At 70.3% G+C, this 115,343-nt stretch carries 98 protein-coding genes and 2 pseudogenes (2 of these 100 cut by a window edge); 49 read left to right on the top strand and 51 right to left on the bottom strand.

Annotated elements, in window-relative coordinates; translation table 11 throughout:
• The 3 genes in view from IF78_RS0111190 to ngcE are tightly spaced (at most 47 nt apart) and all read right to left on the bottom strand, a layout consistent with a single transcriptional unit that may run on beyond the window.
• On the bottom strand, positions 1-57 hold the beginning of the coding sequence (locus IF78_RS0111190; RefSeq protein ID WP_031480449.1) for a carbohydrate ABC transporter permease. The gene continues 870 nt to the left of window position 1, outside the view; 57 of the gene's 927 nt are visible here — the first part of the coding sequence; the start codon lies at positions 55-57; its stop codon lies beyond the left edge, outside the window.
• A 22-nt stretch (positions 58-79) separates the two neighbouring features.
• Entirely contained in the window at positions 80-1,099 is a 1,020-nt protein-coding gene (locus IF78_RS0111185; protein ID WP_078662397.1) for a carbohydrate ABC transporter permease, read from the bottom strand.
• 47 nt (positions 1,100-1,146) lie between these two features.
• Positions 1,147-2,586, bottom strand: coding sequence for an N-acetylglucosamine/diacetylchitobiose ABC transporter substrate-binding protein (ngcE, locus tag IF78_RS0111180; RefSeq protein WP_031480453.1), 1,440 nt, complete (start codon positions 2,584-2,586; stop codon positions 1,147-1,149).
• A 482-nt stretch (positions 2,587-3,068) separates the two neighbouring features.
• On the opposite strand from ngcE, the gene IF78_RS0111175 reads away from it, so the two are divergent.
• A complete protein-coding gene (locus IF78_RS0111175) occupies positions 3,069-6,812 on the top strand; it encodes a GH92 family glycosyl hydrolase (RefSeq protein ID WP_031480455.1) in 3,744 nt (1,247 codons plus the stop codon).
• A 37-nt stretch (positions 6,813-6,849) separates the two neighbouring features.
• A complete protein-coding gene (locus IF78_RS0111170) occupies positions 6,850-8,826 on the top strand; it encodes an alpha-glucuronidase (RefSeq protein WP_031480457.1) in 1,977 nt (658 codons plus the stop codon).
• On the opposite strand, the gene IF78_RS0111165 is transcribed toward IF78_RS0111170, so the two are convergent.
• Genes IF78_RS0111165 through IF78_RS0111145 form a run of 5 tightly spaced genes read right to left on the bottom strand, consistent with a single transcriptional unit; the run spans position 8,820 to position 15,055 of the window.
• The gene (locus IF78_RS0111165; protein ID WP_031480460.1) at positions 8,820-10,838 is read right to left on the bottom strand and encodes a beta-galactosidase; all 2,019 of its coding nucleotides are present in this window, start codon (positions 10,836-10,838) and stop codon (positions 8,820-8,822) included. The genes IF78_RS0111170 and IF78_RS0111165 overlap by 7 nt on opposite strands.
• Positions 10,835-11,521 (bottom strand): hypothetical protein, encoded by a 687-nt coding sequence (locus tag IF78_RS0111160; protein ID WP_031480462.1) that lies wholly within the window; start codon positions 11,519-11,521, stop codon positions 10,835-10,837. Before IF78_RS0111160 ends, IF78_RS0111165 begins: the two co-directional genes overlap by 4 nt.
• Positions 11,518-13,173: an ABC transporter substrate-binding protein gene (locus tag IF78_RS0111155; protein WP_031480464.1), complete on the bottom strand. Its 1,656-nt coding sequence runs from the start codon at positions 13,171-13,173 to the stop codon at positions 11,518-11,520. Before IF78_RS0111155 ends, IF78_RS0111160 begins: the two co-directional genes overlap by 4 nt.
• A gap of 23 nt (positions 13,174-13,196) precedes the next feature.
• Positions 13,197-14,069 (bottom strand): carbohydrate ABC transporter permease, encoded by an 873-nt coding sequence (locus IF78_RS0111150; RefSeq protein WP_031480466.1) that lies wholly within the window; start codon positions 14,067-14,069, stop codon positions 13,197-13,199.
• A complete protein-coding gene (locus tag IF78_RS0111145) occupies positions 14,063-15,055 on the bottom strand; it encodes an ABC transporter permease (protein ID WP_031480468.1) in 993 nt (330 codons plus the stop codon). Before IF78_RS0111145 ends, IF78_RS0111150 begins: the two co-directional genes overlap by 7 nt.
• Positions 15,056-15,241: 186 nt before the next feature.
• Between IF78_RS0111145 and IF78_RS0111140 the strand changes: the two genes are divergently transcribed.
• On the top strand, positions 15,242-16,246 hold the full coding sequence (locus IF78_RS0111140; protein WP_031498202.1) for an acetylxylan esterase: 1,005 nt from the start codon (positions 15,242-15,244) through the stop codon (positions 16,244-16,246).
• 216 nt (positions 16,247-16,462) lie between these two features.
• Here IF78_RS0111140 and IF78_RS0111135 read toward each other — a convergent pair whose 3' ends face one another.
• From IF78_RS0111135 to acnA, 3 genes are all read right to left on the bottom strand, one after another.
• Positions 16,463-17,557 carry a lytic polysaccharide monooxygenase auxiliary activity family 9 protein gene (locus IF78_RS0111135; protein WP_031480472.1) on the bottom strand — a complete coding sequence of 365 codons (1,095 nt, stop codon included), beginning with the start codon at positions 17,555-17,557 and terminating at the stop codon, positions 16,463-16,465.
• 417 nt (positions 17,558-17,974) lie between these two features.
• Entirely contained in the window at positions 17,975-18,100 is a 126-nt protein-coding gene (locus IF78_RS50665) for a hypothetical protein (RefSeq protein WP_324617268.1), read from the bottom strand.
• A 409-nt stretch (positions 18,101-18,509) separates the two neighbouring features.
• Complete coding sequence (gene acnA / locus IF78_RS0111125; protein ID WP_031480474.1) at positions 18,510-21,227, bottom strand: aconitate hydratase AcnA; 2,718 nt, start codon at positions 21,225-21,227, stop codon at positions 18,510-18,512.
• 249 nt (positions 21,228-21,476) lie between these two features.
• On the opposite strand from acnA, the gene argG reads away from it, so the two are divergent.
• From argG to IF78_RS0111110, 4 genes are all read left to right on the top strand, one after another.
• Positions 21,477-22,931, top strand: coding sequence for an argininosuccinate synthase (gene argG / locus IF78_RS0111120; RefSeq protein WP_031480476.1), 1,455 nt, complete (start codon positions 21,477-21,479; stop codon positions 22,929-22,931).
• A 120-nt stretch (positions 22,932-23,051) separates the two neighbouring features.
• Positions 23,052-23,594: a P-loop nucleotide/nucleoside kinase family protein gene (locus IF78_RS0111115; protein ID WP_031480477.1), complete on the top strand. Its 543-nt coding sequence runs from the start codon at positions 23,052-23,054 to the stop codon at positions 23,592-23,594.
• 150 nt (positions 23,595-23,744) lie between these two features.
• Positions 23,745-23,942: a DUF4236 domain-containing protein gene (locus IF78_RS45980; RefSeq protein WP_078662396.1), complete on the top strand. Its 198-nt coding sequence runs from the start codon at positions 23,745-23,747 to the stop codon at positions 23,940-23,942.
• A 64-nt stretch (positions 23,943-24,006) separates the two neighbouring features.
• Positions 24,007-25,536: a helix-turn-helix domain-containing protein gene (locus tag IF78_RS0111110; RefSeq protein ID WP_031480478.1), complete on the top strand. Its 1,530-nt coding sequence runs from the start codon at positions 24,007-24,009 to the stop codon at positions 25,534-25,536.
• Between the two features lie 87 nt (positions 25,537-25,623).
• On the opposite strand, the gene IF78_RS44940 is transcribed toward IF78_RS0111110, so the two are convergent.
• A complete protein-coding gene (locus IF78_RS44940) occupies positions 25,624-28,131 on the bottom strand; it encodes a GDSL-type esterase/lipase family protein (protein WP_051905108.1) in 2,508 nt (835 codons plus the stop codon).
• Positions 28,132-28,460: 329 nt separating this feature from the next.
• The gene (locus IF78_RS0111100; protein ID WP_051827694.1) at positions 28,461-29,534 is read right to left on the bottom strand and encodes an amidohydrolase family protein; all 1,074 of its coding nucleotides are present in this window, start codon (positions 29,532-29,534) and stop codon (positions 28,461-28,463) included.
• 92 nt (positions 29,535-29,626) lie between these two features.
• On the opposite strand from IF78_RS0111100, the gene IF78_RS0111095 reads away from it, so the two are divergent.
• Complete coding sequence (locus tag IF78_RS0111095) at positions 29,627-30,373, top strand: TetR/AcrR family transcriptional regulator (protein ID WP_051827692.1); 747 nt, start codon at positions 29,627-29,629, stop codon at positions 30,371-30,373.
• A gap of 151 nt (positions 30,374-30,524) precedes the next feature.
• On the opposite strand, the gene IF78_RS45975 is transcribed toward IF78_RS0111095, so the two are convergent.
• Positions 30,525-31,100, bottom strand: coding sequence for a CGNR zinc finger domain-containing protein (locus IF78_RS45975; protein WP_078662395.1), 576 nt, complete (start codon positions 31,098-31,100; stop codon positions 30,525-30,527).
• A gap of 103 nt (positions 31,101-31,203) precedes the next feature.
• Between IF78_RS45975 and IF78_RS0111090 the strand changes: the two genes are divergently transcribed.
• On the top strand, positions 31,204-32,376 hold the full coding sequence (locus IF78_RS0111090; protein ID WP_031480482.1) for an epoxide hydrolase family protein: 1,173 nt from the start codon (positions 31,204-31,206) through the stop codon (positions 32,374-32,376).
• A gap of 41 nt (positions 32,377-32,417) precedes the next feature.
• Positions 32,418-32,567 carry a transposase gene (locus IF78_RS50830; RefSeq protein ID WP_078662405.1) on the top strand — a complete coding sequence of 50 codons (150 nt, stop codon included), beginning with the start codon at positions 32,418-32,420 and terminating at the stop codon, positions 32,565-32,567.
• A 197-nt stretch (positions 32,568-32,764) separates the two neighbouring features.
• Here the strand turns inward: IF78_RS50830 and IF78_RS0111085 are convergent, their stop codons facing one another.
• Both IF78_RS0111085 and IF78_RS0111080 read right to left on the bottom strand, forming a co-directional pair.
• On the bottom strand, positions 32,765-33,283 hold the full coding sequence (locus IF78_RS0111085) for a hypothetical protein (RefSeq protein WP_031480483.1): 519 nt from the start codon (positions 33,281-33,283) through the stop codon (positions 32,765-32,767).
• Positions 33,284-33,334: 51 nt separating this feature from the next.
• Complete coding sequence (locus tag IF78_RS0111080; RefSeq protein ID WP_031480484.1) at positions 33,335-33,775, bottom strand: VOC family protein; 441 nt, start codon at positions 33,773-33,775, stop codon at positions 33,335-33,337.
• 576 nt (positions 33,776-34,351) lie between these two features.
• On the opposite strand from IF78_RS0111080, the gene IF78_RS0111075 reads away from it, so the two are divergent.
• Positions 34,352-34,849, top strand: a complete 498-nt coding sequence (locus IF78_RS0111075; RefSeq protein WP_031480485.1) for a DinB family protein — start codon at positions 34,352-34,354, stop codon at positions 34,847-34,849.
• 6 nt (positions 34,850-34,855) lie between these two features.
• Here IF78_RS0111075 and IF78_RS49620 read toward each other — a convergent pair whose 3' ends face one another.
• The 4 genes from IF78_RS49620 to IF78_RS0111060 all read right to left on the bottom strand — a co-directional run bounded on the left by IF78_RS49620 (position 34,856) and on the right by IF78_RS0111060 (position 38,177).
• Entirely contained in the window at positions 34,856-35,299 is a 444-nt protein-coding gene (locus IF78_RS49620; protein WP_267882950.1) for an NAD(P)H-binding protein, read from the bottom strand.
• A gap of 88 nt (positions 35,300-35,387) precedes the next feature.
• A complete protein-coding gene (locus IF78_RS0111070; protein WP_199921391.1) occupies positions 35,388-36,203 on the bottom strand; it encodes an oxidoreductase in 816 nt (271 codons plus the stop codon).
• A 235-nt stretch (positions 36,204-36,438) separates the two neighbouring features.
• Positions 36,439-37,008: a TetR/AcrR family transcriptional regulator gene (locus IF78_RS0111065; RefSeq protein WP_031480487.1), complete on the bottom strand. Its 570-nt coding sequence runs from the start codon at positions 37,006-37,008 to the stop codon at positions 36,439-36,441.
• 476 nt (positions 37,009-37,484) lie between these two features.
• Positions 37,485-38,177: a M24 family metallopeptidase gene (locus IF78_RS0111060; protein WP_031480488.1), complete on the bottom strand. Its 693-nt coding sequence runs from the start codon at positions 38,175-38,177 to the stop codon at positions 37,485-37,487.
• Positions 38,178-38,407: 230 nt separating this feature from the next.
• Between IF78_RS0111060 and modA the strand changes: the two genes are divergently transcribed.
• From modA to IF78_RS0111045, 3 genes are read left to right on the top strand one after another with little or no spacing between them, the layout of a single operon-like run.
• Positions 38,408-39,235, top strand: a complete 828-nt coding sequence (gene modA, locus IF78_RS0111055) for a molybdate ABC transporter substrate-binding protein (protein WP_031480489.1) — start codon at positions 38,408-38,410, stop codon at positions 39,233-39,235.
• Positions 39,232-40,101 carry an ABC transporter permease gene (locus IF78_RS0111050; protein WP_031480490.1) on the top strand — a complete coding sequence of 290 codons (870 nt, stop codon included), beginning with the start codon at positions 39,232-39,234 and terminating at the stop codon, positions 40,099-40,101. Before modA ends, IF78_RS0111050 begins: the two co-directional genes overlap by 4 nt.
• On the top strand, positions 40,098-41,243 hold the full coding sequence (locus IF78_RS0111045; protein ID WP_031480491.1) for an ABC transporter ATP-binding protein: 1,146 nt from the start codon (positions 40,098-40,100) through the stop codon (positions 41,241-41,243). The genes IF78_RS0111050 and IF78_RS0111045 overlap by 4 nt, the downstream gene beginning before the upstream one ends.
• 39 nt (positions 41,244-41,282) lie before the next feature.
• Here the strand turns inward: IF78_RS0111045 and IF78_RS48355 are convergent, their stop codons facing one another.
• Positions 41,283-41,441, bottom strand: a complete 159-nt coding sequence (locus IF78_RS48355; RefSeq protein ID WP_158751333.1) for a hypothetical protein — start codon at positions 41,439-41,441, stop codon at positions 41,283-41,285.
• Positions 41,442-41,508: 67 nt separating this feature from the next.
• A complete protein-coding gene (locus IF78_RS0111040; protein WP_031480492.1) occupies positions 41,509-41,955 on the bottom strand; it encodes a DUF6299 family protein in 447 nt (148 codons plus the stop codon).
• Between the two features lie 249 nt (positions 41,956-42,204).
• On the opposite strand from IF78_RS0111040, the gene IF78_RS0111035 reads away from it, so the two are divergent.
• Positions 42,205-42,399, top strand: coding sequence for a DUF5999 family protein (locus tag IF78_RS0111035; RefSeq protein WP_031480493.1), 195 nt, complete (start codon positions 42,205-42,207; stop codon positions 42,397-42,399).
• A 28-nt stretch (positions 42,400-42,427) separates the two neighbouring features.
• On the opposite strand, the gene IF78_RS0111030 is transcribed toward IF78_RS0111035, so the two are convergent.
• The gene (locus IF78_RS0111030) at positions 42,428-42,826 is read right to left on the bottom strand and encodes a RidA family protein (RefSeq protein WP_031480494.1); all 399 of its coding nucleotides are present in this window, start codon (positions 42,824-42,826) and stop codon (positions 42,428-42,430) included.
• Entirely contained in the window at positions 42,823-44,100 is a 1,278-nt protein-coding gene (locus IF78_RS0111025; protein WP_031480495.1) for an acyl-CoA dehydrogenase family protein, read from the bottom strand. The genes IF78_RS0111030 and IF78_RS0111025 overlap by 4 nt, the downstream gene beginning before the upstream one ends.
• Positions 44,101-44,273: 173 nt before the next feature.
• Between IF78_RS0111025 and IF78_RS0111020 the strand changes: the two genes are divergently transcribed.
• The 3 genes and pseudogenes from IF78_RS0111020 to IF78_RS50825 all read left to right on the top strand — a co-directional run.
• A complete protein-coding gene (locus IF78_RS0111020; protein WP_031480497.1) occupies positions 44,274-45,887 on the top strand; it encodes an AMP-binding protein in 1,614 nt (537 codons plus the stop codon).
• 15 nt (positions 45,888-45,902) lie between these two features.
• Positions 45,903-46,715 carry a PaaX family transcriptional regulator gene (locus IF78_RS0111015; protein WP_031480499.1) on the top strand — a complete coding sequence of 271 codons (813 nt, stop codon included), beginning with the start codon at positions 45,903-45,905 and terminating at the stop codon, positions 46,713-46,715.
• 70 nt (positions 46,716-46,785) lie between these two features.
• Positions 46,786-46,935, top strand: a pseudogene (locus IF78_RS50825) (elongation factor 1-alpha C-terminal domain-related protein); the annotation flags it as partial.
• 32 nt (positions 46,936-46,967) lie between these two features.
• Here IF78_RS50825 and IF78_RS0111010 read toward each other — a convergent pair.
• Positions 46,968-49,361, bottom strand: coding sequence for a bifunctional salicylyl-CoA 5-hydroxylase/oxidoreductase (locus IF78_RS0111010; protein WP_031480501.1), 2,394 nt, complete (start codon positions 49,359-49,361; stop codon positions 46,968-46,970).
• 3 nt (positions 49,362-49,364) lie between these two features.
• Positions 49,365-50,192 carry an enoyl-CoA hydratase family protein gene (locus IF78_RS0111005; RefSeq protein ID WP_031480503.1) on the bottom strand — a complete coding sequence of 276 codons (828 nt, stop codon included), beginning with the start codon at positions 50,190-50,192 and terminating at the stop codon, positions 49,365-49,367.
• A gap of 330 nt (positions 50,193-50,522) precedes the next feature.
• Here IF78_RS0111005 and IF78_RS0111000 point away from each other — a divergent pair, with 330 nt between their 5' ends.
• On the top strand, positions 50,523-50,975 hold the full coding sequence (locus IF78_RS0111000) for an ATP-binding protein (RefSeq protein ID WP_031480505.1): 453 nt from the start codon (positions 50,523-50,525) through the stop codon (positions 50,973-50,975).
• Between the two features lie 30 nt (positions 50,976-51,005).
• Here the strand turns inward: IF78_RS0111000 and argF are convergent, their stop codons facing one another.
• Both argF and IF78_RS0110990 read right to left on the bottom strand, forming a co-directional pair.
• On the bottom strand, positions 51,006-52,013 hold the full coding sequence (gene argF, locus IF78_RS0110995; protein ID WP_031480512.1) for an ornithine carbamoyltransferase: 1,008 nt from the start codon (positions 52,011-52,013) through the stop codon (positions 51,006-51,008).
• A 60-nt stretch (positions 52,014-52,073) separates the two neighbouring features.
• Complete coding sequence (locus IF78_RS0110990; protein ID WP_031480514.1) at positions 52,074-53,297, bottom strand: arginine deiminase; 1,224 nt, start codon at positions 53,295-53,297, stop codon at positions 52,074-52,076.
• A gap of 164 nt (positions 53,298-53,461) precedes the next feature.
• Between IF78_RS0110990 and IF78_RS0110985 the strand changes: the two genes are divergently transcribed.
• Both IF78_RS0110985 and IF78_RS0110980 read left to right on the top strand, forming a co-directional pair.
• Positions 53,462-54,499 (top strand): SPFH domain-containing protein, encoded by a 1,038-nt coding sequence (locus IF78_RS0110985; RefSeq protein WP_031480516.1) that lies wholly within the window; start codon positions 53,462-53,464, stop codon positions 54,497-54,499.
• Positions 54,496-55,395, top strand: a complete 900-nt coding sequence (locus IF78_RS0110980) for a diacylglycerol kinase catalytic domain-containing protein (protein WP_031480518.1) — start codon at positions 54,496-54,498, stop codon at positions 55,393-55,395. The genes IF78_RS0110985 and IF78_RS0110980 overlap by 4 nt, the downstream gene beginning before the upstream one ends.
• 20 nt (positions 55,396-55,415) lie before the next feature.
• On the opposite strand, the gene IF78_RS0110975 is transcribed toward IF78_RS0110980, so the two are convergent.
• The 3 genes from IF78_RS0110975 to IF78_RS0110965 all read right to left on the bottom strand — a co-directional run bounded on the left by IF78_RS0110975 (position 55,416) and on the right by IF78_RS0110965 (position 59,769).
• A complete protein-coding gene (locus IF78_RS0110975; protein ID WP_031480520.1) occupies positions 55,416-55,601 on the bottom strand; it encodes a hypothetical protein in 186 nt (61 codons plus the stop codon).
• A 116-nt stretch (positions 55,602-55,717) separates the two neighbouring features.
• On the bottom strand, positions 55,718-58,267 hold the full coding sequence (locus IF78_RS0110970) for a polynucleotide kinase-phosphatase (protein WP_031480522.1): 2,550 nt from the start codon (positions 58,265-58,267) through the stop codon (positions 55,718-55,720).
• Entirely contained in the window at positions 58,264-59,769 is a 1,506-nt protein-coding gene (locus IF78_RS0110965) for a 3' terminal RNA ribose 2'-O-methyltransferase Hen1 (RefSeq protein WP_031480524.1), read from the bottom strand. Before IF78_RS0110965 ends, IF78_RS0110970 begins: the two co-directional genes overlap by 4 nt.
• Before the next feature lie 161 nt (positions 59,770-59,930).
• Between IF78_RS0110965 and IF78_RS0110960 the strand changes: the two genes are divergently transcribed.
• The gene (locus IF78_RS0110960) at positions 59,931-60,731 is read left to right on the top strand and encodes an SAM-dependent methyltransferase (RefSeq protein ID WP_031480526.1); all 801 of its coding nucleotides are present in this window, start codon (positions 59,931-59,933) and stop codon (positions 60,729-60,731) included.
• A gap of 70 nt (positions 60,732-60,801) precedes the next feature.
• Here IF78_RS0110960 and IF78_RS0110955 read toward each other — a convergent pair whose 3' ends face one another.
• Entirely contained in the window at positions 60,802-61,725 is a 924-nt protein-coding gene (locus IF78_RS0110955; RefSeq protein WP_031480528.1) for an LLM class F420-dependent oxidoreductase, read from the bottom strand.
• Positions 61,726-61,965: 240 nt separating this feature from the next.
• Between IF78_RS0110955 and IF78_RS48855 the strand changes: the two genes are divergently transcribed.
• Positions 61,966-62,142 (top strand): hypothetical protein, encoded by a 177-nt coding sequence (locus tag IF78_RS48855; protein WP_167348311.1) that lies wholly within the window; start codon positions 61,966-61,968, stop codon positions 62,140-62,142.
• Positions 62,143-62,406: 264 nt separating this feature from the next.
• On the opposite strand, the pseudogene IF78_RS45950 reads toward IF78_RS48855, so the two are convergent.
• Positions 62,407-62,804, bottom strand: a pseudogene (locus IF78_RS45950) (helix-turn-helix domain-containing protein); the annotation flags it as partial.
• An 83-nt stretch (positions 62,805-62,887) separates the two neighbouring features.
• Positions 62,888-64,207, bottom strand: coding sequence for a glycosyltransferase family 39 protein (locus tag IF78_RS0110940; RefSeq protein ID WP_078662394.1), 1,320 nt, complete (start codon positions 64,205-64,207; stop codon positions 62,888-62,890).
• Positions 64,208-64,354: 147 nt separating this feature from the next.
• On the opposite strand from IF78_RS0110940, the gene IF78_RS0110935 reads away from it, so the two are divergent.
• Positions 64,355-66,220 (top strand): serine/threonine-protein kinase, encoded by a 1,866-nt coding sequence (locus IF78_RS0110935; protein ID WP_031498192.1) that lies wholly within the window; start codon positions 64,355-64,357, stop codon positions 66,218-66,220.
• A 31-nt stretch (positions 66,221-66,251) separates the two neighbouring features.
• Here IF78_RS0110935 and IF78_RS0110930 read toward each other — a convergent pair whose 3' ends face one another.
• From IF78_RS0110930 to IF78_RS0110915, 4 genes are all read right to left on the bottom strand, one after another.
• A complete protein-coding gene (locus tag IF78_RS0110930) occupies positions 66,252-66,722 on the bottom strand; it encodes a DUF6099 family protein (RefSeq protein ID WP_031480536.1) in 471 nt (156 codons plus the stop codon).
• Positions 66,723-66,893: 171 nt separating this feature from the next.
• Positions 66,894-67,232: a nucleotide pyrophosphohydrolase gene (locus IF78_RS0110925; protein WP_031480538.1), complete on the bottom strand. Its 339-nt coding sequence runs from the start codon at positions 67,230-67,232 to the stop codon at positions 66,894-66,896.
• Positions 67,229-68,449, bottom strand: coding sequence for an AAA family ATPase (locus IF78_RS0110920; protein ID WP_031480540.1), 1,221 nt, complete (start codon positions 68,447-68,449; stop codon positions 67,229-67,231). The genes IF78_RS0110925 and IF78_RS0110920 overlap by 4 nt, the downstream gene beginning before the upstream one ends.
• Before the next feature lie 87 nt (positions 68,450-68,536).
• A complete protein-coding gene (locus IF78_RS0110915; protein ID WP_031480542.1) occupies positions 68,537-68,926 on the bottom strand; it encodes a cell division protein SepF in 390 nt (129 codons plus the stop codon).
• 254 nt (positions 68,927-69,180) lie between these two features.
• Between IF78_RS0110915 and IF78_RS0110910 the strand changes: the two genes are divergently transcribed.
• Together IF78_RS0110910 and IF78_RS0110905 are read left to right on the top strand one after the other, a co-directional pair.
• Entirely contained in the window at positions 69,181-73,212 is a 4,032-nt protein-coding gene (locus IF78_RS0110910) for a bifunctional nitrate reductase/sulfite reductase flavoprotein subunit alpha (protein ID WP_031480544.1), read from the top strand.
• 93 nt (positions 73,213-73,305) lie between these two features.
• Positions 73,306-75,024, top strand: coding sequence for a hypothetical protein (locus IF78_RS0110905; RefSeq protein WP_425314609.1), 1,719 nt, complete (start codon positions 73,306-73,308; stop codon positions 75,022-75,024).
• Here IF78_RS0110905 and IF78_RS0110900 read toward each other — a convergent pair.
• Positions 75,002-75,520, bottom strand: a complete 519-nt coding sequence (locus tag IF78_RS0110900) for a YceI family protein (RefSeq protein ID WP_031480548.1) — start codon at positions 75,518-75,520, stop codon at positions 75,002-75,004. The genes IF78_RS0110905 and IF78_RS0110900 overlap by 23 nt on opposite strands.
• A 98-nt stretch (positions 75,521-75,618) precedes the next feature.
• On the opposite strand from IF78_RS0110900, the gene IF78_RS0110895 reads away from it, so the two are divergent.
• A complete protein-coding gene (locus tag IF78_RS0110895) occupies positions 75,619-76,131 on the top strand; it encodes a MarR family winged helix-turn-helix transcriptional regulator (protein WP_031480550.1) in 513 nt (170 codons plus the stop codon).
• A 37-nt stretch (positions 76,132-76,168) separates the two neighbouring features.
• Here IF78_RS0110895 and IF78_RS43520 read toward each other — a convergent pair whose 3' ends face one another.
• Positions 76,169-76,942 (bottom strand): carbonic anhydrase, encoded by a 774-nt coding sequence (locus IF78_RS43520; RefSeq protein ID WP_031480552.1) that lies wholly within the window; start codon positions 76,940-76,942, stop codon positions 76,169-76,171.
• A gap of 187 nt (positions 76,943-77,129) precedes the next feature.
• Between IF78_RS43520 and IF78_RS0110885 the strand changes: the two genes are divergently transcribed.
• The 3 genes from IF78_RS0110885 to IF78_RS0110875 all read left to right on the top strand — a co-directional run bounded on the left by IF78_RS0110885 (position 77,130) and on the right by IF78_RS0110875 (position 82,581).
• Entirely contained in the window at positions 77,130-77,597 is a 468-nt protein-coding gene (locus IF78_RS0110885; RefSeq protein WP_031480554.1) for a DUF6174 domain-containing protein, read from the top strand.
• A 98-nt stretch (positions 77,598-77,695) separates the two neighbouring features.
• A complete protein-coding gene (locus IF78_RS0110880; RefSeq protein ID WP_031480556.1) occupies positions 77,696-80,749 on the top strand; it encodes an FAD-binding and (Fe-S)-binding domain-containing protein in 3,054 nt (1,017 codons plus the stop codon).
• Between the two features lie 26 nt (positions 80,750-80,775).
• On the top strand, positions 80,776-82,581 hold the full coding sequence (locus IF78_RS0110875) for a thiamine pyrophosphate-requiring protein (protein WP_031480558.1): 1,806 nt from the start codon (positions 80,776-80,778) through the stop codon (positions 82,579-82,581).
• A gap of 24 nt (positions 82,582-82,605) precedes the next feature.
• On the opposite strand, the gene IF78_RS0110870 is transcribed toward IF78_RS0110875, so the two are convergent.
• From IF78_RS0110870 to IF78_RS0110840, 7 genes are all read right to left on the bottom strand, one after another.
• Positions 82,606-84,357 (bottom strand): complex I subunit 5 family protein, encoded by a 1,752-nt coding sequence (locus tag IF78_RS0110870; RefSeq protein WP_031480560.1) that lies wholly within the window; start codon positions 84,355-84,357, stop codon positions 82,606-82,608.
• Complete coding sequence (locus IF78_RS0110865; protein WP_031480562.1) at positions 84,357-84,707, bottom strand: NADH-quinone oxidoreductase subunit K; 351 nt, start codon at positions 84,705-84,707, stop codon at positions 84,357-84,359. Before IF78_RS0110865 ends, IF78_RS0110870 begins: the two co-directional genes overlap by 1 nt.
• Positions 84,708-84,714: 7 nt before the next feature.
• The gene (locus tag IF78_RS0110860; protein ID WP_031480564.1) at positions 84,715-85,455 is read right to left on the bottom strand and encodes an MnhB domain-containing protein; all 741 of its coding nucleotides are present in this window, start codon (positions 85,453-85,455) and stop codon (positions 84,715-84,717) included.
• Positions 85,452-85,718 carry a Na(+)/H(+) antiporter subunit B gene (locus IF78_RS0110855; RefSeq protein WP_031480566.1) on the bottom strand — a complete coding sequence of 89 codons (267 nt, stop codon included), beginning with the start codon at positions 85,716-85,718 and terminating at the stop codon, positions 85,452-85,454. Before IF78_RS0110855 ends, IF78_RS0110860 begins: the two co-directional genes overlap by 4 nt.
• A complete protein-coding gene (locus IF78_RS0110850; RefSeq protein ID WP_031480568.1) occupies positions 85,711-86,163 on the bottom strand; it encodes an MrpF/PhaF family protein in 453 nt (150 codons plus the stop codon). Before IF78_RS0110850 ends, IF78_RS0110855 begins: the two co-directional genes overlap by 8 nt.
• Positions 86,160-86,342 (bottom strand): hypothetical protein, encoded by a 183-nt coding sequence (locus IF78_RS0110845; protein ID WP_031480570.1) that lies wholly within the window; start codon positions 86,340-86,342, stop codon positions 86,160-86,162. Before IF78_RS0110845 ends, IF78_RS0110850 begins: the two co-directional genes overlap by 4 nt.
• 88 nt (positions 86,343-86,430) lie before the next feature.
• A complete protein-coding gene (locus IF78_RS0110840) occupies positions 86,431-86,853 on the bottom strand; it encodes a CBS domain-containing protein (protein ID WP_031480572.1) in 423 nt (140 codons plus the stop codon).
• 176 nt (positions 86,854-87,029) lie between these two features.
• Between IF78_RS0110840 and IF78_RS0110835 the strand changes: the two genes are divergently transcribed.
• Positions 87,030-88,049 carry an SDR family oxidoreductase gene (locus IF78_RS0110835; protein ID WP_031480574.1) on the top strand — a complete coding sequence of 340 codons (1,020 nt, stop codon included), beginning with the start codon at positions 87,030-87,032 and terminating at the stop codon, positions 88,047-88,049.
• Between the two features lie 458 nt (positions 88,050-88,507).
• Here the strand turns inward: IF78_RS0110835 and IF78_RS0110825 are convergent, their stop codons facing one another.
• A complete protein-coding gene (locus IF78_RS0110825) occupies positions 88,508-88,804 on the bottom strand; it encodes a hypothetical protein (RefSeq protein WP_031480576.1) in 297 nt (98 codons plus the stop codon).
• Between the two features lie 280 nt (positions 88,805-89,084).
• On the opposite strand from IF78_RS0110825, the gene IF78_RS43515 reads away from it, so the two are divergent.
• Positions 89,085-90,083, top strand: coding sequence for an SMI1/KNR4 family protein (locus tag IF78_RS43515; protein ID WP_037640179.1), 999 nt, complete (start codon positions 89,085-89,087; stop codon positions 90,081-90,083).
• Positions 90,084-90,198: 115 nt separating this feature from the next.
• On the opposite strand, the gene IF78_RS0110815 is transcribed toward IF78_RS43515, so the two are convergent.
• A complete protein-coding gene (locus tag IF78_RS0110815) occupies positions 90,199-91,269 on the bottom strand; it encodes a zinc-dependent alcohol dehydrogenase family protein (RefSeq protein ID WP_031480580.1) in 1,071 nt (356 codons plus the stop codon).
• 234 nt (positions 91,270-91,503) lie between these two features.
• Between IF78_RS0110815 and IF78_RS0110810 the strand changes: the two genes are divergently transcribed.
• Entirely contained in the window at positions 91,504-92,157 is a 654-nt protein-coding gene (locus IF78_RS0110810; RefSeq protein WP_051827706.1) for a DNA alkylation repair protein, read from the top strand.
• Between the two features lie 347 nt (positions 92,158-92,504).
• Positions 92,505-92,927 carry a CBS domain-containing protein gene (locus IF78_RS0110800; protein ID WP_031480584.1) on the top strand — a complete coding sequence of 141 codons (423 nt, stop codon included), beginning with the start codon at positions 92,505-92,507 and terminating at the stop codon, positions 92,925-92,927.
• 144 nt (positions 92,928-93,071) lie between these two features.
• On the opposite strand, the gene IF78_RS0110795 is transcribed toward IF78_RS0110800, so the two are convergent.
• Entirely contained in the window at positions 93,072-93,788 is a 717-nt protein-coding gene (locus IF78_RS0110795) for a TIGR03943 family putative permease subunit (protein WP_031480586.1), read from the bottom strand.
• Positions 93,785-94,801, bottom strand: coding sequence for a permease (locus IF78_RS0110790; RefSeq protein ID WP_031480588.1), 1,017 nt, complete (start codon positions 94,799-94,801; stop codon positions 93,785-93,787). Before IF78_RS0110790 ends, IF78_RS0110795 begins: the two co-directional genes overlap by 4 nt.
• A 497-nt stretch (positions 94,802-95,298) precedes the next feature.
• On the opposite strand from IF78_RS0110790, the gene IF78_RS0110785 reads away from it, so the two are divergent.
• The 15 genes from IF78_RS0110785 to IF78_RS0110715 form a co-directional block, all read left to right on the top strand.
• Entirely contained in the window at positions 95,299-96,777 is a 1,479-nt protein-coding gene (locus tag IF78_RS0110785) for a sugar transferase (RefSeq protein WP_031480590.1), read from the top strand.
• A gap of 70 nt (positions 96,778-96,847) precedes the next feature.
• Complete coding sequence (locus IF78_RS0110780; protein ID WP_031480592.1) at positions 96,848-98,164, top strand: nucleotide sugar dehydrogenase; 1,317 nt, start codon at positions 96,848-96,850, stop codon at positions 98,162-98,164.
• Entirely contained in the window at positions 98,154-99,422 is a 1,269-nt protein-coding gene (locus tag IF78_RS0110775) for a glycosyltransferase family 4 protein (RefSeq protein WP_031480594.1), read from the top strand. Before IF78_RS0110780 ends, IF78_RS0110775 begins: the two co-directional genes overlap by 11 nt.
• Positions 99,419-100,795: a Wzz/FepE/Etk N-terminal domain-containing protein gene (locus IF78_RS0110770; protein WP_031480596.1), complete on the top strand. Its 1,377-nt coding sequence runs from the start codon at positions 99,419-99,421 to the stop codon at positions 100,793-100,795. Before IF78_RS0110775 ends, IF78_RS0110770 begins: the two co-directional genes overlap by 4 nt.
• Positions 100,792-102,303, top strand: a complete 1,512-nt coding sequence (locus IF78_RS0110765; protein WP_031480598.1) for a Wzz/FepE/Etk N-terminal domain-containing protein — start codon at positions 100,792-100,794, stop codon at positions 102,301-102,303. The genes IF78_RS0110770 and IF78_RS0110765 overlap by 4 nt, the downstream gene beginning before the upstream one ends.
• Before the next feature lie 3 nt (positions 102,304-102,306).
• Positions 102,307-104,241, top strand: coding sequence for an asparagine synthase (glutamine-hydrolyzing) (gene asnB, locus IF78_RS0110760; protein ID WP_031480600.1), 1,935 nt, complete (start codon positions 102,307-102,309; stop codon positions 104,239-104,241).
• Positions 104,242-104,259: 18 nt separating this feature from the next.
• Positions 104,260-106,440: a bi-domain-containing oxidoreductase gene (locus tag IF78_RS0110755; protein ID WP_031480602.1), complete on the top strand. Its 2,181-nt coding sequence runs from the start codon at positions 104,260-104,262 to the stop codon at positions 106,438-106,440.
• The gene (locus IF78_RS0110750) at positions 106,437-108,398 is read left to right on the top strand and encodes a heparinase II/III family protein (protein WP_031480604.1); all 1,962 of its coding nucleotides are present in this window, start codon (positions 106,437-106,439) and stop codon (positions 108,396-108,398) included. The genes IF78_RS0110755 and IF78_RS0110750 overlap by 4 nt, the downstream gene beginning before the upstream one ends.
• 8 nt (positions 108,399-108,406) lie before the next feature.
• The gene (locus IF78_RS0110745) at positions 108,407-109,936 is read left to right on the top strand and encodes a right-handed parallel beta-helix repeat-containing protein (protein WP_031480606.1); all 1,530 of its coding nucleotides are present in this window, start codon (positions 108,407-108,409) and stop codon (positions 109,934-109,936) included.
• A 1-nt stretch (position 109,937) separates the two neighbouring features.
• Positions 109,938-111,263, top strand: coding sequence for a membrane protein (locus IF78_RS0110740; protein ID WP_031480608.1), 1,326 nt, complete (start codon positions 109,938-109,940; stop codon positions 111,261-111,263).
• A gap of 2 nt (positions 111,264-111,265) precedes the next feature.
• A complete protein-coding gene (locus IF78_RS0110735; protein ID WP_031498186.1) occupies positions 111,266-112,477 on the top strand; it encodes a glycosyltransferase in 1,212 nt (403 codons plus the stop codon).
• Positions 112,474-113,727 carry a class I SAM-dependent methyltransferase gene (locus IF78_RS0110730; RefSeq protein ID WP_031480612.1) on the top strand — a complete coding sequence of 418 codons (1,254 nt, stop codon included), beginning with the start codon at positions 112,474-112,476 and terminating at the stop codon, positions 113,725-113,727. The genes IF78_RS0110735 and IF78_RS0110730 overlap by 4 nt, the downstream gene beginning before the upstream one ends.
• Positions 113,724-114,518 carry a sugar phosphate nucleotidyltransferase gene (locus IF78_RS0110725; protein WP_031480614.1) on the top strand — a complete coding sequence of 265 codons (795 nt, stop codon included), beginning with the start codon at positions 113,724-113,726 and terminating at the stop codon, positions 114,516-114,518. The genes IF78_RS0110730 and IF78_RS0110725 overlap by 4 nt, the downstream gene beginning before the upstream one ends.
• On the top strand, positions 114,515-115,162 hold the full coding sequence (locus IF78_RS0110720; protein ID WP_031480616.1) for a PIG-L deacetylase family protein: 648 nt from the start codon (positions 114,515-114,517) through the stop codon (positions 115,160-115,162). Before IF78_RS0110725 ends, IF78_RS0110720 begins: the two co-directional genes overlap by 4 nt.
• Positions 115,163-115,165: 3 nt before the next feature.
• Positions 115,166-115,343 carry the start of an NAD-dependent epimerase/dehydratase family protein gene (locus IF78_RS0110715; protein ID WP_031480618.1) on the top strand. The gene runs 848 nt beyond the window's last position, so only the first 178 of its 1,026 coding nucleotides appear in the window; its start codon is at positions 115,166-115,168; the stop codon falls past the right edge of the window.

Below are 115,343 nucleotides of genomic sequence, written 5' to 3'. Positions count from 1 at the left end.
CCGGCCGGGACCCGCCTTCGACGGGGTGGCGACGTCGGTGGGTTCCGCGGTGGTCATCGTTGCGTTCTCCCCGCTCATCTCAGAATTCGAGCCGGTCACGGCGGCGGCCGATACTCAGCGCGAGCACCGCGAAGATCATGGTGACGACGAGCATCGCCACACCCACGGCGGTGGCGTAGCCGGCCTGCCCGTCCCGGAAGGCCTTGTTGTACATGTACACCGGGAGCACGAGCGTCGAGTGGTCCGGCCCGCCCTGGTTGACCGTCATGATCATGACGTAGGCGAAGGAGGTCTCCAGCGCCATGATGCCCGCGTACACATACGCGGTCTGGATGTTGTCCCTGATCAGCGGCAGGGTGACCCGGAAGAAGGTGGTGACCCGGCTCGCGCCGTCCAGGAGGGCGGCCTCGTAGATCTCCTTGGGGATCGAGCCCATCGCCGCGGAGAACAGCACGACGTAGAAGCCGACGTTCGCCCACACCATCACGGCGAGCACACAGAGCAGGGCGATGCCGGGGTCGCCGAGCCAGTTCTGCTCCAGGGAGGAGAGCCCGAGGGCGTCCAGGACGCCGTTGAGCAGACCGCCCTGCGGGTTGTAGATGTTGCCCCACAGGACCGCGACGATCGCGATCGACAGCACCTGGGGGAAGAAGTAGAGGATCTTGTACCCCTTCGAGCCCCGGACGCCGGTGGCCGCCTGGCCCTGCTTGTGCCGGCCGCCGGCGCTGAGCATGAAGGCGAAGAACAGGCCCATCCCGATGGCGAGCACCGGCATGCCGATGAGGAGTACGAGGTTGTGCTGCAGCGACTTCCAGAACAGGTCGTCCTCGAACAACTTGCTGAAGTTGTCGAAGCCGACCATCGTGAAGTCGCTGCTGTAGCCCGTCCAGTCCGTCAGCGCGTAGTAGAAGGTCTGGATGAACGGCGAGACGACCAGCACCGCGTAGAGGGCCAGCGGCACCGCCAGGAACCCCGCGATGAACCGGTACTTGACGAAGGTCCGATAGCGGGGCGAGGACTTGAAGCCCCCCTGCCCGGCCGGCTTCCCCGGTGTGGGCCTCGCGGTGCCCTTGGTCACCACCCGGCTTTCAGTCGCCATACTCGCCCCGCTCCATGCTCGTACTCCTCTCGCCCCGAAGCGAGCACTCAGGCGTGCTTGTACTTCTTGATGGAGTCGTCCTTGGCCGTCTTGTCGGCGGCGGCCTGGATCTTCGTGATCGCCTCGTCGGGCTTCATCCGCCCGGCCATCATCTCGGCCAGCGCACCGCCGACGTCCTCCTTGTGCAAGGTCTGGTACCAGTCGGGCAGGCGCGGGTTCACCACGTTCTCCCCCGCGGCGTCGAGCGCGGCGCTCGACGAGGCCAGGCCGGGCGGCAGCGACATGCCCTCGGTCGCGCCCTGCACACAGGTGAGGGACTTGACGAGCTTGGCGAAGTTCTGGGCGTGCTTCTTGCTGAGCATGATGCGCAGCAGCTCCATGCCGCCGTCGACGTTCTTCGCCTGCTGGGGGACGATGAACGGCTCACCGGCCTGGGCCCAGATGGTCTCGAAGGGCATCTTGTCGGAGGCGTCGAGGCTGGACGGGGGGGCCATCGTCATCTCGAAGTCCTTGGGCGTGGTCGGCGCGGCCTCGTTCTCCACCCATGAACCGTTCGGGATGAACACGGCCTTGCCCTTGGTCCACTGGGTCTGCGACTGGATGTGGTCCAGGCCCGGCGTGCCCTTGAGGACGTATCCCTTGGCGGCGAGCTCGTAATACGCGTCGAACGCCTTCTTGACCGCGTCCTGCTTCCACGCATTGGGCTCCAGGTTGTCGATGCTCTTCATCACGTCCCACCCGCCGATCTTGGCGATGAACGGGTAGAGCGTGAACGGGATGTAGTACGGGTGCTTGCCGGCGTACGTCCAGCCGGCGATGCCCTTCTTCTTCGCCTTCGCACACAGGGCGAGCATCTCGTCCCAGGTCTTCGGATACTCCCAGCCATTGTCGTCGAGCAGCTTCTTGGAGTACCAGACGCCGAACGTGGTGAAGGCGTAGTTCAGGCGATAACACTTGTCGTCGCCGTACTGGCCCATTTCGATGGTGCCGGGAACGAGGATGTCCCGGACCTTCTTGCCCGGATCGTCGAAGGACGGGGCGTCCAGCAGCGGGGTGAGGTCGGCGAGCTGATCCTTGGAGATCAGGGTCGCGGCGTCCATCGCCTTTGCTCCGGAGTTGTCGATCACGTCCGGCGGGTTGCCGCCGACCAGGCGGGGCTGGAGCAGGGGCTGGATGTCCTGAGTGGCCGTGAACTTGACCTTGCCGAAGGACCTCTCGTAGTCCTTTATCGCGTCCTCGACGTACTGGGTGCCGAAGCCGCCGTCGAAGATGACGGCCTCCATGGCCGCCTTCTCGTTGACGCCGAGCGGGTTCTGCTCGGTCTTCTCGCCCTTGTCGACCTTGTCACCGTCTCCGCCGCCGCTGGCGCAGGCGGAGAGGAAGCTCATCGTGGGTACGGAGATCAGACCGAGTGCGGCGGACCGCTTGATCAGATCGCGACGGCCGACACCTGCGTCGCCGTTGTTCTCGGTGGTCGTGGATCCCATGCTCAAGTCCTCGCCTTCTCCAGGACTCAGGCGGTGAACCGGATCCTCCCCGGCACCGCGATCGGGTCCTAGGTCCTGTCGCCACATTCCCGCCTGCCCGGCGACGCCTGGCAGGCGGGAATCTGACGACAGGACCTAGCTGGGGTCGTGCAGGAAGTGCGGAATCATGTGAAGTGCCGACAGGTATAGTCCACTTCCCGCCAGCGGAGCAAGATCGAATGCAAGGTTGGCCGGTGGTCTTTTCCGAGTTGAGACCTCGCGGAAATATGAGTGGCCTGTGCGCCGCTTGCCGGAAAAATCCGCGGCATAGGCCCCGAAAGCCACAGGCAACGCCCTTGACAATACTCGGCACTTGAGCCACAACTGATCCTTGCGCAGCGAAGTTGACAACGTTGTCCCGTGCGCAGGGAGGGTACCCGTTGAAGCAGCAGAGAGCTCGGCACAGATGGGGTACGGCGGTCGTGTCGGCGACCGCCTTTTGTGTGGCCGTGGGCTCGCAGGGCGCGGCGGTCGCCCTGCCTCAGGCACCCGCGGCGGCCGACCGGGGGTTCGCGTCCTCGTTCGAGGCCGGCGACCCGGCACCCGACTGGCTCAATACCGTCGACACCGCGCCGGACGGCACCAAGCGCGCCTCGGGCGTCGACGGCGGCTACAGCAGCGGCATTCCGGGCAATGTGACCGACCATGTCACGGACGTGCGGGCGAACGGCGAGAACACCGGCGGCGGGGAGGTGAAGGAGAACCTCGTCGACGGGGAGTCGAGCAGCAAGTGGCTGGTCTTCGAGCCCACCGGGTGGGTGGAATTCGACCTGGACAAACCGGCCCGAATAGCGAAATACGCGCTCACCTCGGCCAATGACTACGCCGAGCGCGACCCCCGGGACTGGACCCTGCAGGGCTCCACGGACGGCAAGGAGTGGAAGACCCTCGACACCCGCTCGGACGAATCCTTCACCGAACGGTTCCAGACAAAGACGTACGACCTCGCGGAACCGGCCGAATACCAGTACTTCCGGCTGGAAGTCACCGAGAACAACGGCGCCTCCGGCATCCTCCAGCTCGCCGACGTCCAGTTCTCCACGGGCGGCAGCGAAGGCCCGGTCCCACAGGACATGCTCTCCCTCGTCGACCGCGGACCGAGCGGCTCCCCCACCGCGAAGGCGGGCGCCGGCTTCACCGGCAAGCGGGCGCTGCGCTACGCCGGCCGGCACACGGCGGACGGGCGGGCGTACTCGTACAACAAGGTCTACGACGTGAACGTGGCCGTCGGCCGCGACACCCGCCTGTCCTACCGCGTCTTCCCGTCGATGGCGGACCGCGACCTCGACTACGACGCCACGAACGTCTCCGTCGACCTCGCCTTCACCGACGGCACCCACCTCAGCGACCTGGGCGCCACCGACCAGCACGGCTTCCCGCTGTCGCCGCGCGGGCAGGGCGCGGCCAAGGTGCTGTACGTCAACCAGTGGAACCACGTCGCCTCGCGGATCGGCTCGGTCGCGGCGGGCAAGACCGTCGACCGGATCCTCGTGGCGTACGACTCCCCCAAGGGCCCGGCGAAGTTCCGGGGCTGGCTGGACGACATCACGTTGAAGACCGTCGCGCCGGAGAAGCCGAAGGCCCACCCGTCCGACTACGCGCTCACCACCCGCGGCACGCTCTCCAGCGGCGGTTTCTCGCGCGGCAACAACTTCCCGGCGACGGCCGTGCCGCAGGGCTTCAACTTCTGGACGCCGGTGACGAACGCGGGCTCGCTGAGCTGGCTGTACGACTACGCCCGCTCGAACAACGACGACAACCTGCCGACGATCCAGGCGTTCAGCGCCAGCCATGAGCCGAGCCCCTGGATGGGCGACCGGCAGACCTTCCAGGTGATGCCCTCGGCGGCCTCCGGCACCCCGGACACCGGGCGCGAGGCGCGCGAGCTCGCCTTCCGGCACGAGAACGAGACGGCACGGCCGTACTACTACGGGGTCCGGTTCGAGAACGGGCTGAAGGCGGAGATGGCGCCGACCGACCACGCGGCGGTGCTGCGCTTCACCTATCCGGGTGACGACGCGAGCGTCCTCTTCGACAATGTGACGGACCAGGCGGGGCTCACGCTCGACAAGGAGAACGGGATCGTCACCGGCTACTCGGACGTGAAGTCCGGGCTGTCGACGGGGGCGACCCGGTTGTTCGTGTACGGCGTGTTCGACAAGCCCGTCACCGAGGGCTCCGCCGGCGGGGTGAAGGGACACCTGCGCTTCGACGCCGGCGACGACCGGACCGTCACGCTCCGCCTCGCCACGTCCCTCATCAGCATCGACCAGGCGAAGGACAACCTGCGCCAGGAGATCCCCGACGGCACCTCCTTCGACACCGTGAAGTCGCGCGCCCAGCGCCAGTGGGACCGGCTGCTCGGCAAGGTCGAGGTGGAGGGCGCGACGCCGGACCAGCTGACGACGCTGTACTCCAGCCTGTACCGGCTGTACCTGTACCCCAACTCCGGCTTCGAGAAGGTCGGTTCGACGTACCGGTACGCGTCGCCGTTCTCCCCGATGCCGAACCCCGACACCCCGACGCACACCGGCGCGAAGATCGTGGAGGGCAAGGTGTACGTCAACAACGGTTTCTGGGACACGTACCGCACGACCTGGCCGGCGTACTCACTGCTGACGCCGAGCCAGGCCGGCGAGATGGTCGACGGGTTCGTGCAGCAGTACAAGGACGGCGGCTGGACCTCCCGCTGGTCCTCCCCCGGGTACGCGGACCTGATGACCGGCACCTCCTCGGACGTCGCCTTCGCGGACGCCTACGTCAAGGGCGTCGGCTTCGACGCGAAGTCGGCGTACGACGCGGCCGTGAAGAACGCGACCGTCGTACCTCCGTCGTCCGGTGTCGGCCGCAAGGGCATGGCGACCTCGCCGTTCCTCGGCTACACGAGCACCGAGACGCACGAGGGCCTGTCGTGGGCGCTGGAGGGCTACCTCAACGACTACGGCATCGCACGGATGGGCCAGGCCCTGTACAAGAAGACCGGCGACAAGCGGTACATGGAGGAGTCGGAGTACTTCCTCAACCGTGCCCGGGACTATGTGAACCTCTTCGACTCCGAGGCAGGCTTCTTCCAGGGCCGGGACGAGAAGGGTGACTGGCGCGTCGAGTCCTCGACGTACGACCCGCGGGTGTGGGGCTACGACTACACGGAGACGAACGGGTGGGGCTACGCCTTCACCGCCCCGCAGGACAGCCGGGGCCTGGCGAACCTGTACGGCGGCCGGAGCGGGCTCGCCGACAAGCTCGACGAGTACTTCGCCACCCCGGAGACGGCCTCGCCCGACTTCGTCGGCTCCTACGGCGGTGTCATCCACGAGATGACCGAGGCGCGGGACGTCCGGATGGGCATGTACGGCCACTCCAACCAGGTCGCCCACCACGCCATCTACATGTACGACGCGGCCGGGCAGCCCTGGAAGGCGCAGAGGAACGTCCGTGAGGTGCTGTCGCGGCTGTACGTCGGCAGCGAGATCGGGCAGGGCTACCACGGTGACGAGGACAACGGCGAGCAGTCGGCCTGGTTCCTGTTCTCCGCGCTGGGCTTCTACCCGCTGGTGATGGGCAGTGGTGAGTACGCCATCGGGTCGCCCCTGTTCACCAAGGCGACCGTCCATCTGGAGAACGGCCGCGAGCTGGTCGTCAAGGCACCGAAGAACAGCGCCCGCAATGTGTACGTGCAGGGCCTGAAGGTCAACGGCGTTCCGTGGAAGTGGTCTTCGCTGCCTCACTCGGTGATCGCGAAGGGCGGCGTTCTGGAGTTCGACATGGGTCCGCGGCCCTCTTCCTGGGGCACCGGCAAGAACGCGGCGCCCGTGTCGATCACCCAGGACGACAAGGTACCGACGCCTCGGGCGGACGTGCTGAAGGGTGACGGGGAGCTGTTCGACAACACCTCGGCGACCCAGGCGAGCGTCACTTCGGTGGATCTGCCCGTGTCCGAGGGCGCCAAGGCCGTGCAGTACACCCTGACGTCGCCGTCGGACCGGACGAAGGCGCCGACCGGCTGGAAGCTCCAGGGGTCTGGCGACGGCACCACCTGGCAGACCCTCGACGAGCGCTCCGGGCAGTCCTTCGCATGGGACCGGCAGACACGGGCGTTCACCGTGGGGTCCCCGGGTACGTACGGGAAGTACCGCCTGGTGCTCGACGGCGAGGCGGTGCTCTCGGAGGTCGAACTGCTCGCCTGAGCAGGCGAATTGGAGCAGCGGGTGCATTGGGGGTCTCATGCAGGGTGTCGATCCGGCCTGGCTGCCGGACGAGGCGTTCCGGCCGATCGGCACCCGGCGGACCCTGATCCGCGGCTCGGGTCCCCTGGTGGACACGGTGCACGCGGAAGTGGCGGAGGCCTGCGCCCGGTTCGGCGGTCGCGTCGAGCGCGACGCGGCCGCCGGGCCGTACGACCTGGTATTGGAGCTGACCGGCGCCGAGAGCGGCAGCGGCGGCGAGGCGTTCACCTTCGAGCGCGGTGCCGGCCGTACGACCGTCGCCGCGTGCGGGGGGCCCGGGCTGCTGTACGGCCTGTTCCATGTCGTACGGCTCCGGGAAGCGGCGTTCCAGGGCTCGTACGGACCTGAGGAGCACCGACCCGCGTCGGCGCTGCGCATGCTCGATCACTGGGACAACGTGGCCGTGCATCCGGTCATGGGCCAGGTGGAGCGCGGATACGCGGGCGGGTCGCTGTTCTGGACGGACGGGCGGGCGCGCGGTGAGCTGCTGGGGCGGGTGGGGGCGTACGGCAGGCTGCTGGCGGCCTGCGGGATCAATGCCGTGGCCGTGAACAACGTCAACGTGCACGAGACCGAGGCCCATCTGCTCACGGACCGGATCGGTGAGGTCGCCGCGATCGCGGACGCGCTCCGGCCGTACGGCATCCGCGTCCATCTGTCGGTCACCTTCGCCGCGCCGATGGTGCTCGGCGGACTGTCCACGGCCGATCCGCTGGACGAGGGCGTGCGGGGCTGGTGGGCGGAGACGACCTCGAGGGTGTACGAGGTGATCCCCGACTTCGGCGGGTACGTCGTGAAGGCCGACTCCGAGGGACAGCCCGGGCCGTTCGCGTACGGCCGCAGCCACGCGGACGGCGCGAACATGCTGGCCGCGGCCCTGGACCCGCATGGGGGCACGGTGCACTGGCGGGCGTTCGTCTACAACCACCGCCAGGACTGGCGGGACCGGACGACGGACCGGGCGCGGGCCGCGTACGACCATTTCGTGCCGCTGGACGGGCAGTTCTTCGACAACGCCGTGCTCCAGGTCAAGCACGGGCCGATGGACTTCCAGGTGCGCGAGCCGGTCTCGCCGCTGATCGGCGCGATGCCGCGCACCCGGCTCGCGGTGGAGGTGCAGGCCACGCAGGAGTACACCGGGCAGCAGCGGCATGTGTGCTGGCTGGGGCCGATGTGGAGCGAGGTGCTGCGGTTCCGTCCCGAAGCGGGTGCGGCCGTAGGGGAGTTGGCGCGCGGGGGTCTCGTCGCCGTGTCCAACGTCGGTGACGACCCTTTCTGGACCGGCCATCCGCTGGCCCAGGCGAACCTGTACACCTTCGGGCGGCTGGCCTGGCAACCGGACGCGAATCCCTACCGGTTCCTGGATGAGTGGATCAGGCTGACCTTCACGCCCGAGAGGACCGAGGAGGGCGCCCGGCTGGAGGCCGGGGTGTCTGCGGTGCTGGCCGGCTCCTGGAAGACGTACGAGAAGTACACCGCGCCGCTCGGGGTGGGCTGGATGGTACAGCCCGGTCACCATTACGGGCCGAGCGTCGACGGCTACGAGTACAGCCCGTGGGGCACCTACCACTTCGCCGACCGCGACGGCATCGGCGTCGACCGCAGCGTGGCGACGGGCACCGGGTATGCGGGCCAGTACGCACCGGCGTGGGCCAAGGTGTTCGAGTCGCCGGAGACCTGTCCGGACGAGCTGCTGCTGTTCTTCCACCACGTGTCGTACGACCACGTGCTTCGGAGTGGGAAGACGGTGATCCAGCACATATACGACACGCACTTCGAGGGCGTGGAAGAGGTGGAGAAGGCCCGCGAGGGGTGGGCCTCGCTGGCCGGGCTCGTGGACCCGGCACGCCACGCGCGGGTGACGGAGCGCTTCGAGGAGCAGCTCCGCAGTGCACGCGAGTGGCGCGACCAGATCAACAGCTACTTTCTGCGCAAGTCTGGTGTGGCCGACGCACATGGGCGGCGCATCTACTGAATCCGCAGGACTGCTGTGCCGAGCGGGTCGAGGGTGAGTGGTTCGCCGTCCTCGACCCGCTTGCCGGTCAGCAGGTCGGTGGCGGTGGTGTGGGCGGTGAGCCGGGCCGGTTCCGGGGCGTGGTTGAGGAGGAAGAGGAGGCGGGTGCCGTCGGGGGCGACACGGGTCGCCGTCTCGACGGCCGGATGGTCGGCGTAGGGGCCGAGGAGGTCATGGCGGGCCAGGATCCGGCGGACGACCCAGGCGACGCCGGGCTGGTCGAGGTCGGTCGCGACATACCAGCCCTCACCCTGACCGTAGGCATGACGGGTCACGGCCGGCGTGCCCGCATAGAAGTCGGCACCGTAGGTGCCGACCGGCTCCGCGCCGCGCGGCAGCACGATCTCGAAGACCAGACGGGCCTCGCAGGTCAGCTCCCCCAGCTGGACAGGCTGGACGACCTGAGGCGGTCGCGCGTCCCATTCGTCGACGCGGACTCCCATGAGGGGCGCGAGCGGACCGGGGGCGTCGGCGAGGAAGGCGCGGTCGTGTTCGTCGACACGGCCGGAGAGGAAGGTCGTCAGGACCGTGCCGCCGCGTGCGGCGACGGCTTCGAGCCGCTCCCTCAGGTCACCCTTGATCATGTGCAGGACCGGGGCGAGGACCACGTCGTATCCGGTCGGATCAACCGTGACCGGGACGACGTCCACGTCCGCCCCGGCCTCACGGGCCGCCCGGTAGTAGGCGTGGACCACCTCCTGGTACTTGACCAGTCGAGAAGGGCCGTCGGAGATCTCCAGGGCCCACCAGCTGTCCCAGTCGAAGAGCAGGGCGGTGCGGGCCGGGGTGCGCGCGCCGAGGGTCGCGTCGCCCAGCGCCTCCAACTCCCGTCCCAGTTCTGCCACTTCACGAAATACCCGGGTGTCGTCCCGCCCCGCGTGGCCGATGACCGCGCCGTGGTACTTCTCGCAGGCGCCGCGGGACGCGCGCATCTGGAAGTAGAGGGCTGCGTCGGCGCCGTGCGCGATGGCCTGGAAGGTGGCGAGGCGGAGTTCGCCGGGGCGGCGCAGGGGGTTGACGTCACGGCAGGCGGTCGTGGACGGGGTCTGTTCCATCAGCCAGAAGGGGGCGCCGTCCTTGAGGCCGCGCATCAGGTCGTGGGCGAGGGCGGGCCAGGTGGGCGGGGCGTCGAGGGGCGGGTAGCTGTCCCAGGAGGCGAAGTCGAGGTGGGGCGCCCAGCGGTGGTAGTCGAGGGGGCGAAACATGCCCATGAAGTTGGTGGTGACCGGGGTGTCCGGGTCATGGGCGCGGATCACCTCCTTCTCGGCGAGGAAGCAGCCGAGGAGGGCGTCGGTGGTGAAGCGGAAGTAGTCCAGGGTGATGCCCTGGAAGGCGGTGTGGTCGGGGCCGCGCCAGTGCTCGGTGAGGGCGTTCGGGGGCTCGATCTCGACCCAGTCGGTGTAGCGGTGGGACCAGAAGGTCGTCCACCAGGCGTCGTTGAGGGCGTCGAGGGTGCCGTATCTGTTCTGCAGCCATTCCCTGAATGCCTCGGCGCACAGGTCGCAGTAACAGGCTCCGCCGTACTCGTTGTTGATGTGCCAGGCGAGCAGGGCCGGGTGGCCCGCGTAGCGTTCGGCGAGGCGGGACGCCATCGCCGTGGCGTATTCGCGGTACGCCGGTGAGCTGGGGCAGAAGTTGTGGCGCTGGCCGTAGCGGTGGCGGCGGCCCTCGAAGTCGGTGCGGTTGACGTCCGGGTGCCGCTTCGCGAGCCAGGGCGGGAGGGCCGCGGTGCCGGTGGCCAGGCAGACCTGGCGGTTCTCTGCGGCGGCGCGGTCGAGGATGCGGTCGAGGATCGTGAAGTCGTAGGTGCCGGGGGCCGGCTGGGTGAGGGACCAGGAGAAGACGCCGACGGTGAGGGTGTCGATGCGGGCCCGCGTGAACAGGCGGTGGTCGTCGTCCCACACCGGTTCCGGCCACTGCTCGGGGTTGTGATCGCCGCCGTACGGAATCTTGGGGGTGCGCGGCGCGGTCATGCCGTGAAGTCCTCCTGGGTCTCGGTGATCACCGGGCGGCTGCTGTGCAGCAGCGAGAGCAGCAGCGGGGCGGCCAGCAGGGCGGGCAGGGCCTCAGTCAGCAGGACGGTCGACGCGGCCACGAGCAGGAGCAGGGAGGCGGCGCCGAGGGTGGTGCGGGCATGCCGGAAGAGGAAGTACGCGGCGAGGCGGGCGGTGTCGCGGGCGCGGAAGGCGAACAGCGAGGTGAGGACCAGCGCGTGCGCGCCCCACAGCAGCGAGCCGGCGCCGATCACCCCGAGCAGTACTGCCCACCACCCGGGCAGGCCGGTGGCGGCGAAGTGGGTGAGGGTGAACGCGATGACGGTCAGCCAGGCGAGCAGGGGCGTCCAGAGCTTCAGGGCGGGGAGGGCGTTGAGCCGCCAGCCCCGGGCGCAGGCGCGGGCCGGGTGCAGGTCGGTGAGGTCGCCGGTGCGGTGGTGCAGGGCGTAGACGGCGGCGGACAGGGCCGGGCCGAGCGGGAGGAGGCATACGGCGGCCAGGGGCAGGTTGGCCGGGTCCGGGCCGAGCAGGAGCAGGCCGGCGAGTCCGGGTGAGGCGGCGAGCAGCAGCAGGGCCTCGACCGTGACCAGGGTGTGGATCAGGGCGGCGGCACGGGACAGGACTCCGGTGCCGAAGTCGGCCGTACGGACGCCGCTGCTCACCCGTTCTCCTTCTTGAAGCGTTCGTACGCCTTGTTGTGCAGGTCGACGAGCTGGTCCATGTTCTTGGCCTTCAGCTCGGTGACGTAGGCCTCCCACTCGGACATCGGGCGCTTGCCGAGGACGAACTTGAGGGTGTTCTGGGTGACGTGGTCCCTGAGCGGTGTCTCCCACAGGGACGCCTGTTCCTGCTCGAAGGACTGCAGCGGGTGGGCCGGGGCGATGGGTGTCTGTTCGCGCTGGGACATGGCGTCCTGGAACTTCTTCTCGTCGGGGCTGAACATGGAGGAGACGAGCTCCCAGCTGCCGCCGTAGGCGAAGACGCCGTTGTAGAAGCCGTAGTCCTTCTGCATGTCCTTGGGGGCGTCCGGGTCGGAACCCATGAGGCTGATGCCGGGCTTCGGCTTGTACTGGCTTCCGGAGCGGGTGTAGGTGACGCCCTCGACGCCCCACCGCGCGAACCGCTGGCCCTCGTCCGAGTACCACAGCCAGTCCACGAACTGCATCATCGCGACGAAGCTGTCGCTCTTGAGCGCCTTGCTGGAGATCATGACCCCGTTCTCCAGCCGGACGCCGCCCAGCACCACGGGACCGGCGGGTCCCAGCGGCACCGGAATCATCTCGATCTCCGCGCCCTTGACCTGCTTCTCGAGGTTGAAGCGGTAGTTCTGCACCAGTTCCTGCGGGTTGGCACTGATCGCGAAGGACTTCTCGCCGAGCAGCTTCTGCACTGCCTCGTCGTCGGTCTGGGTGAAGCTCTCCGGATCCACCAGCTTCTCGGCGACCAGCTTCCGCACGAACTCGATCATCTGCCGGTAGGCGTCCGTCGTTCCGGTGAAGACGAACTTCCCCGCTTTCACGTCCCAGTCGATGGTGTTGTACGTCCACCCGGCCCGGACCCCGTACGCCTGGCCGAGGTAACTGAAGAGGGCGGCGGCCGGGTAGGGCGTGTTCTTGCTCCAGCGGTCGGAGAACGGGTAGCGGTCCGGGTGCTCCGCCTTGATCGCCTTGAAGACCTCGTACACCTCGTCCCAGCTGGTGGGCAGGCTCAGTCCGAGCCTGCCGAGGACGTCCGTGCGCAGCGCCAACGAGTAGCCGGATCTGGGCTTCTCGTGCAGGCCGGGCAGCAGATAGAACTTGCCGTCGGACTGCCGGATGGAGTCGATCTCGGGCTCCAGTCTCCAGCGCTTGACCTTGTCCCGGAAGTTGGGCATCAGGTGCACGTAGTCGCTGACCGGGAGGATCGCGCCCGACGACACGAACGCGACCTCCGCGGGGTGGTACGTCTTGGGGATCAGGAACGGGGCGTCGCCCGAGCCGATGAGGACGCTGCGCTTCTTCTCGTAGTCGACCAGGGGGACGGCGACGGGCTCGAAGGTGACACCGGTGCGCTCGGTCAGCTCCTTCCAGAACAGCCAGGCCTTCTTCATCGGGTAGACCGGGTTGTCGTTGTGCAGGACCGAGAGGGACAGCGGCTTGGCCGCCTTGAACTGCTGGCCGGCGCGATAGTCCTTCATCGCACCGTTCTGCTTCTTCGACAGGTCCTTGGAGTCCCCGCCGTCGTCGCCGCTGCCGCAGCCGGTGAGGGTGGCGAGGCCGATGAATCCGGCGGCGGCGAGGATCTGACGCCGCGACAGCTGTCCTGCGTTCTCCACGGATGACACGGTTGCTCCCTTAGTTAGCCCTTGACGGCGCCGAGCATCACGCCCGAGACGAAGTAGCGCTGGACGAACGGATAGACACAGAGGATGGGCAGCGAGGTCAGCACGATGGTGACCGCCTGGATGTTCGCCCCCACCTGGCTGAGCTGTGCGTCGGCGGCGCCCGCGTTGCCGCCCGTGGTGGCGCCGGAGATGAGGTTGCGCAGATAGACGGTGACCGGCATCAGCTCGGACTTGTCCATGTACAGGAAGGCGCTGAACCAGGAGTTCCAGAAGGACACCGAGTAGAACAGCACCATCGTCGCGACGACCGCCTTCGACAGCGGCAGCACGATCCGCAGCAGGATGCCGTAGGTACTCAGCCCGTCGATCTGCGCGGCCTCCTCGAGCTCGGTCGGCAGACTCTCGAAGAAGGCCTTCATCACGAGCAGGTTGAACACGCTGATCGCGTTGGGGAGCGCTATGGCCCAGACGCTGTTCTTCAGGCCGAGGCTGGTGACCAGGACGTAGTTGGGGATGAGACCGCCGGTGAAGAACATGGTGAACACGGCGACGCCGACCAGGACGCCGCGTCCCTTGAGGTGCTTCTTCGACAGGACGTAGGCGTAACAGGTGGTCAGGATCATCGCGACGGCGGTGGCGACCACGGTGTACAGCACGGTGTTGCCGTAGTTCCGCCAGAACATCGAGTCCTGGAACACGATCTTGTACGTCGTGAGGTTGAAACCCTTGGGCCACAGCGTCACTTCACCGGCCCGGATCTGCCGCTCCGAACTGAACGAGCGGGCGACGATGTTGGCGAACGGGTACAGGGTGACGATCACGACCAGGGTGAGGATGACCCCGTTGACGCCCTGGAAGACGCGGTAGGAGCGACTCGGCTTCACCACAGGCTCGTCCCCACCGATCGGCGCGAGAGCTGGTTGGCCGAGGTGATCAGGACCAGTCCGATGATCGCCTCGAACAGCCCGATGGCGGCGGCGTAGCTGAAGCTGTTGGACTCGACACCCGCACGGTAGAGATACGTCGAGATCACGTCGGCGGTCGGGTAGGTCAGCGGGTTGTACAGCAGCAGGACCTTCTCGAAGCCGACGGCCAGGAAGGTGCCGACGTTGAGGATCAGCAGCGTGATCATGGTGGGGCGGATGCCGGGCAGCGTGACGTGCCAGATCTGCTGCCAGCGGTTGGCTCCGTCGATGCGGGCGGCCTCGTACAGGTCCTCGTCGATGGTGGTGAGCGCGGCGAGGTAGAGGATCGTGCCCCAGCCGGCGGTCTGCCAGATCTCCGAGCCGACGTAGACGGTGCGGAACCACTCGGGTTCCTGGATGAACCGGATCGGGTCGTGCCCGAACCAGCCCAGGACGTGGTTGACCGGGCCGTCCGTGGCGAGCATCTGCAGGGTGATGCCGGCGACGATCACGATCGACAGAAAGTGCGGCAGATACGACACCGACTGCACGAATCGTTTCAGTGAACGCCTGCGCACCTCGTTCAGCAGCAGCGCCAGCACGATCGGGATCGGGAAGCAGAACACGAGCGTGAGTCCGCCGAGCCACAGGGTGTTCCGGAAGACCTGCCAGAAGGTGGGGTCGCTCAGGAACATCTCGACATAGCGCAGGCCCACCCAGTCCTCGCCGAAGATCGAGCCGCCCGGTTCGAAGCGCCGGAACGCGATCACGTTGCCGAGCATCGGCAGATAGCGGAAGACCAGGAAGAACAGCAGCGGCAGCACGGCCAGCGAGTACAACTGCCAGTCCCGGCGCAGCGCCCGCCGCCAACCGGTGCGCGCCGGCCGCCGGCCGCGACGGGGTGGAGCTTTCGCCGGCGGCGGCCGCCGTGTGCCGGGCGGTGGAGCCGACGTGGTGGGGGTGCTCATACGGTGGGCCTCCCGGTGGCACCGAAAGTTTCGGGGTGGTACCGGCAACTTTGCGGCGAGGTTAGGGGCGGGTGTAATGGCTGTCAATGGGGCTGGCAGGGCTGGTGAGTTGAGGAGGTTGTTGCCAGGGCCGAGCCGCCAGCAACGAAACATTCAGATTCAGAAGCGCAACAATCGGAGGTGTCCGTGCCCGCGTTCGACCTGCCCTTGGCCGATCTGGAGCGCTATCGTCCGGATCCCCGGGAGCCCGCCGACTTCGACGGGTTCTGGCACGACACCCTCAAGGAGGCGGCGCAGCCGGAGGTGTTGGTGTCGGCGCGTCCGGTGCGAACCGGGCTGCGGCTGACCGAGACCTGGGACGTCACCTTCCGCGGGTTCGCCGGCGACCCGGTGCGGGCCTGGTTCAGCAGACCGGCCGGGGTGCGTGAACCATTGCCCGCCGTTGTCGAGTACGCCGGTTACGGCCGTGGCCGCGGCCTTCCCCATGAGCGGCTGACCTGGGTGAACGCCGGGTACGCGCACCTGCTGATGGACAACAGGGGCCAGGGCGACCAGTACGGCAACGGCGGCGCCACCCCGGACCCGCACGCCACGGCGCCGGGCGGGCCGGGCCCGGCGGTGCGCGGACTGCTGTCGCCCCACGACCACCACTACCGCCGCCTGATCACCGACGCCGTACGAGCGGTCACGGCGGTGCGCGCCCTGCCGGGCGTGGACGCCGCACGGATCGCGGCCGTCGGCAACAGCCAGGGCGGCGGACTCGCCCTGGCCGTCGCGGGACTCGTCCGGGACCTCGCGGCGGTCCTGGTCACCGCGCCGTTCCTGTGCGGCATCCGGCGCGCACTCGACCTCACCGACGCCTCGCCCTACGGCGAGATCGCCGCGTACCTCTCCGTGCACCGGGGCGCCGAGCGGGCCGCGTACGCCACGCTCGCCTACATGGAGGGGATCTCCTTCGCCCGGCGCGCCGAGGCACCGGCACACTTCGGGATCGGCCTGCGCGACACGGTGTGCCCGCCGAGCGGGGCGTACGGCGCCTTCAATCGCTATGCGGAACTGTCGGGCGCCGACCCGCGCAAGGAGATCCACCCCTATCCGTTCAACGGCCATGAAGGCGGCGACGGGGTGCATGTGCGCCGCCAACTGGACTGGCTCTGCGAGGCGTTGGACTTCGATCCCCGACCGGTGTGATCCGGGACGTTGCCCAACTGGATTGACTGTGTTGCCCGTTGAGGCGATAGAGTCGTGCGTGGAACAGTTCGACAACGTTGTCGGGGCCCTGTCCTCACAGCCCCACGCACAAGCCACTCTCCAACCGGACGGTCCTCTCTCCCCCTCGGGTCCGTCCGGCTCGCGGACCCGGTGGACGACGGCTCAACGCCCACCGGGTCCGCCCCGGGCGGTGGTTCAGCCCACCCTGCAGGGCAGGGCCGTCGTACTGTCGCCGCCGGAACCGGAGACGACGTAGCCGAATGTCGTGCTCTGACCGGGACTCAGGGAGCCGTTCCAATCGGCGTTGTGGACCATCACGGCCTGGCCGTTGTAGGTCGCGTTGCCGCTCCAGAGGCTCTCGACCTTCTGGCCGGCGGGGAGCGTCCAGTCGACCATCCAGCCGAGCATCGGGACTTCGCCGGTGTTGGTGACGGTCACCTCGGACTGGTAGCCGCCGGACCAACTGCCGGTCGTGCGACGGGCGGCGGAGCACTCGCCGGGCACCGGGTCGGTCGGGTTGCCTGGCTCCTTGATGCCGGTCACCTCGCCGTTGCCGCCGTCGAAGACGACGTCGGAGCAGGAGTAGAAGGTTTCCTGGCTGTCGGAGCGCTGCCAGACCACGTAGATGATGTGGCGGCCCGACTTGTTGTCGGGAAGCTTTCCGGTCCAGGAGTAGTTGGCCTCGACCGTGCCCGGAGAGCCGCTGAGCGGCGGGTGGTCGACGGAGAGGAAGGGCTGTTCCTCCATGTCGTTCCAGGTGAGTGTACGGGTCGGGTCGAACCCGTCCTTGGTGATGTAGACGTAGAACCAACCCGGGTGGGCGGCCCAGGCGTTGTACGAGAAGTCGACCGTCGCGCCCGAGGTGAGGTGGGTGAGCGGCCAGTCCTTGCTCGGGGTGTTGAAGCCGGTGAAGTTGGTGTTGCCGCCGCTGCACAGCTCGCCGTCGGGCACGAAGCCGCGGGTGCGGCCGGCGCCGTCGGAGCGGAGCACGGAGAACCAGTTGTAGAACGGCGTTGTGCCGCTGACCTGTTGAGCCGCCCTGCAGGCCGGGTTGATCGGCTTGATCTCACCGGTGTCGGTGAGCCCGTCCTGCCAGCACAGGAAGGTGCGGCTGCCCGGTTTCATGGGGGTGCCGTGGGCCTCGGCCTTGCCGCCGGTGCTCATGACGAGGGCTACGGCCGGGATGGTGGCGAGCAGCGAGACCAGGACCAGGAAGAGGGCTCTGGTGCGGGTGGGGAGCGTTAATCGGCGAGGCTGGGACGCGCTCGTAACTGTCTTTGTCAGGATCATGACATACCAGTCCGTTCCTTCAAGAGTACGGGCCGTGCGGATGCGTGTGTGCGGGTGCGGATACGCTCGGCGCAGGCCCGGACCGTTGCCGATGCGCCGGCGCAGGCATGGCCGGGTGGGGTGGGAGCGGCGCACAGGTGGGTTCCGGTCCACCGTGTGGGAGCGCTCCCACCCTTTCCCTTGGTTCGGAAAGTAGCGCCGAGTGGCGCGGTTGTAAACGGCTGACGCACGAGGCGTTCCAGGGCACGGGGTCGGGCTGTCGCCCGTCAGCGGCTGCCAGCGAGCGTCCGCGGGGATCGCAGCGGTGCCGGAGCCGACGGGCCGGACAGGGTGTCCAGTGCCGGTGGTTCGCGACGAAAGTGAGGCCGATGAATACGAGCAGGCGCGTGCGCATGGGGCGCAAGGGCATGCGGGCGCTCATCTTCCGTCCTCGCTCTCCTCGGTCAGCACGAGGTCGCCCAGGGCCCGCACCAACGGGTCGGTTCGAACACAGGCGCCGAAGCCGTCGAGCCGGTGTTCCAGGTCGTCGCGGGCGGTGAGCATGGGGAGGGACGGGCAGCTCGGGATTCTCGTACCTGAGACGGCGCAGCACCTGGATGCCGTCGAAGTCGGGCAGCATCGCGTCGAGCACGACGGCGTGCGGCGGGCAGCCCCGCGCGATGCTCAGCGCGCTCTGTCCGTCGAGCGCCGGGCAGGCGCGGCGGACGCGGCCGTTTCGGGACCCTGCGGTGCCAGTCATGTCCCGATCCTGTCCCGGCCCCTGTGTTCCACCTGAGGGTGGGTGATGACCTGGTTTTTCCCGGCGGGGTACGGCCGTTGGGAGCCGCAGCCTCGCTGCTGCGGGCACGGCGAAGGCCGCACCCCCGATCACCGCGGACACGGCGAAGGGCCGCACCCCCGATCACCGGGAATGCGGCCCTCAACCGCCCTGTCGTACCGCTTGCTTGATCGCTTACTTCCGGATCAGGCTGCGCAGCACGTACTGCATGATGCCGCCGTTGCGGTAGTAGTCGGCCTCACCGGGGGTGTCGATGCGGACGACCGCGTCGAACTCGACGCCCGTGTCGGTGGTGACCTTGACCGTGCGCGGCGTGGTGCCGTTGTTGAGCTCCTCGACGCCGGTGAAGGAGAAGGTCTCCTCGCCGGTCAGGCCGAGGGACTCGGCCGAGGCGCCCTCGGGGAACTGCAGCGGGAGGACGCCCATGCCGATGAGGTTCGAGCGGTGGATGCGCTCGTACGACTCGGCGATGACGGCCTTGACCCCGAGCAGCGCGGTGCCCTTGGCGGCCCAGTCGCGGGACGAGCCGGAGCCGTACTCCTTGCCGGCCAGGACGACCAGCGGGATGCCCTGCTCGATGTAGTTGCGGGAGGCGTCGTAGATGAACGACACCGGGCCGCCGTCCTGGGTGAAGTCGCGGGTGTAGCCGCCCTCGGTGCCCGGCGCGATCTGGTTGCGCAGGCGGATGTTGGCGAACGTGCCGCGGATCATGACCTCGTGGTTGCCTCGGCGGGAACCGTAGGAGTTGAAGTCACGACGCTCCACACCGTGCTCGGTGAGGTACTTGCCGGCCGGGGTGTCGGCCTTGATGGCACCGGCGGGCGAGATGTGGTCGGTGGTGACCGAGTCGCCCAGCTTGGCCAGGACGCGGGCGCCGGAGATGTCGGAGACCGGCTCCGGGTCCATGCCCATGCCCTCGAAGTACGGGGGCTTGCGGACGTACGTCGACTCGGCGTCCCACTCGAAGGTGTTGCCGGTCGGGACAGGGAGGGACTGCCACTGCAGGTCGCCCGCGAAGACGTCGGAGTAGGACTTGTTGAACATGTCCTCGCCGATGGCGTTCGCCACGACGTCGTTGACCTCGGCCTCGGTCGGCCAGATGTCGGTCAGGTAGACCGGGTTGCCGTCCTGGTCGGTGCCCAGGGCGTCGCGCGTGATGTCCACCTTCATGGAACCCGCGATGGCGTACGCGACGACCAGCGGCGGGGAGGCCAGGTAGTTCATCTTGACGTCGGGGTTGATACGGCCCTCGAAGTTCCGGTTGCCGGAGAGGACCGAGGTGACCGCGAGGTCGTGGTCGTTGACGGCCTTGGAGACCTCCTCCGGCAGCGGGCCGGAGTTGCCGATGCAGGTGGTGCAGCCGTAGCCGACGAGGTTGAAGCCGACCTTGTCCAGGTACGGCGTCAGACCGGCCTTGTCGAAGTAGTCGGTGACGACCTTCGAACCCGGGGCGAGGGTGGTCTTGACCCACGGCTTGCGGGTCAGGCCCTTCTCCACGGCCTTCTTCGCGACGAGCGCGGCGGCGACCATGACGTACGGGTTGGAGGTGTTGGTGCAGGAGGTGATGGCCGCGACGGTGACCGCGCCGTGGTCGATCTCGTACGTCGAGCCGTCGGGGGCGGTCACGGTGACCGGGTTGGACGGGGCGCCGTTCGGGGCGACGGCCGGGGCGTCGGAGGCCGGGAAGGACTCCTGGCCGGCCTCGTCGACGACGTCGACGTAGTTGCGGACGTCCAGCTTGAACTGCTCGGCGGCGTTGGCGAGGACGATACGGTCCTGCGGGCGCTTCGGGCCGGCGATGGAGGGCACGACCGTCGACAGGTCGAGCTCCAGCTTCTCGGAGAAGTCCGGCTCGGCCTTCGGGTCCAGCCAGAGGCCCTGCTCCTTGGCGTACGCCTCGACGAGCGCGAGCTGCTGGGCGGAGCGGCCGGTCAGGCGCAGGTAGTTGATCGTCTCGCCGTCGATCGGGAAGATCGCGGCGGTCGAGCCGAACTCCGGCGACATGTTGCCGATGGTGGCGCGGTTCGCGAGGGAGGTGGCGGCGACGCCCTCGCCGTAGAACTCGACGAACTTGCCGACCACGCCGTGCTTGCGGAGCATCTCGGTGATGGTCAGCACGAGGTCGGTGGCGGTGGTGCCGGGCTTGAGCTCACCGGTCAGCTTGAAGCCGACGACGCGCGGGATGAGCATGGAGACCGGCTGGCCGAGCATCGCGGCCTCGGCCTCGATGCCGCCGACGCCCCAGCCGAGGACGCCGAGGCCGTTGACCATGGTGGTGTGCGAGTCGGTGCCGACGAGGGTGTCGGGGTAGGCCTGGCCGTTACGCACCATGACGGTCCGAGCGAGGTGCTCGATGTTCACCTGGTGGACGATGCCGGTGCCCGGCGGGACGACCTTGAAGTCGTCGAAGGCGGTCTGGCCCCAGCGCAGGAACTGGTAGCGCTCGCGGTTGCGGCCGTACTCCAGCTCGACGTTCTGCGCGAACGCGTCGTTGGTGCCGAACTTGTCGGCGATGACGGAGTGGTCGATGACCAGCTCGGCCGGGGAGAGCGGGTTGACCTTCGCCGGGTCGCCGCCGAGCTCCTTGACGGCCTCACGCATGGTGGCGAGGTCGACGACACAGGGCACGCCGGTGAAGTCCTGCATGATCACGCGGGCCGGCGTGAACTGGATCTCCTGCGACGGCTGGGCCTGGGAGTCCCAGCTGCCGAGGGCGCGGATGTGGTCGGCGGTGATGTTCGCGCCGTCCTCGGTGCGGAGGAGGTTCTCCAGCAGCACCTTCAGGCTGTAGGGGAGGCGCGCGGCGCCCTCGACCTTGTCCAGCCGGAAGATCTCGTACGACTCGTCGCCCACCTGCAGCGTGCTGCGGGCGTCGAAGCTGTTCGCCGACACGACAGTCTCCTTCATTGATGTGCGCGTACCACCACGATCCTGCCGCCACGCCATCTTGGCCGATCCGCTAAGGTAAGGCTAAGTTAGGTAACCCTTACCGCTAGACCGGTGATGCCGCGCGGCTGCGGTGCACCTCGGCAGATATCTCGATGTCGAGATAACTCTAGTACATGGGGCCGGGATGGTCATGCCCTGGGGCTTCGACATGCCCTCGTTGCATGATCATGCGGAATCATGCATACTCTTCCTATGTCCAAGGTCCTCACCTCCCTGCCCATCGGCGAACGCGTCGGGATCGCCTTCTCGGGCGGTCTCGACACCTCGGTCGCGGTCGCCTGGATGCGCGACAAGGGTGCCGTCCCCTGCACCTACACGGCCGACATCGGTCAGTACGACGAGCCCGACATCGCCTCGGTGCCCGGCCGCGCGAAGACGTACGGCGCCGAGATCGCGCGCCTGGTCGACTGCCGTGCCGCCCTGGTCGAGGAGGGCCTGGCCGCGCTGACGTGCGGCGCGTTCCACATCCGATCCGGCGGGCGGGCGTACTTCAACACCACGCCGCTGGGCCGCGCCGTCACCGGGACGCTGCTCGTGCGCGCGATGCTCGAGGACAACGTCCAGATCTGGGGCGACGGCTCGACCTTCAAGGGCAACGACATCGAGCGGTTCTACCGCTACGGCCTGCTCGCCAACCCGAACCTGCGGATCTACAAGCCCTGGCTGGACGCGAAGTTCGTGACCGAGCTCGGTGGCCGCAAGGAGATGTCGGAGTGGCTGGTCGCCCACGACCTGCCCTACCGGGACTCGACGGAGAAGGCGTACTCCACGGACGCCAACATCTGGGGCGCCACCCACGAGGCCAAGACCCTGGAGCACCTGGACACCGGCATCGAGACCGTCGAGCCGATCATGGGCGTGCGGTTCTGGGACCCGTCCGTCGAGATCGCCGCCGAGGACGTGACGATCGGCTTCGAGCAGGGCCGCCCGGTCACCATCAACGGCAAGGAGTTCGCCTCCCCCGTCGACCTGGTGATGGAGGCCAACGCCATCGGCGGCCGGCACGGCCTGGGCATGTCCGACCAGATCGAGAACCGGATCATCGAGGCCAAGAGCCGCGGCATCTACGAGGCGCCCGGCATGGCGCTGCTGCACGCGGCGTACGAGCGCCTCGTGAACGCCATCCACAACGAGGACACCCTCGCCCAGTACCACAACGAGGGCCGCCGCCTCGGCCGGCTGATGTACGAGGGCCGCTGGCTGGACCCGCAGGCGCTGATGATCCGCGAGTCGCTGCAGCGCTGGGTCGGCGCCGCCGTCACCGGCGAGGTCACCCTCCGCCTGCGGCGCGGCGAGGACTACTCGATCCTCGACACGACGGGCCCGGCGTTCTCGTACCACCCGGACAAGCTGTCCATGGAGCGCACCGAGGACTCGGCCTTCGGCCCGGTCGACCGGATCGGCCAGCTCACCATGCGCAACCTCGACATCGCCGACTCGCGCGCCAAGCTGGAGCAGTACGTCGGCCTCGGCCTGATCGGCACCGGCAGCCCCACCGTCGGCGCCTCCCAGGCGGCCGCGACCGGCCTCATCGGCACCATGCCGGAACTGCCCGAGGGCGGCGCCGAGGCCATCGCCTCCCGCGGCGAGGTCTCCGAGGAGGACGCGCTGCTGGACCGCGCCGCGATGGAGTCCGGCACGGACTGACGACGGCGAGGGGACGGACCACCGGCAAGGCCGGCTGGGCGCCACGGGCGCCGAGCCGGCCTTGCCATGTCCTGGGCCTTCCCTGCCACGCCATGGGCCCTCGCGGCCTAGGCTCGCCAGGTGATCATCTGGCTGAACGGAACCTTCGGCGCGGGCAAGACGACCACGGCGAAAGAACTGGTCGACCTCGTCGCCGACGCGACGATCTTCGACACCGAGTACGTCGGCTACATGCTGAGGCACGTCGAGAAGCTCCCCCAACTGGGCGACTTCCAGCACTGGCCGCCATGGCGCCACCTGGTGGTGGAGACCGCCGCGCAGCTGCTCGGTTATGTCGGCGGAGTGCTCGTCGTCCCGCAGACGGTCCTGATCGAGCAGTACTGGACGGAGATCCGCACCGGCCTCGACAAGTACGGCATCCCGGTCCACCACTTCGTACTGCACTCGGATCCGGACACGCTCACCGAGCGCATCGAGACGGACAGCGAGACCAACACCCAGTTCCCCAAGGCCCGTCAGTGGCGCCTCGACCACCGCGCGGTGTACCAGGAGGCACTGCCCTGGCTCAGCCGCGAGGGCAGAGTCGTCGACACGGCCCGGGTGCCGCCGTCTCAGGTCGCCCGCCTGATTGCCGACATCACTGACGCGACCGCCGCACCATGAGACGGGACGACCTCCGGGACGACTTCGCTCGACCCACTCGGCCGAACGGGTGACATCGGTCACCTTCGAGGAGCCCGTCCGGTTCTGCCATCAGTTCGCCAAGTCGGGGTAACCGGGAGGTAGACACCCCGACCCTGGAGGGAGGCGTCCATGCCCCTCACGTTCCGCAAGAGTTTCCGGATCCTTCCGGGAGTGCGGCTGAACATCAACCGGCGCTCCTGGTCCATCACGACCGGTGGCGGGAACAGCCCGCGACACACCCGCAGCAGCACAGGACGTCGTACGACATCGGTGGATTTGCCCGGACCTTTCGGATGGCGTCGCACCCGTACCACCAGGCGGCGTTGACGACCTGTCACCCGAATGGCCCCCCAGGGATGTGCCATCTCATATCTGAGATAACCTCAACCCCATGGCAGACGACTACCTCGTACGCATCGGCAAGCTCATCCGTGACGCCCGGCAACACCGGGGCTGGACACAGACGCAGCTCGCCGAGGCGCTCGGCACCTCACAGAGCGCCGTCAATCGCATCGAGCGCGGCAATCAGAACATCAGCCTTGAGATGATCGCCCGAATCGGTGAAGCCCTGGACAGCGAGATCGTGTCCCTGGGATACGCCGGGCCGATGCATCTGAGGGTCGTCGGCGGACGTCGGCTGTCCGGTTCCATCGACGTCAAGACCAGCAAGAACGCCTGCGTGGCCCTGCTGTGCGCCTCGCTGCTCAACAAGGGGCGCACGGTGTTGCGCCGCGTCGCCCGCATCGAGGAGGTCTACCGCCTGCTGGAGGTGCTCAACTCCATCGGCGTGCGCACCCGTTGGATCAACGACGGCGTCGACCTGGAGATCGTGCCGCCGGCCGAGCTGAACATGGCGGCGATCGACGCCGAGGCGGCCGTACGGACGCGGTCCATCATCATGTTCCTCGGCCCGCTGCTGCACCGCATGGACCGCTTCAAGCTGCCGTACGCCGGCGGCTGCGACCTCGGCACGCGGACCATCGAGCCGCACATGATCGCCCTGCGCCGGTTCGGGCTGGACGTCGCGGCGACCGAGGGCCAGTACCACGCCACGGTCGACCGGTCCGTGCGCGTGGGCCGGCCGATCGTGCTGACCGAGCGCGGCGACACGGTGACCGAGAACGCTCTGCTGGCCGCCGCGCGGCACGACGGCGTCACCGTCATCCGCAACGCCTCCTCCAACTACATGGTCCAGGACCTGTGTTTCTTCCTGGAGGCGCTCGGCGTCCGGGTCGAGGGCATCGGCACCACCACGCTCACCGTGCACGGCGTGCCGGACATCGACGTCGACGTCGACTACTCGCCGTCCGAGGACCCGGTGGAGGCGATGAGCCTGCTGGCCGCCGCCGTGGTGACGGAGTCGGAACTGACGGTGCGTCGCGTCCCCATCGAGTTCCTGGAGATCGAGCTGGCGGTCCTGGAGGAGATGGGGCTCGACCACGACCGTACGCCCGAGTACTTCGCGGACAACGGCCGTACCCGGCTGGTGGACCTCACCGTCCGGCCCTCCAAGCTGGAGGCGCCGATCGACAAGATCCACCCGATGCCGTTCCCGGGCCTGAACATCGACAACGTCCCGTTCTTCGCGGCCATCGCGGCCGTCGCGTCGGGCAAGACCCTCATCCACGACTGGGTCTACGACAACCGCGCGATCTACCTGACCGACCTCAACCGCCTCGGCGGCCGACTGCAGCTGCTGGACCCGCACCGCGTCCTGGTCGAGGGCCCGACCCGCTGGCGCGCCGCCGAGATGATGTGCCCGCCCGCACTGCGCCCCGCCGTGGTCGTCCTGCTGGCGATGATGGCGGCGGAGGGCACGTCCGTCCTGCGGAACGTGTATGTCATCAACCGGGGTTACGAGGATCTCGCGGAGCGCCTGAACTCTGTCGGGGCACAGATCGAGATCTTCCGGGACATCTGACTGGCGGATGCCGCCGCACCATGTCTGGCCTGCGCTGACGCAGGTCTGGAGAGGTGCGGCGGCATCTCTGGAACTGGTCGTGCTCGGTCAGCGGGGGATCACGGTGTCGGCGATGCGGGGTTTGCCCTCACCGGCCGCGTTCCAGGTACACATGAACACCCGGTAGTGGTGGCCCGGCGTCAGCCCGTCGACATGCGCGGTTCCTGCCGAGGGCGGGTAGCCGATGATGCGCGAGTGCACCTGCGGGGTGTCCTCGTCGTAGATCCACAGCGCGTAGCGGGTGATGGAGTCGGTGTACGGCCCGGTGGGCGGGGTCCAGCTCACGTCGATCGATCCGGCGCCGGCGGCGGCGTGGATGGTCGCGGGCGGCGGGGCCGTGGTGGGGTGGGCCACTCCGCTGATCGGGTCCGACCACGGTGACTTCAGCTCGTCGCTGTCCCCGGCGACCGCGCGCACCTTCACCTCGTAGGTGTGGCCGTCGTGCGGTTGGTCGGTGAACTGCCAGCCCAGGTCGAAGCGGTGGGTGTGCGGGCCGGGGATGGCGTCGTGCCAGTCGGTCTCCGCGCCGGGGGTGACGTCGCGCCACTTCACGTCGTAGCCGTGGGCACCGAAGACCTTGGACCAGGTCACGGTCACCCCCTGCTGGGTACCGTCGAACTCCAGGTCGGAGGGGGTTGCCACCTGCCGGGTGGGCATGGTGTCCGGCACCCCGGGCGCCTCCGCGCCGATCCCGAACTCCTCGTGCAGGGTGGTGCCGAACGCCTGAGCGATGCGGTACTCGCCCAGCGCGTTGGGGTGCAGCCCGTCGTAGGTGGTGGCGCACCGGTCGGAGGCCGAGTCGCAGTCCATCGCGGCGTCGATGTCGGCCAGGGCGACCGGGGAGGCGTCGGTGTCCCAGTCGGGGATCGCCTCGGCCAGGGCCTCGTTGTAGTCCGTGGTGCGCTGGGGCAGCTGCGGGTTGGCGTCACCGAGGGTGGTGCGCTGCGGGACGTTGCCCAGCACGATCTTCACGTCCGGGTTGGCCGCCCGGGCGTTGTCGACGAAGTCCTTCATGGTGTCGACCAGACCGGCGCCGGCACCGAGCCAGCCGATGTCGTTGAAGCCCAGCTCGACCAGCAGCACGTCGGGCAGTTGCTCCTTGGCCCCCAGGTCGTCCATCACCGACTTGATGGTGTGCACGCTCTGGCCCAGCTGCCGGCCCCACATCGCGTAGTGCGCCGATCCGCCGTCGACGAAGCCTTCGTCGGCGTCCTTGGCGTACGCCCCCGTGAACCGGTCCGGGTCCGGCTCCGATTCGTCGGGCTCCTCGCTTCCCTCCAGGGGCGGCGGAACGGGCGGGTGGGGGTCTTCCGGCTTGCTGGTCCCGGTCAGCGGTCCGACGAAGGTGGCCGGCACGTTCTGGTTTTGGGCCCACTGCCACAGTCGGTACCGCCAGGTGTGGTCGCCCTCGAACCCGTTGCTGATCGAGTCACCGACGACCAGCACATTGCCCATCGGTGAGGAGTTCTCCGGGTCCTCCGGATCCTCCGGGTCAGGCGGAGTGATGCCGGTGTACGGGTTCCAGGTGTAGTCGAGGTCGGGCGACTTGGGCTTGCCCTCCCAGTCGAAGTAGTCGTGCACCAGCTCGGCCGGGTTGGTAGCGAGGTAGCCCCTGCCGGGCGTGTCGTCCTTGTCGTCCCAGGCCCACGGCGGATTGGCCGCGTCGACCGAGCAGATGCCGTCCGCGGGCCCCGCCACCGCGCCTTCGCCGCAGGCGGCACCGTTGGGGTTGCCGCCGTCGTCCCCGGCGAAGTTGGTCGGTGTGGCGAACAACGACGTCAGGTTGCGGCTTTCCCACATGCCGCCCGGGGCGAAGACATCGGTCAGGGTGTACTGCACATCCCGGTCATTGGAGTTTTCCGGCACCTCGGCGGCAGAGCCGGGGTAGTACAGGATCCCGTCGCCGTCGGCGTACTCGTCCCGCAGGCTCGTCAGGTCCGTGGCGGCCCACGCGGCGTGGGTGCCGGCCTGCTGGGCCGTCCACGGGCGCTGGTGACCGTCCGTGTGCGGGCTGCTCATCAGCGGAAGCTCGCCGTCGAGGCCCTCTCTGGGCCAGTCGCCGTCCTCGGGCACGTAGGAGTAGAAGTGGCTGTGGGACACGGTGATGGCGGCCTTGAGCACGCCGTATTCGAAGTCGCCGCCACGCTCTACGACCACGAGCACGCCCTCGGCGTCGTTCTCGTGCTCGCTCGCGTCCTCCTGGGGGTTGTCGAGCGCCGCGTCCGCCCAGTCGCGCGGGTGGAAGAAGGTGTAGAGCAGGTACCAGTAGGTCTCGGTCTCGACGACCGATTGGTAGACGTGCGCCGCCAGCGGGGACTCGGTGGTGTTCTCCCAGTTGTTGCGGCCGTTGAGGTCGCCGTCGAAGTCGTAGGCGGCGAGGTAATCGGACTTGCCGCCCTCCGAAGTGTCACCGCTGGTGTCGACGTCCTGGAAGTGCACCGGCGCCCACCATTCGGCGACGGCTTGCCGCTGCGCGGCGGTGGACGCCACCGCCTCGGCGGGACGGACGATGCCGAGGCATAAGGACATGGCCAGCACGGCCAAGGCGATCGCCACGCTGAGGGGTCTGCGTTGTGCGGGCGGCACACGATGAGGTTTTGTCGCCACTGTTCCTCCGGGATTCGGGCAGGCAGAGGTCACCGCTGGGCCAGGGACAGGCCACCGGCTCGCGGTCCGTGAACGCGGGCCGCTGAACGCGGCCCGCGGGGAGAGGTGTTCACCACGTCATCCGGCTGGTCGATGGCTGCCGGCCCTGGGAGGCAGGGCCGGCAGCAAAGGCGATCGGCAGGCCGGTGGCGCGTTCGACACCCCTGGTTTCATCGATCAGGCGATCGCCGGGACGTAGTCGCCCTGACGGCAACCGGGTTCGGCCGGTCTGCTCCGCCTCATCGGTCGTCTGCGGCTCGGCTGTCGACGTTCGTGCTGTTCGTGGCGGCTGCGATATGCCCCGTCAGCTTCTCCCAGTTGCCGGACCCGATAGCCGCCTTCTCCTCCTGGGTGAACGGCGCCTGTTCGAGGAAGGAGCGGGCGACCCCGCCGCTGGTGTCCAGGAAGGGGAAGCCGCCGGGCCGCGTCCCGAAGGTGTACGGGTAGTCGGTCGAGTACAGCATGCGGTCGGTGCCGACGACCTCCGCCGTCCACCGCAGGTAGCGCTCGCTGACGGTGCCGCTTCCCGCCACCCAGAAGTTCTGGCGGAAGTAGTCGGCCAGGGGGCGCTGAAGCTTCGCCGCGTTCTGCAGGATGCCGATGTGGTCCAGGTAGAACAGGACGACTTCGCCCCAGTGGCCCGCGATCACCTGCAGGTCGGGGTGGCGGTCGAACACACCGGAGAAGATCATCCGCAGGTACTGCACGCCCAGGTCGTAGTACCAGCCGAGACCGGCGGTCGCCAGCATGGGGCCCACCCCGTGGGGCAGTCCTGAGTAGTACGCCTCCTGGACCGCCTGCACCGGGGTCTGCGGGTGGAAGTGCAGCGGTACCCGGAGCCGCTCGGCGGTTGCGTAGAGGTCGTCGAACTCCGGCGCGTCAGCCGGCTTGTCACCGGTGCGCCCGTACAGCATCGCGCCGCGCAGGCCGAGTTGCGTGACGGCGCGCTCCAGTTCGGCCGCAGCGGCTTCGGGTGACGGCGTCGGGATGACCGCGAGCGCCTGGAAACGCTGCGGGTGGGCGCGGACGGCCTCGGCGAGCGTGTCGTTCGCCTCCCGCGCCACGCTTACGGCGTCCGCCGCCGCCAGGTTCTGCACCCCCGGTGTGGCCAGGGACAGCACCGCCACGTCCACGCCCTGATCGTCCATATCGGCCAGGCGCCGATCGCCGACGTCTCGCAGCCGCTGCGCGAGCGGCTCGTCGCCGTAGCCGAGCTGCGGGATCTGCGGCACCCCCGCCCTCTTCCATGCATCGAGCAGGACTGGCAGAACCACGTGCTCCTCAAGGGCTGTGATGTGCAGCTTCTCGGGCATACGCGCTCCTCGTTGTCGCTGTTTCCAGTGATACGACGATGACGATAACACTGATTCAATCAACGGAAACAGGAGGGCGCTATCATTGATTCATGTCTGATGGATCGAAGGCCGACCCCCTTGCCGTCGGGGAGTCGGAGGGTGCACCCGACGCCCGTGAGGTCACCCGGCAGCGAGTTGTCGAGGCCGCGGCGGACCTACTTGCCCGCGAGGGGCGCGAGGCGGTGACCACCCGCGCGGTCGCGGCGGCAGCCGGGGTGCAGCCGCCTGTGATCTATCGCTTGTTCGGCGACAAGGACGGGCTCCTCGAGGCAGTGGCTGAGCACGGTTACGCCACGTTCCTCGCGGCCAAGCACGTGGACGCCCACCCCCAGGACCCCGTCGAGGATCTGCGCGCGGGCTGGGACCTCGCCGTCGAGTTCGGGCTCGCCAATCCGGAGCTGTACGCGCTGATGTACGGCGAACCCAAACGCGGCATGACATCGGCCGCCTTCCAGACCGGCATGCAGATCCTGCTGGGGCGCATCCGCCGCCTCGCCACCGGCGGCTGGCTCCGCGTCGACGAGAAGCTCGCAGCCGCTCTCATCCACGCAACCGCGCGCGGCGCCGTGCTCACCTGGCTGTCGCTGCCCGAGGACCAGCGCAACCCCGCCCTGCTCACCGCCATGCGCGAATCCATGGTCACCGCCGTCACCCACGACAAACCCGCCGTGCAGGACACGGGCCCCGCCGGCGCCGCCCGAACCTTGCGCGCCCTCCTGCCCGAACAGACCGCGCTCAGCAGCGCCGAGCAACACCTGCTCAGCGAATGGCTCGACCGCCTCGCCGCGGACGGCTGAGGCGTGCCTCTCGGCGCGTTGAGCGGTTGACCGGACGCCGGATCATGCGAGGGAAGGCGGCGGATGGCTCTGAGTAGTGCCGTTGGGGTGCACTCAACGCGACCGATGTGTCGCGGAGGCAAGGCCCACTTGGATGTACCGAGCGCAACGATCAGCGCGCTGGTCTGGGGCGTTGGCGCTGGTTGGCATTGAAGCGCGCCTTCTTCTGACGATTCCCACACGTGTTCATGTCACACCATTTGCGGGTGCGGCTCTGGCTGGTGTCGAAGAAGGCGGCTTTGCAGGTTGGTGATGCGCACAAGGCCAGCCTTCCGTCTCGTTCGCCTGCAATGATGCTGATCGCATCGGCGGCGATCACGCCGAGGGCATCTTCCACGCAGGAACCCGAGCTGAGCCGCCATTGCCGCTTACCCTCGGGCGTCAGGATCGCAGCGGCCCGACCCTCAGCACTGCAGTCATTGATGACTTGGACAGCAGATGCAGGGAGAGCGTCCTGGATCGCGGCCGCCGTCGCGGCGGCGTGAATCGACTCCCTCAGTTCCCGAGCGAGGTCGAGCTGGGCAGTGGTGCAGGAGTCCACAGCGAGGCCGTTCACTGCCAGCCAGTCGACGAGTCGTTGCGGCGTGGGAATGCGCTCCACAGCGCTGCCATGACGCTCCGTCAGAGTCGCCGTGAAGCTGGTCGCCAGCACGCTACCGAGGCGAAAGTCAGGGAACCCAGCACGCATGGAACCACCTTAGCTGGTTGCCCGCTGCCGTGACGACATGCTAGAACCGGCTTAGCCGGTTCATGATGGTTCGCAGCCGGTACCGCGACGGCCAGGAGGTCTCATGCCCCGTCCAACCCGCGACGTGCAGCCCTTTGAAGCCCACGCGACTGACGCCGACCTCGACGATCTGCGCGCGCGACTGGCCGCGGCGCGACTACCGGAGGCGGAGACCGTCTATCGCGCCGCGCCCGACCCTCACCGATGGGAACAGGGCGTTCCTCTTGCCGACCTCGTCGATGTCGTGAACTACTGGCGCACCGGGTACAAGTGGCGGTCGTTCGAAGAGCGCCTCAACCGTATTGGCCAGTTCCGCACGACCATTGATGATCTGGGAATCCACTTCCTGCACCGCCGATCCGCGCGCGCAGATGCCACTCCTCTGATCCTCACTCACGGCTGGCCGGACAGCATTGTTCGGTTCATCGATGTAGTAGACGAGCTGGCAGATCCGAAAGATGCAGACGCCCCGGCGTTCCACGTCGTGGTCCCGTCGCTACCAGGCTTTGGTTACAGCGACAAGCCGGCCGCCACCGGGTGGGGAACCGAAAAGATCGCGGCCGCCTGGGTGGAACTGATGGGAAGGCTCGGCTACAGCAAGTTCTTAGCCCACGGCGGCGACTGGGGAGGCAATATCACCACGGTTCTCGGCGGCAGGTTCCCGGCGCACGTTCTCGGTATCCATACCACGTTCGCGGAGGGACCGCCCGGGTTGACCACGGACGGACTGACGGCGGTCGAGCGCAAGTGGGCCGAGGAAACCCGCGATTTCTGGCGCCACCGCGCGGCGTACGCGAAGCAGCAGGCAACCCGACCGCAGACCATCGGCTACTCGCTCGTCGACTCACCGGTCGGGCTTCTTGCCTGGATCCTCGACAAGTTCGCCGAGTGGTCGGACACCGAAGACAGCCCGTTCGAGACGATTTCCAGAGACAGCATTCTTGACGACGTCACCCTCTATTGGCTGACGCGGACCGGCGCATCGGCGGCCCGCATTTACCACGAAAGCCACAACTCGCTCGATCCCGAACTTCGGGTCGATGTCCCGTCAGCAATCAGTATGTATCCCCGCGACGTCGAGAAGTGTCCGCGTCCCTGGGCACAGGAGCGGTACCGACAGATCGTCCGATGGAGGTCGGCCGAAAGCGGGGGCCATTTCCCGTCGCTGGAGGTTCCCGAGTATTTCGTCAAAGATCTGCAAGAAGGCCTCGCGGCTGTACTGACCGCTAATCGCTGAACGCGGCTCGGCGACCCGGCACTCGATGACCGGCGACCCAGATCGAGACTGTTTCGTCAACGCCGCTGGCGCGAGGAGCCCAGGCCTACTTCGCAGCCGGCGGCGTCAGCAACGGCGGGACAGAAGCGATCAACGCCGACATCGAGAACACCACGCGGCTGGCCCACGGCTTCCGCGACTTCACCAACTAGCCCATGTCGATCGTGGTCACGGCAGGGCAGCACAGGGACTCGCCGCAGTTCAAACCCGCGCTGGACAAGGTCCGCACGCCCCGCATTCGGGCAAGGTCGGCCGCACGTCCGCCCCAATCGCGTGCGCGCTGACAAGGTCCGCTACGAGGCGACCGTCCTCGTCGCTGCCATCAGCGAGTGGCTGTGACTGTCAGCCGTCACGCGGTGGGATCCATGTTCCACACCGCAGGCAGATCGCTGCCGCAGAAGACGCAGACGAAGTCGTCCTCGCGCACGATGTTCTGTTCGTGGCAGTCGGGGCACCGCCGGAACACCACCTCGTGGGTAAAGCCGGAGGGCCGCCCGAGCTCTAGCTCGTCCAGAGCCCGGGCGACTTCCGGCCAGGAACTGATATCCGGGCAGTAGCCGGTGGACTGGTTGCTGACCTCGCTCACGGCCCACCGGTCTGCCTCACGTATGAAACTGATCTCGCCGGCGCTCAGAACCATGTCTCCGCCGGCGCAGGCCACGTGCTCGCTTCGTCGCGGCGCCAGTCGAAGCACACCGTCCATGCCGACTACGAAGGTGAACGGTTCGGCCAGCTCCGCTGCCGACCGCTCAGCGATCCAGCTGCCGAAGTCAGCCACCGAGCTGATCCGGCACCCGCCACCAGGCCGGACGGCAGTCTGCAGCTCGGCTGGTCCGACATATCTGTAACTCCGCCCCCGCACACTCACGTCAGCAAAACCAGAGCACTTCCGACACACGCCCGCTTCGGTTCCTCCTTCTCAGCGCAGTTGCTCCGCCAGACCGACGATGATGCCCTCCGGGCCGCGGAGGTAGCAGAGCCGATAACTGTCCTCGAACCGGGCGATCTCGCCGACGAGTTCGGCGCCGTGCGGGCGCAGGCGGGCAACGGTGTCCTCGATGTCGTCGACGGCGAACATGACGCGGTGCGTGCCCAGAATGTTGTGCGGCCGGTTGCGCGGCCCGGCGCTGATCGCCGCGGGGCTGCGGTACTTCGCCAGCTCGAGCCTGCTGTGACCGTCCGGAGTCCGGACCATCGCGATGTCACAGCGGACGCCGTCGAGTCCGGTGCACTGGTCGGCGAAGAGGCCCTCGACCTCCGCCCTCCCCTCCAGCTCCATACCGAGTTCCACGAAGAACGCGATGGCGGCATCCAGGTCGTCGACGACGATGCCGACGTTGTCCATCCGCTGAATCGCCATGCTGGTTTCTCCTTCTTCCTCGTGCGGCCGGTGGTGGCCGCTGATGTCCCTGGGACGGAGCCGTTGGCACGTTCTCGACATCCGCAGACCGCCGAACTCCGAAACCTCTTTATCCGGGACGTCTCGCTCGGCGCGGTCCCCTCCGATCTGCTGCGGGACCACTGCCGCGCGCTGCCCGCGAAGGCACGCACCCGGCCCCCGCACGGCCGGCACCGACTGACCGCGTGACGGCTACCGTGCCCAGCTTGCCGCGTTCGCGGAGGCGCGCGTGCCACTGCGCCCCACGCAGGGAACGAACATGACCGGCTGGTCGCTGTCGACGCCGCCCGCGACGCGGCAGAGGGGTTCAGGGAGTATGTCCAGCCAGCCCGGACTGCTCAACCGGATTCGTGCCCAGAAGGACACGAATCTTGGAAACCAACGGAGGACTCTCCAACGTTCAGCTGGGCTCTATCGACTGGACAGCGTTCGCTACCCGATGGACCGCCGGCGACGGTTGCCCAGTAGGGAGGCAGCAAGTTCCCCGGCGTGACACCACGGCTCCGTCAGGAAGCTCATGGGGCGAGTCTCCGGACGCTGCCTTCCGGGGGCGACGGTAGAAGTACCGCGCTCATCGGCTGGCTGGATCTGCAACGGCAGATCTTGAGACGGAAATGCGAGGGCCTGAGCGAGGCTGACGCGCACCGCTCCGTCATCCCGACCTCGTCGGCGATGACGATGGCCGGGCTCATCAGCCATATGCGGTGGGTGGAGCACACCTGGCTTGAGGTGCTGTTCCTGGGCGGCGACAAGACGCAGAACCCGTCCTTGGTCAAGACGGGCGAGGACGCGGACTGGCGTACCGACGGCATCTCGCTGAAGCAGCTGCTCGCGGAGTACGAGGCCCAGTGCGTCCGAAGCAACGAGATCGTGGCCGAGGCATCGCTGGACGACGTCGGCCGCCACCCCGACTACCGCGCCGGCAACGCCAACCTCCGTTGGATGCTCATCCATCTCGTCGAAGAGACCGGACGGCACGCGGGGCACGCCGACATCGTGAGAGAGCTGCTCGACGGGGCGAAGGGGTACTACTAGGTCTCCTCAGTGGGTCGCTTGTTCCTGCCTGCCGCTTCTGCAACGAAAGCAAGAAGGACCGCACTCCGGAGCAGTGGAAGAAGAGCTTGTACGACGACTGACAGTTGCCTGCCGAGGCGGCGCCCGCACCACAGGCCCAGGGGCGAGCCGCCTCACGACGGTCGAGCGTTGCGCCGCCGGTGACGGAGCTCGTTCGGGCCACGCTCGCCGAGGCCCCCGCCGCGCCGGAGTCCTCAGGAGGAGGAGTCCGGCGTGGCGTCCTGTCAGCGCGGCGGCCACGTCGGCGATGGTGAGCAGGTCACCGACGAAGACCTCGGCCCCGGCCTGGCGGAGCGAGTGCGCGCGTTCGTCGTCCTGGCGCACGAAGGCCCGTACCGGGTGCCCTTGTTCAAGCAGCATGTCGACCATCGTTCGGCTCACACCACCGATCTCGCCGGCGGCACCGGTAATCAGGATGGGACTGCGCTTGGCATCAAGGTGTCCTCTGTCTGGTGGGGGGCGGGGCGGCTGTTCGGAACGGCCAGGCAGCGCCTGTGCGTCAGCCGGCCAACTGGTTCATCTTGCGGATCTGCTTGTCGAAGACCCCGGCGGGGGCGAGACGGCGCAGCACGCGCGCGCGTCCGGCCAGGGGGCCGGCGGTGTAGCGCGGCTTCGGCTTCGGGTCGGTCGCTGCCGCGAGGATCGCCTTGGCCACGACGGCGGGGGCGTCGCCGTTCCTCACGGCCTCCGCCATCACGCGGTCGACGGTCTGCCGCTGCTTCGCGTAAGGGGGCAGGGGGGTGTCGGGCTTCGCGCTGTTGGCCTCGAAACCGGTCCTGGTGTAGGCGGGTTGGACGATGAGCGCCCGGACGCCGTGCTCGCGGATCTCGTGGTCCAGGGACTCGGTGTAGCCCTCGATAGCGTGCTTGGAGGCGGCGTAGGCGGCCATGTAGGGCTGGGGCAGGAACCCGAGCACGGACGAGATGTTGATGACGCGCCCGCGTCGCTGAGCGCGCATGTGCGGCAGGACCTCGTTCACCATGCGCATGACCCCGAAGACGTTGGTGTCGAAGACGGACTGAGCTTGCTCGACGGAGGTTTCCTCCGCCGCACCCATCGAGCCGACACCTGCGTTGTTGACCAGGACGTCGATCCGCCCGAACCGCTCGCTCACCTCCTGGACCGCTGCGGTGACCGAGGCGTGACGGGCGACATCGAGTCCGACGAACGTCACGCCGTCGAGCGGGGCGACGCGTGAGGTGTCACGGCTGGTGCCGACCACGTTGAATCCGGCTGCGACCAGGGCGAGCGCGGTTTCCCTTCCGATGCCGGATGACGCACCCGTCACGAGTGCCACCGGTTGACCTGTCGTCATCATGGACTCCCGCACTCACTCGAAACCGATCGGTTTCCTCAACCGTAAACCGATCGGTTTCTGCATGCAAGTGCAAGCAGGGAGAGTGACGCCATGGGCGGGATCAGTGCGCAGGAGAGGCGCGAGAAGGCCCGGCACGCAATGGGAAACCGTGCACCTGTCGCTGGGCGCCGATGCCGACAAGACCGCAAGCTTCTACGCCTGCGGCTTGCCCGGCAACGCGCTAGGCGATGTGTCAGCGCACGCCTGCCGCGTCGAGCAGGGTGGTCACGGTGGGTGCGATGAGCCCGGTCAGGTTGTCGGCCTGGATTCCCGCGCGGGCGCTGGCGCCGTCGAAGACCAGGCTGAGCTGCCGGGCCAGCAGGTCAGGATCGCCCGCCCCGCCCTGCTCGGCCTCGGCGCGGAAGAAGGCCGTCAGATTCGCCTTGACCTGATGGGCCACGCGGCTCGCGGGATGACTCTGGTCCTTGAGTTCGATCTGCACGGCCAGGTACCGGCAGCCCCGGAATTCGGGCACCCCTGCCTGCGATTCCACCTGCTCGAAGACGTGCAGGATCCGCTCGCGGGGTGACCGGCCGTCGTCCACCGCAGGCAGGAGCGTCGCCACGTAGGCGGAGGCGCGCTCCTTCAGGCTTACCGCCAGGAGTTCGTCCTTGCTCTCGAACAGCTGGTACATGGAGCGCTTCGACACCCCCGCCGCCTTGCACAGCGCCTCGACGCCGATACCTACGCCCTCTTGGTAGGTGAGCGTGGCCGCCGCCTCCAGCAGTCGCTCCCTGGGGCTCAGTTTCACTTCGGCGCTCATACCGCGAGGTTAACCCGAACCGGACAAAATGAAAACCGATCGGTTTCCGAGGGAGTGCCGGGTGAGGTGCATTCCGCTACGCGGGGACGGCGGTCTTCTCGGGCTTCGTCTCCGCCGGGATGCGGTGCAGACCCTTGCGGTCACACCACCCCGTAGGCCGAAGCCGAACATTGCGGCGGCCACCAGGGCGACCTGCTTGCCGCCGACAACGGCTCCCTTGTCGGCGTCGACCAAGCCGACGGGCAGCGCACCCCGCACCTCCCCCACCCTCAGCCGCCGGACCACCGAGCCGCCACCCCGACCGGAGTCCACAGCGGGAGCCGCCCGCACCCACCGGATCATCCGCATCTGCGAGCGCCAGGGCATCCCCCAGCCGGGCGCGAAGCGCGGCCATGGAGAACTCCTGCCCTCGGGCAGGCGCCGAGTGGGCGGAGTCAGGGGCGTCAATGCTTTCGCCGTGCCCCGTTGCCTGCGGCTCAGCCGAGGGTGAGCAACTCCTCGTAGAACCCGCCGAACTCCCGCTCCCGGTCGACGAGATGGATCTCCAGGATCCAGTGACAGCGACGCCCGGCCTTGTCGGTGCGGCGCAGCGGGGTGTCGTTGCCGGGTGCGATGTACGACTCCACGTCGGCGCCGTCGATCCACTCGTGCGGGAACTCCCCGACCAGGTGCCCGGCATGCCAGCCGCCCAGCTCCCACCCGGCCTCGGCGGCCAGCCGCTCCACCTCGGCGTAGAGCCGCTTGCCGGTGATGTCGGGGTCGCTCTCGAAGCACCGCTTCCCGGCGGCGAAGATCTTCGGCAGATCGTCCCGCAGCCGCCGCTTGACCGGGTCGTCGCCGAGGACGAAGGTCCGGCCGAAGTCGGCCTCGTACTCCTCGAAGATCGGCCCGAAGTCGGCGAACACGATGTCGTCCGCGCCGATCACCCGGTCCGGCGGGTTCTCCCGGTACGGCATCAGGGTGTTCGGCCCTGAGCGCACGATCCGCTTGTGCCAGTGCCGGGTGGTACCGAACAGTTCGTTCGCCAGGTCCCGGACACGGTCGCTGACCGCCCGCTCGCCCTCCCCCGGCGCGACGAGCCCGCGCTCCTCGATCTCCGCGAAGAGCCGCTCGGCCTTCGCCTGGGCATCCAACAGCCTTGCCGCGCGCGTGGGTTCGTCGTCCGCCATGGACCTGACGGTAGGTCGCGAGATCGTTTCACGGCAACCAGAATGTCGGCGACTGTATGAACGCATATACCAGCTGCCATAACTCACGAGGGGGCTTATGCGAAGCGACAAGGGACTTCCACCTTGCATATGCGGCAGTATGCTCGGCGTATGCGTGCCAGGTGATCGAGTACTCGACGTGTGTGCGCCTGGTGATCGAGTACGAGTCCTCGAGAAGGAGCAGATCCGTGATGACCCGTTCCGTGCGCCGGACCCGGCGGTGGCTGCAGGTGACCGGTGCGGGCGCCGCCACGCTGCTGGCCCTGAGCGCCTGCTCCTCCTCCGACGACTCCTCGTCCGCCGGATCCGGCGCCGACGCGCCGGGGTCCTCCTCAGCCAGGCTCTCCGGCACGGTCACCGTCTTCGCCGCCGCCTCGCTGAAGGAGAGCTTCGAGAAGCTGGGCAAGCGGTTCGAGCAGGAGCACCCGGGCACAAAGGTGACCTTCAGCTTCGGCGGCAGTGACTCGCTCGCCGCGAGCATCACCGGCGGGGCCCCGGCGGACGTGTTCGCCTCCGCCAGCCCCAAGACGATGAAGATCGTCACGGACGCCGGCGACGCCTCCGGCACACCCACCACCTTCGTCCGCAACCAGCTGGAGATCGCCACCCTGCCGGGCAACCCGGACGGCATCGACTCCCTGAAGGACCTCACGGACTCCGGCCTGAAAGTCGTCCTGTGCGACCAGGAGGTGCCGTGCGGCGCCGCCGCGCAGAAGGCCCTCGACGCGAGCCGGCTGAAGCTCACGCCGGTGTCGTACGAGCAGGACGTCAAGGCCGCCCTGACCAAGGTCGAGCTGAAGGAGGCGGACGCCGCGGTCGTCTACCAGACCGATGTGCGGGCGGCGGGTGACAAGGTGGAGGGCGTGGAGTTCCCCGAGTCCGCCGACGCCGTCAACGACTACCCGATCACCCTGCTCAAGGACGCGGACAACGCCGAGGCAGCCAAGGCGTTCATCGCGCTCGTGCGGTCCGCCGCAGGCCAGAAGGTCCTGACCGAGGCAGGGTTCCTCAAGCCGTGACCCCGCTCGACAAGCCCGCGGCCGCGGCCGACACCCTGACGGGCGGGCCGCGGCGTCCGCGCCGCCGTACGGCTCTCGCCGGTCGGCGCAGTCCCGTCCCCGTGCCGCTGCTCCTGCCCGCGCTGGTGGGCCTGGCGTTCCTGCTCGTGCCGCTGATCGCCCTGCTGGTCCGCACCCCCTGGCACAGCCTGCCGGACCAGCTGACCAGCCCCGAGGTGTGGCAGGCCCTGCGGCTGTCCCTGCTGTGCGCGACGGCGGCCACCGCGGTGAGCCTGGTGATCGGCGTGCCCCTGGCCTGGCTGCTGGCGCGTGTCGAGTTCCCCGGACGCGGGCTGGTGCGGGCCCTGGTCACGCTGCCGCTGGTGCTGCCCCCGGTGGTCGGGGGTGTGGCGCTGCTGATGGCGCTGGGCCGCAACGGGGTCGTGGGGCAGTGGCTGGACGCGTGGTTCGGGATCACCCTGCCCTTCACCACCGCCGGGGTCGTGGTCGCGGAGGCGTTCGTGGCCATGCCGTTCCTCGTCATCAGCGTCGAGGGCACCCTGCGGGCAGCCGACCCCCGCTACGAGGAGGCCGCCACCACACTGGGCGCCTCCCGCTTCACGGCGTTCCGACGGGTCACGCTGCCGCTGATCGCGCCGGGCGTCGCGGCGGGCGCCGTCCTCGCCTGGGCGCGGGCGCTCGGCGAGTTCGGCGCGACCATCACCTTCGCCGGCAATTTCCCCGGCCGGACCCAGACCATGCCGCTCTCCGTCTACCTCGCCCTGCAGAGCGACCCGGAGGCGGCCATCGCCCTCAGCCTCGTCCTGCTGACCGTGTCGATCGCGGTCCTGGCGGGGCTGCGCGACCGCTGGATGACCGCCTCATGACCGGCCTCGGCAAGAACGTGCGGAACATCGACAAGGCCGTGCGCGACGCCGTCGCCGATACCAACGCGGGCACCGAGGCCGATGCCGGCCCGCGTTGCGTCGGCGAGGGGCTGGACGCCCGTCTCGTCGTCGACCGCGGCCGTTTCCGCCTCGACGTCTCCCTGACCGCCGCCCCCGGTGACGTCGTCGCCCTGCTCGGCCCCAACGGCGCCGGCAAGACCACGGCCCTGCGCGCACTGGCCGGGCTCGTCCCGCTGACGGGCGGTCATCTCCGGTTGGACGGCGCGGAGTTGGACCGTACGCCACCGGAGTCCCGCCCGGTCGGCGTCGTCTTCCAGGACTACCTGCTCTTCCCCCACCTCACCGCCCTCGACAACGTCGCCTTCGGCCCCCGCTGCCACGGCACCGGAAAGGCGGAGGCGCGGGCGCGGGCCGCCGAGTGGCTGCGGCGGATGGACCTCGCCGAGCACGCCGACGCCAAGCCCCGCCGGCTCTCCGGCGGCCAGGCCCAGCGCGTCGCCCTCGCCCGTGCCCTGGCCACCCACCCACGGCTGCTGCTCCTCGACGAACCCCTGGCAGCTCTCGACGCGCGTACCCGCCTCGACGTCCGCGCCCAGCTCCGGCGCCATCTGGCCGACTTCGAGGCTGTCGCGGTCCTCGTCACGCACGACCCGCTCGACGCCATGGTCCTGGCCGACCGCCTGGTCGTCATCGAGGACGGTCACGTGGTGCAAGAAGGCACCCCGGCCTACATCGCCCGTCACCCGCGTACGGACTACATCGCCCACCTCGTCGGCCTGAACCTCTACAAGGGCGAGGCCGAGGGGCACACCGTACGGCTGGACAGCGGGCCGGAGATCACGACCACCGAGGACCTCACCGGATCGGTCTTCGTCACCTTCCCCCCGGCCGCGGTGACCCTGTACCGCGACCGCCCCACCGGCGCCAGCGCCCGCAACCTCTGGCCGTGCGAGGTGGCCGGTCTGGAGACCCACGGCGACCAGATCCGCGTGGCCCTGACCGGCGAGTTCCCCCTCACCGCGGACCTCACCACGGTCGCCGCCGCCGAACTCGGCCTCCACACCGGCGCGTCGATCTGGGCGGCGGTGAAGGCGACACAGACCCACGCCTACCCCGCGTGACGCCGACACGGCACCCGGGATCACACTGACGGCGACCGGTCAGCCGTCCTCGCGCACCGCCGCGTCGAGAAACGGCCCGAGTTCGCGGGAGGCCCGTCCCGACGGGGACTCGGTTGCCGTACGGCCGTACGCGCCCGTTCCGCCGGAGGAGCGCCCATGAGCTGGACGATCGGGCGGCGCGGCCGTGTTGCCGGACATCACACCGCCCCTCCCGACCGTGCAGCCGGGAGGGGCGCGGTGCGCGTCGTGCGGTGGCGGATGCGGCTTACCGCTTCGACAGGGAGATCTCCTGCTTCGACAGCGCGTGGAAGCGGGGCAGGGGCAGGATGCCCACGGGGTGGAGTTCCACGATGGTGGCCTCGACGTCCGCCTTGCCGTGCTTGAGGGTGGACGGGGAGGGATTGCTCTTGTTCTGCCAGCGGTGCAGCTTGCCGTCGCATACGGCGGCGGTGCCGCCGATGGCGTACCGGACGGTGCCGGCCTTCTGGCCGATGGAGGAGCTCACGAACACCGGGCCCTCGCTGTCGACGCAGCGGTAGGTGCCGGACAGGGTGACGGTGCCGTCCGCGGCCATACGGCCCGCGGAGTCGACGGTCACGGTCTCCTTGGGGTCGGCGGCGGGCGCCGAGGAGTCCGCGGGGGCCGAGGGGGCGGCGACCAGCAGGAGCAGGGCGGCGCAGGCGGCGGTGGCGAGAGCGGGACGCAGGGGCATGGGATGACCTCCCGAATGAGCGGAGAATGAGCGGAGTGGGGCCTTCCACTCGTACCCGGCAGGTGTGCCGACGGCCGTGACCGTCACCCACTCGGTGGCGAGTCCGCCCCGACCTTCGTGGATCGGTCAGAGTGTTGTCCGCGTGTTGTCACGGTTCACGACCGGCCGTTCCGATGAGTTCGGGGCGGGAGCATGGTCTACCCATATGGACGACCCATACGGCTCGTCCGCCCGATGTGGAGGTGCGCCATGTGTTCCCACCAGTCCTCGTGCCCGTCCTCCGACAGCCGCACTGCACATGTGGTGGCCGCACACCCCGAGCAGGGCTGGAGCCTGCTCTGCAACGGCGCGATCGTGTTCGACGACAGCGGCGAGCTGCTCCCCGACGGCCGCGTCGTCGCACCGCACCGGGTACCGGCCGAGCGGCTCGCGATGGCCGCGTGAGCACGGTCGACGGCCGCGCGGCGACGTACTACGGCAGAACGGCGAAGCCGTCGAGCTCCACCATCGCCTGTTCGTCCCAGAGGCGCACGACCTCGACGACCGTCATCGCCGGATAGTCACGCCCCGCCAACTGCCGCCAGATCCGGCCCAGTTCGGCGGCTCGTTCCCGGTACGCCGCGACATCGGTGGCGTAGACGGTGACCCTGGCGAGGTCGGCCGGTGTGCCGCCCGCCGCCTTCAGCGCGGTCAGCAGGTTCGTGAGCGCCCGCTCGAACTGGTCCGGCAGCGTCTCCCCGACCACCTTCCCGTCGGCGTCGAGCGCGGTCTGCCCGGCCAGGAACACCACGCGGGACCCGGTGGCGACCACCGCGTGGGAGAAGCCGGTGGGCGGGGAGAGATCGGGCGGATTGACGCGCTCGGTACTCACTGGGCGGCCTCCATGTTCGCGTACAACTCCTTGGCGATGATGCCGCGTTGGACCTCGCTGGCGCCCTCGTAGATGCGCGGGGCGCGCACCTCGCGGTAAAGGTGTTCGAGCAGGTGGCCGCGGCGCAGGGCACGCGCACCGTGCAACTGGACCGCCGCGTCGACGACATACTGCGCCGTCTCCGTCGCGAGCAGCTTCGCCATCGCCGCGCGCCCCGGCACATCGGGGGCCTTCTCGTCGTACGCCGTCGCAGCCGCGTACACCATGAGGCGGGCCGCCTCCGTGCGCAGGGCCATCTCGGCGACCTGGTGGGCGACCGCCTGAAGGTCCTTCAACTTGCCGTCGAACGCGTCCCGCCCGGCCGTGTGGGCGAGGGTCGCGTCCAGGGCCGCCTGGGCCATGCCCACGGCGAAGGCGCCGACGCTGGGCCGGAAGAGGTTGAGGGTGCCCATGGCGACACGGAAGCCGCGGTCGGGCTCGCCGAGCATGTCGGCGGCGGTGACGGGGACGGCGTCGAAGGCGAGGGTGCCGATGGGGTGCGGGGACAGCATGTCGAGGCCCGCTCCGGTGACGCCGGGGCGGTCGGCCGGGACCAGGAAGGCGGTGACGCCTCGGGCGCCGGCGCCGGGGGTGGTGCGGGCGAACACGGTGTAGAAGTCGGCCTCGGGGGCGTTGGAGATCCAGCACTTGTCGCCGGTGAGGCGCCAGCGGGTGGGGCCGTCCGGGGCGGCGTGCAGCGTCTGCCGGGTGCTGGTCGTTCGCCGACTGCGGGCCGGTGGGGGCTTGTCGAGCGGTTCCCCGTGCCCCTGTTGGGGCGCGTCATCGCGCTCTGAGTCGGCAGTTCCAAGCCCGCCGCTTCGAAGCGGCTCCGGCTCCGCCCGTAGCTCCAGCGCCGCCGCGTCCGACCCGGCCCCCGGCTCGCTCAGCGCGAAGGCCGCCACCGCGCTCCCCTCGGCCACCCTCGGCAGCCACCGCTCCCGCTGGGCCGGAGTGCCGTACGCGTGGACGGGATGCGCGCCCAGGCCCTGCAGGGCGAGCGCGGTCTCCGCCTCCGTGCAGGCGTACGCGAGGGACTCCCGCATCAGGCACAGATCGACGGCCCCGGAGGTGAACAGCCTCCGCAGCAGCCCCAGTTGACCCAGTTCGGCGACCAGCGCGCGGTTGACGTGCCCGGGTTCGCCCTTCTCCGCGAGCGGTCGCAGGCGTTCGGCGGCCAGGGCGCGCAGCTCGGCACACCAGGCGGTTTGTGTCGGATCGAGCGAGAATGCGGGCATTGCCGACCTCCCTGCGGGCCGTCCGCGACGGGCCCTCTCGACAGACCTCCTCGACGGACCAGCTCGACGATATCGCGCCCTGTTGACTGCCGTCACCAACACGATACGCTCCCCCATGCGAGCCCACCACGACGCCCACAAGGCAGCCCACACGGCAAGGGGGCGAAACCGCCATGGCCGGTCCGCACCGCTCCCCGCACGTCGACACTTTCGCCCGCGAGCATCTGCCACCGCCCGACCAGTGGCCCGAGCTCCGCTTCGACCTTCCGGGGCTGCGTTACCCCGAACGGCTCAACGCCGCCGCCGAACTGCTCGACGGCCCCGACGACGAGCGTCCCGTGTTCCACACCCCGTCCGGCGCCACATGGACGTACGGCACATTGCGCGCCCGTGTCGACCGGCTCGCGCATGTGCTCACCGACCACCTCGGCGTGGTCCCGGGCAACCGGGTACTGCTGCGCGGCCCGACCACGCCCTGGCTGGCCGCCTGCTGGCTGGCGGTGCTGAAGGCGGGCGCGGTCGCCGTCACCGTACTGGCCCAGCAGCGGTCGCACGAGCTGCGGACCATGTGCGAGATCGCCCAGGTCCGGCACGCGCTGTGCGACATCCGCGCCGTCGACGACCTGGCCAAGGCCGAGATACCCGGCCTGCGCATCACGACGTACGGCGGCGACGCCCCCGACGACCTGCTGCGCCGCCCGGTGTCCGACGCGCCCTACCCCGCCGTCGACACCGCGGCCGACGACGTCGCGCTCATCGCCTTCACCTCCGGCACCACCGGACGACCCAAGGGCTGTATGCACTTCCACCGGGACGTGCTCGCGATAGCCGACACCTTCTCGGAACATGTGCTGCGACCACATGTGGGCGATGTCTTCGCCGGCAGTCCCCCGCTCGGCTTCACCTTCGGCCTCGGCGGTCTCGTCATCTTCCCGATGCGGGCCGGCGCCAGCGCCCTGCTCCTCGAACAGGCCGGTCCCAAGCAGCTGTTGCCCGCGATCGCCGAGCACCGGGTGTCCGTACTGTTCACGGCACCGACGGCGTACCGCGCGATGCTCGACGAGCTCGACTCGCACGACATCACCTCCCTGCGCCGCTGTGTCTCCGCGGGCGAGAACCTGCCCGCCGCCACCTGGCAGGCCTGGCACGAGCGGACCGGGTTGCGCGTCATCAACGGCATCGGCGCCACCGAGCTGCTGCACATCTTCATCTCCGCGGCCGACGAGCACATCAGGCCGGGGACGACGGGCGTGCCGGTACCGGGCTGGCACGCGCGCGTGGTCGACGAGGACGGCGAGCAGGTGCCCGACGGGGAGCCCGGGCTGCTCGCCGTGCGCGGGCCCGTCGGCTGCCGGTACCTCGCCGATCCCCGCCAGCACGAATACGTGCGCCACGGCTGGAACATCACCGGCGACACCTACGTCCGGGAGAGTGACGGCTACTTCCGCTATGTCGCCCGAGCGGACGACATGATCATCTCGGCCGGTTACAACATCGCGGGCCCTGAGGTCGAGGAGGCGCTGCTGCGTCACCCGGATGTGCTGGAGACGGCGGTGGTGGGGCGGCCCGACGAGGCGCGCGGCCAGGTCGTGGTGGCATACGCGGTGCTCAGGGAGGGTGCGCGACGGGACGCGGAGGCGCTGCGCGCGTTCGTCAAGGCCGAGCTGGCGCCGTACAAGTGCCCGCGTGAGATCGTCTTCCTGGACGCCCTGCCGCGCACCGCGACCGGCAAGCTCCAGCGGTTCCGGCTGCGCGACGGCGGTGGCCCTCGGGGTGACCAGCAGTGATCCGTACGACCTAAGATGATCAACGTGTCCGACCAGCATGCACCACGGTCTCTGATCGTCACGCTCTACGGCGCCTACGGCCGCCATATGCCCGGCCCGGTGCCGGTCGCCGAGCTGATCAGACTGCTGGCCGCGGTCGGCGTGGACGCCCCTTCCGTCCGTTCGTCGGTGTCGCGGCTGAAGCGGCGCGGGCTGCTGCTGCCGGCCCGTACCGCCCAAGGTGCGGCGGGGTACGAACTGTCCCCGGATGCCCGCCAGTTGCTCGACGACGGCGACAAGCGCATCTACACCACCGTGCCGCCCGCCGATGAGGGCTGGGTGCTCGCGGTGTTCTCGGTGCCGGAGTCGGAGCGGCAGAAGCGGCATGTGCTGCGCTCCCGGCTGGCCGGACTCGGCTTCGGGACGGCGGCCCCGGGCGTGTGGATCGGGCCCGCACGGCTCTACGAGGAGGCCCGGCACACCCTGCAGCGGCTGCGGCTGGAGGAGTACGTCGACTTCTTCCGCGGCGAGCACCTCGGCTTCACGCCGACCGCCGAGGCCGTCGCCCGCTGGTGGGACCTGGCCGCGATCGCCAAGGAGCACGAGGCGTTCCTCGACCGCCACGCGGGCGTGCTGCGCGACTGGGAGCGCCGCGAGGACACCCCGCCCGAGGAGGCCTACCGCGACTACCTCCTCGCCCTGGACTCCTGGCGCCACCTCCCCTACACCGACCCCGGCCTGCCGGCCCGGCTGCTGCCCGGCGACTGGCCGGGCGCGCGCTCGGCCGCCGTATTCCGGGGACTGCACGAGCGCCTGCGGGACGCGGGAGCCACGTACGCCGGCCTGTGACCTCAGGCACACCACGCGCGGCATCGATGTCCTCGGTGACCAGGACGAGGACCTGTCGGGCGCGGCCGAGCTGACCGCGAACGACCTGGGCCGGATCACCCTCCGCACGGCCGAACCGCTCGCGCTCGACGCCTACGCGGTCTCCCGGCGCACCGGCGCGTTCCTCCTGATCGACCCGGCGGACGGGGCGACGCTGACCGCGGGGATGGCCGAGCAGTAGAGGACCTCCCCACGGCAGGCGGCACTACGCCCTCAAGTCCCGAGCGTCAGGCGGGGCTTGGGGGCGTCCGTGCGTCCGGTCTGCGGCCGGCGGCTGCCCGCCCGGTACGGGGCCGGCCAGACGACGCCCGGACCGTCGTAGCCCTGCTCGGCGGCCGCGTGCAGCGTCCAGTGCGGGTCGTAGAGGTGCGGGCGGGCGAGGGCGCACAGGTCGGTGCGGCCCGCCAGGATCAGGGAGTTGACGTCGTCCCAGGAGGAGATCGCACCGACGGCGATCACCGGCAGGCCGGTGCTGTGCCGGATCCGGTCCGCGTACGGCGTCTGGTACGACCGCCCGAACTCCGGCCGCTCGTCGGCCACGACCTGCCCGGTCGACACGTCGATCGCGTCGGCACCGTGCGCGGCGAAGGCGCGGGCGATCTCCACGGCCTCCTCGGCCGTCGTACCGCCCTCGGCCCAGTCGGTGGCGGAGATACGGACGGTCATGGGCCGTTCCTCGGGCCATACGCCGCGTACGGCGTCGAAGACCTCCAGCGGGAAGCGGAGGCGTTTCTCGAGGGAGCCGCCGTAGGCGTCGGTGCGCCGGTTGGTGAGCGGGGAGAGGAAGCCGGAGAGCAGATAGCCGTGTGCGCAGTGCAGTTCGAGGAGGTCGAAGCCGGCCCGGGCGGCGCGCCCGGCGGCGGCGGTGAACTGCTCGCGGATGTCGGTGAGTTGGGCGCGGCCGAGTTCGCGAGGGGTCTGGCTGTACGGCTTGTAGGGGATCGGGGACGGGGCCACCAGCGGCCAGTTGCCGTCGTCCAGGGGCTCGTCCATGCCCTCCCACATCAGCTTCGTCGAGCCCTTGCGCCCGCTGTGGCCGAGTTGCACACCGATCGCGGTTCCCGGCGCCTGAGTGTGCACGAACTGGACGATCCGCTTCCAGGCGTCGGCCTGCCTGCCGGTGTAGAGGCCGGCGCAGCCGGGGGTGATGCGCCCCTCCGGGCTGACGCAGACCATCTCGGTCATCACGAGGCCGGCTCCGCCGAGGGCGCGGGCGCCGAGGTGGACGAGGTGGAAGTCGCCGGGGACGCCGTCGGTGGCCGAGTACATGTCCATCGGGGAGACGACGACGCGGTTGCGCAGGGTCAGGCCGCGCAGCCGGAACGGGGTGAACATCGGGGGCGTGCCCGGCGGACAGCCGAAGTCGCGCTCCACGGCCTCGGTGAAGTGGGCGTCGCGCAGGCGCAGGTTGTCGTGGGTGACGCGGCGGCTGCGGGTGAGGAGGTTGAAGGCGAACTGGCGGGGCGGCTGGTCGAGGTAGAAGCCGAGGTTCTCGAACCACTCCAGGCTGGCCCGGGCGGCGCGCTGGGTGGAGGCGACGACCGGCTTGCGCTCGTCCTCGTACGCCGCCAACGCCCGCTCCAGCGAAGGCTGTTCCTCCAGGCAGGCGGCGAGCGCGAGGGCGTCCTCGACGGCGAGCTTGGTGCCGGAGCCGATGGAGAAGTGAGCGGTGTGGGCGGCGTCGCCGAGCAGCACGATGTTGCCGTGGGACCAGCGTTCGTTGACGACGGTGCGGAAGGTGGTCCAGGCCGACTTGTTGGACTTGAGCGGCCGGCCGCGGAGCGCCTCCGCGAAGATCTTGGCGCAGCGCTCCACGGACCCCTGTTCGTCGAGTTCGTCGAATCCGGCGGCTCGCCACACTTCTTCGCGCATCTCGACGATGACCGTGGAGGCGTCGGCCGCGTACGGGTAGCCGTGCAGTTGCATCACGCCGTGCTCGGTCTCGGCGATCTCGAAGCGGAAGGCTTTGAAGGCGAAGTCCGCTGCGAGCCAGATGTAGCGGCAGTGGTGTTCGGCCACATAGGGGCGGAACACATGGGCGTACGCCTCGCGGGTGGTGCTGTGCACACCGTCCGCGGCGATGACCAAGTCGTGCGTTTCCGCCAGCCGGGCGGGGGGCGGGGCCTCGGTGCGGAAGCGGAGGTCTACGCCGAGGGTGCGGCAGCGGTCGTGGAGGATCTGCAGGAGTCGTTTCCTGCCCAGTGCCGCGAAGCCGTGTCCTCCGGAGGTTTGGCGGGTGTTTCTGTGGACGATGTCGATGTCATCCCAGCGGGTGAAGTGTTGTTGGAGGGCCTCGTAGACGGCTGGGTCGGCGTGTTCGATGCCGCCGAGGGTTTCGTCGGAGAGGACCACTCCGAAGCCGAAGGTGTCGTTGGGGGCGTTGCGTTCCCAGACGGTGACCTCGCGGTCGGGGGCGAGGCGTTTCAGCAGGGCTGCGGCGTAGAGGCCGCCGGGGCCGCCGCCGATGATCGCGACTCGTAGGGGGTGGCTCGTCGTCGTCGGCGACTGCGGGCCGCCAGGGGCTGGTCGCGCCCAGGCGGCGGTAGCCGCAAATTCAACACAGCCCCGCGCCCCTTGCGTTGGCACACTCCCGTCCGCCGGAAACATCCCCTACCTCCCCTGCCACTTCGGCGGGCGCTTCTCCGTGAAGGCGGCATGGAATTCGGCGTAATCCTCGCCGTTCATCAACAAGGCCTGCGTCGACGCGTCCATCTCCACCGCCGCCGCCAGCGGCATGTCCAGCTCGGCCGTCAGCAGCGCCTTCGTCTGGGCGTACGCCAGTGCCGGGCCGTCGGCCAGGCGGCGGGCGAGGGTCTGGGCGGCCTCGTCTGCCCGGCCCTCATCCACGAGCTCGCTGATCAGGCCGATCCGCTCGGCCTCCGGGGCGCGTACCGGTTCGCCCAGCATCAGCAGGCGGGTCGCGTGGCCCAGCCCGACCACCCTCGGCAGCAGGTAGGCCGCGCCCATGTCGCCACCCGACAGGCCCACCCGGGTGAAGAGGAAGGCGAATCGGGCGCTGGGGTCGGCGATGCGGAAGTCGGCCGCGAGGGCCAGTACCGCTCCTGCCCCCGCCGCCACCCCGTGCACCGCCGCGATCACCGGGAAGGGGCACTCCCGTACGGCCCGCACGACCTGGCCGGTCATCCGGTTGAAGTCGAGGAGCTGGGCGGTGTCCATGGACAGGGTCGCGCCGATGATCTCGTCGACGTCGCCGCCGGAGCAGAAACCGCGCCCCTCGCCGGCCAGCACCAGAGCCCGTACCGCCTTCTCCCGGGACAGTTCGGCGAGCAGGTCGCGCAGGTCGGCGTAGGCGCCGAAGGTGAGCGCGTTGAGTTTCTCGGGGCGGGCGAGGGTGACGGTGGCGACCCCGTCGGCGTGCTCGACCCGCAGATGCTCCCAGTCGAAGGTGCGGGCGGCGGAGCCGGTGAAGGGACTCATGATGTGCGGCCTCCTCGGGCGGACGGCGGGCACTGGCTCACTGAGCTCTACCCTTCGAGCTCTATCCCTCGAAGCTATCACCCAACTTTGACTGTCGTCACGAGCGCGCGATAACCCGTTCGGGTCCGATCTCGGGTGTGACCTGACCCGGTCACATCCGTCACGGATCGTCGACGCCCCCGTAACGGCGGGATCGACTGCGCGAGGCCGGCTGTTCACCTGGGTAAGCCGCACAGCAGTCGGGGCCGAAGGTCCCGAACGGTGCCCCTCGGACGCCTCTGCCGGGTGGCGCCGTACCATTCATAAGGTTGAAAGCAGGACAGCCTGCTCATGAACGGACCCGCCTTGCAAGATCGCCCGCCAGCCTCCGCCTCCTGGCGCATCGCGCTGCCGCACACCGCGGCGGCCGTTCCCGTCGCCCGCGCGCTGGTCCGTACGGCGCTGGCCGAGCTGGAGCATGCCGCCGACAGCGACACCGCGGAGCTGCTCACGGCGGAGCTGGTCGCGAACGCCGTGGAGCACACTGCTGGCGACGGCCCGATAGAGCTTGTGGTGGAGCTGTTGCCGTCCGGCTGCCAGGTCGAGGTACACGATCCCGACCCGGCACCGCCGGGCAATCTGACCCGGCCCGTCCACGGCGACCCCGACCCCTGGCAGGAGCATGGGCGGGGCCTGCTCCTGATCCGAGCCCTCAGCTCGTCCTGCGGCCACCGCCCGACGGACTCAGGCAAGGCGGTGTGGTTCCGGCTGCCGACCGTACCCGCTCAGCGCCGACCCCTGTGACGCCCTGGTGGCGCGGGGCTGCGAAGCGACTCACCCCAGCGTCGCCACCAGCACGGCCTTGATCGTGTGCATCCGATTCTCCGCCTCGTCGAACACCACCGAGTGCGCCGACTCGAAGACCTCGTCGGTCACCTCCAGCGACTCCAGGCCGTGGCGCTCGTAGATCTCGCGCCCCACCTTGGTGCCGAGGTCATGGAAGGCCGGCAGGCAGTGCAGGAACTTGACGTCCGGGTTACCGGTGGCGCGCAGCACGTCCATGGTCACCGCATAAGGACCGAGCGCAGCGATCCGCTCGTCCCAGACCTCCTTGGGCTCGCCCATGGAGACCCACACGTCGGTGGCGACGAAGTCGGCGCCACCGACCCCCTCGGTGACGTCCTCGGTGAGTGTGATGGCGGCGCCACTGCCCTCCGCCAGCTTGCGTGCGCGGGCCACGACCTCGTCGCTCGGCCAGTACTCCTTGGGCGCGACGATCCGTACGTCCATGCCGAGCAGCGCGCCGGTGACCAGATAGGAGTTGCCCATGTTGAAGCGGGCGTCGCCCAGGTAGGCGAAGGCGATCTCCTTGAGCGGCTTGCCGCTGTGCTCCGTCATCGTCAGCACGTCGGCGAGCATCTGGGTGGGGTGCCAGTCGTCGGTCAGGCCGTTGTAGACGGGCACGCCCGCGAACGCCGCCAGCTCCTCCACCTTCTGCTGGCTGTCCCCGCGGTACTCGATCCCGTCGTACATCCGCCCGAGCACGCGCGCGGTGTCCTTCACGGACTCCTTGTGACCGATCTGCGAGCCCGAGGGATCCAGGTACGTCGTCGAGGCGCCCTGGTCGGCGGCCGCCACCTCGAACGCGCAGCGCGTACGCGTCGACGTCTTCTCGAAGATCAGCGCGATGTTCCTGCCCCGCAGGTACTGCGTCTCGACCCCGGCCTTCTTGGCGGCCTTCAGCTCGGCGGCCAGCTCGACCAGCCCACGGAACTCCTGCTCGGTGAAGTCGAGCTCCTTGAGGAAGTGGCGGCCGGCGAGGGCGGTCGGGACAGTCGCCATGGGGGCGCTCCAGAGGGACGAGAACAGGGACTCTGGAAGTCTATACGACGTTAGGCATTTCTATACGGCCGCCCGTTCGACCGGGCAACTCATGCAACGCGGCCCTCCCCTCCCCCGCCCCAGCTCGCTGCCCGGAATCTCGATCACCTCGACGCCCTGCTTGCGCAGATGCGTGTTGGTGGTGGAATTCCGTTCGTAGGCGACGACGACACCCGGCTCGACGGCCAGCACATTGCAGCCGTCGTCCCACTGCTCGCGCTCGGCGGCGTGGACGTCCTGGGTCGCGGTCAGGACGCGGATCTCACTCAGCCCCAGGGCGGCGGCGATCGCGCGGTGCATGTGCTCCGGCGGATGGTCGGTGACCTTCAGCTCCTTGTCGCCGGCGCCCGGCTCAATGGTGTAGGAGCGGAGCATGCCGAGCCCGGCGTACTGGGTGAAGACGTCGCCGTCGACCATCGTCATCACGGTGTCGAGGTGCATCAGGGCGCGCCGTTTGGGCATGTCGAGGGCCACGATCGTCTGCGCCGACCCGGCGGCGAACAGCTTGTGCGCGAGCATCTCGACGGCCTGGGGGGTCGTCCGCTCACTCATGCCGATCAGAACCGCCCCGTTGCCGATCACCAGGACGTCCCCGCCCTCGATGGTCGAGGGGTAGTCCGCCTGCCCCTCGGACCAGAAGGGGAACGTTTCGTCGCGGAACAGCGGGTGGTGCCGGTAGATCGCCTCGAAGTGCACGGTCTCGCGCTGCCGGGCGGGCCAGCGCATCGCGTTCACGGAGACACCGTCGTAGATCCAGGCGGAGGTGTCACGGGTGAAGAGGTGATTGGGCAGGGGCGCGAGGAGGAAGTCGTCGAGCTCCATGACATGGAAGCGCACGGAGGTCGGCTCGGGGTGCGCCTCCAGGAACTCCCGCTTGGTCATGCCGCCGACGAGCGCCTCGGCCAGTTCGGACGAGGGCAGGCCCTCGAAGGCCGCACGGAGGTGGTCGGTGGCGAGCACCCCGTACTCCTTCTCGTCGAAGACCCGGTCGAGGACGAGCTTCCTGGCCGCCGGGGTCTCCAGGGCCTCGGTGAGCAGGTCGCCGAAGAGGTGGACGATGACGCCGCGGTCCCGCAGCACATCGGCGAACCCGTCGTGCTCGGCGCGCGCCCGTCGCACCCACAGCACGTCGTCGAAGAGCAGCGCGTCCTTGTTGCTGGGGGTGAGCCTTTTGAGCTCGAGATCAGGCCGGTGCAGGATGACGCGGCGCAGCCGCCCGGCCTCGGAGTCGACATGGAATGCCATGCCTCCATCCTGACCATCGGGGGCCGCGTTCACCCCCTACTTGCCCCCATCTTGTTTTCGTCCTCTTGACGACAACCACGCCCCCCGAATATCGTCTGGATGACGAGAAGTGCGGAGGGGATTCGCGTACGACACGTGCGGCGCGCTCTCACGGAGGGGATCACATGGCCGACATCACCCGGCGCCTCGGCTGGCGCCATCTGCGCGGCGCGCCCACGGCGCACATCCGCCACCACCGCGGCGGAAAGCTGCTGCACGACGGGCCCGGGCTCAGCTTCTGGTTCCGGGCACTGACCGCCGCGCTCTCCGAAGTCCCGGTCGACGACCGGGAGTTGGCGATGACCTTCCATGCCCGTACGTCCGACTTCCAGGACGTGTCCGTACAGGCGACGGTCACCTACCGGATCAGCGACCCCGCAGTGGCCGCGACCCGACTGGACTTCTCCATCGACCCGGACACGGGCGCCTGGCGAGGCAGCCCGCTGGAGCAGCTGGGCACACTGCTGACCGAGACGGCCCAGCAGCACGCGCTGGACGTCCTGGCCCGTACGTCCCTGTCGGCGGCCCTGGTCGACGGGGTCACGGATGTGCGGGAGCGGATCGCAGGGGGCCTGGCCCGGGAGCCCCGCCTCCCGGCCACCGGCATCGAGGTCGTCGCCGTACGCGTCATGGCGCTGCGCCCGGAGCCCGAGGTCGAGCGGGCGCTGCGCACCCCGGCCCGCGAGCAGATCCAGCAGGAGGCGGACCGGGCGACGTACGAGCGCCGGGCGGTGGCCGTCGAGCGGGAGCGGGCCATCGCCGAGAACGAACTGGCCAGCCAGATCGAACTCGCCCGCCGCGAGGAACAGTTGGTGGATCAGCGGGGCACGAACGCGCGCCGCGAGGCCGAGGAGCACGCGGCGGCCGACGCGGTCAGGGCCGAGGCGGAGGCGGCACGGACCGTACGGCTCGCGGAGGCGGAGGCCACCCGGTCCGTGCGGCTGGCCCGGGCCGAGGCCGAGGGCGCGCGTGAGGTCGGTGAGGCGCGGGCGCAGGCGCAGGCGGCCTGGCTGCGGGTGCACGGTGAGGTGGACGTGGCGACGCTGCACGCCCTCACCGGGACACGGCTGGCGGAGAACCTGCCGCGGATCGACAGCGTGACGGTGTCGCCGGACGTGCTGACGGGGCTGCTGGCCAGGCTCGGCACCCAGGAACAGGCGTGAGCCTCGCGCCGCGGGCCGTCCTCGTCCATCGCACCACGGAGTACGAGGAGTTGGTGGCCCGGCACGGCACGCACGGCCAGGCCGCCTTCTTCCTCTCGTCCCGGGGCCGCGACATCGGGGAGATCGCGGAACGCCACCACCGAGCGCGCCGGGCGCTGACGGAGGTGACCTCGGCGATCCCCCTGACCTGGCGTCAGGCCCGGGTGGAGCGGGCCGACCTGGACCGGTTCCTGTTCGCCCCGGAGGACGTGGTGGTCGTGGTCGGGCAGGACGGGCTGGTCGCGAACGTGGCCAAGTACCTCGCCGGACAGCCGGTGCTGGGCATCGACACCGACCCCGGCCGCAACCCGGGTGTCCTGGTGCGTCACCGGCCCGCGGACGCCGGCCCGTTGCTCGCCGCCACGCAATCGGGAGGGGTCCCGTGCGACGAACTCATCATGGTCGAGGCCGTCACCGACGACACCCAGCGCCTCGTGGCGCTGAACGAGATCTACCTGGGCGCCGTCGGACACCAGACTGCGAGATACCGCCTGGGCCTGGAGGACGACGGGGGTGTCGTCGAGGCCCAGGCCTCGTCCGGGGTGCTGATCGGCACCGGGACGGGGGCGACCGGGTGGATCCGGTCGGTGTGGCAGGAGCGGGGAGGGCGGCTGCGGTTGCCCGCCCCGACGGAGGAACGCCTGCTGTGGTACGTCCGCGAGGCCTGGCCGTCCCCGGCCACCGGTACGTCGCTGGTGGCCGGGGAACTCTCGACCGGGAACCGCCTCCGTGTCACCGTCGAATCCGAGCGTCTTGTGGCTTTCGGGGACGGGATGGAGGCGGACGCCATGGACCTGACGTGGGGGCAGACGGTGCGGGTGGGCGTGTGCGGGGAACGGCTGCGGTTGGTGGATTGACGCGGACGCCCTGGACGTGGTCAGACGCCGGGCGGCAGCCGGACCGGTTCCGGACGGGCGAGCATACGGCGGGCGGCGCCGCCCGGGCCGAGAGCGGCACGGGCGACGATCCAACCGGCGAATGCCTGCGGTTCGGTCGAGTCGATGGCCAGTTCGTCGGCGTACCGGGTGAGCGCGGTGGCCGGGTCCCCGGCGGCGAGGTACACCGCGCCGGCTCTGTGTGCGGCGCAGCGCGAGGTGGTAGCCGGCGGTCTCCCTGCGGACGCACGGAGGACGGGTGACCGCAGGGTCCTCCCGCCCTCCGTTGCCCTGGACCCCCGGCTCACAGCCGCGGGTCCACCGGCTCCGACTCCAGCGCCAGCACCCCGAACACCGCCTCGTGCACCCGCCACAGCGGCTCGCCCTCGGCCAGCCGGTCCAGGGCCTCGAGCCCCAGCGCGTACTCGCGGATGGCGAGGGACCGCTTGTGGTTGAGGAACCGCTTGCGCAGGCGGTCCAGGTTGTCCGGACGCGTGTACTCGGGACCGTAGATGATCCGCAGGTACTCACGGCCCCGGCACTTGATGCCGGGCTGCACCAGACGGCCCTCGCCGCTGCGTACCACCGCGCCCAGCGGCTTGACGACCATGCCCTCGCCGCCGCGGCCCGTCATCTCCAGCCACCAGTCGACGCCGGCCCGCACCGACTCCGGGTCCCCGGTGTCGACGTACAACCGCCGAGTGGTCTGGAGCAGCCCGCTGCCGTCGTGCTCCACCAGCCGGTCGAGAAGCGCGAGCTGCTCGTCGTGCGGGAGCGCGGCGAGGCTGCGGCCCTGGACCGCCAGGATCTGGAACGGGGCCAGGCGCACGCCGTCCAGGCCGTCCGTCGTCCAGCAGTAGCGGCGGTACGCCTCCGTGAACGCGGCCGCGTCCGAGGCCCGTTCGCGCTGGCGTGCCAGCAGGTCCGACACATCGACGCCGCGGGCCGCCGCGCCCTCCAGCGCGGCCAGCGCACCCGGGAACGCGGCCCCGGAGGCGGCGCCGACCGCCGCGTACTGCGAGCGCAGCAGGCCCGACGCCTTCAGCGACCACGGCATCAGCTCGGCGTCGAGCAGCAGCCAGTCCGTCTCGAGGTCGTCCCAGAGACCGGCCTCGCCGGCCGCCGCCCGGACCCGCTCCAGGATCGTCTCCGTCACCGACTCGTCGTCGAAGAACGGGCGTCCGGTACGGGTGTTGAGCGACCCTGTCGGACCGTCGACCCCGAAGCGCTTGCGGGCGGCCTCCGCGTCCCGGCACACCAGGGCGACGGCCCGCGAGCCCATGTGCTTCTCCTCGCACACGACCCGCTCGACGCCGTCCTGCGCGTACTGGGCGAACGCCTCCGCCGGGTGCTCCAAGTAGCCCTCGATGTGCGAGGTCGCCGTAGGCGCCATGGTCGGCGGGAGGTACGGCAGCAGACGCGGGTCGACCGCGAAACGGCTCATGACCTCCAGGGCCGCCGCCGCGTTCTCCTCACGGATCGAGACACGGCCCTGGTGCCGGGTCTCGACGACCCTGCGCCCGTGCACGTCCGCCAGGTCTAGCGGTCGCCCGTCGTGCCCGCCGGGCGCCTCGCTGCGCAGCGGCCTGGCCGGCTCGTACCAGACCTTCTCGGCCGGTACGTCGACCAGCTCCCGCTCCGGCCAGCGCAGCGCGGTCAGCTTGCCACCGAAGACGGCGCCGGTGTCCAGGCAGATCGTGTTGTTGAGCCAGGTGGCCTCCGGGACCGGAGTGTGGCCGTACACCACAGCCGCGCGGCCTCGGTAGTCCTCCGCCCACGGGTAGCGCACCGGCAGCCCGAACTCGTCGGTCTCCCCGGTGGTGTCGCCGTACAGCGCGTGCGAGCGGACCCGTCCCGACGTACGGCCGTGGTACTTCTCCGGCAGACCGGCGTGGCAGACGACCAACCGGCCGCCGTCGAGTACGTAGTGGCTGACGAGCCCGTCGATGAACTCCCGTACTTCGGCCCGGAACTCCTCGCTCTCGCCCTCCATCTGCTCGATGGTCTCGGCGAGTCCGTGCGTGTGCTGGACCTTGCGGCCCTTGAGGTAACGGCCGTACTTGTTCTCGTGGTTGCCCGGCACGCACAGCGCGTTGCCCGACTTCACCATCGACATCACGCGGCGCAGCACACCCGGGCTGTCCGGGCCGCGGTCGACGAGGTCGCCGACGAAGACGGCGGTGCGGCCGTCCGGGTGCGCGCCGTCGACGTAGCCCAGCTTGCCCAGCAGCGTCTCCAGTTCGGAGGCGCAGCCGTGGATGTCGCCGACGATGTCGAAGGGGCCGGTGAGGTGGGTGAGGTCGTTGAAGCGCTTCTCGGTGACGACGGTGGCGTTCTCGACGTCCTCCACACCGCGCAGGACGTGCACCTTGCGGAAGCCCTCGCGCTCCAGCTGCCGGACCGAACGGCGCAGTTCGCGGATGTGCCGCTGGATGACCCGGCGCGGCATGTCGGCCCGGTCGGTGCGGGCCGCGTTGCGCTCGGCGCACACCTCTTCCGGTACGTCGAGCACGATGGCTATCGGCAGCACGTCGTACCGCTTGGCCAGGTCGATCAGCTGCCGCCGGGCGTCCTGCTGCACGCTGGTGGCGTCGACGACCGTACAGCGGCCGGCGGCCAGGCGCTTGCCCGCGATGTAGTGCAGGACGTCGAAGGCGTCCCGGGTCGCGCTCTGGTCGTTCTCGTCGTCGGAGACCAGGCCGCGGCAGAAGTCGGAGGAGATCACCTCGGTGGGCTTGAAGTGCCGGCGGGCGAAGGTGGACTTGCCGGAGCCGGAGGCGCCGACGAGGACGACGAGGGAGAGGTCGGTGACGGGCAGGACCCGTCCCTGGGGTGCCTGGGTGGTCTCGCTCATGCGGCCTTCGCCTCCTTCTTCTCGTCGTTCAGGTTGTTCTGGGTGCCGGTGTTCATGTCGGCTGTGTTCATTTCAAAAATGGCCATCTGTGTGGGCGGCCCCACCTCGGGGTCGTCCGGCCCCACGGGCACGAACTGCACGCCGTATCCGTGCCGTTCGGCCACCGCCGTCGCCCATGCCCGGAACTCGTCGCGCGTCCACTCGAAGCGGTGGTCGCCGTGCCGGACGTGCCCGGCCGGGAGGGACTCCCAGCGGACGTTGTACTCGACGTTCGGGGTGGTCACGAGGACGGTCCTCGGGCGGGCCGAGCCGAACACCGCGTACTCCAGGGCGGGCAGCCGGGGCAGGTCGAGGTGCTCGATGACCTCGCTGAGGACGGCGGCGTCGTAGCCCTTGAGCCGGTTGTCGGTGTAGGCGAGGGAGCCCTGGAAGAGCTTCACACGCGAGGCCTGCCGCTCCCCCATCCGGTCCAGCTTCAGCCGCCTCCCGGCGATGGTCAGCGCCCGCATGGACACGTCCACGCCGACGATCTCGGTGAACGCCGGATCCTTGAGGAGGGCCTGCACCAACTGGCCCTGCCCGCACCCGAGGTCGAGCACGCGCGCGGCGCCGGACGCCTTGAGGGCGGCGATGATCGCGTCCCGGCGCTGCACGGCGAGCGGGGTCGGCTTCTCCTCGACCTCGCTCTCGGCCTCGACGGCGTTGTCGATGTCCTCGACCTCGCTGTCGTCGGCCTCCGCGAGCCGTACGAGCTCCAGCCGCTCCATCGCCTCGCGGGTCAGCGACCAGCGGCGCGACAGATACCGGCTGGTGATCAGCTTCTGCTCCGGGTGGTCCGGGAGCCAGCCCTCGCCGGCCCGCAGCAGCTTGTCCACCTCGTCGGAGGAGACCCAGTAGTGCTTGGCGTCGTCGAGGACGGGGAGCAGGACGTAGAGGTGGCGCAGGGCCTCGGCGAGCGTCAGGGCCTCCGACTCCAGGACGAGCCGGACGTAGCGCGAGTCGCCCCACTCGGGGAACCGCACGTCCAGCGGGACCGGTTCGGCGGTCACCGCCCAGCCGAGCGGCTCGAAGAGGCGTCGTACGAGCTCCGGGCCGCCCCGGGCCGGCAGCGCGGGCACCTCGATGCGCAGGGGCAGCGGCTGGGCGGCGCGCTCGGGGCGGGCGTTGCACACGCCCCGCATGGCGCTGGAGAACACGGCGCTGAGGGCGACCGCGAGCAGCGAGGACGCGGCGTACGGGCGGTCGTTCACGTACTGCGCGAGCGCCGCGTCGGGTGCGCCGCCCCGGCCCTTGCCCTTGCCGCGCCGGACCAGCGCCACCGCGTCGACCTCCAGCAGGAGCGCCGCCGCGCAGCGCTCGGCGTCCGCCTCCGGGTAGAGGACGTGGGCCTTGCCGTAGGAGGTGGAGAACGCCTGGGATTTCTCGGGGTGCTTGTGCAGCAGGTAGCCGAGGTCGGTGGCCGGGCGCTCTGGAGTGCCGGTGGTGGTGATGGTCAGGAACACGGTGGGCAGGCCTTGGAGTAGGGGTCTGAACTGCGGATACGCACACCGTACAGAGCGGGCATCGGCATCACCCGTAAATTTTCGCTAGCCTCCACAACCGTCCGGGTGTTCGAACAACGCACGACCGATCGCCCACGTATGACCGGAAGCGGAGGCCTCACGTGACAGACGCCGGATTACGCGCGACCCCCATCGACACCAGCCAGCCCCACTCGGCCCGTATGTACGACTACTTCCTCGGCGGGAAGGACAACTACCCGGTCGACGCGGCGGCTGCCGAGCAGGTGATCTCCCTGTTCCCCGCCGTGCGGGAGATGGCGCGGGCCAACCGCCGGTTCATGCACCGGGCCTCCCGGCTGCTGGCCGAGCGGGGAGTGCGCCAGTTCCTCGACATCGGAACCGGGATTCCGACCGAGCCGAACCTCCACCAGATCGTGCAGGGGATCACCCCCGACGCCCGGGTGGTGTACGCCGACAACGATCCGATCGTCCTCAGGCACGCCGAGGCCCTGCTGCACAGCACACACGAGGGAAGGACGGCCTACGTCCACGGCGACGTTCGGGAGCCCGGGAGGATCCTCGCGGCGGCGCGGGAAACCCTGGACTTCACGCAGCCGATCGCGCTGTCCCTGGTGGCCCTGCTGCACCTAGTGGTGGACGAGGACGAACCCGGCCGGATCGTGCGCGAGCTGCTCGAACCCCTGGCGCCCGGAAGCTGCCTGACGTTGTCCCATGCGACGGGGGACTTCGACCCGGAGACCTGGGAGCGCGTCGTCGAGGTGTACCGCAAGGGCGGCACCCCGGCGCAGGTGCGCTCCCGCGCGGAGTTCGCCGGCTTCTTCACCGGGCTCGACCTGGTGGACCCGGGCGTGGTGCTCGCCTGCGAGTGGCACCCCGAGCTCGGCGAGCGGCACGGGGGCGAGGAGATACCCCTGTACGTGGGGGTCGGTCACAAGCGATGAGGGGCGTCATCCGGCGGACCGTCCGCATCGGCCCGATCCACCGGAGACGCATGGATCGCTCGTACCGGCTCTACGACAGCTGCGACTGCACCTGGGAGGAGATGAGCTCCAGGTGGTCCAGGTCGTCGAGGTCGAGGAGCTGGAGGTAGAGCCGCTGCGAGCCGATCTCCTGGTATCGGCCGATCTTGTCGACGACCTCCTCCGGGGAGCCGGCGAGCCCGTTGAGCTTCAGCTCGTCGACCTCCCGCCCGATGGCGGCGGCGCGACGGGCGACCTCGTGGTCGTCCTTGCCGACGCAGACGACAAGGGCGTTGGAGTAGACGAGCTCGTCGCCCTTGCGGCCGGCCTCCTCGGCGGCGGCCCGGACGCGCCCGAACTGCCGCTCGCTGTCCTCGATCGAGGCGAACGGCATGTTGAACTCGTCGGCGTACCTGGCGGCGAGCCGGGGCGTACGGGTGGTGCCGTGTCCGCCGATCAGGACCGGGATCCTGTCCTGGGCGGGCTTGGGCAGGGCCGGCGAGTCGGTGAGGTCGTAGTAGGTGCCGTGGAAGTCGAAGGTCCGCCCGGTCTCGGTCGACCACAGACCGGTGACGATGGCGAGCTGCTCCTCCAGCCGCCCGAACTTCTCCTTCGGGAACGGGATGCCGTACGCCTTGTGCTCCTCCTCGAACCAGCCCGCGCCCAGGCCGAGTTCGACCCGGCCGCCGGACATCTGGTCGACCTGCGCGACCTGGATGGCGAGCACGCCGGGCAGCCGGAAGGTGCCGGCGGTCATCAGGGTGCCGAGGCGGATGCGCTTGGTCTCGCGTGCGAGGCCGGCGAGGGTGATCCAGGCGTCGGTGGGGCCGGGAAGGCCGTCCACGGAGCCCATCTTGAGGTAGTGGTCCGACCGGAAGAACGCGTCGAATCCAAGGTCTTCGGTGGCCTTCGCCACGGTGAGGAGGGTGTCGTAGGTGGCGCCCTGCTGGGGCTCGGTGAAGATGCGAAGATCCATACCTCCATCCTGCACGCCGTCGCACCGGCCGACCGCACCGGTCCCCCCGCCCCTCGTGTCCCCGGTCGAGTGAATTCCCGCCATGCGGTTGCCGCCCCTCGCCCGGGCCAGTGACCGCCCCCGACGGTGATCGTTGGCTGGGGCGGAGCCGGACGGCCGGCTCCCGCGCCGGCCCGTGACCGCCGGGGCGTCACCGTGTCGGCCCTTCTCTGCCCGGGGCCGGAGGCCGAGGAGGCCGTCATGTCCGAGGAAATCGCACCGCAGCAGGCCGGCGGTGCCGGTCAGCCGAAGGGGCTGCTGCAGCAGATGGAGGAGCTGATGGCTGCGCTGAACGCGGACCTGTCGGCCTTGGATGCGGATCTGCAGTCGACCGGAGGCCCTGGACGCGGGCGGGCACAGAACGAGGAGGCCGGCTGAGGTTCCGGTCGCGTTCGTGGGGTGGGCGCGGTTGAGGCAGGCTGAGTTGCACGCCACTGCCGCGCTGCTGCCGGTGCCGCCGCCGGGCGCGACTGGTGCTCTGACCGCGTAGGTTCGCCGGGTCGTTCAGGCCGCGGTGGCGAGGGGGCGTCCGCCCCAGCGATGCCCTTTTCGCATCGGATGTGGGCGCGTTCCTTGCGCCGGGCGGCCAGGGCGTCGCGGTGGCGGGCGCTGACGTTGCGCCTGGGGCAGCGACCCAAAGTGGGCTTCGATCAGTGTCTTGGCGCGCGGGAAGATGATGCCGCGGCGGGCGAGCAGGCACCCTAACGCCTCGCGGCCGATCCAGATGACGCGACCGTGCATTTTCCGCAGGTAGGCGGCGAGTTTGCGGAAGGCCTGAGCAGGCGGGGACGGCCTCCCGCCCACCGAGGGTCCAGGCAGGCCAGGCCGATCTCGTTGAACGGGTGGATCACATCCCGCACGGTGTCCTCGTCGGCGAGCACCAGCTGTGCGATCACCGGTGCGCGGTTCCCGTCGGCGGAAGCCGGCAGCATCATCGCGCGCCGGTAGCGCACCGAGTTGGTGCTGCCGCGGCGCACGATCTGCTGCAGCTTCTGCCCCTCCTGGTCGGTCAGCCCGCACACAAGGACGAGCTCGGCCACCGCGCCTCCAGCGGTCGGGGCGGACGTCATCGCACATCCAACCGCCACGACGTCCGACCCGGCGAACCTATGCGGCCAGAGCACTAGACACGGCTGCGCGGGCGGGGACTGTCGCCCGATGCGCTCGCCGAGGTGTCTCTGTTGCGCGACGAAAGGAACCCGCAGCCCGCGAGGACCGCGAACACCGGCATGAGAGGGAAGCGGAAGCGGTCCCAGGTCGGGAAGAGGCACCACAGCGCCGTGTAGAACACGAGGAAGCCACCGAGCAGTGACAGCACCTGCCGTCTACGGCGCCCCAGTACGACGGCTCCCACGCAGGCCACCGCCATGAGCGCCCAGTACACGAGGTCGGCGGCCCGCTGCCATTGGCGGTAGGTTTCCGGCGACCAGTCCCCGTGGATGTGCAGCCAGCGGAACGGGGTCTCATTGCCGCTGTACAGCCCGGCGATCCTCGACGGCGCCTCTGCCACGAGTCTGCCCGGATGTTCCGACCAGAACTCGAAGGCCAGGTCGGTGCCCATCCGGTCGCGTACCACCTCGTCGTCGGTGCGCAGCAATGGGTTGTCCGCCGGATCACTCGACCACCAGTAACCGGATGTGGTCCGCGTCCCCTGATAGAGGTTGATGCCGCCGTTGGTCGAGACCGGCACCGGCGAGCCGAGCACAACCGCGTTCCGCGACGTCCACGGAGCGATGACCACCGACATCGCCAGGGTGAACGCCACGGTGTGGAGCAGCGCTCTGCGGAGGGCGCGCCGGCGCAGCAACTCAATGAGGAGCAGTGCTGCCGGGAAGACGAGAAGGGTCGGGCGAACCAGGCAGGCGAGTCCGGCCAGGGCACCCGCCACGGCGAACCGCGACGCGCCCTCCGCACCGGCCAGCACCAGCAGCATCGCGACGACAAGCACGGTGAAGGTCTGTTCCGAGCCCAGTTGGGAATCCCAGGCCCAGCCGGACGGCAGAAGCGTGTACGCCACACCGGCGGCGACCGCGACCCGCAGTTCGCCGGTCAACCGATGGGCGAGCACCGTGACGAGTGCGGCGGTAACCGCGGAGAGCACCGTCTGCAAAACGAGCCCCGCTGCCACCGAAGGGCCGGTGAACCGGAAAATCACGGAGAGGGTGAATGGCCATCCCACGGGCCAGTACGCTGTGGGTTCCCCGTTCCCCTGCACATAACCGAGGCCGTCGGCGAGACGGGTTGCCGCGTTGAAATACCAGGCGTAGTCGCTGGACGGGGCCGGATGAACAGCCGCGATCCACGTGCCACGAATCGCCAGGTTCACTGCGGCCATACAGGCTGCCGCCAACCATAGTCGCGCCCCAACTCCCGCGCATTTCCTTCCGGCTTTCCTTCCAGCCACCCCCGTTCCAACCTGGCACAAGGCGAAATCCCCCTTCATTCAACCTCCCTTCCTCAACCGAGTGTAGCGAATTCTGTCCGGAATTCTTCTATTTGCGGATTTTTGAGAGGCAATCTACCCTTATAGTGGCTTTCTCGGGGTGACGGTGGGCCTTCCGTATGCCGGAAACGCCTTGGAGGTGCTGCTGTGTCACCGACGGATGACGGCGTCGGCCGCGTCATCGCGAGGCGATATCGCCTGGTCCGCAGGCTCGGCGCCGGCGGCATGGGGAGAGTCTGGCTCGCCATCGATCTCGATCTGGCATGCGAAGTGGTCGTCAAGGAAATGGCCTTGCCACCGGGTGTGTCCGAGCAGGAACTGACCGCTCGAATCGCGAGGGTCCGCGGAGAAGCCCGACTCGCCGCCAGCCTGCGCGGCCATCCGCACGCGGTCACCGTGCACGACGTCTTCGAGGAGGACAACCTGCCGTGGATCGTCATGGAGTATGTCCCGGGAGCCGTCGACCTGTATGAGCTCGTGCGAGCCCAGGGGCCGTTGTCGAGGCCTGAGGTCACACAGATCGGACTCGGCGTACTGGACGCGCTGACAGCCGGTCACCGGCTCGGCATCCTCCACCGGGACGTCAAACCGGCCAACATCCTGGTCACTCGTGAGCCACGCCCCACGACCCCGGGCAGGTACCGGATCGGCCGAGTGCTTCTGACCGACTACGGGATCGCGCTGCGCCCGGACTCAGGAGAACCCAGACTCACGGCCGACTCCCGCATCATCGGCACACCCGGGTTCCTGGCTCCGGAGAGGGCCCGCGGATCGCCTCCGAGCCTGGCGTCCGACCTCTTCTCACTGGGCGCCACACTGTACTTCGCCGTGGTCGGGGAGGGGCCGTTCGACCGTGACACGGAAGTCTCCACACTGACCGCGCTGCTCTTCGAGGAGCCCCGGGAAATGCACCTGACCGGGGAGCTGGAGCCTGTCCTGCGCGGCCTTTTACAAAAGGATCCGGCCCGGCGCATGAACGGCACCGAAGCGGCGGTCCTTCTCGAACGGCTTCCCGGGGACGGCCCAGCGAAGGCCCCACCGGACACCCACCCGCCCACACAGCGGGTGGAGCGGCCGGCGCCTTCCCCAGCCGATCGCCCTCCGCCGACCGCTCCTCAGCAGGACGGGAGGGGTCCGCGGAGCGAACCGGTGGTCGAGCCGGCCGGGGAACCGAGACCGTCCGGGAAGAAGCCGACAGCCACCGTCATCGCCGTAACGGCTGCTGCGGTGCTGATCGTCGGCGGTGGCGTATGGGCGGCGACCGCGCTGCTCGGGGGGTCGGAGGACCAGGCGGAACAGCCGACTCCCACCGGGAGCATGCCGTACGGAGACCAGGTCGAGCTCAGCCGCGCACTGCGGCCCGGCGAGTGCGTTTCGGCGGCCTGGGACGAAGGCGAGTTCAAAGGGCTTCCTCGCCTCGCCCTGGTGGACTGCGTCAAGGAGCACGAAGAAGTGGACGCGCAGGTCGTGAGGAAGGATGCGGCGAGTTCCCTCGAAGACGCCCAGCAGAACGGGCCCGAACGCTGCGAGTCACTGCTGCGTGAGACCGTGGACAGCCTCGCCGACGCCCATCCCTTCTCACTGGTACCGAGCGAGAAGGGATGGGACCGCGGCGTGCACGACACCGCATGCCTGGTCTTCAACAAGACCGTCGCCCTCGAGGGTGAGGTAGGCGGTTACCGAGCCGTCGGCGAAGAGGTCTACCTCCAGAACATATCGGTCGGCGACTGTCTGAACTGGAGGAAGGAAAGGACCTATTATTCCGCTTTCCTGGCCGACTGCGATGCTCCGCACGACGAAGAGGTCGTAGGTTTTGTCAGGGCTCCCGACGGCATGGGATTCAAGAAGGCGATCGACGAAGCGCCCGTGCTCTGCTCGAACACCTATCAAGCGGAGGTGAAGAGCAAGGACTACGGCCTTGACGCCTGGTACCTGCCGGAGGATTCCTGGGACCAAGGGTTTCGATACATCATGTGCGCGTTGCAGCGCACCGACAAACAGAAGCTCCCCTGACCCTGCCCTGAGACACCAGTGCACCGAGGCCTCAGCCCGCCTCCCTCTCCGCCAGCACCTGATCCCGGTCCGCCAGTCTTCGGAGCATCTCCACCACCCGGTCCCGGGACTCGTCCGCCGCGTCGATCGCCTCCATGCACTGCCAATAGGTCGTCTCGTCGTCCGCCGCGCTGGCGACGCCCACCAGGGCGATGCCCACCTCGCCGAGCAGGCTCCCCAGGTGCATCAGTGCCTGTCGTGCGTCCCCCAACTCCGTGAGCTGGGCTGCGCGCAAGTCGCCCTCCGCCAGTTCCGGAGCGTCCAGGACCCCGCAGCCGCGTCCCGCCAGCTCCGTCAACCCCAGTGCCTCGCCGCGCAGTTCAGGTGGGCCGAAGACCGCCAGCCGACTCCCTATGGCCTGGGCCAGGGCCTGCGCCTGCCACACCTCGGTCATGGTCTCCGGCGCGCCCCCACTACCGGCCAGCGCACGCCTGCTCGTCCCGATGAGCCGCACCGCGTCCATCCGCTGTCCCCGTCTGTCGAGACGCGCTGCCCACGCGTCCGCCCGAACTCCCTTGTCCACTACCCAGAGTGAAGGGCTCTGAGACGAAAAGCCAGAGGAAGACGGAAATCTGCGGACAACTTTTCGGCTACAGACGTTGAATTGAACACGGAGAGTGAAAGTGGACGTGGATCATCCATCGTCCTGTGGCGCCGGGAACCGCCGCTCGTTCCGGTCGATCTTCGCGTCGAGCGCCGCCAGCGGGTCGATCCCGAGCACCTCGCAGAGCTGCAGCAGATACGCCAGGACATCCGCGACCTCGTCCGTCACCCGCTCCGCGGTCTCCGCGTCGTCCATGACCCGTGCCGACTCCTCCGGCGTCAACCACTGGAAGATCTCCACCAGTTCGGACGCCTCGACGCTCAGCGCCGCGACGAGGTTCTTCGGCGTGTGATACGGCTGCCAGTTGCGCGCGGCGGCGAACTCGGCCAGCCTGCGCTGCAGCTTGGGCACGTCAAGAGGTTCGGTCACGGCTCCAGGTGTACCACCGTCACCCCGTCCACCTCCGCCACCCCCGAAGCGTCGCTCACCGCCCCGACGACCCGGATGTGCCCGCGCTCGCACATCAGCGCCGCCAGCCGCACCACCTCCGCGCGCTGCCCGGGATCCAGTCCCCGATCCAGCCCGTCGGCGAGCACGGTCAACGTCTGCATGGCCTCCGGCACCTCGCCGGCCGGGTCGACCTCCAGCACCCCGGGCCCGGTCAGCAGCACCAGCGACAGCGCGAGATACCGCAGCTCACCGTCGCCCAGCCGGCCGAGCTCCGTCCGCGTCCCGTCCCCGCGGTCGAGGACCGCCCGCACCGTCCCGTCCGCCAGCACCTCCGCGGCCACATCCGCCACCGGCCCGGCACACCGCGCCCGCACCGCTGCCACCAACCGGGCATGCCGCCGCCCGCATTCGACGCGGGTCCGCCACAGCACCTCCGCGAGGTTGTCGCAGCCGCTCATGAGGCGACCGGACCCGACCGGCACCCGGCCGCGCATCCGGTCGGGCCGCGGATCGCAGGCGAAGACCGACCGCAGGGCCACGACCATCTGCTCCGCGGCGGCGAGCACGCGCCGCTGCCCGTCCGTCTTGCCCGCCACGCGCAGCGGCAGCAGCGCCGTGCCGAGCCGGTCGTCGGGCAGGGGTGCCCGGGTCACCGGCGACTGACCTGCGGTGTGCCAGGCGGCCTGCACCCAGGGCCGGCTGGGATCGCGCAGGGCCGTCTCCAGCAGCACCACGCCGTTGGCGCTCAACCGCTCCCCCACGATGCGCAGTTCGGGCTCGGCCTGGACCGCGACATCGAGCCGGACCGGCCCCTCGGGACCGTCGGCGGTGCAGCCGATCCGGAAGCCCCGCCGGCGCTGGGCATCCGGCCGGGCCCGTTCGGGCACACAGCCGACCGGATCGGGGAACGCCTCATCGACCCCGGCACCGCCGGCGAGCCGCGCCAGCGCCTCGTACGCCCGTAACGCACTCGACTTCCCGCATCCGCTCGGCCCCGCGAAGAGCGTGAACGGCCCCAGCGGCAACACCACCCGCCGATGCCCGGCGAACGCGGACAGCCGCAGCTCGGTGAGGTGGGACCGGCCGGAGCGCACCGCGGACGACTCACCACCAGGGCGTTCCGGCGACGGCGGCGAGACCGCACGGCCTTCCTGAGACGGCGGGGAAACGGCACCAGACGCAGATGACAGGGTCATTCCCGGACCGTAGGACCGTCGCCGTCAGACGAACCGTTCCACCGCGGGGCCCTTCCTACGATCGAGGGATCACCCGGCCCGGCCGGCTCATGTGCCGGGCACTCCCGCACCCTCCATCAGCCCGCTCACCTCGGTCCCCGGAGGGGTGAGCAGGAACACGTTCCGGTCCACCCGGTGCATCCCGCTCCCCAGCCCGAAGACAACGCCCGTGCTGAAGTCCAGCACCCGCTTGGCGACGTCGTTCTCCGCCCCAGTCAGGTCCAGCAGCACCGGAATACCCGCCATCAGCGTCTCGGCGACCTCACGGGCGTCCCCGAACACGTTGACCCGCAGGACGACGAAACGGCGACGCGGCTCGGTCGCCGCTTCCGGCATCGCACGGTGATCCACCGCTGACGGCCAGGCGTCGCGGCCGCGCAGCGGCACCACCTGGGCGAGCCCCTCCCACTGTTCATCGGTGACGTCGTGGCTGTTCACCGGCTCCCCCCGCCCTGACTCGCCTTCATTGCCTGCACCTGCCAATTCTTACGCCAAGTCACCCGTTCGGCCCAACAGCGACACGGTGCGCGACCGCCTCACACGCCGCACATCGCGCCGCCCGCGCCCCTCACATCCGTCCGCGGGCGGCTGTGTGGCCGACGTAACTCCTCATGATCAAGGGATGTGACATCGACGTAACGGGCAATTCGTACGCTCGGGGCACCACCCCGACCGCCGGAGAAGGGCAGCACGTGACCTCGACCACCTCCACGACTCAGGTCAGGACGGTCTGCACGTACTGCGGGGTCGGCTGCGGAATCCTGCTGGACGTCGGGATGGGGCCCGACGGTCGGCGTACGGTCCTGAAGGCCTCCGGCGACAAGGCGCATCCGGCGAACGCGGGCCGGCTGTGCACGAAGGGCGCGACGACCGCGGAGATGCTGGCCGCGCCCGGGCGGCTGACGACCGCGCTGGTCAGGGGCGACCGGGGCGAGGAGCCGGTGCCCGCGCCGATGAACGTCGCCATCGCCGAGACCGCCCGCCGGCTGCGCGCGATCATCGACGAGCACGGGCCGGACGCGGTCGCCTTCTATGTCTCCGGGCAGATGAGCCTGGAGGCCCAGTACCTGTCCAACAAGCTGGCCAAGGGGTTCGTGCGGACGAACCAGATCGAGTCGAACTCGCGGCTGTGCATGGCGAGCGCGGGCATGGGTTACAAGCTGTCCCTCGGTGCCGACGGGCCGCCCGGGTCGTACGAGGACTTCGACCACGCCGACGTCTTTCTCGTCATCGGCTCGAACATGGCCGACTGCCATCCCATCCTCTTCCTGCGGATGATGGAGCGGGTCAAGGCGGGCGCGAAGCTGATCGTGGTCGATCCTCGACGCACTGCCACCGCCGCAAAGGCCGACCTGTTCCTGCAGGTCAAGCCGGGGACGGACCTCGCGCTGCTCAACGGCCTGCTGCATCTTCTCGTCGAGAACGGCCACACCGACCCCGACTTCATCGCCGCCCGCACCGAGGGCTGGGAGGCGATGCCCGAGTTCCTCGCCGACTACGCGCCGGCCGCCGTCGCCGAGATCACGGGCATCGACGAGAACGACCTGCGCACCGCCGCCCGGCTGATCGGCGAGGCCGGCGAGTGGATGAGCTGCTGGACGATGGGGCTCAACCAGTCCACGCACGGCACCTGGAACACGAACGCCCTGGTCAACCTGCATCTGGCCACCGGGGCCATCTGCCGGCCGGGCTCCGGTCCCTTCTCCCTGACGGGGCAGCCCAACGCGATGGGCGGGCGCGAGATGGGGTACATGGGGCCGGGGCTGCCGGGGCAGCGGTCGGTCGCCGTGGACGCCGAGCGGGCCTTCGTCGAGGAGCTGTGGGAGCTGCCGCCGGGCACCCTGCGCGCCGACGGGGTCGGCAAGGGCACCGTCGAGATGTTCCAGAAGATGGCCGACGGGGAGATCAAGGCCTGCTGGATCATCTGCACCAACCCCGTCGCCTCGGTCGCCAACCGCCGTACGGTCATCGAGGGGCTGGAGGCCGCCGAGTTCGTCGTCACACAGGACGTCTTCGGTGAGACCGAGACCAACGCGTACGCCGACGTGGTGCTGCCCGGCGCGATGTGGACCGAGGGCGAGGGCGTCTTCGTCAACAGCGAGCGCAATCTCACGCTGACCCGGCCGGTGGCCGACCCGCCGGGCGAGGCGATGGCGGACTGGCGGATCATCGCGGCCGTCGCGTGTGCGATGGGGTACGAGAAGGGCTTCTCGTACGACAGTGCCGAGGACGTCTTCGAGGAGATACGGCGGGCCTGGAACCCGGTGACCGGCTGGGATCTGCGCGGGGTGACGTACGAGCGGCTGCGGGACACGCCCGTGCAGTGGCCTGCCGCCGAGGTGGAGGGGCCCGAGCGCAATCCGATCCGGTACGTGGAGGCGGACGGCGGGCTGCGGTTCCCGACCGCGAGCGGGCGGGCCGTCTTCCACGCGCGGCCGCACATGCCGGCCGCCGAGCTGCCGGACGACGACTATCCCTTCGTACTGAACACCGGGCGGGTGCAGCACCAGTGGCACACGCTGACCAAGACGGGGAAGGTCGCCAAGCTCAACAAGCTGAATCCGGGGCCGTTCGTGGAGGTGCATCCCGAGGACGCGCGTGCGCTGGGGATCGCCGACGGGGACCGGGTGGAGGTCGCCTCGCGGCGGGGGCGGGCCGTGCTGCCGGCCGTCGTGACCGAGCGGGTGCGGCCGGGGGGCTGTTTCGCGCCGTTCCACTGGAACGACCTGTTCGGGGAGTATCTGAGCGTCAACGCGGTGACCAGCGACGCGGTGGATCCGATCTCCTTCCAGCCCGAGTTCAAGGTGTGCGCCGTATCGCTGGCCAAGGTCAACGAGCCGGCATCGGTGGAGCCCGCCGAGGTGATCGTCCCGACCGCGGTCACGCCGGGCGCCAACCCCTTCGGGCTCGATCCCACCCCGCCGCCCGTCCTGACCGCGCAGGAACGCCTCTATCTGACCGGCTTCCTCGCCGGCATCGAGACCGGCGCGCCCGGCATCCCCGTCCTGCCGCCGGACGCGCCCTTCAGCCCCGAGCACGCGATGTGGGTCAACGGCGTGCTCGCCGGGATGTACTCGCGATCGGCGATCGAGCCCGCCGCGGTGCGCCTGCCCGGCCGCGAGGTCGTCGTGCTGTGGGCCTCGCAGACCGGCAACGCCGAGGACTTCGCCACCAGCACCGTCGAGCGGCTGGGCGCGGCCGGGCACCGGACCACGCTGGTCGGCATGGACGAGGCCGACGTCGGCACCCTCGCCCGCACGGCCGACCTGCTCTTCATCACCAGCACGTTCGGCGACGGTGACGCGCCCGACAACGGGTCCGGCCTCTGGGACACCCTGTCCGCCGAGCAGGCTCCGCGGCTGGACGGGGTGCGGTACGCCGTGCTCGCCTTCGGCGACTCGTCGTACGACGACTTCTGCGGACACGGACGCCGGCTCGACGCACGGCTGGACGAACTCGGCGCGGTGCGCCTGGCTCCCCGCACGGACTGCGAACCGGACTACGAGCCGTCCGCGGGGGCGTGGCTCGACCAGGTCCTCACGGCGCTGGCCGGTACCGACGCCCCCGCCGTCGAGAAACCGAAGGCCAAGCCCGCCGCGCGTCCCGCCAAGCCCGCCCCCACCACCGCCCGCCTCGTCGGCAACCGGCTGCTCAGCCTGCCCGGTGCGGGCAAGGAGGTGCGGCGCTTCACCTTCGACACGAGCGGGACCCCGCTCACGTACGAGACGGGCGACGCGCTCGGCGTGCGGCCGGTCAACTCGCCCGCGCTGGTGGAGGAATGGCTGGCGGTGACCGGCGTGGACGGGGCGACCGCCGTGGAGCTGGACGGCGTCGGTGAAGTCCCCTTCGGCGAGGCCCTGCACCGGCATCTCGACATCACGAAGATCACCCCGGACCTGCTCCGCTTCGTCGCCGAACGCGTCCGCGACGACCGGGAGCTGCGCCGGCTGCTGCGGCCCGACAACAAGGACGGGCTGGCTCAGTGGAGTTGGGGGCGGCAGGCCGTGGACGTCCTCGCCGAGCACCCGGTGCGGGCGGGCGCCGAGGACTGGGCCGGGGTGCTCAAGAAGCTCCAGCCGCGTCTGTACTCGATATCGTCCAGCCCGCTCGTCGACCCGCACAGCGTCTCGCTGACGGTCTCCGTCGTGCGGTACGAGAACCTGCGGGGCCGGGCGCGTGGAGGCGTCTGCTCGCCGTTCCTCGCCGACGCCGAGGCGGGCACCGAGGTGCCGGTCTTCGTGCAGCGCTCCCCGCACTTCCGGCCGCCCGCGGACGCCTCGACGCCGATGGTGATGGTCGGCCCCGGCACAGGTGTCGCGCCCTTCGTCGGTTTCCTGCAGGAGCGGCGCGCGCTCGGCCACCGGGCGCCCAACTGGCTGTTCTTCGGGGAGCAGCACCGGGCCAGCGACTTCTACTACGAGGACGAGCTGACCGCGCTGCTCGACGAGGGCACGCTCGCCCGCCTCGACACGGCCTTCTCCCGTGACCAGCGCAACAAGGTGTACGTCCAGGACCGGATGCGCGAACACGGCCCGGAGCTGTGGCGCTGGCTGCAGGACGGCGCCCACTTCTACGTCTGCGGGGACGCCTCGCGCATGGCCAAGGACGTGGACCAGGCGCTGAGGGACATCGCGGTCACGCACGGCGGGCTGGCGGAGGCCGAGGCGTCGGCGTACGTGAAGCAGCTGGCGGCGGCGAAGCGGTACGTGCGGGACGTCTACTGACCGCCCTCGCGAGGCCTGTTCTCACCTGCCTCACACCGGACTCTTCACCTCCGGCGGCACCCCGCTCACCAGGCCTGATTACGGTCGGGTGCCGTGCAGTCGGCAGAACAGCGGCTGGAGACGCCCGCCCTTCGGACACGATCGGCGGCGCCCGCCGCCCCGGAACCCCCCGCCCAGTGGCACCGCGTCCTGACGCTCCTGGCGGACATCAGCCTCTTCATCGGCACGCGTGCGATCTGGACGCAGGCGGCGAGCCACCGTCTCGTGGTGGCCGCCGCCATCACGGCGTGCTACGCCTCGATCCTGGTCTGCGGAGTGCTGGCGCTGGTCGTACGGCGGGCGAGGTCGCTGGCGCGGCTGGATCTGTGTGTGCTGGTGACCGCCGTGACACTGACCCTCTGCGCGTGGGCGATGAACCACGCGGGCAGCGACGAGGCGATCCTCACCACTCAGGCCGCCCGTGAACTGGTCGCCGGGCACCCGGTCTACGGACAGCCCTGGCCCTGGCTCTTCGGTCACGGCGTCGCGCTCACCCCGACGGTCACGGGCGGCTACGACTTCACCTACGGCTATCCGCCCCTGGCCCCGCTGCTGACGGCCCCGCTGCTGTGGCTGGGGCACGGGGGCACGCCCGCGACCGCGGTGAGTACGGCGGCCCTCGTCGTCGGGGCCGTCGCCCTGTGGCGGACGCTGCCCACGCCGTGGCGGTCGGCGGCGACCATGGCGTGTCTCGGCTTCGGGTTCCTGCCGTCGTACGGCCGCCTCGGCTATCCGGCGATCGTGGCGCTGGCCCTGCTGGTGCCGGTGGTGGTGCGGTGGCCGCGGATCGGGCGGGGTGGGCGGCTCGGCTCGGGCGGGCTGGCGCGGGCGGCGTGTCTGGGGGCGGCGTGCGCGACGCAGCAACTGCCGTGGTTCGTGGCGCCGTTCCTGCTGGCCGGGATCTACGCCGTGCGGCGCGGCGAGCTGGGCGCGCGGGCGGCGGCGCTGGTGGCGGCGAGGTTCGCCGGAGCGGCCGGGGTCGTGTGGCTGCTGGTCAACACGTATTTCGTGGTGAGCGAGCCGGGCACCTGGATCCGGGGCATAGCGCTGCCGTTGACGCAGGGGGCGGTGATCCACGGGCAGGGCGTGGTCGGCATCTCGCTGTACTTCACCGACGGCAGCGACCGGCTCGACTGGTACTCCCACGCGAGCATGCTGCTGGCGGCGGGGCTGCTCGCGCTGTTCGTGCTGTTCGTACGGCGGTTGGGGCCCGCCGCGACGGTGCTGCCGTGGTGCGCGTTCTTCGTGGCGACCCGGTCGCAGGACGGCTACTACCTGATGATGACGCCGCTGTGGCTGGCGGCGGCCGTGACCACGCCGGCGTCGGAGTTCGCCGCGGCCTGGCAGCCGCGCCCGCGGGTGCTCGCCGGGAGGACGGCACGGATCGTGGCGGCCGCGCTGCTGCTCACCCCGGCCCTGGCGAGCGTGGCCTGGGCGGCGGCGGGGACGCCCCCGCTGGGCATGCGGGTGACGTCGGTGCGCCGGTCGACGCCGACTGCCTTGTCCCGCCTGGAGGTCGAGGTCGTCAACAGGGGCGCCGCCGCGCTCTCCCCCCACTTCACGCTCACCACGGGCCAGGGCATGAACGCGTACTGGACGGTCGTACGGGGCCCGGCCACGCTGCCCGCGCACGCGACGGCGCGCTATGAACTCCGGCCGCCCGCAGGGCGGTTCCCGCTGCCCCGTCCGGGCGTGCGGATCCGGCTGCGGGCCTTCACGGCCGTACCGCAGACGCTGTCGAGCGCCGACGTCAGGCTGCCGCGGTCCGGGTGAAGCGGAGCGTGGCGGCGACCGTGGCGTGGCCGCGCATCATGCCGAGCTGGTTCCAGCCCATGCCGAACTGCTCGCGGTCCACGGTGAACTCGGCGTCCAGGGTGAGCGCTTCGGCGTCCGCGCCGACGAGGCGGGCGGTGAAGGACTTGGGGCGGCTGATGCCGCGGGCGGTGAGCTGACCGACGACGTGCACGCTGTCGCCGTCGCGGAGTTCGGCGCTGCGGACCGAGAAGGTGATCTCGGGGTGGTTGCCGGCGTCGAAGAAGTCGGCGGAGCGCAGGTGCTCGTCGCGCTTGGCGTTGCCGGTGTCGAAGGAGGCGACGTCCAGGGTGATCGTGCCCACGGCGGAGCCGTCGGGACGGACCTCGCCGTTGCCGGTGACCGCGGCGAAGGTGCCCTTCACGTTGACCAGGCCCCACATGGTCCGGTGCCGGACGGTGACGGTGGTGGCGGCGGGGTCGAGCTGCCACAGGCCTGTTTCCACGGCGACGGTCATGATCGGCCTCCTGGGCTGTCGTTCAAATTTGGATGACTGCGATGACGGCACGCTAGCCCATAATCCAAAACTGAATGAACGACAGGTAGAATCGAGCCATGTCCGCCGCCCAGGAACACCCCGCCGACCAGCTCGAATGCCCCTCCGCCCAGGGCGGCGGGCTGCTGCCGCCCGAGCTGCGCGGGTGGATGCTGCTGCTGGCCGCGACGGGGGCCGTGGAGCAGCAGCTGCGGACCGTCGTCAAGGAGCGGCTGGACGTCTCCCACGACGAGTTCCTCATCCTGTGCCTGCTGGCCGAGCAGCCCCCTGCGGGCAGCCTGCGCATGACCCGGATCGCGGAGCTCCTCGGCCGCCCCAAGACCCGGCTCACCTACCAGATCGCCTGCCTCCAGCACGCCGGCCTCGTCACCCGCAAGTCGGCCTGCGGGGACAAGCGGGGCGTCGAGGTGGCCCTGACGGAGAAGGCGCGCCGGCTGCTGAAGGAGTCCTCCGAGGCCCTCCGCGAGACGGTCAAGGCGGCCCTCGCGCGCTTCGTGGGGGCGGAGCAGCGGGAGGCGCTGTGCCATCTGCTGCCGGATCTCGCCACGGAGGCGGGGCGGGAGGAGGCGTAGACCGGCCGCCCCCAACAGCAGCCGGTCATCCTCCTCGTCACGCGGCAGGCGCCCCGGAGAGGACCTCCACCCGGCCGGTGTCGAGCGAGTAGTAGGCGCTGACGACGGCCAGGTCGCCCTTCTTCACGAGCGGGGCGAGATTGGCGCTTCTGCGCAGTTCGGCGGCGGTCTGCTGGGCGTGGACGCGGATCATGGCGTCGACGGGGTCGGCGTGCTTCTCCTTGGACACCGCCTCGTACGCCGGGCGCAGCGTCTCGACGATCGACTGCAGGTTGCCCGGCAGCGGCTTGCGGTCCTTCAGTGCCTTGTACGCCGCCTTGACCGCACCGCAGCTCTGGTGTCCGAGGACGAGGATCAGCGGGGTTCCCGACGTCACCGGACCGTACTCGACGGAACCGGTGACCACCGGTGCCACCACCTGACCGCCGGTGCGCATCACGAACAGGTCGCCGAGGCCGGTGTCGAAGACCATCTCCGGCGGCACCCGGGAGTCGATGCACGACACTATGACGCCGTACGGGTCCTGCTCGGCGGCGACGGACTCGCGCCGGTCGACACCCTGGTTGGGGCGCTGGAGCGCGCCGGCCACCCAGCGCTTGTTGCCCTCCAGCAGCCGCGCGTACGCGCCACGGGCCGTGGTGGGGGGTGCTTCGACGGCGGACGGTGACGGAGTCGCCGCCGCGCCCACGACCGTCGCCTTCGACGGCGAGTTGCCGTCAGACTTCGACGAACAGCCGGTGATCACGGCCGCGGAGGCCACGAGCCCTCCGGTGAGAATGGCTCGGCGCTGCGGTCGCGAGACACTGCCCATGGCACTCTTCCCTTCTGGTGTTTTCCCTGGTGAGGCGGGTAATGCCACTGTTGCGAAGCGGCGGTTAACGCCCGTACAGGGCTGATGCAGCGCACGAGAAGGGCACGTCCAAATCACGGAGAGTGGCCCGAACGTTCAGTGGGTGACCGGCGTCATAGCGGTAACCGATGTGGAAGGGACCGCCGTTATGACCGCCGTACGTCTCACCGCCCGTGCCGTGTCCCGGGCCGTACTGATCGGGGGGCTGCTCTGCGCGGTCCCCGCCTGCGGGACCGGGACGAACGGCACGCGAGAGGAGAGCCGGCCCCGGTGGGAGGAGCCCGGCTCCTACACCTACACGCTCCAATCCAGCGGAGGGGAGCGGATGTTGCTCGGCACCATCCGGATCAGCGTGCGCGACAGCGCCGTGGTCAAGGCTGTGGGGCTCGACGAGAACGGGCTACGCCTGGTGGAGGACGTCCCCGACGCTGTGCCGACCATCGGGGAGCTCCTCGGCGAGATGGAACAGGCACGGCGGGACGACGCGGACAAGGTCGAGGCGGAGTACGCGGCCGACGGGCGCCCGGTGCGGATCTCCCTGGACTGGGAGGAGAACGCGATCGACGACGAGGCCCTTTACGTCATCAGCGACTACCAGGCGGCCGTCAGGAGCTGACCGAACCGTAATCCAGGCCCTTCCGCCGTTACCCGCCCCGCACCGGGGTACCCGGGTGGCCGCACCGGACACTCCCCGTACGCGCCCGGAGGCAGACGATGAGCAAGCGCGCCCTCGGAGCACCTCCCGCTGGTCTGGTGCCCGCGCTGCTGGCCGAGGCCGACGCGGAGGTCCGCTTCGACGCCGGCAGCAGGGCCGCCTACTCGACCGACGCCTCGAACTACCGGCAGGTCCCGCTCGGCGTCGTGGTGCCGCGGACCGTCGACGCCGGTGCCCGCGTCGTGGAGGTGTGTGCCCGGCACGGCGTCCCGGTCACTTCCCGGGGCGGTGGCACGAGCCTGGCCGGGCAGGCGACGAACGCGGGCGTGGTGATCGACTGGAGCAAGCACTGCAACGCGCTGGTCTCCGTCGACCCCGAGGCCCGTACCTGTGTCGTGGAGCCGGGCATCGTCCTCGACGAGCTCGACCGGCAACTCGCCGGCCACGACCTGCAGTTCGGGCCGAGGCCCTCGACGCACAGCCACTGCTCCCTGGGCGGGATGGTCGGCAACAACGCGTGCGGGGCGTCCGCGCAGGCGTACGGCAAGACGGTGGACAACGTGCGCCGGCTGGAGGTGCTCACCGCGGACGGCCTGCGCATGTGGGTGGGGCCCACGTCGGCGGCGGAGCGGGCGCGGATCGCCGCCGCCGGAGGCCGTGGGGCCGAGATCCACGCCGGGCTGGATCGCCTCGTCACCGAGTACATGGGGGACATCCGGCGTGGCTACCCCAAGCTGCCGCGCCGGGTCTCCGGCTACAACCTCGACTCACTGCTGCCGGAGAACGGCTTCGACGTCGCCCGCGCCCTGGTCGGCAGCGAGGGCACCCTGGTCACCGTCCTGCATGCCGAACTCGACCTGGTCCCGGTCCCCGCGTTCCAGTCGCTGCTGGTCCTCGGCTACGACGACATCTGCCGGGCCGCCGACGACGTACCGCGCCTGCTGGAGCACTGCTCCCCCACCCAGCTGGAGGCCCTCGACGGGCGGATGGCCCAGCTGATGCGCGAGGAGCACGCCTATCTCGACTCCCTCGGCACCCTTCCGGAGGGTGACAGCTGGCTACTCCTGCAGTTCAGTGGGGACAGCCGGGAGGACGTCGACGAGCAGGCGTACGCGTTGCTGGCGGCCGTCGGCCGCGCCGAGCAGGACGACTCGGTCGCCTTCTCCGACGACCCGGAACGCGAGCAGCGGATGCTCAAGGCCCGGGAGGCCGGGCTCGGGGTGACCGCGCGCCCGCCCGACGACCGGGAGACGTGGGAGGGCTGGGAGGACTCCGCCGTACCGCCCGACCGGCTGGGCGACTATCTGCGCGACCTGAAGCGGCTGTTCGCGGAGTTCGACTACGGCCACCCGTCCCTGTACGGCCACTTCGGGCAGGGGTGTGTGCACACCCGGATCCCCTTCGGACTGACCTCGGCCACCGGTGTGGCGGACTTCCGCCGCTTCCTGGAGCGGGCCGCGGACCTCGTGGCCTCCTACGGCGGCTCGCTGTCCGGCGAGCACGGTGACGGCCAGGCCAGGGGCGAGCTGCTGACCCGTATGTACGGCGAACGGCTCGTGGCCGCGTTCCGGGAGCTGAAGTCGCTGTTCGACCCCGGCGACCTGATGAATCCGGGCAAGGTCATCGACCCGAACCCGGTCGACGGGCAGCTGCGTCTGGGCCCCTCCTGGCGCCCGGCGACGTCGCGCACCCACTTCGGGTATCCGGAGGACGAGCACTCCTTCACCCGCGCGGTGCTGCGGTGCGTGGGCATCGGCAACTGCCGTTCGCAGCAGGGCGGGGTGATGTGCCCCTCCTACCGGGCAACCCTGGAGGAGGAGCACTCCACGCGCGGCCGCGCCCGGCTGCTGTTCGAGATGCTCGACGGGCATCCCGAGCCGGTGGTCAGCGACGGCTGGCGCTCGACCGAGGTACGCGACGCCCTCGACCTCTGCCTGGCCTGCAAGGGCTGCAAGTCGGACTGCCCGACGGGTGTGGACATGGCCACCTACAAGGCCGAGTTCCTCGCCCACCACTACGCGGGGCGCCTCCGCCCGGCCGCCCACTACTCGATGGGCTGGCTGCCACTGTGGGCTCAACTGGCCGAGCGCGCACCCCACTTGGCGAACGGTCTCCTGCGCGCCCCGGGCCTCGGCCGGGCCGGGCGGCGGCTGGCGGGCGTGGATCCCGCCCGCCAGCCCCCGGTCTTCGCCGAGCGGAACTTCGTACGGTGGTGGCGTGCCCTCGGCACCGAGCCGCCCGACCCGGCGGACCCGGCGACCGTGCTGCTGTGGCCGGACACCTTCAGCGACCACTTCCACCCGTTCGTGGCGATCTCCGCGGCACGGCTCCTGGAGGACGCCGGTTTCCGTGTCGCCGTGCCCGAGGCGCCCGTCTGCTGCGGACTGACCTGGATCTCCACCGGTCAACCGGCGATCGCGAAGAGGGTGTTGCGCCGCACCCTGCGGATCCTGAGGCCCTACCTCGACGCGGGCACCCCCGTCATCGGCCTGGAACCGTCCTGCACCGCCGTCCTCCGCTCCGACGGCCCCGAACTGCTCCCCGACGACCAGGACGTACGGCGGCTGGCCGAGCGGACCCGCACCTTCGCCGAGCAGCTCGTGCACCACGCGCCCGACGGCTGGAACCCGCCCCGGCTGTCCCGTGGGGCGACCGTGCAGACGCACTGCCACCAGCACGCGGTCCTGGGATTCGACGCCGACCGCGAGCTGATGCGCCGCGCCGGTCTGGACGCCGACGTCCTCGACGAGGGCTGTTGCGGACTGGCCGGCAACTTCGGTTTCGAACGCGGGCACCACGAAGTTTCCATGGCGGTGGGCGAGTTGGGCGTACTGCCCGCCGTCCGGGCCGCCCCTCCCGGCGACCTGGTGCTCGCCGACGGCTTCAGCTGCCGTACCCAGATCGAGCAGGGCGACACCGGACGCCGCGCCCTGCACCTCGCCGAGGCCCTGTCCCTCGGCCTCGACGGCAATCTGCCCGCCGATCACCCCGAACGGCCGGCCCGCCGCACCGACCCTCCGTCCCGCGCCGCCCGCTGGGCGACCAGCGCGGGTGCGGCCGCGCTGACCGGTGCGGCCGCCCTGGGAGTCGCAGCACGTCTGCGCCGCTCCTGACCGACCACCCCGGAAGGATCCCGATCATGTCGACGAAGGTCTCCGACCACCTCCTGACGCGGCTGCGCGAGTGGGGAGTGGAGCACGTCTTCGCCTACCCCGGCGACGGCATCAACGGGCTGCTCGCCGCCTGGGGCCGCGCGGACGACAATCCCCGGTTCATCCAGTCGCGGCACGAGGAGATGTCCGCGTTCGAGGCCGTCGGTTACGCCAAGTTCTCCGGCCGGGTCGGCGTCTGCGCCGCCACCTCCGGACCCGGCGCCATCCACCTGCTCAACGGCCTGTACGACGCCAAGCTCGACCACGTGCCCGTCGTCGCGATCGTCGGCCAGACCAACCGCAGCGCGATGGGCGGCTCGTACCAGCAGGAGGTCGACCTGCTGAGCCTCTACAAGGACGTCGCCTCGGACTTCTGCGAGATGGTCACCGTCCCCGAACAGCTTCCCAACGTGCTCGACCGGGCGATCCGGACCGCCGTGGCGCGCCGCTCGGTGACCGCAGTGATCATCCCGGCCGACGTCCAGGAACTCGAGTACTCCGCGCCCGAGCACGCCTTCAAGATGGTCCCCTCCAGCATGGGCATGCCCCACTACGCCCCGGTGCCCGACGACGAGGACCTGCGACGGGCCGCCGACGTCCTCAACTCCTGCGGGAAGATCGCCCTGTTGATCGGGCAGGGCGCGCGCGGGGCCCGGGCGGAGGTGCAAGCGGTCGCCGACCGGCTCGGCGCCGGCGTCGCGAAGGCGCTGCTGGGCAAGGACGCCCTCGACGACGACCTGCCGTATGTCACCGGCGCGATCGGGCTGCTGGGCACCCGGCCGTCGTACGAGATGATGATGGAGTGCGACGGTCTGCTCGTCGTCGGCTCCAGCTTCCCCTACAGCCAGTTCCTGCCGGAGTACGGCAAGGCGCGGGCCGTGCAGATCGACGTCGACCCGCACATGGTCGGCCTGCGCTACCCCTTCGAGGTCAACCTCGTCGGCGACGCCGCCCGCACCCTGCGCCGGCTGCTGCCGCTCCTCGACCAGGTCGAGGACCCGTCCTGGCGCAAGAAGATCGAGGACAACGTGGCGCGCTGGTGGGAGGTCATGGAACGGCGGGCCACCGTCGAGGCCCGGCCGGTCAACCCGGAGTACGTGTTCCACGCGGTCGACGACCTGCTCCCGGAGAACGTGATCCTGAGCGCGGACTCCGGATCGGCCGCCAACTGGTACGCCCGGCACCTGAGGCTGCGCGGCGCGATGCGCGGCTCGCTGTCGGGCACGCTCGCCACGATGGGGCCGGGGGTGCCGTACGCCATCGGCGCGAAGTTCGCGCACGGCGACCGGCCGGCGATCGCCCTGGTCGGTGACGGGGCGATGCAGATGAACGGCATGGCCGAGCTGATCACCGTCGCCAAGTACTGGCAGGAGTGGGCGGATCCGCGGCTGATCGTCGCCGTCCTCAACAACCAGGACCTCAACCAGGTCACCTGGGAGATGCGCGCCATGTCGGGCGCCCCGCAGTTCCTGCCCTCCCAGGCCATCCCCGACGTCGCCTACGCCGACTTCGCGCGCTCCGTCGGTCTGACCGGCGTGCGGGTGGAGAAGCCGGAGGAGGTGCGCGGCGCCTGGGAGACCGCGCTGGCGGCCGACCGGCCCTGCGTCCTCGACTTCGTCACCGACCCCGCCGTACCGCCCATCCCCCCGCACGCCACCCTCGACCAGATCGAGGCCGCGGCGGCCTCCGTCCTCAAGGGCGACAGCGACCGCGCGGCCATGGTCAAGCAGGGCTTCAAGGCGAAGGTCCAGGAGTTCCTGCCGGGGCGCCGCCACGACGCCGACCGGCCGTGACGCGTCCCTGAGTACGGCTGTCGCTCAGCCGCCCAGCACCCCCGGCAGCGCCAGCGCCCCGACTGCCGTGGCGCCCAGGAGGAGCCATGCCACGTAGTCGCCGACGTGCCCGGTCTGGAGGTGGCGCAGGAACTGGGCCAGGGCGGGGGCGGGGGCCCGGTGCGGGTGGAAGACGGCCAAGGCGGCCAGGGCCAGGGCGAGCAGCGTGGCCAGGAGGCCGAGGAGGGTTCCGGGCAGCGTCCAGTGGACGGGGACCCGGGTACCGCCGGAGCCGGCCTCGGTGACGGCGCGGGCCACAAGCTCGCCGAAGCCTGGGACCACGCCCACGGTGAGCGCGGCGGTGAGAAGCAGCGCGGGGACCGCTGCCATGGTGTCCGGTACCCGGCGCAGCCTGGCCTCGGTCTCGGGCCGTTCGTCGGCGCCGGTGGTCTCGTAGGCGTCCGATTCCGCGGGGTGGGGGCCGAGCCCCCAGAACACCCGGGCGGCCAGCCGCAGTACGGCGGCAGCGGTGAGCGCCGATGTGAGGACGTACAGCGCCGTGAGCGGCCCGGCGACCGTCTCCTCGACGAGCGACTTCCCGAGGGCCGTGCCGAACGGGGGGAGACCGGCGAGCCCCAGCGCGCCCGCCACGAACATCACGCCCACGCCGCGCATCCGGCCAACGGCGCGGCCGTGCAGGGCGAGTTCGTCCATGCTGCCGTACCGGTCGAGGAGTACGCCCGCGCAGGCGAACAGCGCGGCCTTCACCCCGGCGTGCCCGAGGACGTACAGCGCCACCCCGGTGTCCGCAGCCGGGTCCAGGACACCGACACCGACGAGGAACAGGCCCAGGTGGGCGACCGTGGAATAGGCCAGCAGCCGTTTGATGTGCCGCTGGTACCAGCACATGACCGCGCCGATCGCCGCCGTGAGGACGCCGAGTGTCACCAGCGCGCGTTCCAGGTCGGCCGCCGGGATGCCGCCCGGCCCGGCGAAGACTGTGGTGTACACCCGCCAGACGCCGTAGACGCCGAGTTCCACCATGACGCCGGACAGCAGCATGCACACCGGGGTGGGGGCGACCGCGTGGGCGTCCGGGAGCCAGAAGTGGAACGGCACGACGGCGGCCTTCACCAGCAGGCCGGTCATCACCAGTACGAACGCCGCGAGGACGAGGGCGTCGGGTCCGCCGTGCGCGTCGAGACCGCGTCCGATCCCCGTCATCGACAACGCGCCGGTGCGCGCGTACAGCAGCCCGATGCCCATCAACAGCGCATACGCGCCGAGTGAGTTCACCACACCGAAGGTCAGGGCGCCCTGCACGGCCTTCGCCTCGTCGATCCGGTAGCCGGTCAGCGCGTAGGCCACGACGCTCATCAGCTCGAAGAACACGAACGCGTTGAACAGGTCGCCGGCCAGGGCGAAGCCGCTCATGCCCGCCTGGAACACCAGCATCAGGGCCGGGAAGGAGCCCGCGTGGCGGCGCGGCGGCTCGTCGAAGTAGCGCCAGGAGTACGTCAGTGCCGCCAGCGTCAGCAGTGCGGCGAGGGCGGCCATGCCGAGCGCCGGCCCGTCGCCCACCAGCGTGATGCCGATGCCGGGGCGCCGGCCGCCGACCTGTTCCGTCAAGGGCGGCGAGGAGTGGAACAGCAGCACCAGCGCGAGCACTCCCCCGCCGCCGGAGACCGCGCAGCCGGTGATCTCGGCGGCCCGGCGCGGCAACCGGCGCCCCGCGGCCACCAGTACGGTGGCGCCGAGCAGGGGCAGCGCGGTGAGCAGCGGGAGGAGATGGTGCATCAGCCGCGCAGCTCCGACAGTTCGTCGGGGTCGACCGTGCCGTGGCGCTTGGCGACCTGGAGGACGAGGGCTAGCAGCAGCGCGGTGACGGTGGCGCCGACGACGATGTCCGTGAGGGCGAGGGCCTGGACGACGGGGTCCACCAGCGGGCGGGTGCCGGGCTCCAGATCGGAGAAGACCGGTGCGGTCGCGCCGTCGCGGTAGCCGACGGCCAGCAGCAGGACGTAGGTCGCGGACTGGCACACGGCCAGACAGCCGACGGCGTGGATCAGATTGCGGCTGGTCGCGAGGCCGTAGCAGCCGACCAGGAAGATCCATACGGCGATCAGGTACGGGAAGACGTGCGTCATCGGGCGGTCAACTCCCCTGTTCCTCCTCGATCTCGACGGCCTGGTCCAGGAACCGGGCGAGCAGCACCACGACCGCGCTGGTCACCTCCATGCCGATGGCCGCGTTCAGCAGGGGCACGGTGCCGCCCGAGGACAGCGTGTTGAAGGTGCCGTACGGCAGCAGCGTGTTGGCCAGGAACGCGGTGCCGGCGAGGACGCCCGCGAGGCCGACGACCAGGTAGGCGCAGGTGCCGAGCGCGTCGGTGACCTCGTACGTCCCGATCGGGCGGACGCGTTCCAGGGCGCGGTAGTCGGCGCCGAGGTACAGCAGGTGCAGCGCGGTGGCGGCGACGACGCCGCCCTGGAAGCCGCCGCCGGGGCTGAGCTGCCCGTGGGCGACGACGTAGAGGCCGACTACGAGGGCGACGGGCAGCACGAGGAGGGCGTAGCGGCGCACCGGCGGTGCCACGTCGGACGGTTGGGGCGGTTCCCGGTGTTCGTCGCGGGCCTGCCGCAGCAGCACCACACAGCCGACGACCGCGGCGAAGAGGATGCTCATCTCACCGAGGGTGTCGTGGGCACGCAGGTCGAAGTTGACGAAGGCGACGGTGTTCGCGGTGTGGCGGTCGAGGGACGCGCGGACGGCGGCCTCGCCGTAGGGATGCCACCGCCCGCCGAACGAAGGGAGGTCCAGGCAGGCGAGGACCAGCAGCGCGGCGAGACCCGTGCCGCCGACGGCCAGCACGGCGAGACGCAGCCGGCGGCTCATCCGTCGCCGCCTTCGTCCGTCGTCCGGGCGCGCCGTCTGACCTTGCGCACGGACAGCATGATCAGCAGCGGCGTGAGGGCCGAGCCGACGGCCAGTTGCGACAGAGCGACGTCGGGCGCCTGGAGGACGGTGAAGAGCACGGCCAGGACGACGCCCTGCAGGGACAGTACGAGGGCCTGACGGGACGGATCACGGGTGGCGACCGCCGCGGTGGCGGTGGCGGCCACCAGGAGGAGGACGACGACGATCACCGCGTCAGCCACCGCGCACCTGCCGGAAACCGCCCTGAAGGGCCCGGGAGGCGACGAGGTTCCCGCCGATCAGCAGGACCCCGGTCACCAGGAGCTTCACCATCGCCCGGCTCGGGCCGGTGGCCGCGCACACGGCGACCACGACGGCCGCGCTCACCCCGGCCGCTGTCCAGGTCAGGCCCCAGGCGGCGGGTGTGGCCACGGCCAGTTCGTCCGCGAGCAGCCGCGCGAAGACGAGTGTGCCGACCGGCCCGAGGAGCGCGAGGAGCAGGGCGAGGTCCACGTAGGAGGGGCGGTGGTAGCCCTGGGCGAGCAGGAGCAGGCTCGGGCAGGCCACGGCGGTGGTGAGGTTCTGTGCGACCATCCGCCGGGACAGCGGGCCGCTCGCCACTCCCCACAGGGCCGCCGTCAGGCCCGCCCCGAGAAGGATCGTCGCGGCCAGGATCCAGGCGTTCAACGCGCCGTCACCGCCCGCCGGCCGGCCCGGGCGGCGACCGCCCCGACGGCTGCGGCGCTTGCGCCGACCAGGACCTCCAGGGCGTCGACCGTGCTGACGAGCACGAGCCACAGCAGACCGAACGCGGCCCACCAGGCCGCCAGTTCGGCGGTGGCGGCAAGGGCCGTACGCCGTGTCATGGCCCAACTCCTCTCGACGCCCCTGGCATCCAAACACCGGCGTCACCCAGGGGGCGCGGCGGCGCGCAGACCCATGCGGGGGAACGGCCTACGTGTTGGGCCGGGCGGCGCTGATGTCGCCGAGCGCGGACTTCTCGTCCCGCTCGATCGCCAGGTCTCCCAGCGAGACGATGCCGACGGGCTCGTCCTCGGCGCCGACGACGGGCAGCCGCCGGACGGAGTGCTCGCGCATCAGCGAGACCGCGCGATCGAGGGTGTCGTCCGGGGACACGGTGACGAGTTCTTCGCTGCAGGCCCGGGCGATGGTCGTCCGCTCCGGGTCCTCACCGTCCGCCAGGGCCCGGACCACCAGGTCACGGTCGCTCACCAGGGCCCGCAACCGGCCGTCTTCCGTGACCAGTACGGCGCCGACGTCCCGGTCCCGCATCATCCGGGCCACGGCACCCACGGATGCCTGCGGTTCCACGGTGACGAGAACGCCGGTCATGATGTCCTGCACGCGCTGGGCCATGACGGCCCCCTTTCCACGTCCGACTGAGCCTTTCGGCAGCCGGGTACCCGAGCGCGGGATTCCTCACCCCGTCCGTGGCCACCGAACGCCGGGTGTCCGGCCGGCCGCTTCCGGCGGAGGATCCGCGGTCTTTCACGGGAGGTATCCGGGGTACCCGCCGAGCGGAAGGAGCCCTCATGTCACAGGTCGTCGTCATCACCGGGGCGAGCGCCGGCATCGGCCGCGCGACCGCCCGGCTCTACGCGCGGCGCGGCGCGAGCGTCGCCCTGATCGCGCGAGGGCGCGACGGGCTGCAGGCAGCGGCGGCGGAGGTGGCGGAGCTGGGTGGCCGCCCGTTCGTCCAGGAGGCCGACGTCGCCGACGTCGCTCAGGTCGAGGCCGCGGCCGAGGCGACGGAGAAGGTCCTCGGCCCCATCGACGTCTGGATCAACTGCGCCTTCACCAGTGTGTTCGCGCCCTTCGACGAGATCGCCCCGGAGGAGTTCCGGCGCGTCACCGACGTCACCTACCTCGGCTTCGTCAACGGTACGAGGGCGGCGCTCGCCCGCATGCTCCCGCGCGACCACGGCACGATCGTCCAGGTCGGCTCCGCACTCGGCGAGCGTGCCATTCCGCTCCAGTCGGCCTACTGCGGCGCGAAGCACGCCATCAACGGCTTCACGTCGTCCCTGCGGGTCGAGTTGCTCCACCGGGGCAGCGCCGTGCGTCTCACGATCGTCCAGATGCCGGCGGTCAACACCCCGCAGTTCTCCTGGGTCCGCTCCCGGCTCCCGCACCACCCGCAGCCGGTCCCGCCGATCTACCAGCCCGAGGTCGCCGCGCGCGGTGTCCTGCACGCCGCCGACCACCCCGAGCGCAAGCAGTACTACATCGCCGCCGGCACGGCCGCCACGATCTGGGCAAACCGCCTGGCCCCGGCCCTCCTCGACCGCTATCTGGCCCGTACCGGGTTCGCCTCGCAGCAGACCGACGCCCCCGCCTCGCCCGAACCGGACAACCTCTTCACCCCCGCCGACCGGCTGCCCACCACCGACCACGGATCCCACGGCGCGTTCGACGACCGCGCACACACCCGCTCCTGGCAGGCGGCCCTGGCCCGTCATCCCGCGGCAACCACCGCCACCGCGTTGGGTCTGGCAGCCACGGCCATGGCCCTACGACGACGCCGCGCGCCCGTCCGTGGCACGTCCCGCTGACCAGCCCCGGTCGCGACGGCACAGCCCGGTCGCCGTGAACGAATCCGCGGCAGATCCGCGCATGCATACACACGGGCGGGGGCCTGACCCACTGTCATGGATCAGGTCCCCGCCCGTTTCTCCGAGGGGCAAACGGCCCGGCGGCCCCGGCATCGGCATGGCATCGCTCAGCGGCCAAGTCGGCACGGCTCGCCGGACACCGGTGCACTGCCGTCAGCGGGACCCATGGGCCGTATGGCACGGCCCGTCCTCCACCGGTGGGTCTCGCTCTGGGCCGCCGGTCCGCTCCCGCCGGCGGATCCCGTCGATCAGCCTCCGTCGACATGCGGACGGCCGGCCGACCTCTGCAACAGGCGACCGCGGTTCCACACGGCCCACTGCTCATCCGGGATCCCCATGTCCCACGCCGAGATCATCACGGCACGGGACGTGGCGAGCACCCCGTTCCACGGCACAACCTAGAAGGCCTTGTTGCCGCAGCCCATCTCCGAACCCAGGTGGGTGGGTGCCTGCCCACCCGCGATGCCCTCACCGTTCAGGGCGTTGCCCAGCGCGCCGTTGAGCACGCCCACCTGGCCGAGGACGTCGAGGTTCAGGTCGTGCGACTTGCAGCTGGAGCTCTGAAGGACGCTGACCTTGTCCCCGCCCTTGCCGCCGTGCCCGTCGAGGCCCTGAGCCGTGGCCGTTCCGGCGCTCATGAGTCCGACACTGCCGAGGGCGACGACCAGGACGGCGGCCTTCCGAAGCTTGTGCATGTCATCTCCGTGGAGTGAGGTGGATGCGATCCGTGAGAGATCGACTTCGTACAGTGAGAGGAAAGATTAATGGTAAAAGTCCCAATATATTCCCAGGCACGCCGTGGCGCTCGGCCTCGCCCCGAAAGCACGGCCATTCGCGGGACAACTCCGCTTGGAGCAGGGCCCTCTGAGTCATCGTCACCTGGCCCTCGCCCGCCGCCCGTCGGGCCGGACGCCTGCGCCGTACTGTGTGAGGGCCCGTCACCGTTCCGCATCCGAGAGCAAGGAGCGCCAGGCCATGAACGTCGAGGTTCCTCAGGAGATACGCGACACCGCCGCCCGGCTCGGGAGCGGCGCCCCCTATGCCCTGAGCGTCATCGCCGGGCAACTGGCGCATGACCCGGACATGGGGCGGCCCTCGGAGTTACCGGGCATCCTCACGGTGAGGGTCGACGGCGACCTGTTCGAGGACTGCCCCGACCTGGCCATCGGCTACATCCGCGAGCCCGACTGGATCCAGATCCGGTACCTGAACCGGGCTCGCTCAGCCGAGCCCGCGACGGACGCCCAGGACCGGGAGGACGGCCCGGGCCCGGACCAGGACCAGGACCAGGACCAGGACCAGGAGCAGGGTCCGGGACAGCCCGCCGACCCTGCCACCGACGCGATCACCGTCCGGGAGATCGCCGACGCCTGGTACCGCATCACCGCCTGGCTCCGGCGCAATGCCCCCGACTCGCATGCGGCGCTCCGCGCGGGCGCGGGCGCCGCCGCCATGGCCGCCCTGGAAGCCGAACTGGGCACTCCGATACCCCTCGAGCTTCGCGTCCTGTGGTCGCTGACGGCGGGCGACGACGGGGTCGATGGCGGGGGATGCCTTCCGGGCAACAATGCTCTGATGCGCCTGGACGACGTCGCCGCCGTCCACCGGCTGCAGATGGGCTTCCAGGCCCACGAGGACACCCTCAACGCCCGCCGCCCCGAGGACGAACGGATCACCGCGTGGAAGGCAACCTGGATCCCGGTTGTCGCCCTGGGTCCGGCTGACAGCGTGTCAGGTCTGTACCTGGACGCCGAGACCGGCTACCTGGGCCGCTGGTCCCGCTTCAACGACGACCCCGCCGACGAACTCGACACACTGGTCACCTACCTGGAAGAGGCCGCCGACATGCTCGAAGCGCCGGCCCTCGCCACACGGGACAGACCCGGCCTGGTCGACGGGGCGCTGGTGTGGCTCAGCAGAGTCGACCCCGCGCGGGAGGGCCGGTGGCAGCCCTTCACGGAGCAGCGAAGATGAGCGGTTCCCTTGGCTCCTGGCCCGGCCCGAGAGACAGTGGAGACAGGAGCGGCACCGATCCCCCGCGGTGTCGCTCCGTGCACAGGGCCGACAACGATGACCGCACGTCCCTTCGTCAGGCCGCGCCCACCACGACGACCTCGTGCTGCTCCCCGCCGAGCACGACCTTGAGGGCGCCGGTGTCGGCGGCGTGGGCGAAGACCTCGTACGCCTCCTCCATGCGGTTCAGCGGGAAGGTGTGGGTGACCAGCCGCGAGGTGGGCAGGCGGCCGGCGGCCGTCATGCGCAGCAGGGTGGGGGTCGAGTGGGTGTCGACCAGGCCGGTGGTGATGGTGACGTTCCTGCTCCACAGGTCCTCGAGGTGCAGGACCGCGGGGGTGCCGTGTACGCCGACGTTGGCGACGTGGCCGCCGGGCCGGACCATGCGGGTGCACAGCTCGAAGCTCTCCGGGGCCCCGACCGCCTCGATGACGACGTCCGCGCCTAGTCCGTCGGTGAGGTCGGCGACCAGCTCTTCCGGGGTCTCCCGGGCCTCGACCACCGCGTCGGCGCCGAGCTGCCGGGCGGCCTCCAGCCGGGCGGGAGCCAGGTCCACCGCGATGATCCGTTCGGGAGAGAACAGCCGGGCCGTGGCGACGGCCGCCAGTCCGACGGGGCCGGCGCCGACGATCACGACGGTGTCCCCGGGACGGACGTGCCCGTTGAGCACGCCCACCTCGTAGGCGGTGGGGAGGATGTCGGCCAGCAGGACGGCGTCCGCGCTGTCCAGGGCGCCCGGCAGGGAGTGCACGGACAGGTCGGCGTAGGGCACCCGGACGTACTCGGCCTGAGTGCCGTCGATCAGATGGCCGAGGATCCAGCCTCCGCCGCCGCGGCACTGGCCGTACGTGCCCTGACGGCAGTACGCGCAGCGCCCGCACGCGCTGATGCAGGAGACCAGGACCCGGTCCCCGGGACGCACGGTACGGACGTCGCCGCCGGCCTCGACGATCTCGCCGACCGCCTCGTGGCCGAGGACGGTGCCGGGGCGCACTTCGGGGACGTCGCCCTTGAGGATGTGCAGGTCCGTTCCGCAGATGGTGACGACATCGACGCGCACGACCGCGTCGGTGGGTTCCTTGATGGCCGGGTCCGGAACCTCTTCCCAGGCGGACCGGCCCGGGCCGTGGAACACGTAGCCCTTCATGACGTTCCTCACCTCACTCGATGAGCTGCGGAGCCCCGGCCCGGCGACGTGGCCCTTCACCAGGACGAGCGTGGCGCGGCCCTGTGCCGGGATGTCTGCCCCGCACATCCAGCTTGCCCCGCATACGTGCGGACCGCTTGGGGCGGTCGGTGGCCCGACGTCCCTCGTAGGCTGAATCCCGCGTATGACTGACAGGAGGCTGGGGTGGCCGGGACGACGACGGTGGCCGAGGTGATGGCCGAGCTGGCCGCGCTCGAGGACCCGACGGCACGCGCGGTGAACGAGAGACACGGTGACGATCACGGTGTGACCCTCAGCAAGCTGCGCGCCCTCGCGAAGCGGCTGAAGACGCAGCAGGAACTCGCGTGCCGGCTCTGGGAGACGGATGACACCGCGGCCAGACTGCTGGCGCTCCTGATCTGCCGCCCGAAGGCGTTCGAGGGTGCCGAGCTGGACGCCATGCTGCGCGGGGCGCGCACGCCGAAGGTGCACGACTGGCTCGTGAACTACGTGGTGAAGAAGAATCCGCACGCCGAAGAGCTGCGCCTGGCCTGGTCCGCCGATCCGGACCCGGTGGTCGCGAGTGCCGGCTGGGCGCTGACCACGGAACGCGTGGCGAAGAAGCCCGAGGGTCTCGACCTCGCGGGGTTGCTCGACGTCATCGAGGCGGAGATGAAGGATGCCCCGGATCGCCTGCAGTGGGCGATGAACCACTGCCTGGCTCAGATCGGAATCGAGCACGCCGAGCACCGCGACCGTGCCATCGACATCGGTGAGCGCCTGGAGGTGCTCAAGGACTATCCGACCTCCCCGGGCTGTACGTCCCCGTTCGCGCCCGTCTGGATCTCCGAGATGGTGCGCCGACGGCAGGGCGAGACGGTGGCTTGATCGGCCGCGAACACCCGTCCGCCGACGGTCCGGTCGGTGACGTGCACACCGCCGCCGCACGCCTGCATGGCCGCCGGGGCGAACACCGCGACGCCGATCGGCAGCCCGACGCAGCAGACGTGGTCGAGCACCGCGGGCAGGACGCCGACGTCGAGCGCCCGGTGCCTGCCGCGGTACCGGTCGAACACCTCGCAGCGACGCCGTCGGCACCCATCGCTCTCCACACTGTCAGCCGTCAGCCGGGTCACCGAGGTCGACGAGGACGTGGGAGTCGGTCACCTACGGGTACTCGGTGGCCGCACGGCGGTGAACGGCACCGCCTCACCAGCTATGGAGGGATGATCCTCATGACCCGACATGTCCGTGACGTCATGACGACCGACCTGGCGACCGTCGAACCGCAGACCCCTGTGACGGCGGTGGCCCGGATGATGCGAGACGAGGACATCGGCGCCGTTCTGGTCACCGAGGGCGATGAACTACGCGGGCTGGTCAGTGACCGTGACCTCGTGATTCGCGCGGTGGCCGAGGGCGGCGACCTGGCCCGGACGACCGTGGCCAACGCATGCAGCGAGGACCTGGTCACCGTCGGGCCCGATGACGACCTGGCCCGTGCGGTGCACGTGATGCGTGAGCATTCCGTGCGGCGTGTACCAGTCGTCGACGAAGGACACCACGCGGTGGGCATCGTCTCCATCGGCGACCTGGCCATCGAGCGTGACCCCGATTCGGCTCTCGGCGACATCAGCGCCGCGGAACCCAACCGGTGAACCACCCTGACAAATGTGGCTCAGTCAGCCGGACCGGCCTGTGCCTGCGCGTGCCGCCAGGTGAGGCGGAGGTCCGGCTGACATTCTCGGGCGCCCGGCGCCGGATGGACTGGCGCCGTGGAACGCCCATCGCGCTGCGCGTGATCAGCCGAGCGGAAGCGCGTCCATGTAGCTGTTCGAGGGACGCTCGACCTCGCTCACGGTACGGACATCGAGGGCGACCCGCGCGGAGCTCGTACCCAAGGTGCCGCCGGGGTGCCAGGTGCCCGTCACCGACACCCAGGTGTCCGCCTTCGGCGCCGCGACCCCGTACACCCGCACCTTCACCGACTGGACGTCCGCCGCACAGCAGCTGATCAGCAATCGGGTCAGATACCAGCTGCCGTCCTCCCCGGCGGGCGTCACGAAGCCCGTCATCTCGACGGTCCTCCCCTTGATCGCCTGGGTACGGTCCTGCTGCACGCGCCGGGTGAAGTCGCCCAGGGTGATCGGGAGGGGCGAGGTCGCGGGCAACGGGTCGAAGTCCTCGTCGCGCGCGTCCTGCGTTTCGACGACACGGGGCGCTTCCCGGGCCGCCGTGTAGGCGCCGAGCGCCGGCGGGGCGTAGAGGAGGAGGCTCAGGGCGGGAAGGAAGAGCAGCCAGGCGACGTGGGGCGGCGGGTGCGCTTCGTCGTGTCGTGTGCGCCGGTACACCGCCCTGGCCTCCGCCAGCCCCAGCGCCAGCAGGACGGCCCCGGAGGCGATCAGCAGCGGACGCATCCCCGGCTTCACGTACCGCAGGAACAGGTCGGTGAACAGGGACACCTGCAGCAGGCCGAGGCCGCTGAGGACGAGCAGGACCACCTGTACGGGCCGCTTCACAGCAGCACTCCTCCGATCAGCACGCTGCACACGATCGCCACCACCGTCGTCGCGGCGGAGAAGCGGACCGCGAACGCCCGCCCGAACGTGCCCGCCTGCAAGGCGATCAGCTTCACGTCGACCATCGGGCCGACCACCATGAACGTCAGCCGCGCGACCGGCGAGAAACCGGACAGCGAGGCCGCCACGAACGCGTCCGCCTCCGAGCAGACCGCGAGCAGAATGGCCAGTGCGGCCAGGAAGAGCACCGACAGCCAGGCCGAGTCGGCGAACGCGTCGACGACCGAGGGCGGCACGGCGACGTTGAAGGTGGCCGCCGCGAGCGCGCCCACCACCAGGAAGCCGCCGGCGTGGAGGAAGTCGTGCTGGAAACCGCTGCGGAACTCCGCCCAGCGGCTGTGCCCCGGCTGGTGCCCGGTGTGCCGTACGGCCGGCCTCAGCCACTCCTCCTTGCCCAGCCAGAGCCACAGCCAGCCCATCGCGCAGGCGGCCAGAAGCGAGGCCACCAGCCGGGCCAGGACCATCTCGGGTCGGCCGGGGAAGGCGATGGCCGTGGAGGTCAGCACGATCGGGTTGACGGCCGGGGCCGACAGCAGGAAAGCGAACGCGGCGGCGGGCGTGACCCCGCGTCCGATCAGGCTGTTCGCGACCGGCACGGACGCGCACTCACAGCCCGGCAGCACCACCCCCGCGGCCCCGGCGACCGGCACCGCCAGCGCCGGCCGCTTCGGCAGCAGCCGGGTGAACACCGACGCCGGCACGAACGCGTTGATCGCCCCGGACAGTGCCGTGCCCAGCAGCATGAACGGCACCGCCTGCACGACCACCGAGAGCGCGACCGTCCTCCACGCCTGTATCGCCGGCAACTCCGCCGACCATCCGACGAGGTAGAGCGCCGCACCGGGCAGAACGGCGGCGCCCAGCAGCAGGAGCGGCCAGTGCCGCGGCCAGCCGGGGCGTGCCCGCATGGTGGGCGCCGAAGCATCCTGGGCCCGATCCTGTGTCTCCTGCATCCCCGCTCCGACGCGTCACATGTTGTTCACAAGGTCGGATCAACATATCGGGCCCGAGCACACGCCCCCGCGCCGCTACCGGCGGCACCCCCGTCGCCGGCCTCAAAGCTTGAGCACAAATTACACACATCCCCTCTACACAACTGGCCCCGATGGTCTAGATTGACCGTGCTTCAGATGTTCGGACACGAGGCGACCAATAGGGATTTATAGGTCCGGCGCTACGGGAAGCCAAGAGCCGCGTCCCCCGCGCCGGACCCGTGTGAGTGATCAATTCTTGGAGCCGAGGGGGGCCTTGGGTGTGGGGAGCACCCGGGGTTTCGACGAATTCCCGTGCACCTCGCAGAGCCCGGCAGGACAGGCGAGTCCGCTGCCGCCGGGTGGGTTGTTCAAGTAGCGCTGCAAGAGCCGGGATGTCGTGCGCGGGGGCGGGGGCCTTCCGCGGGAGGAACCGTGTTGGGCGAACACGTCGAACCACTGGGGACCTGGGGGGTTCTGTGCCGCAAGGGGGATTAGTCGGCCCGTTTCCGTCGGAGCGCGGGCGTCTGACGAACGGGGCAATCAGCCGGCCCGCGATCGACTGGGAGCAGCGGTACCGCCGTACCGTGATCACCAGCGATACCGTGGCCACCGCGTTCGTGGTGGCGGCGATCGGCAACTTCTTCGGGGCCCGGGACGCGGCCAACTGGCATGAGAAGTGGGGAATTCTCGCCTTCGGCACCGAGCTGCTGGTGCTGGGGTCGCTTGCGGTGAGCCGGGCGTGGTCTCCGGCCGTGCTCGGACAGGGCGCCGAGGAATTCCGCCGGCTCGGACGCTCACTGTTCACGGCGACCGTCGTACTCGCGCTCGGCGGGATCGCCCTCACCTCGCGCAACATCAAGCTCTGGATCTTCGTCGCGATCCCCGCGATCGCGCTCGTCACCATGACCGCGCGGTATCTGCTGCGCCTGTGGCTGCACAAACAGCGGAAGGAAGGACGGTGCCTGAGACCGGTGCTCGCCGCCGGGAGCCCGGACACCGTGCGCGACCTGATCACCCGTACCCGCAAGTTCCCGCACCTCGGCTGGCGGGTGGAGGCGGTGTGCACGACGGACGGTCGCGGGCTCGATGGCGACCACCTGGACGGAGTGCCGGTCGTCGGCCGACTGACGGACGTCGCCAAGCACGTCCGCCACGACGGCTACCGGGTCGTCGCGGTCACACCGGACCCGCACTGGTCACCGGACCGGCTGCAGCGGCTGGCCTGGAACCTCGAGGGCAGCGACACCGAGATGGTCGTGGCCCCCGTGCTGATGGAGGTGGCCGGCCCGCGGCTGCACGTCGACGCGGTGCTCGGGATACCGCTGCTGCGGGTCAGCATGCCGGCCTTCACCGGGGGCCGCCGGGCGATCAAGGGCGTCGTCGATCGCGTGGGCGCGGCGGTCCTGCTGATGCTGTTCGCGCCGCTGATGGTGCTCGTCGCACTGCTCGTGGTGACGGACAGCCGGGGCGGGGCGTTCTACCGCCAGCGCAGGGTCGGCAAGGACGGCCACGAGTTCACCATGTTCAAGTTCCGCACGATGGTCGTAGGCGCTCATCGGGCACGTGCCGAGCTGGCCGACCGCAACGAGGGCGCCGGCCTGCTGTTCAAGCTGCGCCGGGATCCGCGGGTGACCCGGGTGGGAGCAGTGCTGCGCCGGTACTCGATCGACGAGCTCCCGCAGCTTTTCAACGTACTCACCGGTTCGATGTCGCTCGTCGGACCGCGGCCTCCGTTACCGGAGGAGTCCGCCGCATACGGCCCGGACATCCGGCGGCGGCTGCTGGTCAAGCCCGGACTCACCGGCCTGTGGCAGATCAGCGGGCGCAGCGACCTGTCGTGGGAGGAGGCGGTCCGGCTGGACCTGCGGTACGTGGAGGACTGGTCGCTCGCCCTGGACACAGTGATCTTGTGGAAGACGCTGCGTGCGGTGCTCTACGGCCAGGGGGCCTACTGATGCGCGGGGGTCGTCCGGCCGGCGCGCGGACCGCAGGCCGCAAGGGTCTGCCTGGGGGGAGGAACGGGTCATGAGAGTCAGCGTTTTCGGGCTCGGCTACGTGGGCTGCGTGTCGGCCGCGTGCCTGGCCGGCATGGGTCACGAGGTCATCGGGGTCGACGTGAACCAGGTGAAGGTCGACCTGGTCAACAGCGGCTTGGCCCCGGTGGTCGAGGAGCGGATCGGCGAGCTCATAGCCGAGGTCGTGCGCACCGGAGCGTTACGCGCCACCGGCGACGTCCGCGAGGCGATCAAGGACAGCGAGGTGTCGCTGGTCTGCGTGGGCACGCCGTCGGAGCCCAACGGCAGCCTGTGCACCACGTACTTGGAGCGGGTCACCGAGGAGATCGGCGCCGCGCTGGCCGAGCGGGGCGGGCGGCACACCGTCGTGTTCCGCAGCACCATGCTCCCGGGCACCTGCCTGAACCTGCTGGTACCGATCCTGGAGAAGTACGTCGGCGGCACGGCCGGGGTGGACATCGGGGTCGCGGTCAACCCGGAGTTCCTGCGCGAGGGCACGAGCGTGCGGGACTTCTTCGACCCGCCCAAGACCGTCATCGGCGAGCTCGACCCGGCAAGCGGCGACGTGGTGATGGCGCTGTACGACGGCCTGCCCGGCGAGGTGTTCCGGGTGCCGGTCCCGACGGCCGAGGCGATCAAGTACGCGGACAACGCGTTCCACGGCCTCAAGATCGGCTTCGCGAACGAGCTGGGCGCGGTGTGCCAGGCGCTCGGGGTGGACTCGCACCAGGTGATGGACGTGTTCCTGGCCGACCGCAAGCTGAACATCAGCCCCGCCTACCTGCGGCCCGGCTTCGCCTTCGGCGGCTCCTGCCTGCCCAAGGACCTGCGCAGCCTGGTCCACGCGGCGCAGCGGGCCGACGTCTCGGTGCCCATCCTCGCCCACGTGCTGCCCTCCAACTCCGACCATCTGCAGCGCGCGGTGGACCTGGTCGAGCGCACCGGCAAGCGCCGGGTGGGAGTGTTCGGGCTGTCCTTCAAGCCCGGCACCGACGACCTCCGCGAGAGCCCGCTCGTCGAGCTGGCGGAGCGGCTCTTCGGCAAGGGGTACGACCTCAAGATCTACGACGCCAATGTGAGCCTCTCCCGGCTGCTCGGCGCGAACCGCGAGTACATCGAGTCACGGCTGCCGCACCTCGCGCAGCTGCTCGCGGACTCCGTCGACGAGGTGCTCGAACACGCCGAGGTGTGCCTGGTCGGGACCAGGGACCCGGCCGTGCTGTCGGCGCTGCCCCACGGGGACGGCCCGGTGATCGTCGATCTCATCCGCCTTCCCGACGCCGAGGCGCGCCGGACCGAACCGGGGTACATGGGCCTTGCTTGGTGATGCGATAACCAGCGGCGACGGGGCGACCCGGCGCGCGCTGATCCTGGTGGAGAACTTGTCGGTGCCGTTCGACCGGCGGGTGTGGCAGGAGTGCACGACGCTGCGCGACGCGGGCTGGGAGGTGCACGTCATCTGTCCCCGGGGGGAGAAGCGGGACAGGGAACCGGAGACGGTGATCGACGGGGTGCGGATCCACCGCTACCCGTTGCGCGCGGCCACCGGAGGGCCGGCCGGCTACCTGCGGGAGTACGGATCGGCGTTGTGGCACACGGCCCGGCTGGCCCGCAGGGTCGGCCCGGTCGACGTGGTCCACGCCTGCAACCCGCCCGACCTGCTGTTCCTGCCGGCACTGTGGCTGAAGCGGCGCGGAGCGCGGTTCGTCTTCGACCAGCATGACCTGGTACCGGAGCTGTACCTGTCCCGGTTCGACCGTGGCAAGGACCTGCTCTACCGCGCCGTGTGCGCGCTGGAACGGCGGACCTACCGGGCCGCGGACATCGTGCTCGCGACGAACGAGAGCTACCGGGACGTCGCGATACGCCGCGGCGGTCGGCGGCCGGAGGACGTGTTCGTGGTGCGCAGCGCGCCCCAGACCGACCGGTTCCAACCGGTGTCGCCCGAGCCGGAGTTGAAGCGCGGCAAACCTCATCTGCTGTGCTACCTCGGCGTCATGGGCCCGCAGGACGGCGTCGACTACGCCTTGCGCGCCCTCGCGAAGCTGCGCGACGAGTTCGGGCGGAGCGACTGGCACGCGGTGTTCGTCGGCGCCGGCGACGCCTTCGACGCGATGGTGGAGCTGTCCCGGGAGCTCGGGCTCTGCGAGCAGGTGCAGTTCACCGGGCGCATCCCGGACGCCGACCTGGTGCGCTACCTGTCCACCGCGGACGTGTGCCTCTCCCCCGACCCGCGCAATCCGCTCAACGACGTGTCGACCATGAACAAGGTCCTGGAGTACATGGCGATGGGCCGGCCGATCGTCTCCTTCGACCTGCGGGAGGCGCGGGTCTCCGCCGGTGACGCCGCCGTCTACGCGCCCGCCAACGACGAGGCCGAATTCGCGGGGCTCATCGCGTTGTTGCTGGACGATCCGGAGCAGCGGGCCCGGATGGGCAGGATCGGCCAGGAGCGGATCAGCGGGCCGCTCTCCTGGCGGAACTCGCAAGCCTCGCTGCTCGCCGCCTACGCCGCTGCCTGCCCTGAGCACACTCCGGTGTCGGCGGGCGACCCGGTCAGGACAGGGAAGAGGCCGCGTAGTTGAGCGAGGACACGATACGCCTGGTCACGATCGGGCGGATTCTCCGTCGGCGGTGGCGGCTTCTCGCCGTCCTCACCGTGGTGGGCGCGCTCGTCGGCTACGGCACCTCGGTGCTGTTCCCGCCGCGGTACACGGCGTCGGCGTCGGTCCTGCTGCCGGGGCAGTGGGAGGAGCGCGAGCTGCTGACCCAGGTGGACATCGCGACCAGTTCGACGGTGGTCGACCGCACCGCCGCCGAGCTCGGCTGGAAGGGCGTCGGCGGCGACGAGCTGCGGGATCGAGTGAGCGCCGAGGCCGCCGACGGGAACATCATCAAGATCTCGGGTACGGCCGACACCCCGGAGCGCGCCCAGCGGCTCTCCGACCAAGTGGCCCGGCAATTCGTCACGTTCGTCGCGCGGATCGCAGGCGGCGGCACCGACTCGGAAGCGGCCACGGGGCTCGAGGCGCTGCGGCAGAAGGTCGAGGAAACCAACCGCCGCATCACCGACCTGGCCAATGCGGCCGATCCGGGGCAGACCGTGGAGAGCGTGCAGACCCGCACCGCCCTCGAGAAGCTGCGCACCTCGCTGGAAGAGGCCATGACGAAGCTGAACGAGGCCGATCCGGCGACCGACAAGGCCGGCATGGTCGTCATGGGGCCGGCCGCCCGGCCGACCGGCGAGGCGCCGCCGACGAGGATGCAACTCATCGTCGCCGGGGCGCTGCTGTTCCTCCTGCTCGCCGTCATCGGCCATCTCGTCGCCGCACGGGTGAATCGCCGGCTGCGCACTGAACCGGAGATAGCCGCGGCGCTGGGCTCGGCGTCGCTGGGTACCGTCGACGTGCCTGATGAACGGGGCGCGCACCGGCCACAAGGCCGCGGCCGACGGGCCTGGATCGGCCGACTCCTCGGCGTGGACACCCGGTGGGACATACCGACCCCGCAGAGGTCCGGCGACGAGGCCGGCATGCGGATCCGCTACCGGCGGGTGTGCGCTCGCCTCCGGGACCGGCTGCCGGCCCCCCGACGGCTGCTGGTTGTCGTACCGGACGGCGACGAGACCGCCCTCCGGGCCGCCGGGCAGCTCGTCGCCGAGGCCCAGGGCGATCCGGCGCTGCGGGTGGTGGAGGTCTCGGTTGACCGGCCGATGGTGCCGGACCGCGACACCGAGTCCGGTGCCCTGGTCGTCCTCAGCGCGGGCAACTGGACCGCGGAGGAGCTCGCCGGCATCGCCGAGGCGTGTGCGGACGGCGGGCACGAGGTCGTCGGCGTCGTCGTCGCCGGTACGGTCCGGACCCGTCCGACGCGGTCCGCCGACGGTGCGTCGCATTCACCGGATGACGCCACTCCGGCGCTCGCGGTTCACGGCCGGGCGACGGGAGGTTCAGCGTGACCACGAGCAAGACTTCTGAGTCGTCGGCCGCCGCTCCCCTTCTCGACCTGCAGGCACTGGTGGTGGCGGTGCGCAGGCGCCGCCGCCTCTGGTACGCCATGGCGCTCCTCGGGCTGCTGGTCGGCGCTGCGGTGGCGGTCCTGCTGCCGCCGCCGCCGACCGCGGTGACCAAGATCCTCGTCGTGCATCGCGAGGACCAGCCGAACGACACCGGAACACTGATCCGCACCGACGTCGAGCTGCTGGGGACCACACGGATCGCCGCCGAGGCCCTGCGGTCCCTCAAGTCCCCGGAAAACCCCGAGGACTTCATGCGGGACTACCGGGGCACCGGCCTGACCAACAACCTGCTGCAGATCACCGTGACCGGTGACAGCGACACGGACGCGGTGGCCCGGGCCAAAGCGCTGGCCGACGCTTTCGTCGCGGACCATGTGAGGCGGATGCAGGACGCCGCGAAGGCCGAGGCCAAGGCCCTGCTCGACCAGCGTGACCGCATGCGGGACGAACTCGCCCAGGTCAACGAGGCGATCGGAGACCGGTCGCCGGAGAGCGACCCGAAGGCGTCGGCGAGCATCGAGTCGCTCTTCGCCCGCCGGGCCGAGCTCAACTCGCGGATCGCCGATTTCGACCAGCGCGCCGCGGAGGCACGCACCGGCACACCCAAGGTCGTCGCCGGCACGCTGATCGTGGACGCCCCGCGCGCGGTGCGGCACTCGCTGCCCAAGGCCGCCGGCACCAACGCCGCGATCGGGCTCGTCCTCGGCCTGTTCCTCGGGCTCGCGCTGGCCGCGGTCGGCACGGTGGTGGCGGACCGCCCCGTGCTGCGCCGGGACATCGCGGCGAACCTGGGCGCCTCGGTCGTCACGGAGCTGCGCCGCGCGTCGCTGCGGTCGGGCAGGCTGTGGCGGCGCCGACGGACCCGGGCGGCACGCGAACGACTCACCACGACCCTCGCCCGCATCGTGCGCGGCTCCGCGGAACCGGTGTCGCTGCTGGAACTGGGCTGTGCGCGCAGCACGAGCGTGATCGCCCTGGACCTCGGCCGGACACTGGCGGCGGAGCAGCCAGTGGTCATCATCGATGGTCTGCCCGGCCCGCAGCTCGTCACAAGCCGCCGGAGGCCAGGTGACCCGGACGTGGTCAGCGGCGACCGTGCCGCGGCCGTTCCGCATCAGGGGCTCCGGCTCGGCGTCGGCTCGGTCGCGCCCGGCACGGCGTGGACCGACCTCCAGTACCTCGGCACCCGGACCGTGCTCGTCGTGCGTGCCGGGCACGGCAGCGCCGCATGGCTGCACACCGTGGCGCGGCAGCTCGCGGACCAGCACATCCCGGTGATCGGTGTGGTGCTGATCGACCCCGATCCACGTGACCGGACCGACGGCACGCTGTGGGACGGGCTGCACACCGCGCTGCGCGGCCGGAGCGAGCGGCTGCCCCGGCACAACGGGACCGAGCGGCCGTCATGGGCCGTACGAGTCCCTGACAACGACCAGGAGGCGCGGTAGGACATGTGTGGCATCGCAGGTACTTACCGATGGCCGGACGGGAAGCTGGTGACCGACCGGCTCACCGAAACCCTCGCCCACCGCGGTCCGGACGGGGCGGGCAGGTACGGCCACCCCGTCGGTGACGGTGAGGTGCAGCTCGGGCACCGCCGACTGGCCATCATCGACCTGTCCGAGACCGGCGCCCAGCCGATGGTCTCGGGCGGCCTCGCCCTGACGTACAACGGCGAGCTGTACAACGCGCCCGAGCTGCGCGCCGAGCTGGCAGCGGCCGGGGTGCGCTTCCGCGGTACCTCCGACACCGAGGTGCTGCTGGAAGCCTGGCGGCGCTGGGGCACGGACTGCCTGCCCCGGCTGCGCGGCATGTTCGCGTTCGGGATCTTCGACGAGCGCACCGGTGAACTGGTGCTGGCCCGCGACCAGTTGGGCATCAAGCCGCTGTTCCTGCTCCGGCGCGGCGAGGGCCTGGTGTTCGCCTCCGAGCTCAAGGCGCTCGCCGCCGCGACCGGCGGGTCACTGGAGGTGGACCATGCGGCACTGGTGGCCTCGCTGCTGTACTACTGGGTGCCCGACTCCCGGTGCGCGTTCCGCGAGGCGGAGAAGCTGCCGCCGGGGAGCTGGCTGAGGTGCCGGCCCGACGGCCGGGTGGAGCGCGGCCAATTCTGGAACCTGAAGGACGTCGCCGCCGAGGGCCGGGAGCGGGCCCGGGCCGGTGAGCGGCCGGACCTGGCCGCCATCGTCGAGGAGTCGACCCGGCAGCACCTGCTCTCCGACGTACCCGTGGCGACCTTCCTCTCCGGCGGCCTCGACTCCAGCTACCTGACCGCCCTGGCGGCCCGCCACCAACCCGGGATCTCCGCCTACACGATCGGATTCCGTGCCGAGGACGCCAAGTTCGAGGCGATGCCGGACGACCTGCGCTACGCCCGGCAGGTGGCCCAGCAGTTCGGCGTCGACCTGCACGAGATCGAGATCGCCCCGAACGTGCTCGACCTGCTGCCGCGGATGACGTACCACCTGGACGAGCCGATCGGCGACCCCGCCGCGATCAACACGTTCCTGATCTGCTCGGCCGCCCGCGAGGCCGGGGTCAAGGTGATGCTCTCGGGGATGGGCGCCGACGAGCTGTTCGCCGGGTACCGCAAGCACCTGGCCAACCTGCTCGCACTGCGCTACCAGCGCGTTCCGCGGCCCCTGCGGCGCGGGGTGTCCGCGGCCGTGGACCGGCTGCCGGTCGCCACGTCCCGCCGGGGGTATCGGTCCGTGCGCTTCGCGAAGCGGTTCCTCTCCTTCGCCGAGCTGCCGGAGGAGACGGCGTTCCGGCGCAGCTACACCATGTACGACCGAGGCGAGCTGCTCGCCCTGGTCGATCCGGACCTGGCCGGGACGGTCGACGACGTGCTGACCGAGCACGCGGACACCTACGAGGACAGCGCCCTCGACGACTTCGTCAACCGCATGTGCCTGACCGACGCGCGGATGTTCCTGCCGGGCCTGAACCTCACGTACACCGACCGCTCCAGCATGGCCGCGTCGACCGAGGTGCGGGTGCCGTACGTGGACGTCGAGGTGGTCAAGGCGGCGTTCGCCGTGCCCGGTGATCGCAAGATCGTCGGACGGCAGGGCAAGGCAGTCCTGAAGGAGGCGGCCACCTCCGTCCTGCCCCGGGAGATCGTGTACCGGCCCAAGGGCCTGTTCAGCGCTCCGCTGCGCGCCTGGATGAGCCGGGATCTGGCACCGCTGGTGCGCGAGGTGGTCAACGACGGCGTGCTCGTCCGTTCCGGGTTCCTGCGCCGCGACGCGCTGCAGCGGCTCGTCACCGAGGACGCCTCCGGGCAGCGGGACTTCTCCAAGCATCTGTGGCATGTGCTGACCCTCGAGTACTGGTATCGCGACGCGACCTCCGGGTCCGGCCAGAGCACTCGGTTAACGGCTTAGGAATCAGAGGAGTTCGGGTTGAAGCAGGTTGTGCAGAACTACAAGAGCGGCGAGCTGGCGGTACTCGACGTGCCGGTGCCGGGGTGCAAGCCGGGCGGTGTGCTGGTCCGCAGCGCCTACTCGCTGATATCCACCGGGACCGAGCTCATGAAGGTGTCCGAGGCCGGCATGTCGATGCTGGGCAAGGCCCGTTCCCGCCCGGACCAGGTGGCCAAGGTCATGCAGAGCGTGGCCACCAACGGGGTGCCCGCCACCTATCGCAAGGTGATGGGCAAGCTGGACTCGTACACGCCGCTGGGCTACTCGCTGTGCGGGGTGGTCGAGCAGGTCGGCGCCGGCATCGACGACGTGAAGGTCGGCGACCTGGTGGCCTGCGCCGGCAACGAGCACGCGCTGCACGCCGAGCTGAACTGGGTGCCGAAGAACCTCTACACCCCGGTGCGGGACGGCCTCGCCCCGCGGCACGCCGCCTTCGGCACCGTCGGGTCGATCGCGTTGCAGGGCGTCCGACAGGGCGAGCCACAGCTCGGCGAAGTGGCACTGGTCATCGGCCTCGGGCTGATCGGACAGTTGGTCGTGCAGCTCCTCGCCGCCTCGGGAGTGCGCGTCGTCGGGGTCGACCCCGATCCGGTGCGCTGCGAGCTCGCCGAGCGGCTGGGCGCCGCGGCCTGCGGCGATCCCGCGTCCGCGGCCGTGGAGACCGCCGTCGCCGAGCTCACCGGCGGTCACGGAGTGGACCAGGTGTATCTGGCCGCCGGTGGCGGCAGCAACCAGCCCGTCGAGCTGGCCGCCAAGCTGAGCCGGGACCGCGGCCGGGTCGTCGACATCGGCAAGTGCCGCCTTGACCTGCCGTGGAACGCGTACTACGAGAAGGAGCTCGACGTCCGGTTCTCGCGCAGTTACGGCCCTGGGCGCTACGACCCGGAGTACGAGCTGGAGGGGCGGGACTACCCGATCGGCTACGTGCGCTGGACCGAGCGCCGCAACCTGGCGTGCTTCCTCGACCTCGTCGCCCGTGGCAGCGTCGACGTGGAGCCCCTGGTCTCCCACATCGCCGACTTCGATGACGCCGTCGGGACGTACCAGCGTCTGAAGGACGGCGAACTGAAGGCCGTGGCTGTGCTGTTCCGGTACCCCGAAATCGCGGGGGATGCGGAGGAAGCGGAGACCCCGGCCGTGGCCGTACCCGCGGTGACCGTGAAGCGGAGTGCGGCCAGGGCCGCCAAGACGCCGGTGCGCCTCGCGTTCGTCGGCGCCGGAAATTACGCGACGTCGATGCTGCTGCCGCACCTGGCACAGCGCGACGGCGTCGAGCTGTCCACGGTCGTCACCACGACGGCGCTCTCGGCGGCCAACGGGCAGCGGAAGTTCGGCTTCGCCGAGGCGACCACCGACCTCGACGCCGTGCTGGGCGACAAGTCCATCGACGCGGTGTTCGTCGTCACCCGGCACAGCTCGCACGCCGAACTGACCCGGAAGGCTCTGCTGGCCGGCAAGACGGTCTTCGTGGAGAAGCCCCTGGCCCTCACCGAGGACGAACTGGCCGGCGTGCTCGCCGCGGTGGAGGAGTCCGGCAACGACCGGCTCCAGGTCGGCTTCAACCGCCGGTTCGCGCCGCTGCTGCAGGAGGCCAAGCAGCGGTTCGGCGCCAGGACCGGACCGGCGAACCTCCGCTACCTGGTCAACGCGGGTCGGCTGCAGCACGGCAGCTGGTACCTCCAACAAGGCACCGAGGGCTCACGGTTCGCCGGCGAGGGCGGACACTTCATCGACACGGCGAGCTGGCTGCTCGACGCCGACCCGGTGTCGGTGTACGCGGTCGCCCCCTCCGGCAACGAGGACCTCCAGGTCGTACTCCGCTACCCGGACGGGTCCACCGCCACCATCAGCTACGTCACCACCGGCCCGGCCAGCCTCCCCAAGGAGACGCTGGACCTGGTCGCCGACGGCAGGGCGCTACGGCTCGACGACTTCGTCCGCGCCTCGGTGTATGGCCGTAAGCGGTGGGTCAGTTCGCGGCTGCCCAAGGCCCGGGACAAGGGCCAGAACGCCGAGCTGGCCGCGTTCGTCAAGGCCGTGCGGACCGGCGGGCCGATGCCGGTGCCGCTTCAGTCGCTGGTCGCCACCACGGCGGCCACCCTTGCCGTGCAGACCGGCCTGGCGGCCGGTGCCCCGGTGACGTTGGCGGGGGCGCGATGAGCATGAGCGCGGGCTGGTACCTGCGGCGGCTGTCCCGGATGGGGCCGCAGGAGGTCGCGGGCCGGGTGGGTGACGCGGTGCGCAGGCGCAGGTGGCGGTCGGCGCGGCCCACCTGCCCGAGCGTGACCGGCGCCCGCTTCACCGCGGTCCTGCCCGCCGGGACGATCGCCGCCATCCCTCCGGACGCCGCGAAGCGTCTCATCGCCGAGGCGGACCGGCTGATGTACGGGCACGTCGAGTACTTCGGGGTGGTCCGCGACGACCTGACCGACCCGGACTGGTGGTGCGACCCGAAGACCGGGCGCCGGGCTCCGTTCGGCTACGCCTTCGACGTGCCGTACCGGAACGAGGACGCGGTCGGGGACATCAAGCAGATCTGGGAACTGTCCCGGCATCAGTACCTCACCGTGCTCGCCGCCGCCTACGCCATCACCGGGAACGAGCGGTACGCCGAGCGCGTGGCCGAGCACCTGCGGTCGTGGTGGGCGGCCAACCCACCGCTGCGCGGCGTGCACTGGATCAGCGGTATCGAGCTGGGCATCCGGCTGCTGTCCTGGGTGTGGATCCGCCGACTGCTCGACGGCTGGCCGGGCGCGGCCGCTCTGTTCGAGGGCAACCCGGTGGCGCTGAACCAGATCTGGCACCACCAGCGCTGGCTGGCCGCCTTCCCCAGCCGGGGGTCCTCGGCGAACAACCACGTCATCGCCGAGGCCGCCGGGCAGTTCACCGCGGCCTGCGCGTTCGGCTGGTTCCCTTCCTCGGCGCGTTGGCGCGCCGACGCGCTGCGGTCGCTGGAGCGGCATCTGCGCGGCAACACCTTCGCCTCCGGCCTCAACCGCGAGCTGGCCACCGAGTATCACGGCCTTGTGCTGGAGCTCGCCCTGGCCGCGGTGGCCGAGGCGGATGCCGCCGACGTGCCGGTCCCCGCGTCGATCCGGCTGGTGCTGCTGCGGATGACCGACGCGCTCGCGGCCGTCGTGGACAGCCGGTTACGGCCGCCGCGCCAGGGGGACGCGGACGACGGGCACGGTCTGGTCGTGGACGGCGCGGGCACCGACCGCTGGGCCTCGCTGCTGGCCACCGGGGACGCCGTGTTCGGTCGGCTTCCCTGGTGGCCGGAGGTGACCGGCACGGATGTGCGCAGCCCGCTGCTGGCCGCGCTCATCAAGCCCACCGAACCGACCGTGACCCGACCGGCAAGCCGCCCCGCGCACTTCGCCGACGCGGGCATGACCATCCTGCGCGGTCCGGGGAAGACGGGGGAGCTCTGGTGCCGCTGCGACGGTGGTCCGCACGGCTTCCTGTCCATCGCCGCGCACGCCCACGCGGACGCGCTGTCCGTGGAGGTCCGGCACGACGGCGTCGATGTGCTCGCCGACCCGGGGACGTACTGCTACCACGGGCAGCCCGAGTGGCGGCAGTACTTCCGGTCGACCCTCGGCCACAACACCCTGCAGCTGGACGGCGATGACCAGTCCGTCTCCGGCGGCCCGTTCCTGTGGACCCGGCATGCCCGCACTCGCGTCCTGGTCGTGGACCCAGCGGATACATCCGACAAGGGGGTGGCCCGCTGGTGCGCCGAGCACGACGGTTACCAGCCCTCCATGCACCGCCGCCGGGTGGAGCTGACTGCCGCGAGCCAGGAGCTGAGGGTGGTTGACGAGGTGCGCGGCCCGCGCCGGGCCGTGCGGCTGGCGTTCCACCTCGGCCCGGCGATCACCGCGGACCTGGTGGGGAACCGGGCGGTGCTCACGTGGACCCGGGACGGCGAGGACCGCTCCGCGGCGCTCGACCTGCCCGGGCAGCTGTCCTGGCGGGCGCATCGCGGCGAGACCGACCCGCCACTGGGCTGGTACTCCGCGGGATTCGGGCGCAAGGAACCCTCCACAACGCTGGTCGGCACCGGATTCGCCGACGGCGCGGAGGGCTTCACCACCGTGCTCAGGTTCCGCGGCTAGGGGGGCGCGTGGGGTTCAAGAGGCGACACCGGGCGTGGGCGGCGGCACCGCTGACGCTGGCCCTGCTGGCGGCGACCGGCTGTGAGGGCACGAGCACGTCGGACGCCGGCGCGAAGCCGACCGCCGCGCCGCCGTCCACGCCCGTGGCCCGGGTGTGCGCCAAGCCCGCGGCCGGGCCGGCGAAGGCGCCGGCGGGCGCGGTGACGGTCGACCCCGCGGTGGTCGGTGACCTGGCAGCGAAGACCAAGGGCAACCCCCCGAACACCACGTTCTGGCTTCGGCCCGGCAAGCACCGGCTCGACCCGGACCGCTACGCCCAGGTCATCCCCAAGGAGGGGAACCGCTACCTCGGTGCGCCGGGCGCGGTGCTCGACGGCGGGAAGAAGAACCAGTACGCGTTCGGCGGCACCGCCCGCGACGTCACCATCCGCCACCTGACCGTGGAGGGTTTCGTCGCGCCGCACGACGAGGGCGTGGTCAACCATGACTCGGCCGACGGGTGGGTGATCGAGCACTCGACGATCCAGAACAACTCCGGCGCCGGGCTGATGGCCGGTTCTCGCCAGCGGGTCCGCGCCAACTGTCTGCGCGCCAACGGTCAGTACGGCATGAACGCGTACAAGGCCAACGGCCGGATCAGCGCCCTGCTGGTCGAGGGCAACGAGATCGTGGGCAACAACACCGGCGACTGGGAGCGGCGGCGGAAGGGCTGCGGCTGCACCGGAGGCATCAAGTTCTGGGCCGTCAACGGGGCCGACGTACGCGGCAATTGGGTGCACGCCAACCGCGGCACAGGGTTGTGGGCGGACACCAACAACAACGACTTCCGCATCGAGAACAACGTGCTCGAGGCCAACGACGGTGCCGCGCTGATCTACGAGACCAGCTACAACGCGGTCATCCGGAAGAACACGATCCGCAAGAACAACTGGGTCGAGGGCCGCAGGGAGGCCGAGCGCGGCGACAGCTTCCCGTTCGCGACCGTCTATCTGTCCGAGTCCGGCGGCGAACCACGGGTCCGGGCCCGCACCGACAAGATCGAGATCTACCGGAACGTCCTGGAGAACAACTGGTCCGGGATCACCCTGTGGGAGAACGCCGACCGGTTCTGCAACAGCCCGGCCAACACCTCGTCCGGTGACTGCACCTTGCTGGTGCGGGACACCGACCGCTGCGCGAGACCGGCGATCGGCAAGCCCCCGCTCTATGCCGACTGCCGGTGGAAGACGCAGCGGGTGGACATCCACGACAACCGCTTCGTGCTGGACAAGTCCGTCGTCAAGTGCAGGGAGAAGTGCGACCGAATGGCGGTGCTGGCCAACTACGGCACCTATCCGGACTGGTCGCCGTACCAGGGCGTGCGGGTGGCCGAGGCGATCACCCACAAGCAGGGCAATCGCTGGCACGACAACGTCTACGTCGGACCGTGGAGGTTCGTTGCCTACGACCCGAGCCGGGTGCTGGCCTTCGGGCAGTGGCAGGGCAAGCGTTACCGGCAGGACGCGGGCAGCACCCTCGACCCACGGGCCGGTGGTTGAGATGAGCGGGGACCTGCGGCGCGGTGCGCTGCCGGGACCGGACACGGCGGGCACGCGGCCCGGCGCCGAACGGCGCCCGGCCGGCACACCGAGGATCGTCGGGATCGTCTGGGGATTGCTGGTCATCAACACGCTCGGCTCCGCGGGGGCGAAGACCATCGTTCCGCTGCCCCGCTCCCTCATCCAGATGGTCACCATGGGCGCGCTGGTCGCCGCGTTCGCGCTGGCGCTCGCGGTCAATCTCCGGCTGCACATCCGACCCAGTGCCTACCTGCTCCTGCTCACCCTGCTGCTGGTGCCGAGCGTGATCTCCAGCGCGAACCTGGAGTCCGGGTTCGGCGCGCTGTTCCGCTGCGCCCGGCTGGCTCTCTTCGTCGGCACGCTGTGGCTGCTCAGCCGCTGGTGGGACGGCGGCCTGACGCTCGTCCGGAGCCACATACGGATGTACTTCGCGGTGCTCGGGTCGGTGGCCGCCGGCCTGGCCATCTCACCGGGCGCCGCCCTGCCCGAGCTGTACGGCGGACGCCTCGTCGGCGCGTTGTGGCCGCTCACCCCGCCGCAGATCGGACAGTACGCCGCGGTGATCATCGGGCTGACCGTGCTGCTCGTACTGGGCCGCCGGACGGACAGGGCCAGTGCCGCGGTCGTCATCGTGCCGTCACTCGTCCTGCTCGCGTTGACCCACACCCGGACGGCCACGCTCGGCCTGTTCATCGGGCTGGCGTTGGCGATCGGATCGCTCATCCTGACCAGCGCCGCGGCCCGCCGGTTCTTCACCTGGGCGGTGCTGTGCGCCGCGGTGGCCGCGGTGGGGTTCGCCTCCGCGCTGCAGGCGTGGTTCCTGCGCGGGCAGAGCAAGGAGAACTTCTCCAACCTCACGGGTCGGGCCAAGGTCTGGGACGCCCTGCTGGCGGAGCCCCGGACGACCGGCGAGACGTGGTTCGGGATGGGCCTGGGCGACAAGTCGTTCGGCGGGCTGCCGATCGACAACAGCTGGCTGGCCGTCTACCAGGAACAGGGTCTGATCGGCGTCACCCTCGTCGCGGCGGTCATCCTGGTGCTGGGCGGCGTCGCGTTGCTGCGGCCACCGTCGCTGCCGAGGGCCTGCGCGATCTTCCTGATCAGCTACTGCGCGATCGCGTCGTACACCGAGGCCGGGCTGGGCGACGCCTCGCCGTATCTGCTGCATCTGGCCGTGGCCGCCTCGCTGCTGGCGGCACCTGCCGCGGCCACTCCCCTCTCGACGCCCGGAGTCCCTCGACTCTCGACGCCCGGCGTCCCTCGACAACGCGTCCCGCGATGGGCCCGTGGATCGGAGGTGATCTGAGCATGCACGTCCTCGTGGTGCACAACCGCTACGCCTCGGCGCAACCGAGCGGCGAGAACAAGGTCGTCGACCAGGAGGTGGGGCTGCTGCGCGCGGCCGGCCACCGGGTCGAGGTGTTCGAGCGACGCAGCGACGACATCGCCGCCCGGTCCCTGCTCGGCAAGGTCGCGGTACCGCTCCTCGTGCCGTGGAATCCGGCGGTCCGCACGGAACTCGCCGCCCGGCTCCGCACCGAGCGGCCGGACATCGTCCACGTCCACAACGTCTTCCCGCTTCTGTCGCCCGCGGTCCTTGCCGCCTGCGCCGACGCCGGCGTGCCCGCCGTCGCCACGCTGCACAACTACACCCAGGTCTGCCCGCCCGGCACGCTGCAGCGGGACGGCCGGCCGTGCACCGAGTGCGTCGGGACGGCGGCGCCGCTGCCCGCCGTCCGGCACGGCTGCTACCGGAATTCCCGGCTTGCGACGGTGCCGCTGGCGGTCAGCCTGTCGGTCAACCGGCGGCGGTGGTGGTCCGGTGTGGAGCGGTTCTTCTGCATCTCGGCGGCGCAGCGCGACGTTCTGGTGCGGTCCGGCATGCCGGCCGAGCGGCTGGCGGTGAAGCACAACTTCGTGCCCGACCCGGGCGACTGCCGAGCAGGCGAGGGCGAGCATCTGCTCTACCTCGGCCGGCTCGCGGAGGCAAAGGGCGTACGGCTGCTCATGGCCGCGTGGGACGAGATCGCCGCGAGCGGCGGTGTGGGCGTACCGCTCGTGATCGCCGGCACCGGGCCACTGGAGGGAGAAGTGACCGCCTGGGCGGCGGGCCGGGACGACGTGCGCTACGTCGGCCTGTTGGACCCGGCGCAGTGCCGGACGGCCGTCGCGCGGTCGGTCGCCGTGGTGGCTCCCTCGACCTGGCTGGAGGCGTTCGGCCTGGTGGTCGTGGAGGCGATGGCGGCCGGGGTCCCGGTCGTCGCCGCGGGTCACGGCGCCTTCGTCGAACTCGTCGAGGACGGGAAGACCGGGCTGCTGCACCGGCCGGGCGATGCCGCCTCGCTCGCGTCCTGCGTACGCCGGATCGCGGCCGGACCGGCCCGCAACCGGGAGATGGGCCAGGCGGCCCGGCGCCGTTACGAGCAGGGTTTCAGCCCGGCCGTCGGCCTGGAGCGCCTGCTGGAGGAGTACCGCACCGCGATCGCGGGTCGGACGGAATCAATGGGGGGCAGTAGATGACACGATGCCGACTCTGCGGCTCGGAGGCGATGGCGAGCGTCGTCGATCTCGGGGCGACACCACCATGCGAGAGCTTTCTCGCCGCGGACCAACTGGACCAGCCGGAGCCGGCGTACCCGCTGCACCTGCGGGTCTGCACCGACTGCTGGCTGGCGCAGATCCCGCCGCTGATCACGCCGGAGGAGACGTTCAAGGAGTACGCGTACTTCTCCTCGTACTCCACCTCCTGGGTGGAGCACGCGCGCACGTTCGTCGCCGACGCCGTACAGCGCCTGAGTCTCGGCTCCCATGGCTCCGATGGCACCGACGCCTTCGTGGTCGAGGTCGCGAGCAACGACGGGTACCTGCTGAAGCACGTGGTGGACCGGGGGATCCGCTGCCTCGGCATCGAGCCGTCGGTGAACGTCGGCGCCGCGGCGCGCGAGGCGGGTGTGCCCACGCTCACGGAGTTCCTGAGCCCGGACACCGGCGCCGCCGTCCGCGAAGAACACGGCCCGGCGGACCTGGTCGTGGCCAACAACGTGTACGCGCACATCCCCGACGTGGTCGGGTTCACCCAGGGGCTGCGCGCCCTGGTCGCCGACGACGGCTGGGTATCCATCGAGGTGCAGCACCTGCTGACCCTGATCGAGGAGAACCAGTACGACACGATCTACCACGAGCACTTCCAGTACTACACGGTCGCGTCCGCGATCCGGGCGCTGGCCAGCGGCGGACTCGCGCTCGTGGACGTCGAGTTGCTGCCCACGCACGGCGGCTCCATCCGGCTGTGGGCGCGGCCCGTCGAGGTGGCCGGCGAGCCGTCGCAGCGGGTGGCCGACGTACTGGCCCGGGAGAAGGCCGCCGGGCTGCAGGAGCTGTCGGGGTACACCGAGTTCTCCGCCCGGGTGGCCAAGGTGCGCCGGGACCTCCTGAAGTTCCTCATCGAAGCGGCCGAGCGCGGCGAGACGGTCGTCGGCTACGGCGCCCCGGGCAAGGGCAACACCCTGCTCAACCACTGCGGCATCCGGCCCGACCTGCTCGCGTACACGGTCGACCGCAACCCCTACAAGCACGGCAGGTTCACCCCGGGCACCCGCATCCCGATCCTGCCGCCCGAGCAGATCGCCGCCGACCGACCGAACTACGTCCTCGTCCTGCCCTGGAACCTGCGGGCCGAGCTGGTCGAGCAGCTGTCCTTCGTGCACGAGTGGGGCGGCCGGCTGGTCTTTCCCATCCCGGAACTGAGCATTGTCGAGGTCACACGATGAAGGTCGTACTGTTCTGCGGCGGTTACGGGATGCGGATGCGCAACGGGACCTCCGACGACGTGCCCAAGCCGATGGCGATGGTCGGCCCGCGACCGCTGATCTGGCACGTCATGCGCTACTACGCGCACTTCGGGCACAAGGAGTTCATCCTGTGCCTCGGATACGGGGCCCACCACATCAAGGACTTCTTCCTCAACTACGAGGAGACGACGTCCAACGACTTCGTGCTGCGAGGCGGGCGGACCGAGCTGCTCTCGACCGACATCGCGGACTGGACGATCACGTTCGCGCAGACCGGCATCGAGTCACCGATCGGGGAGCGGCTGCGCCGGGTGCGGCACCACCTGGACGGCGACGAGATGTTCCTCGCCAACTACGCCGACGTACTGACCGACGCCCCGCTGCCGGAGATGATCGACCGGTTCGCGCGGCGCGACGCCGGTGCGTCGATGATGGTGGTGCCGCCGCAGTCCTCGTTCCACTGCGTGGACCTGGGCGAGGACGGCCTGGTGGGCGGCATCACCGCGGTGAGCGATCTGCCGCTGTGGGAGAACGGCGGCTACTTCGTGCTCCGCCAGGAGGTCTTCGACCACATACCGGAGGGCGGGGACCTGGTCGCCGACGGATGCGCCCAACTCGCCAAGCACGGCCGGTTGGTGGCGCATCAGCACCGCGGCTTCTGGAAGCCGACGGACACCGTGAAGGAGCGGGCCGCGCTCGACGCCGCCTACGCCCGCGGCGACCGCCCGTGGGCCGTGTGGGAACGGGACGGCGCGGGGGTGCGCGCGTGATCCGGCTCGGCACCGGCAGCCCGGACCGGATCGTCGCGCTGGGCGCGCACTGCGACGACATCGCCATCGGCGCGGGCGGCACACTGCTGACTCTGTGCCGCGCGCGGCCGGGCATCCGTGTCGACGCGCTGGTGCTCTCCGGCGGCGGCAGCGAGCGCGAGCAGGAGGAGCAGGCCGCGCTCGCCGCCTTCTGCCCGGGCGCCGATCTGCGGTTGACCGTGCACAAGCTGCCGGACGGCCGCCTGCCCGCGCACTGGGAAGAGGCCAAGTCCGCCGTCGAGGAACTGCGCGCGCAGACCGACCCGGACCTGATCCTCGCGCCGCGCACCGATGACGCGCACCAGGACCACCGCGGTCTGGCCCAGCTGATACCCACCGCATTCCGCGACCACCTCGTCCTCGGCTACGAGATCGTCAAGTGGGACGGCGACCTCGGCCGGTTGGCGGCGTACCAGCCGCTCTCGCCGGAGATCGCCGAACAGAAAGTGCGGCTGCTGCAGGAGCACTATCCCTCGCAGCGGCACCGGCCCTGGTACGACCGGGAGGCCTTCCTCGGCCTCGCACGCATCCGCGGAATCGAATGCCACGAGCGCTACGCCGAGGCGTTCGCCGTCACCAAACTCACGCTCAACCTGGGGGGTTGAACCTTGCGCGTACTACTGACCGGACACCAGGGCTACCTGGGCACCGTGATGGCCCCGGTACTGGCCGCCGCCGGACATGAGGTCGTCGGCCTCGACTCCGGGCTGTTCGCCGACTGCGTCCTCGGCCCGACGCCCGCGGACCCGCAGGGGCACCGGGTGGACCTGCGCGACATCACGGCCG

Origin of the sequence: Streptomyces bicolor, assembly GCF_000719285.1 — a bacterium.
GTDB classification, from domain to species: Bacteria; Actinomycetota; Actinomycetes; order Streptomycetales; family Streptomycetaceae; genus Streptomyces; species Streptomyces bicolor.
The sequence above is the reverse complement of the archived record's forward strand: the minus strand, read 5'-3'. Positions and strand labels throughout refer to the sequence as shown.

Bases quoted from the DNA above. Each gene is read 5' to 3' on its own strand.
- IF78_RS0110920 (WP_031480540.1), bottom strand. From the start codon at position 68,449: ATGACCCTGTCATCTGCGTCTGGTGCCGTTTCCCCGCCGTCTCAGGAA.
- IF78_RS0111040 (WP_031480492.1), bottom strand. From the start codon at position 41,955: ATGCCCCTGCGTCCCGCTCTCGCCACCGCCGCCTGCGCCGCCCTGCTC.
- IF78_RS0111020 (WP_031480497.1), top strand. From the start codon at position 44,274: ATGGCCGGTCCGCACCGCTCCCCGCACGTCGACACTTTCGCCCGCGAG.
- IF78_RS0110930 (WP_031480536.1), bottom strand. From the start codon at position 66,722: ATGGACGCGGTGCGGCTCATCGGGACGAGCAGGCGTGCGCTGGCCGGT.
- IF78_RS43520 (WP_031480552.1), bottom strand. From the start codon at position 76,942: ATGGGCAGTGTCTCGCGACCGCAGCGCCGAGCCATTCTCACCGGAGGG.
- IF78_RS0111070 (WP_199921391.1), bottom strand. From the start codon at position 36,203: ATGACGACAGGTCAACCGGTGGCACTCGTGACGGGTGCGTCATCCGGC.
- IF78_RS48355 (WP_158751333.1), bottom strand. From the start codon at position 41,441: ATGTCCGGCAACACGGCCGCGCCGCCCGATCGTCCAGCTCATGGGCGC.
- IF78_RS0110990 (WP_031480514.1), bottom strand. From the start codon at position 53,297: ATGGCATTCCATGTCGACTCCGAGGCCGGGCGGCTGCGCCGCGTCATC.
- IF78_RS0110865 (WP_031480562.1), bottom strand. From the start codon at position 84,707: ATGACGCACGTCTTCCCGTACCTGATCGCCGTATGGATCTTCCTGGTC.
- IF78_RS0111080 (WP_031480484.1), bottom strand. From the start codon at position 33,775: ATGGCGATTCAGCGGATGGACAACGTCGGCATCGTCGTCGACGACCTG.
- IF78_RS0111145 (WP_031480468.1), bottom strand. From the start codon at position 15,055: ATGAGCACCCCCACCACGTCGGCTCCACCGCCCGGCACACGGCGGCCG.
- IF78_RS45980 (WP_078662396.1), top strand. From the start codon at position 23,745: ATGCCCCTCACGTTCCGCAAGAGTTTCCGGATCCTTCCGGGAGTGCGG.
- IF78_RS0110835 (WP_031480574.1), top strand. From the start codon at position 87,030: ATGTCACAGGTCGTCGTCATCACCGGGGCGAGCGCCGGCATCGGCCGC.
- IF78_RS0111060 (WP_031480488.1), bottom strand. From the start codon at position 38,177: ATGGCGGACGACGAACCCACGCGCGCGGCAAGGCTGTTGGATGCCCAG.
- IF78_RS0111010 (WP_031480501.1), bottom strand. From the start codon at position 49,361: ATGTTTCCGGCGGACGGGAGTGTGCCAACGCAAGGGGCGCGGGGCTGT.
- IF78_RS0110825 (WP_031480576.1), bottom strand. From the start codon at position 88,804: ATGCACAAGCTTCGGAAGGCCGCCGTCCTGGTCGTCGCCCTCGGCAGT.
- IF78_RS0111095 (WP_051827692.1), top strand. From the start codon at position 29,627: ATGTCTGATGGATCGAAGGCCGACCCCCTTGCCGTCGGGGAGTCGGAG.
- IF78_RS0110880 (WP_031480556.1), top strand. From the start codon at position 77,696: ATGAGCAAGCGCGCCCTCGGAGCACCTCCCGCTGGTCTGGTGCCCGCG.
- IF78_RS0110740 (WP_031480608.1), top strand. From the start codon at position 109,938: ATGAGCGGGGACCTGCGGCGCGGTGCGCTGCCGGGACCGGACACGGCG.
- IF78_RS0110860 (WP_031480564.1), bottom strand. From the start codon at position 85,455: ATGAGCCGCCGGCTGCGTCTCGCCGTGCTGGCCGTCGGCGGCACGGGT.
- IF78_RS0111065 (WP_031480487.1), bottom strand. From the start codon at position 37,008: ATGAGCGCCGAAGTGAAACTGAGCCCCAGGGAGCGACTGCTGGAGGCG.
- IF78_RS0111090 (WP_031480482.1), top strand. From the start codon at position 31,204: ATGCCCCGTCCAACCCGCGACGTGCAGCCCTTTGAAGCCCACGCGACT.
- IF78_RS0111100 (WP_051827694.1), bottom strand. From the start codon at position 29,534: ATGCCCGAGAAGCTGCACATCACAGCCCTTGAGGAGCACGTGGTTCTG.
- IF78_RS0110900 (WP_031480548.1), bottom strand. From the start codon at position 75,520: ATGACCGTCGCCGTGGAAACAGGCCTGTGGCAGCTCGACCCCGCCGCC.
- IF78_RS0111165 (WP_031480460.1), bottom strand. From the start codon at position 10,838: ATGACCGCGCCGCGCACCCCCAAGATTCCGTACGGCGGCGATCACAAC.
- IF78_RS0111035 (WP_031480493.1), top strand. From the start codon at position 42,205: ATGTGTTCCCACCAGTCCTCGTGCCCGTCCTCCGACAGCCGCACTGCA.
- argG (WP_031480476.1), top strand. From the start codon at position 21,477: ATGTCCAAGGTCCTCACCTCCCTGCCCATCGGCGAACGCGTCGGGATC.
- IF78_RS0110725 (WP_031480614.1), top strand. From the start codon at position 113,724: ATGAAGGTCGTACTGTTCTGCGGCGGTTACGGGATGCGGATGCGCAAC.
- IF78_RS0110970 (WP_031480522.1), bottom strand. From the start codon at position 58,267: ATGAGCGAGACCACCCAGGCACCCCAGGGACGGGTCCTGCCCGTCACC.
- IF78_RS0111170 (WP_031480457.1), top strand. From the start codon at position 6,850: ATGCAGGGTGTCGATCCGGCCTGGCTGCCGGACGAGGCGTTCCGGCCG.
- IF78_RS48855 (WP_167348311.1), top strand. From the start codon at position 61,966: ATGTCCGAGGAAATCGCACCGCAGCAGGCCGGCGGTGCCGGTCAGCCG.
- IF78_RS0110845 (WP_031480570.1), bottom strand. From the start codon at position 86,342: ATGACACGGCGTACGGCCCTTGCCGCCACCGCCGAACTGGCGGCCTGG.
- IF78_RS0110985 (WP_031480516.1), top strand. From the start codon at position 53,462: ATGGCCGACATCACCCGGCGCCTCGGCTGGCGCCATCTGCGCGGCGCG.
- IF78_RS50665 (WP_324617268.1), bottom strand. From the start codon at position 18,100: ATGCTCACCGCCCGCGACGACCTGGAACACCGGCTCGACGGCTTCGGC.
- IF78_RS0110810 (WP_051827706.1), top strand. From the start codon at position 91,504: ATGGCCGAGCTGGCCGCGCTCGAGGACCCGACGGCACGCGCGGTGAAC.
- IF78_RS43515 (WP_037640179.1), top strand. From the start codon at position 89,085: ATGAACGTCGAGGTTCCTCAGGAGATACGCGACACCGCCGCCCGGCTC.
- IF78_RS0110955 (WP_031480528.1), bottom strand. From the start codon at position 61,725: ATGGATCTTCGCATCTTCACCGAGCCCCAGCAGGGCGCCACCTACGAC.
- IF78_RS45975 (WP_078662395.1), bottom strand. From the start codon at position 31,100: ATGCGTGCTGGGTTCCCTGACTTTCGCCTCGGTAGCGTGCTGGCGACC.
- asnB (WP_031480600.1), top strand. From the start codon at position 102,307: ATGTGTGGCATCGCAGGTACTTACCGATGGCCGGACGGGAAGCTGGTG.
- IF78_RS0111015 (WP_031480499.1), top strand. From the start codon at position 45,903: ATGATCAACGTGTCCGACCAGCATGCACCACGGTCTCTGATCGTCACG.
- IF78_RS0111045 (WP_031480491.1), top strand. From the start codon at position 40,098: ATGACCGGCCTCGGCAAGAACGTGCGGAACATCGACAAGGCCGTGCGC.
- IF78_RS0111000 (WP_031480505.1), top strand. From the start codon at position 50,523: ATGAACGGACCCGCCTTGCAAGATCGCCCGCCAGCCTCCGCCTCCTGG.
- IF78_RS0110780 (WP_031480592.1), top strand. From the start codon at position 96,848: ATGAGAGTCAGCGTTTTCGGGCTCGGCTACGTGGGCTGCGTGTCGGCC.
- argF (WP_031480512.1), bottom strand. From the start codon at position 52,013: ATGGCGACTGTCCCGACCGCCCTCGCCGGCCGCCACTTCCTCAAGGAG.
- IF78_RS0111135 (WP_031480472.1), bottom strand. From the start codon at position 17,557: ATGATCCTGACAAAGACAGTTACGAGCGCGTCCCAGCCTCGCCGATTA.
- ngcE (WP_031480453.1), bottom strand. From the start codon at position 2,586: ATGGGATCCACGACCACCGAGAACAACGGCGACGCAGGTGTCGGCCGT.
- IF78_RS0110750 (WP_031480604.1), top strand. From the start codon at position 106,437: ATGAGCATGAGCGCGGGCTGGTACCTGCGGCGGCTGTCCCGGATGGGG.
- IF78_RS0111005 (WP_031480503.1), bottom strand. From the start codon at position 50,192: ATGAGTCCCTTCACCGGCTCCGCCGCCCGCACCTTCGACTGGGAGCAT.
- IF78_RS0110895 (WP_031480550.1), top strand. From the start codon at position 75,619: ATGTCCGCCGCCCAGGAACACCCCGCCGACCAGCTCGAATGCCCCTCC.
- IF78_RS0110735 (WP_031498186.1), top strand. From the start codon at position 111,266: ATGCACGTCCTCGTGGTGCACAACCGCTACGCCTCGGCGCAACCGAGC.
- IF78_RS0110885 (WP_031480554.1), top strand. From the start codon at position 77,130: ATGACCGCCGTACGTCTCACCGCCCGTGCCGTGTCCCGGGCCGTACTG.
- IF78_RS0110730 (WP_031480612.1), top strand. From the start codon at position 112,474: ATGACACGATGCCGACTCTGCGGCTCGGAGGCGATGGCGAGCGTCGTC.
- IF78_RS0110790 (WP_031480588.1), bottom strand. From the start codon at position 94,801: ATGCAGGAGACACAGGATCGGGCCCAGGATGCTTCGGCGCCCACCATG.
- IF78_RS0111110 (WP_031480478.1), top strand. From the start codon at position 24,007: ATGGCAGACGACTACCTCGTACGCATCGGCAAGCTCATCCGTGACGCC.
- modA (WP_031480489.1), top strand. From the start codon at position 38,408: ATGACCCGTTCCGTGCGCCGGACCCGGCGGTGGCTGCAGGTGACCGGT.
- IF78_RS0110800 (WP_031480584.1), top strand. From the start codon at position 92,505: ATGACCCGACATGTCCGTGACGTCATGACGACCGACCTGGCGACCGTC.
- IF78_RS0110940 (WP_078662394.1), bottom strand. From the start codon at position 64,207: ATGAAGGGGGATTTCGCCTTGTGCCAGGTTGGAACGGGGGTGGCTGGA.
- IF78_RS0110840 (WP_031480572.1), bottom strand. From the start codon at position 86,853: ATGGCCCAGCGCGTGCAGGACATCATGACCGGCGTTCTCGTCACCGTG.
- IF78_RS0111185 (WP_078662397.1), bottom strand. From the start codon at position 1,099: ATGGCGACTGAAAGCCGGGTGGTGACCAAGGGCACCGCGAGGCCCACA.
- IF78_RS0110815 (WP_031480580.1), bottom strand. From the start codon at position 91,269: ATGAAGGGCTACGTGTTCCACGGCCCGGGCCGGTCCGCCTGGGAAGAG.
- IF78_RS0110870 (WP_031480560.1), bottom strand. From the start codon at position 84,357: ATGCACCATCTCCTCCCGCTGCTCACCGCGCTGCCCCTGCTCGGCGCC.
- IF78_RS0110875 (WP_031480558.1), top strand. From the start codon at position 80,776: ATGTCGACGAAGGTCTCCGACCACCTCCTGACGCGGCTGCGCGAGTGG.
- IF78_RS0111025 (WP_031480495.1), bottom strand. From the start codon at position 44,100: ATGCCCGCATTCTCGCTCGATCCGACACAAACCGCCTGGTGTGCCGAG.